This is a genomic window from Moraxella sp. CTOTU46711 (assembly GCF_031975715.1).
Lineage (GTDB): Bacteria > Pseudomonadota > Gammaproteobacteria > Pseudomonadales > Moraxellaceae > Faucicola.
Genome location: NZ_DALYMP010000002.1, coordinates 317,822 through 413,085 on the forward strand (window position 1 = coordinate 317,822; position 95,264 = coordinate 413,085).

General features: G+C 43.8%; 84 protein-coding genes and 2 tRNA genes. 49 read left to right on the top strand and 37 right to left on the bottom strand.

What is annotated here, in order from left to right:
• Positions 1-8: 8 nt before the first annotated feature.
• Positions 9-461, bottom strand: a complete 453-nt coding sequence (gene dtd, locus RTJ53_RS05285) for a D-aminoacyl-tRNA deacylase (protein WP_312276149.1) — start codon at positions 459-461, stop codon at positions 9-11.
• 151 nt (positions 462-612) lie between these two features.
• Here dtd and asd point away from each other — a divergent pair, with 151 nt between their 5' ends.
• Positions 613-1,446 (top strand): archaetidylserine decarboxylase, encoded by an 834-nt coding sequence (asd, locus tag RTJ53_RS05290; RefSeq protein ID WP_312276150.1) that lies wholly within the window; start codon positions 613-615, stop codon positions 1,444-1,446.
• A gap of 198 nt (positions 1,447-1,644) precedes the next feature.
• Entirely contained in the window at positions 1,645-2,886 is a 1,242-nt protein-coding gene (locus RTJ53_RS05295) for a multidrug effflux MFS transporter (RefSeq protein WP_312276151.1), read from the top strand.
• A 3-nt stretch (positions 2,887-2,889) separates the two neighbouring features.
• Here the strand turns inward: RTJ53_RS05295 and RTJ53_RS05300 are convergent, their stop codons facing one another.
• Both RTJ53_RS05300 and rlmH read right to left on the bottom strand, forming a co-directional pair.
• A complete protein-coding gene (locus RTJ53_RS05300) occupies positions 2,890-3,714 on the bottom strand; it encodes a DODA-type extradiol aromatic ring-opening family dioxygenase (RefSeq protein ID WP_312276152.1) in 825 nt (274 codons plus the stop codon).
• Positions 3,715-3,871: 157 nt separating this feature from the next.
• Entirely contained in the window at positions 3,872-4,378 is a 507-nt protein-coding gene (rlmH, locus tag RTJ53_RS05305) for a 23S rRNA (pseudouridine(1915)-N(3))-methyltransferase RlmH (protein WP_312276153.1), read from the bottom strand.
• A 346-nt stretch (positions 4,379-4,724) separates the two neighbouring features.
• Between rlmH and rnr the strand changes: the two genes are divergently transcribed.
• Positions 4,725-7,121, top strand: a complete 2,397-nt coding sequence (gene rnr / locus RTJ53_RS05310; protein WP_312276154.1) for a ribonuclease R — start codon at positions 4,725-4,727, stop codon at positions 7,119-7,121.
• 178 nt (positions 7,122-7,299) lie between these two features.
• Here the strand turns inward: rnr and RTJ53_RS05315 are convergent, their stop codons facing one another.
• Complete coding sequence (locus RTJ53_RS05315) at positions 7,300-7,572, bottom strand: hypothetical protein (protein WP_312276155.1); 273 nt, start codon at positions 7,570-7,572, stop codon at positions 7,300-7,302.
• Between the two features lie 173 nt (positions 7,573-7,745).
• Positions 7,746-8,576 carry an endonuclease/exonuclease/phosphatase family protein gene (locus tag RTJ53_RS05320; RefSeq protein WP_312276156.1) on the bottom strand — a complete coding sequence of 277 codons (831 nt, stop codon included), beginning with the start codon at positions 8,574-8,576 and terminating at the stop codon, positions 7,746-7,748.
• Positions 8,577-8,816: 240 nt separating this feature from the next.
• Here RTJ53_RS05320 and RTJ53_RS05325 point away from each other — a divergent pair, with 240 nt between their 5' ends.
• The 5 genes from RTJ53_RS05325 to RTJ53_RS05345 all read left to right on the top strand — a co-directional run bounded on the left by RTJ53_RS05325 (position 8,817) and on the right by RTJ53_RS05345 (position 13,676).
• On the top strand, positions 8,817-11,027 hold the full coding sequence (locus RTJ53_RS05325) for a M3 family metallopeptidase (protein ID WP_312276157.1): 2,211 nt from the start codon (positions 8,817-8,819) through the stop codon (positions 11,025-11,027).
• Between the two features lie 39 nt (positions 11,028-11,066).
• The gene (locus RTJ53_RS05330; protein WP_312276158.1) at positions 11,067-11,333 is read left to right on the top strand and encodes a YheV family putative metal-binding protein; all 267 of its coding nucleotides are present in this window, start codon (positions 11,067-11,069) and stop codon (positions 11,331-11,333) included.
• 242 nt (positions 11,334-11,575) lie between these two features.
• Positions 11,576-12,793 carry a hypothetical protein gene (locus RTJ53_RS05335; RefSeq protein ID WP_312276159.1) on the top strand — a complete coding sequence of 406 codons (1,218 nt, stop codon included), beginning with the start codon at positions 11,576-11,578 and terminating at the stop codon, positions 12,791-12,793.
• A gap of 43 nt (positions 12,794-12,836) precedes the next feature.
• A complete protein-coding gene (locus tag RTJ53_RS05340; RefSeq protein WP_312276160.1) occupies positions 12,837-13,337 on the top strand; it encodes a hypothetical protein in 501 nt (166 codons plus the stop codon).
• A 36-nt stretch (positions 13,338-13,373) separates the two neighbouring features.
• Entirely contained in the window at positions 13,374-13,676 is a 303-nt protein-coding gene (locus RTJ53_RS05345) for a hypothetical protein (RefSeq protein ID WP_312276161.1), read from the top strand.
• A gap of 115 nt (positions 13,677-13,791) precedes the next feature.
• Here RTJ53_RS05345 and pnp read toward each other — a convergent pair whose 3' ends face one another.
• From pnp to tpiA, 14 genes are all read right to left on the bottom strand, one after another.
• A complete protein-coding gene (gene pnp / locus RTJ53_RS05350; protein WP_312276162.1) occupies positions 13,792-15,933 on the bottom strand; it encodes a polyribonucleotide nucleotidyltransferase in 2,142 nt (713 codons plus the stop codon).
• A gap of 397 nt (positions 15,934-16,330) precedes the next feature.
• A complete protein-coding gene (gene rpsO, locus RTJ53_RS05355; RefSeq protein WP_219331997.1) occupies positions 16,331-16,600 on the bottom strand; it encodes a 30S ribosomal protein S15 in 270 nt (89 codons plus the stop codon).
• 208 nt (positions 16,601-16,808) lie between these two features.
• On the bottom strand, positions 16,809-16,994 hold the full coding sequence (locus RTJ53_RS05360) for a hypothetical protein (RefSeq protein ID WP_312276163.1): 186 nt from the start codon (positions 16,992-16,994) through the stop codon (positions 16,809-16,811).
• Between the two features lie 25 nt (positions 16,995-17,019).
• Complete coding sequence (locus RTJ53_RS05365) at positions 17,020-17,550, bottom strand: type 1 glutamine amidotransferase domain-containing protein (RefSeq protein ID WP_312276164.1); 531 nt, start codon at positions 17,548-17,550, stop codon at positions 17,020-17,022.
• Between the two features lie 389 nt (positions 17,551-17,939).
• A complete protein-coding gene (gene truB, locus RTJ53_RS05370; protein WP_312276165.1) occupies positions 17,940-18,890 on the bottom strand; it encodes a tRNA pseudouridine(55) synthase TruB in 951 nt (316 codons plus the stop codon).
• A 20-nt stretch (positions 18,891-18,910) separates the two neighbouring features.
• Entirely contained in the window at positions 18,911-19,927 is a 1,017-nt protein-coding gene (locus RTJ53_RS05375; RefSeq protein WP_312276166.1) for an Lnb N-terminal periplasmic domain-containing protein, read from the bottom strand.
• Between the two features lie 58 nt (positions 19,928-19,985).
• The gene (locus RTJ53_RS05380) at positions 19,986-20,375 is read right to left on the bottom strand and encodes a ribosome-binding factor A (protein ID WP_007115084.1); all 390 of its coding nucleotides are present in this window, start codon (positions 20,373-20,375) and stop codon (positions 19,986-19,988) included.
• A 105-nt stretch (positions 20,376-20,480) separates the two neighbouring features.
• Positions 20,481-23,210, bottom strand: coding sequence for a translation initiation factor IF-2 (gene infB / locus RTJ53_RS05385; protein ID WP_312276167.1), 2,730 nt, complete (start codon positions 23,208-23,210; stop codon positions 20,481-20,483).
• A gap of 13 nt (positions 23,211-23,223) precedes the next feature.
• A complete protein-coding gene (nusA, locus tag RTJ53_RS05390; protein ID WP_312276168.1) occupies positions 23,224-24,705 on the bottom strand; it encodes a transcription termination factor NusA in 1,482 nt (493 codons plus the stop codon).
• Positions 24,706-24,822: 117 nt separating this feature from the next.
• On the bottom strand, positions 24,823-25,332 hold the full coding sequence (rimP, locus tag RTJ53_RS05395) for a ribosome maturation factor RimP (protein WP_007115081.1): 510 nt from the start codon (positions 25,330-25,332) through the stop codon (positions 24,823-24,825).
• A gap of 225 nt (positions 25,333-25,557) precedes the next feature.
• Positions 25,558-25,634: transfer RNA gene (locus RTJ53_RS05400), tRNA-Met, on the bottom strand.
• Between the two features lie 68 nt (positions 25,635-25,702).
• Positions 25,703-25,787, bottom strand: a tRNA-Leu gene (locus tag RTJ53_RS05405).
• 106 nt (positions 25,788-25,893) lie between these two features.
• Positions 25,894-26,202, bottom strand: a complete 309-nt coding sequence (secG, locus tag RTJ53_RS05410; RefSeq protein ID WP_312276169.1) for a preprotein translocase subunit SecG — start codon at positions 26,200-26,202, stop codon at positions 25,894-25,896.
• 91 nt (positions 26,203-26,293) lie between these two features.
• Positions 26,294-27,133: a triose-phosphate isomerase gene (gene tpiA, locus RTJ53_RS05415; protein WP_312276170.1), complete on the bottom strand. Its 840-nt coding sequence runs from the start codon at positions 27,131-27,133 to the stop codon at positions 26,294-26,296.
• A gap of 435 nt (positions 27,134-27,568) precedes the next feature.
• Here tpiA and pilB point away from each other — a divergent pair, with 435 nt between their 5' ends.
• From pilB to coaE, 4 genes are read left to right on the top strand one after another with little or no spacing between them, the layout of a single operon-like run.
• The gene (gene pilB / locus RTJ53_RS05420; protein WP_312276171.1) at positions 27,569-29,275 is read left to right on the top strand and encodes a type IV-A pilus assembly ATPase PilB; all 1,707 of its coding nucleotides are present in this window, start codon (positions 27,569-27,571) and stop codon (positions 29,273-29,275) included.
• Positions 29,276-29,331: 56 nt separating this feature from the next.
• Positions 29,332-30,555, top strand: a complete 1,224-nt coding sequence (locus RTJ53_RS05425) for a type II secretion system F family protein (protein WP_160001006.1) — start codon at positions 29,332-29,334, stop codon at positions 30,553-30,555.
• A 5-nt stretch (positions 30,556-30,560) separates the two neighbouring features.
• Positions 30,561-31,436: a prepilin peptidase gene (locus RTJ53_RS05430; RefSeq protein WP_409418138.1), complete on the top strand. Its 876-nt coding sequence runs from the start codon at positions 30,561-30,563 to the stop codon at positions 31,434-31,436.
• Positions 31,433-32,089 carry a dephospho-CoA kinase gene (gene coaE / locus RTJ53_RS05435; RefSeq protein WP_312276172.1) on the top strand — a complete coding sequence of 219 codons (657 nt, stop codon included), beginning with the start codon at positions 31,433-31,435 and terminating at the stop codon, positions 32,087-32,089. Before RTJ53_RS05430 ends, coaE begins: the two co-directional genes overlap by 4 nt.
• Positions 32,090-32,146: 57 nt before the next feature.
• Here the strand turns inward: coaE and RTJ53_RS05440 are convergent, their stop codons facing one another.
• Together RTJ53_RS05440 and RTJ53_RS05445 are read right to left on the bottom strand one after the other, a co-directional pair.
• Positions 32,147-33,553, bottom strand: coding sequence for a nicotinate phosphoribosyltransferase (locus RTJ53_RS05440; RefSeq protein WP_312276173.1), 1,407 nt, complete (start codon positions 33,551-33,553; stop codon positions 32,147-32,149).
• A 69-nt stretch (positions 33,554-33,622) separates the two neighbouring features.
• Positions 33,623-34,726, bottom strand: coding sequence for a bifunctional nicotinamide-nucleotide adenylyltransferase/Nudix hydroxylase (locus RTJ53_RS05445; RefSeq protein ID WP_312276174.1), 1,104 nt, complete (start codon positions 34,724-34,726; stop codon positions 33,623-33,625).
• A gap of 295 nt (positions 34,727-35,021) precedes the next feature.
• Here RTJ53_RS05445 and nfuA point away from each other — a divergent pair, with 295 nt between their 5' ends.
• Positions 35,022-35,639 carry a Fe-S biogenesis protein NfuA gene (gene nfuA, locus RTJ53_RS05450; protein ID WP_050324879.1) on the top strand — a complete coding sequence of 206 codons (618 nt, stop codon included), beginning with the start codon at positions 35,022-35,024 and terminating at the stop codon, positions 35,637-35,639.
• Between the two features lie 168 nt (positions 35,640-35,807).
• Here the strand turns inward: nfuA and gltA are convergent, their stop codons facing one another.
• Positions 35,808-37,094: a citrate synthase gene (gene gltA, locus RTJ53_RS05455; RefSeq protein WP_312276175.1), complete on the bottom strand. Its 1,287-nt coding sequence runs from the start codon at positions 37,092-37,094 to the stop codon at positions 35,808-35,810.
• A gap of 780 nt (positions 37,095-37,874) precedes the next feature.
• Here gltA and sdhC point away from each other — a divergent pair.
• The 22 genes from sdhC (at position 37,875) to RTJ53_RS05565 (ending at position 65,876) form a co-directional block, all read left to right on the top strand.
• A complete protein-coding gene (sdhC, locus tag RTJ53_RS05460; protein WP_071586266.1) occupies positions 37,875-38,264 on the top strand; it encodes a succinate dehydrogenase, cytochrome b556 subunit in 390 nt (129 codons plus the stop codon).
• A complete protein-coding gene (gene sdhD / locus RTJ53_RS05465; protein ID WP_036594948.1) occupies positions 38,264-38,599 on the top strand; it encodes a succinate dehydrogenase, hydrophobic membrane anchor protein in 336 nt (111 codons plus the stop codon). The genes sdhC and sdhD overlap by 1 nt, the downstream gene beginning before the upstream one ends.
• 96 nt (positions 38,600-38,695) lie before the next feature.
• Positions 38,696-40,558, top strand: a complete 1,863-nt coding sequence (gene sdhA, locus RTJ53_RS05470) for a succinate dehydrogenase flavoprotein subunit (RefSeq protein WP_178097443.1) — start codon at positions 38,696-38,698, stop codon at positions 40,556-40,558.
• 76 nt (positions 40,559-40,634) lie between these two features.
• Positions 40,635-41,345, top strand: a complete 711-nt coding sequence (locus RTJ53_RS05475) for a succinate dehydrogenase iron-sulfur subunit (protein WP_007115066.1) — start codon at positions 40,635-40,637, stop codon at positions 41,343-41,345.
• Positions 41,346-41,772: 427 nt separating this feature from the next.
• The gene (locus tag RTJ53_RS05480; RefSeq protein ID WP_312276176.1) at positions 41,773-44,715 is read left to right on the top strand and encodes a 2-oxoglutarate dehydrogenase E1 component; all 2,943 of its coding nucleotides are present in this window, start codon (positions 41,773-41,775) and stop codon (positions 44,713-44,715) included.
• 140 nt (positions 44,716-44,855) lie between these two features.
• Positions 44,856-46,091, top strand: coding sequence for a 2-oxoglutarate dehydrogenase complex dihydrolipoyllysine-residue succinyltransferase (gene odhB / locus RTJ53_RS05485; protein WP_312276177.1), 1,236 nt, complete (start codon positions 44,856-44,858; stop codon positions 46,089-46,091).
• An 87-nt stretch (positions 46,092-46,178) separates the two neighbouring features.
• The gene (lpdA, locus tag RTJ53_RS05490; protein WP_312276178.1) at positions 46,179-47,627 is read left to right on the top strand and encodes a dihydrolipoyl dehydrogenase; all 1,449 of its coding nucleotides are present in this window, start codon (positions 46,179-46,181) and stop codon (positions 47,625-47,627) included.
• A 189-nt stretch (positions 47,628-47,816) separates the two neighbouring features.
• Positions 47,817-48,992: an ADP-forming succinate--CoA ligase subunit beta gene (sucC, locus tag RTJ53_RS05495; RefSeq protein ID WP_007115062.1), complete on the top strand. Its 1,176-nt coding sequence runs from the start codon at positions 47,817-47,819 to the stop codon at positions 48,990-48,992.
• Between the two features lie 87 nt (positions 48,993-49,079).
• Entirely contained in the window at positions 49,080-49,982 is a 903-nt protein-coding gene (gene sucD / locus RTJ53_RS05500; RefSeq protein WP_312115404.1) for a succinate--CoA ligase subunit alpha, read from the top strand.
• 213 nt (positions 49,983-50,195) lie between these two features.
• Positions 50,196-51,083 carry a UTP--glucose-1-phosphate uridylyltransferase gene (locus RTJ53_RS05505; RefSeq protein ID WP_312276179.1) on the top strand — a complete coding sequence of 296 codons (888 nt, stop codon included), beginning with the start codon at positions 50,196-50,198 and terminating at the stop codon, positions 51,081-51,083.
• Between the two features lie 17 nt (positions 51,084-51,100).
• On the top strand, positions 51,101-52,747 hold the full coding sequence (gene pgi / locus RTJ53_RS05510) for a glucose-6-phosphate isomerase (RefSeq protein WP_312276180.1): 1,647 nt from the start codon (positions 51,101-51,103) through the stop codon (positions 52,745-52,747).
• Between the two features lie 28 nt (positions 52,748-52,775).
• Positions 52,776-54,038 (top strand): UDP-glucose 6-dehydrogenase, encoded by a 1,263-nt coding sequence (locus RTJ53_RS05515; RefSeq protein ID WP_312276181.1) that lies wholly within the window; start codon positions 52,776-52,778, stop codon positions 54,036-54,038.
• An 8-nt stretch (positions 54,039-54,046) separates the two neighbouring features.
• Positions 54,047-55,081 (top strand): UDP-glucose 4-epimerase GalE, encoded by a 1,035-nt coding sequence (galE, locus tag RTJ53_RS05520; RefSeq protein WP_312276182.1) that lies wholly within the window; start codon positions 54,047-54,049, stop codon positions 55,079-55,081.
• Positions 55,082-55,327: 246 nt separating this feature from the next.
• Complete coding sequence (gene rsmH, locus RTJ53_RS05525) at positions 55,328-56,287, top strand: 16S rRNA (cytosine(1402)-N(4))-methyltransferase RsmH (RefSeq protein WP_312276183.1); 960 nt, start codon at positions 55,328-55,330, stop codon at positions 56,285-56,287.
• A gap of 141 nt (positions 56,288-56,428) precedes the next feature.
• Complete coding sequence (ftsL, locus tag RTJ53_RS05530) at positions 56,429-56,977, top strand: cell division protein FtsL (protein ID WP_312276184.1); 549 nt, start codon at positions 56,429-56,431, stop codon at positions 56,975-56,977.
• A 12-nt stretch (positions 56,978-56,989) separates the two neighbouring features.
• The gene (locus tag RTJ53_RS05535) at positions 56,990-59,059 is read left to right on the top strand and encodes a peptidoglycan D,D-transpeptidase FtsI family protein (protein WP_312276185.1); all 2,070 of its coding nucleotides are present in this window, start codon (positions 56,990-56,992) and stop codon (positions 59,057-59,059) included.
• A 19-nt stretch (positions 59,060-59,078) separates the two neighbouring features.
• Positions 59,079-60,641 carry a UDP-N-acetylmuramoyl-L-alanyl-D-glutamate--2,6-diaminopimelate ligase gene (locus RTJ53_RS05540; RefSeq protein WP_312276186.1) on the top strand — a complete coding sequence of 521 codons (1,563 nt, stop codon included), beginning with the start codon at positions 59,079-59,081 and terminating at the stop codon, positions 60,639-60,641.
• A gap of 14 nt (positions 60,642-60,655) precedes the next feature.
• A complete protein-coding gene (locus RTJ53_RS05545; protein ID WP_312276187.1) occupies positions 60,656-61,300 on the top strand; it encodes a histidine phosphatase family protein in 645 nt (214 codons plus the stop codon).
• Between the two features lie 37 nt (positions 61,301-61,337).
• Positions 61,338-62,819, top strand: a complete 1,482-nt coding sequence (locus tag RTJ53_RS05550) for a UDP-N-acetylmuramoyl-tripeptide--D-alanyl-D-alanine ligase (protein WP_312276188.1) — start codon at positions 61,338-61,340, stop codon at positions 62,817-62,819.
• A 207-nt stretch (positions 62,820-63,026) separates the two neighbouring features.
• Positions 63,027-64,145, top strand: coding sequence for a phospho-N-acetylmuramoyl-pentapeptide-transferase (gene mraY / locus RTJ53_RS05555; protein ID WP_312276189.1), 1,119 nt, complete (start codon positions 63,027-63,029; stop codon positions 64,143-64,145).
• Positions 64,146-64,337: 192 nt separating this feature from the next.
• Positions 64,338-64,916: a hypothetical protein gene (locus RTJ53_RS05560; protein ID WP_312276190.1), complete on the top strand. Its 579-nt coding sequence runs from the start codon at positions 64,338-64,340 to the stop codon at positions 64,914-64,916.
• A gap of 63 nt (positions 64,917-64,979) precedes the next feature.
• On the top strand, positions 64,980-65,876 hold the full coding sequence (locus RTJ53_RS05565; protein WP_312276191.1) for a putative RNA methyltransferase: 897 nt from the start codon (positions 64,980-64,982) through the stop codon (positions 65,874-65,876).
• 43 nt (positions 65,877-65,919) lie between these two features.
• Here the strand turns inward: RTJ53_RS05565 and xerD are convergent, their stop codons facing one another.
• The 6 genes from xerD to recN all read right to left on the bottom strand — a co-directional run bounded on the left by xerD (position 65,920) and on the right by recN (position 70,453).
• Entirely contained in the window at positions 65,920-66,864 is a 945-nt protein-coding gene (gene xerD / locus RTJ53_RS05570; RefSeq protein ID WP_312276192.1) for a site-specific tyrosine recombinase XerD, read from the bottom strand.
• A gap of 35 nt (positions 66,865-66,899) precedes the next feature.
• Complete coding sequence (gene tusA / locus RTJ53_RS05575) at positions 66,900-67,172, bottom strand: sulfurtransferase TusA (protein WP_050324895.1); 273 nt, start codon at positions 67,170-67,172, stop codon at positions 66,900-66,902.
• The gene (locus RTJ53_RS05580) at positions 67,165-67,617 is read right to left on the bottom strand and encodes a hypothetical protein (RefSeq protein WP_312276193.1); all 453 of its coding nucleotides are present in this window, start codon (positions 67,615-67,617) and stop codon (positions 67,165-67,167) included. Before RTJ53_RS05580 ends, tusA begins: the two co-directional genes overlap by 8 nt.
• Positions 67,614-68,099, bottom strand: coding sequence for a Holliday junction resolvase RuvX (ruvX, locus tag RTJ53_RS05585; protein ID WP_312276194.1), 486 nt, complete (start codon positions 68,097-68,099; stop codon positions 67,614-67,616). The genes RTJ53_RS05580 and ruvX overlap by 4 nt, the downstream gene beginning before the upstream one ends.
• On the bottom strand, positions 68,092-68,658 hold the full coding sequence (locus RTJ53_RS05590) for a YqgE/AlgH family protein (RefSeq protein WP_312276195.1): 567 nt from the start codon (positions 68,656-68,658) through the stop codon (positions 68,092-68,094). The genes ruvX and RTJ53_RS05590 overlap by 8 nt, the downstream gene beginning before the upstream one ends.
• A gap of 88 nt (positions 68,659-68,746) precedes the next feature.
• Positions 68,747-70,453, bottom strand: coding sequence for a DNA repair protein RecN (gene recN, locus RTJ53_RS05595; protein WP_312276196.1), 1,707 nt, complete (start codon positions 70,451-70,453; stop codon positions 68,747-68,749).
• Between the two features lie 577 nt (positions 70,454-71,030).
• Between recN and ppnP the strand changes: the two genes are divergently transcribed.
• From ppnP to RTJ53_RS05630, 7 genes are all read left to right on the top strand, one after another.
• Positions 71,031-71,369, top strand: coding sequence for a pyrimidine/purine nucleoside phosphorylase (gene ppnP / locus RTJ53_RS05600; protein ID WP_007115041.1), 339 nt, complete (start codon positions 71,031-71,033; stop codon positions 71,367-71,369).
• 41 nt (positions 71,370-71,410) lie between these two features.
• Positions 71,411-72,187, top strand: coding sequence for a 23S rRNA (guanosine(2251)-2'-O)-methyltransferase RlmB (rlmB, locus tag RTJ53_RS05605; protein ID WP_312276197.1), 777 nt, complete (start codon positions 71,411-71,413; stop codon positions 72,185-72,187).
• 12 nt (positions 72,188-72,199) lie between these two features.
• On the top strand, positions 72,200-72,874 hold the full coding sequence (locus RTJ53_RS05610; RefSeq protein WP_312276198.1) for a hypothetical protein: 675 nt from the start codon (positions 72,200-72,202) through the stop codon (positions 72,872-72,874).
• A 25-nt stretch (positions 72,875-72,899) separates the two neighbouring features.
• Positions 72,900-73,625, top strand: a complete 726-nt coding sequence (locus RTJ53_RS05615) for a hypothetical protein (RefSeq protein ID WP_312276199.1) — start codon at positions 72,900-72,902, stop codon at positions 73,623-73,625.
• 27 nt (positions 73,626-73,652) lie between these two features.
• Positions 73,653-74,312, top strand: coding sequence for a potassium channel family protein (locus RTJ53_RS05620; RefSeq protein ID WP_188875256.1), 660 nt, complete (start codon positions 73,653-73,655; stop codon positions 74,310-74,312).
• 37 nt (positions 74,313-74,349) lie between these two features.
• Positions 74,350-75,747: a TrkH family potassium uptake protein gene (locus RTJ53_RS05625; RefSeq protein ID WP_312276200.1), complete on the top strand. Its 1,398-nt coding sequence runs from the start codon at positions 74,350-74,352 to the stop codon at positions 75,745-75,747.
• Between the two features lie 201 nt (positions 75,748-75,948).
• On the top strand, positions 75,949-76,659 hold the full coding sequence (locus tag RTJ53_RS05630) for an exonuclease domain-containing protein (protein ID WP_312276201.1): 711 nt from the start codon (positions 75,949-75,951) through the stop codon (positions 76,657-76,659).
• Positions 76,660-76,703: 44 nt separating this feature from the next.
• Here the strand turns inward: RTJ53_RS05630 and hemJ are convergent, their stop codons facing one another.
• From hemJ to aciT, 5 genes are all read right to left on the bottom strand, one after another.
• The gene (gene hemJ, locus RTJ53_RS05635) at positions 76,704-77,147 is read right to left on the bottom strand and encodes a protoporphyrinogen oxidase HemJ (protein WP_036604087.1); all 444 of its coding nucleotides are present in this window, start codon (positions 77,145-77,147) and stop codon (positions 76,704-76,706) included.
• A 106-nt stretch (positions 77,148-77,253) separates the two neighbouring features.
• Positions 77,254-78,405: an aminotransferase class I/II-fold pyridoxal phosphate-dependent enzyme gene (locus RTJ53_RS05640; RefSeq protein ID WP_312276202.1), complete on the bottom strand. Its 1,152-nt coding sequence runs from the start codon at positions 78,403-78,405 to the stop codon at positions 77,254-77,256.
• Between the two features lie 72 nt (positions 78,406-78,477).
• The gene (gene bioB, locus RTJ53_RS05645) at positions 78,478-79,548 is read right to left on the bottom strand and encodes a biotin synthase BioB (protein ID WP_312276203.1); all 1,071 of its coding nucleotides are present in this window, start codon (positions 79,546-79,548) and stop codon (positions 78,478-78,480) included.
• 112 nt (positions 79,549-79,660) lie between these two features.
• Positions 79,661-81,067 (bottom strand): hypothetical protein, encoded by a 1,407-nt coding sequence (locus RTJ53_RS05650; protein WP_312276204.1) that lies wholly within the window; start codon positions 81,065-81,067, stop codon positions 79,661-79,663.
• A 338-nt stretch (positions 81,068-81,405) separates the two neighbouring features.
• The gene (aciT, locus tag RTJ53_RS05655; RefSeq protein ID WP_312276205.1) at positions 81,406-81,852 is read right to left on the bottom strand and encodes an AciT family ciprofloxacin tolerance protein; all 447 of its coding nucleotides are present in this window, start codon (positions 81,850-81,852) and stop codon (positions 81,406-81,408) included.
• A 572-nt stretch (positions 81,853-82,424) separates the two neighbouring features.
• Between aciT and glyQ the strand changes: the two genes are divergently transcribed.
• From glyQ to RTJ53_RS05685, 6 genes are all read left to right on the top strand, one after another.
• Positions 82,425-83,390: a glycine--tRNA ligase subunit alpha gene (glyQ, locus tag RTJ53_RS05660; protein ID WP_040403119.1), complete on the top strand. Its 966-nt coding sequence runs from the start codon at positions 82,425-82,427 to the stop codon at positions 83,388-83,390.
• 243 nt (positions 83,391-83,633) lie between these two features.
• Entirely contained in the window at positions 83,634-84,503 is an 870-nt protein-coding gene (locus tag RTJ53_RS05665; protein ID WP_312276206.1) for a sulfite exporter TauE/SafE family protein, read from the top strand.
• A gap of 122 nt (positions 84,504-84,625) precedes the next feature.
• The gene (glyS, locus tag RTJ53_RS05670) at positions 84,626-86,728 is read left to right on the top strand and encodes a glycine--tRNA ligase subunit beta (RefSeq protein ID WP_312276207.1); all 2,103 of its coding nucleotides are present in this window, start codon (positions 84,626-84,628) and stop codon (positions 86,726-86,728) included.
• Between the two features lie 369 nt (positions 86,729-87,097).
• Entirely contained in the window at positions 87,098-88,543 is a 1,446-nt protein-coding gene (locus RTJ53_RS05675; protein ID WP_312276208.1) for a hypothetical protein, read from the top strand.
• A 230-nt stretch (positions 88,544-88,773) separates the two neighbouring features.
• Positions 88,774-90,060 (top strand): O-acetylhomoserine aminocarboxypropyltransferase/cysteine synthase family protein, encoded by a 1,287-nt coding sequence (locus RTJ53_RS05680; protein WP_312276209.1) that lies wholly within the window; start codon positions 88,774-88,776, stop codon positions 90,058-90,060.
• 73 nt (positions 90,061-90,133) lie between these two features.
• Entirely contained in the window at positions 90,134-90,637 is a 504-nt protein-coding gene (locus tag RTJ53_RS05685) for a protein disulfide oxidoreductase (RefSeq protein ID WP_312276210.1), read from the top strand.
• An 18-nt stretch (positions 90,638-90,655) separates the two neighbouring features.
• On the opposite strand, the gene RTJ53_RS05690 is transcribed toward RTJ53_RS05685, so the two are convergent.
• From RTJ53_RS05690 to msrB, 4 genes are all read right to left on the bottom strand, one after another.
• A complete protein-coding gene (locus tag RTJ53_RS05690; protein ID WP_312276211.1) occupies positions 90,656-91,450 on the bottom strand; it encodes an enoyl-CoA hydratase in 795 nt (264 codons plus the stop codon).
• Positions 91,451-91,575: 125 nt separating this feature from the next.
• Positions 91,576-92,454, bottom strand: a complete 879-nt coding sequence (tsf, locus tag RTJ53_RS05695; protein ID WP_007115804.1) for a translation elongation factor Ts — start codon at positions 92,452-92,454, stop codon at positions 91,576-91,578.
• Between the two features lie 228 nt (positions 92,455-92,682).
• Complete coding sequence (gene rpsB, locus RTJ53_RS05700) at positions 92,683-93,456, bottom strand: 30S ribosomal protein S2 (protein WP_050324911.1); 774 nt, start codon at positions 93,454-93,456, stop codon at positions 92,683-92,685.
• 271 nt (positions 93,457-93,727) lie between these two features.
• Positions 93,728-94,198, bottom strand: a complete 471-nt coding sequence (gene msrB, locus RTJ53_RS05705) for a peptide-methionine (R)-S-oxide reductase MsrB (protein WP_007115802.1) — start codon at positions 94,196-94,198, stop codon at positions 93,728-93,730.
• A 160-nt stretch (positions 94,199-94,358) separates the two neighbouring features.
• Here msrB and map point away from each other — a divergent pair, with 160 nt between their 5' ends.
• Positions 94,359-95,144, top strand: coding sequence for a type I methionyl aminopeptidase (gene map, locus RTJ53_RS05710; RefSeq protein WP_100270570.1), 786 nt, complete (start codon positions 94,359-94,361; stop codon positions 95,142-95,144).
• The last annotated feature ends 120 nt before the right edge of the window (positions 95,145-95,264 follow it).

A 95,264-nucleotide genomic window follows, 5' to 3' on the forward strand; every position in this document is an offset into this window, starting at 1 on the left:
AGGTCGCATCACAGTTCAAAAATAAAATTTATCGGACCATCATTGCAACTGCTGACTTGCATATCTGCGCCAAATTCGCCTGTTTGCACGGCTGCATATTGCATCTTGGCATACGCTACTATCTGCGCAAACAAAGCTTTGGCAGTGTCGGGCGCCATCGCAGGCTTAAAATCAGGACGTCTACCCGATTGGGTATTGGCAAGGAGGGTAAACTGCGACACTAACAGTAACCCGCCATTGACTTGTTGCACGTTTTTATCCATTTTGCCTAGCTCATTTTCAAATACGCGATAGGTAAGGATTTTATCAATCATTTTTTGCCCCATCGCGAGCGTATCATCATGCCCAAGTCCAAGATAGACAAGTACGCCGTGTGCAATCTCGCCGACGATTTGTTGTGGGTGAGGCGCTTGGTTAACTGCGACTTTGGCAAATTTCACCCGTTGTAGTACTGCTTTCATGATTTTTCCTATCCGTTGGTTTGAGCGTAAGCGGCTTAATTTAAAAGCTAGCTTGTCGCTTAACTCGTAGCCCAGTGTTTAATATACCGTGATTCTAAGGGGGATTTTGATTATAATAAGCCAACTTTAAAATGCCAATCTCGAGTAACTTATGACCTTGTTTACGACGTTACAATCGCTTGTCCCACAACAAAAAATCAGTGAAATCGCAGGTCGTCTTGCCCAAAGCCGTCATCCGATGGTGAAAAAAACCTTTATTCGTACCTTTGCTTCGGTGTATGGCATCAAGCTAGAGGAATATGCGCGCTGTAGTTTTTCTCAGTATGACAGTTTTAATGATTTTTTTACCCGTGAGCTCAAAGATGGCGCGCGCAAGATTGATGATGACCCAGATGCGCTGATCTGTCCTGCAGATGGCATGATATCGCAATTGGGGCAAATCGATAAAGACCAAATCCTGCAAGCCAAAGGCAAATCGTATGAAGTTGGGCAATTGCTCGCGGATTATGAACTTGGCAAAGCCATGCAAGAGGGAAGTTTTGTCACCGTGTATTTGGCACCGACCAATTATCACCGCGTGCATATGCCGTTTGACGGTACTTTGGTAGAAACCATCTATGTGCCAGGACAGCTATTCTCGGTCAATAACGAGACCGCTGAAAACATTACCGATTTGTTCGCCCGTAACGAGCGCTGTGTGTGTGTGTTTGATACCGAATTTGGTAAAGCTTGCGTTGTGCTAGTCGGGGCGATGATTGTGGCAGGGATTGAAACAGTGGCCACAGGCAAAATCAAACGTAGCGATCGCGTGCAGCGTCAAACCCATCAGATGACATTGAAAAAAGGCGATGAACTTGGGCGGTTTTATTTGGGCTCAACGGCGATTGTGGTATTACCAAAATCAGCGGGTATGGCTTGGGGCGCAGGTCTTTATAATTCAGTGCCGGTGACAATGGGGCAACGTCTCGGTACTTTTTTGCAGTAAGCTGTCAAGTTATTTGCTAAATAAAGGTAGCAAAGGCTGCCTTTTTTATTGGGGCTTTTACGCAATCTGCATGGTTGATTGCTCACATAAACTAAACGATAACGAAAAATATTTTAGGAAAATTTGTTTATAATAGCCGACTCATGATTTTTACCTGCTGTTTTATTTAGACGCGCTTTTTTATTTAAATTGATCACTATGAACCTACCGCAAACACCGCAACCTCAGCCATCGCACGACTTAGACTATCCAACAGTTTGGATTATGATTTTGGGGTTGATTATTGCTATCGGTCCGCTGTCGATTGATATGTATTTGCCGGCCTTGCCCAGTATGGCACAAGATTTTGGCGTGGCAACGGCTTTTATGTCCAATTCGGTGCCTGCTTATTTTGTGGGCTTGGTGATCGGGCAGTTGTTTTATGGTCCGATTTCGGATCGGATTGGGCGCATCAAGCCCTTGTATGTGGGCATGGTACTGTATGTGATTGCTTCGGTGATGTGCGCCACCACCACCAATGAATATGTGCTGTTTGTCTCACGAACGCTACAGGCGTTAGGCGCGTGTGTGGGAACGGTGGTATCGCGGGCGATGATTCGTGACCGCTTGCATCCCAAGCAAATGGCAAAGGCATTTTCGCTGATGGTCCTAGTGATGGGGATTGCGCCAATTTTGGCACCAAGCCTAGGGTCTTTGCTGTTAAAAGTCGCCAGTTGGCGGGTGATTTTTTGGTTTTTGGCAGGGTTTGGTATTTTAAATATCGTGCTGACCCGGCTGTTTTTGCATGAAACCTTGACCGATGAGTTTCGCAACAACCGTCCGATGAATGACGTGCTCAGTCAATACTGGGACTTGCTCAAAGACACCCAGTTTAATTATCCTGCGATTGGCGCAGGGCTGCTGATGGGTTCGATGTTTGTGTATATCAGCGCGGCACCTGAGCTAATTATGGAAGGGTATGGGGTCACGCCGCAGCATTTTAGCTGGATTTTTGGCATGAATGCGGCAGGTTTTATTGGGTTGACACAGGTCAACCAATGGCTGGTGAACCGTTATCGTCTAGTCAGCTTGCTGCGATTTGGGGCGGTGATGCAAGTCATCGCGGCGGCATGTTTGATGCTGCTAGGTTTAGTCTTTGGCACGCAAGCTTGGCTGCCGTTGGTGCTCGCCAGCATTTTTTGTTGTATTGCAGGGTTGGGACTCACTCAGCCCAATTCAGGCGCCATTGCTTTGGCATTTCAAAAACACCGCGCTGGCATGGCGAGTGCCTTGCAAGGCTCCCTCAACTTTGTCGTCGGTATTTTTGGCGGATTAATCTTAAATATCCTGCCCTTTAATCCCGTCGCCAAGCTAGGTATTACCATGTTTATGCTCATGACTATCGGCGCATTTTTGGTATTTCAAATCGACAAAAACCTCGATGTGGCGGATATGGACTAAGGGTTAGTCAAACCGATACACATCCATACCCAAACTAAAATGGGCAAAACTTTCATGCACGATGCTCATCTTTGTGCCTGCGCCTGCCGCAAAAAATAACGGCAATAAATGCTCAGCGGTGGGGTGATTGTGACGAGCAAATGGATGTGACCGCCAATCTAAAGCCGTTGGCATATGTTGTTTGAGTTGATGAATCAACCAATATTTAAATTCACGGGCCTCAGCATCCACCTCACCACTATCAAACTGTACCTGCGCCAAATTATGGGTGACACTGCCAGAGCCGATGATTAATACTTGCTCTGCCCGTAGGGGCGCCAATAAAGCCCCTAGCTGAAAACACGCATAACTATCAAAATGCTGCGGTAGCGAAAGCTGCACAATCGGCACATCTGCCTGCGGATACAAATGCACCAGCGGCGACCATACCCCATGATCAAATGGACGCAGTCGATTGACCGACGTGCTAACGCCCAAAGCTTGCAACTGCTGTGCCAGCTGCTCGGCAATCAGGCTATCGCCTTTGACAGGATAATCAATTGTATAAAGCGCTTTTTGAAAGCCGCTAAAATCATGCCAAGTAGCGGGCGCCGCATTGCCATTGATTTCTAGATGCTGGCTTTGCCAATGCGCAGAGATGATGATAATTAAGCGTGGTTTTGGCAGATTTTGCCCAAATTTATTCAGCGCTTGGGTAGTACGGTTGTTTTCGATAGCAATCGTCGGCGCCCCATGTGAAATAAACAAACTGGGCAAGGTATAAAGCTGGTACGGTGTGTTGGGTAAAAATGGCTGCAGGCTGATTGGTTGTTTTTCGGTTTTTTCCATCAATTTTCTTAAAGTTGCAGTGATAAATAGAAATGATAACGAATTAATAAGGATTAACTACAAAGGATTAATAGGTTAAATAAGGGAAAAATTCGCAAAAACAAGCCATGTCAGCGATTTCATACATAATCAGATATAACAGGTTAACTGGAAAAACTTAAAAATAATCACCGCGGTGATACGGATGATGATGGATAATGGTCATAGCGCGGTACAGTTGCTCCATCAGTAGTACACGCACGAGCGGATGCGGCAAGGTAAGATTGGACAGCGACCATTTGAATGTCGCATGGGCTAATACCTCTTTTGAAATGCCATCAGCACCCCCAATCACAAACGCCATGTCATCACCCAGCTGCATGGCTTCACCAACTTTAGCCGCTAACTCTTCGGTTGATAGATTTTTGCCGCGTACGTCTAAGCAAATCAGCTGTTCGCGTTTGCCTGCTGAATTTTTGGCTTGGTGCGCTTGCAGAATTAGTCCACCTTCGGTGATGGCATATTTTTCAAGTTCGGCAGGCGAGGGGTTTTTGGCACGTTTGCAGGCGGGGATTTCAACGATTTCGGTGCTAAGCATGGGCTGAATACGTTTATAATAGTCGTCAAATCCCGTCTGCACCCAAGCTGGCATTTTTTGTCCAACGGCTAAAATTCTTGCTTTCATGGGTTCCCCTTTGTTATTTTTTCATCAATCTATGTCACTGTCTATATCACTGTGGTGATTCACTGTTAGCCATTGAACATTCATTATTGAAGCCAACTATATTTTCGCTATCGAAGCCAGCTATATTAAAACTTAAAACGAACCATTTAAAAACCAACCATTTAAAAACGCTTGCAACGCACCCATATACAATGCGATGAAGCCTAAAGCGACCTAAGCTAAGCTAAAGCCTGAACTAAAACTAAGCTGAGCAACAAAATTTTAACATGATTTTATCGCTATGATGGATAATACTTCCCCTAGCATTTAATGAAGGTGATAAAATAATTTGCATGACAAAGTTTAAATGATAAAAAAAGACGACAACAATATGAAAAATTGGCAAGACCCCAATGCCGCTGTTGAAGCAGCCAACTATGACAACCCGATTCCAAGCCGTGTACTGATTCTGCAAACCCTACTTGAGCGCGGACAAGCGACCCAACACGAGCTTGCGACGATTTTTGATTTAGATGATGACGAATACGACGCACTGGGCAACCGCTTAAAAGCCATGCTGCGGGATGGACAATTAAGCCGTGATGCCGACGGTGGTAATCCTTATATTTATCGCCCATTGACTGAGAACGATGCTGTGACTGGCGTAGTCGCTGCCCATGCCAAAGGCTTTGGCTTTGTCGTGCTTGAGGATATGCCCGATTTATTTTTGAATGAAACCGAAATGCGCTGGGTATTTCATGGCGATAAAGTAAAAGCCATCGCCACTAGCACCGACAACCGTGGTCGTATGATGGGTCGTGTGCTGTCGGTGGTGTCCCATGCCCAGCTACAATATATTGGTAAACTTGCAAAAGATGACGACGGTTACTTTGTAGAACTCATTAGCCCCAACAATCATCAACCGATTACGGTGACGGAAGAAAACGTCGAAGCGTTGCAACTTAAAATGGGCGACCCCGTCAAAGTCGATATCATCGACTATCCCACCCAGCATGAATACGCGACGGGGAAAATTACTGAAAGCTTGGTCGATGATAACGAGCGTGAATTGATTATCAAAACTACGCTGCTAAATTACGATATTCCCCATGAGTTTAGCCCAAAAGTCATGCAGCAAGTCGATGCGTATAAAGAGCCGACGCAAAAAGACTATCAAGACCGTATCGACTTACGTGCGTTGCCACTAGTCACCATTGATGGCGAAGACTCGCGCGACTTTGATGATGCCATCTATGCCGAAAAACGTCGCGGCGGTGGCTATCGCTTGGTCGTCGCGATTGCCGATGTCAGTCATTATGTGACTGCCAACTCAGTACTTGACCAAGAAGCCTATGAGCGTGGTACATCGGTGTACTTCCCGCATTTTGTGGTGCCGATGCTCCCTGAAAAACTCTCCAATGGTCTTTGCTCTTTAAACCCAGGTGTTGACCGCTTGTGTATGGTAGCCGATATCGTACTATCGCGTAGCGGCAACGTGACCAGCTATGAGTTTTATCCAAGCGTGATGCACTCTCAAGCGCGATTGACTTATAACCAAGTCAATGATTATTTTGCCCAAGCGCAAGGGGAAACGCCCAAAGCCGAAGTGCCTGTCACTCTCACCGGTAATAAAGCGGTCAAAAAATCGATTGATGTGCTGTATGATTTGTACAAAGTGCTATTGGTCAAACGCGAACAGCGCCATGCGATGGAATTTGAAACCCAAGAGACTTATATCAAATTTGATGAAGCCGGCAAAATCAGCGCTATCGTGGCACGGACGCGTGGTGATTCGCATAAGCTCATTGAAGAGATGATGCTATTGGCAAATACCTTCGCAGCTGAATTCTCGCTCAAGCATGAATTGCCGGTTTTGTATCGCAATCATGATACCCCAGAGGCAGAAAAAGCCGCTCGCGTCAGTGACTTTGTGAAGCATTTTGGTTTGTCATTTCCTGAAGAAAACCCGACACAGGCAGATTATCAGCGTATCATTGAAGCGACACGCGAGCGCCCTGATGCGATTAGTATCCATAGTGTGCTACTGCGCTCCATGCAGCAAGCCAACTATGCACCGACTAATATCGGACACTTTGGGCTGGCGTATGAGGAATACAGCCACTTTACCTCACCGATTCGCCGTTACCCCGACTTGATGCTACACCGTGCCATCAAAGCGAAAGTGACGGGCAAAAAGGCACCACTGCCAGATTGGTCGCTAGAAGATGCGGGTGAGCAGACCTCAATGACAGAGCGCCGTGCCGATGAAGCCAGCCGTTTTGTTGAGCAGTGGCTCAAAGCGCATTATATGAAAGACCATATCGGTGAAGCATTTGATGCGGTGGTTACAACAGTGACCAATTTTGGCTTGTTCGTGACCCTCACCGATTTATTCATTGATGGCTTGATTCATATCTCGCATTTGGGCGAAGATTACTTTGTATATGATGACAAGGCGCAGCAGTTATTTGGTGAAAAGTCAGGACTGGTGTTTGGACTTGGTGATAAAATCCGTGTCAAAGTCGCTGCCGTCAATATGGAGACCCAGCAGATTGATTTTGATTTGGTGGCACAGCTGGAAAAATCGTCATTTAATAATCGCGGTAAAGGCAAAAGTCGCGGTCAATCGCAAGCGGTCTCTAATTCTGTTCAATCCAATCCTAACGCGCCATCCAACCCTAACGCTCAATCTAAGCCAAATGAGAGCGCCAGAAAAGCAAAAAGCGCTAAAAATAAAACTAACGCGCGCAACAAATCTCGTTAATGAAAAAAAGGGCAATACAATTTGCCCTTTTTTTATCGTTGAGACAAATACCTGTTAGAACAAAAAACGTCTTTGTCTACTTAATCTTAGCTATTTAATAATAGCGACTTAATATTAGCCACTTGATGCCCTTTAACCAGGCTTGCTTGGCCGTACTAGCAGCTAATATGCCAACTGATTATTGCGTGGTTTTCTCTGCGCTCGCCAAATTATTGGATGACGTTTGGGCGGCTTGATTCAAATCTGTTGTTGCCTTATCAAGCACTTGTTTGGGCTGCTCGCCAATCGATGAGGTATCGTTTGCTGCTATGGCTAAGGGCGCCGAGGCGGCACTACTATTGGCTTGGTTTGACGCAATGACTTGCTGGGTACGATGTGATGATATGAGGTTAAAAATAGCGAGTGCGGTGATGCCTAATATCGCAAAAATAATGAGTAATTTTGATTGCATGGGGATTTCCAGTGTAGCGTCAATTTGGCTAACCGACGTGTAAAGCCTGACGTCTAAAGTCTGTGGCTTAAAACGTCAAATCGGGTTTGCTAGGACAAAAATTGACAGTCATGTCTATAAAAATTGCTAGGCTACCTTTCTGCAAAAATCATGCAAGTTTATTCTGTTAATCTTTAATCTGGCAGCAGACTGACTTCGGCACTAATTGGCAAATGGTCAGAGAGATTGCACCAAGGTTGTCCCTTATGCACCCAAGCACGGTGTACTTGTAGATTGCGCACATAGATACGGTCAAGGCTTAATACCGGAAGCTTGGCAGGGAAGGTGGGCAGTAATTTGCCATGGTGGGTCAGCACGGCTTCTTGTAAATTAAGGTCACAGCCAAGCTTTTGACAGGATAATTTTTTCCAGTCATTGAAGTCGCCTGCCAATATCAGCGGCGTGGATTGGTCGATTTCGTTATTGATATACTGGCTTATCACCTCATATTGTTTTTCACGGTCATTTTCCATCAAATTTAGATGCGCACAAAGCACGATAATGGGCGTGTGCCAGCCTTTGGGCTGAATTTCGCAGTGCAACACACCACGCTGCTCAAGGCGACTTACTGTGATATTGACATTGTGTTTGGGGTCGAGCGGATGGCGACTTAGCACCGCATTGCCATGATGACCGTGGTTATATTCGACGTTTTTGCCATAGCTGTTTTCAAGCTGTAGATACTCGCCAAACCATTCATGTTGGGACTGGTGGGGAAATTCATTGTATTTCACCACGCGTTTGAGATTTTGACCTTGGACTTCCTGCAAACAGATAATATCGGATTGCACTTGGTTAAGGGCAGCGGCGATGCCTTCCATTTTGACAAAACGATTGAGGGGTGACATGCCTTTATGGATGTTATAACTGGTGATAATTAGGCTGTTTTTTGGTTGTTTGCCGCCTACTACTTCATTTGATGCTACTGGGTTAGGTGTTATTTTTTTAGGTGTTAGTGAGCGCATAATAAAATCACAGTGATAAACATGGCATTATTTTAACGTGAAATTGTACCACTGGCTTGTTTTGACAAAAAATTGTCACAATATAATGGTTGTCGACATTTATGTCGCAAATGTATTTTGCAAAGCTGTGTAGCAAAATGGGGTAGCTTTGCCAAGCATTGCGGTTTTTATGCTAAAATTTTGGGCAATGACGACTTTTACTCTCAATCATCAACGAGCGATAGAAAATTGGAAAACAGTATGACCAACGATGTAGAAAATCCGACAGAAAATTTGCACCTTGTTGAATTTAATCAGTTAGCGCTTGAGCGACTCAAGATGGCAATCGATGAGGCGTTGGCGAATGGACATGCTTTTTTGTCTATGCTCGATGATGAAGCCGACCTCGAGCACAAAGCTGGGCAAGCTAATAGCCAAGTTAACGATGCACACCTCAGCAGCCAGCAAGCACTCAATGATATCATCGCCTTTGACCATGTGAATTTGGCATTAGACCGCAGTTGGGGCTTGCTATCGCACTTAAATAGCGTGGTCAGTGATGAGCCAATCTGTGCGCTGCATCATGCATTATTGCCCGCGCTTTCTGCCTATGGCACGGCGGTTGGTCAACATCTCCCGCTGTATCAACGCTATCAGCGTGTGGTGAGCGATCAGTCATTTTTTGAGTGTTTAGAGCCTGCAAGACAACGCTCGTTGACCTTGGCGCTACAAAGTTTTGAGTTATCCGGTGTGGGTTTAGCGGAGGCGCAAAAACAGCAATTTGCCACGCTTGCCAGCGAGTTATCTACACTATCAGCTAAATTCTCCGATAATGTGCTCGATGCCACCCAAAGCTATTTTTTACCGTTAAGCGAATCACAACTGGCAGGACTGCCTGATTCTGCGCTTGCCATGCTGGCAGATGCGGGTAACCGATACACAGAAAAATTCCCTGAGCAAGTATTGGCAACGCCTTATGTCGCGACACTTGATATCCCAGTCTATCTTGCGGTGATGACCTATGCCGATGACCGCGAGTTACGCGAAACCTTGTATCGTGCGTATGTCACCCGCGCCTCTGAATTGTCAGCGCAGCCAGAATTTAACAATGCCGATATCATGGCGAACATCTTGGCAAAACGCGCGCAAAAAGCCCAGTTATTGGGTTATGACAATTTTGCTGAGTTATCGCTTGCCACCAAAATGGCGGACAATGTCGATACTGTAGAGCAGTTTTTACGGGATTTGGCAGACAAAGCACGACCCTTTGCCATGCAGGATTTAAAACAACTGCAGGTTGAAGGTTTGGCGTTTGGCATCGGTGATGAGGACGATGACGTGCGACCTTGGGATACGGCGTATCTGGCAGAAAAAGTCAAACAACGTCAATTTAATCTATCGCAAGAACAAGTGCGTCCTTACTTCCCAGTGCCGACAGTCATCGCAGGCTTATTTGAGATTGTGCAAAAACTGTATGGCATTCAGATTGAAGATAAAACTGCAAGCACGCAGCGCTGGCATGATGACGTGCGTTTTTATCAAGTTTTTGATGAACATCAGCAGCTTATCGGTGGTTTTTATTTTGATTTATATGCTCGTCCTGGCAAACGCGGTGGCGCATGGATGAGCGGCTTTCAAGCGCGTTATCAACACAATGATAGCGGTTATCAGCAGTTACCCGTTTGTTTTATGGTGGCAAACTTTAGCCCTGCGCCAACGGGTACACAGCGCGGCAAACCCAGCTTATTAACCCATGATGAAGTGTTAACCCTGTTTCATGAGTTTGGACATGGGCTGCACCATCTGCTCACTGAAGTGAATGTGGGCGATGTGGCAGGCGTGAATGGCGTCGAATGGGATGCAGTTGAGCTACCCAGCCAGTTTATGGAAAACTGGGCATGGCACCCTGAAGGGATTGCATTAATCAGCCGTCATGTCGATACGGGTGAAACGTTGCCAGAGAGCATGCTACAAAGTATGCTCGCTGCCAAAAATTTCCAAAGCGGCATGCAAACACTGCGCCAGCTAGAGTTTGCGTTATTTGATTTGTTATTGCATGCCAAAATCCCAGCACCCGACTATCCCCAGTTATTGGCGTTACTCGACAGCGTGCGTGCCGATGTGTCGATTATGCCGACCGCCAGTTATAACCGTTTTGCCAATGGCTTTAGTCATATTTTTGCAGGGGGCTATGCGGCAGGGTATTATTCTTACAAATGGGCAGAACTGTTGTCAGCCGATGCGTTTAGCAAGTTTGAAGAGACCAGTATTTTTGATAAAAACGCTGGCAAATCCTTCCGCGATAACATTTTAGCCAAAGGCGGTAGTCAATCTGCAAAAGCCAACTTTGAGGCATTTCGCGGTCGTGAAGCCCGTATTGATGCGCTGTTACGCCACTCGGGATTTTTAACCAGCAGCTATGATGAACTGCTGAGCGATGACACCGATAACGCCAACACCCAAGCTTGGTAACACGGTTGTCAAAATACAGGCTAGTAAAAAGAAGAAACTATGAGATATCAATCCAATCGCCCCAAACGTCAATTTTTGGCGGGGGTGGCTTGTCCAAGCTGTAAAGCACTGGATAAAGTTGTTCAGATTCAGCTATATCAGCCCGAATATGATGAATATATCGAGTGTACGGCGTGTGGCTATACCGAGCGTCGCCCAACACCCGATGATATCATTGACATTCAGCAATCTAATCATCATGAAGACACTCATCAGGAAACTGTTCATTATGGCGACGATGGCGCAGGTATTGTTAGGTTTAAATAGGCCAAGTTTAAGCGGTCTGGGTAAATTTTGACAAGGTTAACGAGTTTAAGCGTCCCTGATACAATTAGGGTGGTCAAAGTAGGTTTTTGTCTCAAAAGTTGTTATTTTTGATTGCGGTTTGTTATAGTAACAAGCAAACCAATGTACACCATCATTTGCATGCTAGCTTCGCATATACATCGCTAGCATGAAATCGTACAGACATCTGACCCGCCCGACATGGATAGGGATATTGACCCAACATGAAATTATTTAGCCTAAAAAAAGACAATAACTCTATAGCCCCGACTAGCGAAGATGCCAATCCATCATCACCGCTGGCTGAAAATCCAACGATAGGCGTGTCAGATAATCCGTTGCAGCTTGATACGACTAATCAGTCGCCGATGCAAGCGACTAACTACCCAGACACATCTTCAAACACATCCCCAGAAACGACAACAATCACAAATACGTTTTCGCTAGATACCATTGATTTAAACCAGTTGGAAGATGAACTACTTCATGGCAAAACCGACTATACGGCAGATAACACAAAAGCGGCTGATACTGTCACGCCCAAAAAGCTGAGTTTTGATGATTTTGACTTGGATGAGCTACCCAGCGCTGTTGAACCCAACAACACTATGACTCTCCAAGACACTGCTAATACAGCGACAGTGTCACAGCCCGTTCCGTCACAGACAACCGATAACGCGCTGATATTTGATATTGATGACCTACCGTTAGCAGCTAAGCCAGACCCAGACCTAAAACTAGGCTTAGAATCAGACCCCTATAGCGCGCAACCACAGCCTATCGCATCACAAAGTAGTGATGAAAGTAATGATAAAAAAATTATCGAGACTAACGAGGCTATCGAAACGACGCCACCCATTGTGTTAACCAAAACAAACCCCGAAATTAAAGCGGTTATCGCCCAGACGCCAAACCCATTTTTAAGACCGCCAAGTCAACCACTAGCGAAACGGACGTTAAAAAAACGCAATCAACTTGGGTTACTAGTGGGTGCAGGGTTGGCACTGACTGCCTTGGTATGGTTTTTTATCGGGCAGTCAAGCGAGCCGAACAAATCCACCGCACAATCACAGACGCAGACCCAAGCACACGCAATAACCAAAACTACAGCGCCTATAATAAAACCACAAGCTAGCGCTAGCTTGCCTGTCGCGTCAACCGTCGCAGTGGATGCTAACTCTAGCTCAGCCCATGCGACCGCAGCACTACCGGCAATCACGCCAGAAGAAATTCTTACGCCGATACTGCCTGAAGATCCGGCGCTTGCCAAAGAAGAGCTGAGTCGATTGTCAGAGCAGAGCGCGCAGCTAAAAGAGCAAGAAACCATGATGCAAGACCAGCTGCGTATGATGAATGAGCTGAGTAGTAAAAAAGAAGAGCGTATCCAGCTGCTAGAACAGCAAGTTGCACAGCTTGAACAGCAAAAAGCCGCCAACAAATAACCACCCACAAATAAAAACCAACAAATAACTGGCAGGTTAAGTAGTGCTGACCCAAATCGATAAAAAAACCTTGTTTCAAGACCGCTATCAAGCACTCATCATGCCCGTCCCGGTGTCAGGTATTTTTCGTCATCGCACCTTACTTAAATACCAATCGCTGTATCCTGAGCATTACACCGTTTACAAGCAAGCTTGTGAGCGTTCGCAGCTGTCACTCGGTGATGTGTTACAGTTTACCCCGCAGCGTGATTTGGCGGGTATGGCAGTCGGTGGGGCGTTGTCAAAGCCACAGTTCATCGTGGATATGGCAATCACAGAATTTGCCGAAAATCCGCCGCATTTTGAGTATATCGTGTCAGCGCTACAAAAACTTGAGCCAGTGTTATTTCATTGGGGGCGGTATGGCGGCATTCGCCGTGTGGCAGTATTGGCAAGTGATGAATTGCTTGTGCCTGATGGCATGGATTTTGTTGACGATATTTTACCGTTGATGGAAAAATACCTTCAGCCTGTTAGTAATTTGAATTTAGTGTTATACAGATAGTATTTTTAATCTAGAAAATTAAAAAGGAGTCGCTCAATGCAAGCTTTATTTAATAGTAAAGGATACCATATAGCAAATTTTAACAACAATCAACTTTATAATACTTTAGGCGATAATATAGGACATTATCTTGATTCTTATCAAATATTTATAGACATGGATGGTAAGTATTTGGGCGAAATATTATATAAAAATCGATTAATTTTTAACAATTCATCACCGTATAAGAGTATAAATTTTGGAATGCATGGAAATTACGGTAGCATCGGAAGTTATGGTAATTATGGAAACTGTGGCTCAATAGGACTTTTGGCAAATTATAGTGATGTAAATTTGTGATAAGTTAGGGTTTAAAGATTTCTAACTTTCGACTATTCCAATAAATTTTGACTAAAACTTTGTAAAAATAAAAAACCGCCTTAACTAAGACGGTTTTGTTGCTTGTAACAGATGATTATTCAGCTGCAGACGTTTCAGAATCAGCAGATTCAGTTGGCGCAAGTGTTTGATCCACGCCTTTCATGGTGAGCTTAATGCGACCACGGTTGTCGATGTCTTGTACCAGTACATTCACCATTTGACCTTCTTTTAGCACATCATTCACATTCTCGATACGCGCATCAGAGATTTGTGAGATATGCACCAGACCGTCAGTGTTAGGTAATACATTGACAAACGCACCAAACTCAACAATACGAGCCACTTTACCTGTATAAGTCTTGCCGACTTCTACTTCTGCCGTAATCGCCTCGATTTTAGCAATCGCGGCTTTGGTCGCTGCTTTGTTTTCACCAAAGATACGAATGGTACCGTTGTCATCAATATCAATCACTGCGCCTGTTTCTTCAGTCAATTGGCGAATGGTTGCACCACCTTTACCAATCACGTCACGGATTTTTTCAGGGTCGATATCAATCACCGCAAAGTTTGGTGCATGGGCATTGATTTCTTTACGGCTGGTTGAAATGACTTCATTCATCGCATTTAAAATATGGATACGACCCGCATGCGCTTGGTGTAGGGCTTTTTCCATAATCTCTGGGGTGATACCTTCAATTTTGATATCCATTTGTAGTGCAGTCACGCCATTGGCAGAGCCCGCGACTTTAAAGTCCATATCACCTAGGTGGTCTTCATCACCCAAGATGTCAGACAGCACGGCAAAACGCTCGCCTTCTTTAACCAGACCCATTGCAATACCAGCAACGGGCGCTTTTAGTGGTACGCCGGCATCCATTAACGCCAGTGATGCGCCACAGACAGATGCCATTGATGATGAACCATTGGATTCGGTGATGTCAGATACGATACGAATCACGTATGGGAAACGGTCACTATCTGGCAGCATGGCTTGTACACCGCGGCGTGCTAGGCGACCATGACCGATTTCACGGCGTTTTGGACCGCTGTCACGACCCGTTTCGCCCACTGAGTAACTTGGGAAGTTATAATGCAGCATGAAGTGGTCTTGTTTGGTGCCCGCAAGGGTGTCAATCATGTTCACATCACGGCTGTTGCCAAGCGTGGTGGTAACGAGCGCTTGTGTTTCACCGCGCGTAAATAGCGCTGAACCATGCGTGTAAGGCAATACGCCTACTTGGATGTCTAAGGCACGTACAGTTTGTAAGTCACGACCATCGATACGGGGTTTGCCAGACAAAATATTGTCACGGACCGTACGGTATTTTAGGGTCTCAAATAGCTCTTTGATTTGTGCCACGTTGTCGGCATAGCCTTCGGCTTCTGCGTCACCGGCTAAGGCTTCAATGGCTTGGTTTTTGATTTCATCAAGGCGAGTATAACGGTTGGCTTTTTCGCTGATGGTATACGCTTCTGAAATCGCTGCAGCAAATTGATTTTGTAGGGTAGTTTGCAAGGCTTCGTTGACGGCAGGAGCAACGAATTGGTTTTTTTGTACGCCAACTTCTTTGGCAAATTCATTAATGGCATCAATCACGACTTGTTGCTGGGCGTGACCGTATAGTACCGCGCCAAGCATTTGGTCTTCTGACAATTCTTTGGCTTCAGATTCTACCATCAATACCGCAGACGATGTACCCGCGACCACCAAATCGAGCGAGCTTTGTTTTAGCGCTTCATGGTTTGGGTTTAGCACATATTCATCATTGATAAAACCGACACGTGCCGCACCAATCGGACCATTGAATGGCGCTGATGAAATTGCCAATGCCGCTGAAGTACCAATCATCGCTGCGATATCAGCATCTTGTTTTTTATCTGACGAAATCACCGTGGCAGTCACTTGGATTTCGTTGAAGTAACCTTCTGGGAACAATGGACGAATCGGGCGGTCAATGAGGCGTGAAGTCAAGGTTTCCATCTCAGATGGGCGACCTTCGCGTTTGCCATAGCCACCTGGGATTTTACCAGCAGCGTACATTTTTTCTTGGTAGTTGACAGTCAATGGAAAAAAGTTTTGACCCGCTTGCGCCTCGTCTTTTACCACAACAGCGACTAGTACAGAGACGCCGCCCATGTGGACGACCACTGAATTAGCTTGGCGTGCGATACGACCCGTTTCTAACGTAACTTGTTGATTACCATATTGGAATTCTTTAGTAATGATATTAAACATAATGCGGTTTTATCCTTTGTGTGATGAAATAGGGCGATTTAAGTTTTAGTAATAGCCCCTAACGTTTGTGTTCGTTTCAAAAAATACAAACGTTAGAAGCAATCTACCAATTCGCTTGATAGCAGCCTTAAATCAGCCTAAGTTAAAAAATATTTTAAAAAAAGTAAGTGTAAAATGCGATTGTGCAGGCACAATGCGTTGTCTATTTTACCTAGTTTTACGGTGAATCACCACCTTTTAACTGCGCTTTAACCACTAATAGCAAACGATGGGTAATAACTAAGCTAACAGCGATGGTAAAAGTGAAAAGAAAATTCGCTAAAAATATTGAACCCATAAAAAAGCGGCTACCCAAAAGCAGCCGCTGATTGAATAAAGCGAATAACGTGCTGATAAATTAGCGACGTAAGCCTAATTCATTGATCAATGCAGTATAACGGTCTGCATCTTTACGTTTTAAGTAATCAAGTAACGTACGGCGTGAGTTAACCATACGAATCAAACCACGACGGCTGTGATGGTCAGCTTTGTGTGCTTTAAAGTGTGGTTGTAAGTCATTGATACGCGCTGTTAATAATGCCACTTGAACTTCTGCAGAACCTGTGTCATTTTCAGAGCGTTGGAATTTTGCGATTACGTCTGCGCGGTCTTGGTTAGTCAACATAATGTTTTCCTAGCTTTTTTAGCATAAAATGAGAAGCCTAATCGGCTATCAGTCGAGTCGATTAGTGTAAAAAAATCAGGATAACCACGCTTCTCAGTAGTTAACCTTCAAAAAGGAGCATTATTTTAGCAAATATTGACCAATAAAAAAACCCTAATTTGCATTAGGGTGTTGAATTTATTAAGGCTTTTAATAGATTCAAGCTTTCAACTTACTGATTGCCTGTAGGCTGTTTGGGTGTTTCGCTATGCAGACGGTCAAGCTGCTCTTGTGGCGCGGTGGTGAGCTTATCAGAAGTCACTTCGTCCGCATCATTAGGCGTAGTATCGGCAACAAACGTCGCGTCAGGCGCTTTCTTTTCCATTTTTTCGATATCTGTCATGATAGTCGGTTGCATGGCAATCTCCTTTTCTTATGCTTATTTAAGCTGATTTAGTCAATGCTTGGTCAATGGCTTCAGCAAAATCTGGAATATCTTCAGGTTGACGACTGGTAATCAAATTACCATCTATCACCACTGATTTGTCTTCAAACTGCGCACCTGCATTTTTTAGGTCTACAGCAATGGTTTTATAAGCGGTTAATTTTTTACCACGAGCAATTTCAGTATCCGCAAAAATCCACGGTGCATGACAAATCGCTGCAACGGGTTTACCCGCATTCATGAACGCTTTTACCATCGCTTGTGCATCGGTATTCGCCCGCAACACATCGGCATTGGCACCACCACCTGGTAACACAATGGCATCATAATCGGCTGCGTTGGCTTCACCAATTAATAAATCAGCGGTAAAGGTGTCGGCAGGGTCAGTATGATTAAGCCCGCGCACTTGTTTTTGGGGTTGTGTGGTGATTAAAGTGGTTTGGTGACCTTTAGCTTTAAGGAGGTCATTGGTTTGGGTATATTCGACTTGTTCAAAGTCGGTATCAAGTAAAATAGCAATCTTAGCCATGGTAATTATCCTATTATTTCATTATTTAAGTTAAAGATAGTTAAAGAAAAAAATTATTGTTGTTATCAATTCATCTGTAAGGTGCGCGCTTTATTTTGAGATTATTATTTGATTTTTATTTTATTAATCACATTTTTATTAATTATATAAGGGTATCTAAATAAACTGCTGCTTGTTCTTTATTAGCAAAGCTTGCTAAGCAAAGAAGCAAATGAATCAACACCACTAAGAATAAAGAAATCGCCGGATAAAAACTGCTAGCAAAGCGTCACGTTTTGTATCAATGGATAAAAAACGTACTCGCTTTGTGACATCACACCGCTCATTGAGCAAATTATGTGAATACAGCAAAAAATTAGCAAGATGGTAGGTTTACTGACTTATCGTGACTAATTTAAATTGACCAGCTTCATCGGTTGTAAACGACCATTGGGTTCAAGTAGTCCCGTGCCTAAAAATCGCTGTTGGGGGTCAAACAAGCGAAACGTTTGATTGGCGGTTAAGTTAAGCTGCTGAGTTAACATCGTCGCCTTGACGTTTAAGCGTTGACCCTGTCGGATGCGCTTTGATTGGCTATCGTCTAATACTAAGCTTGGTAGTGAGTGAACGCAGGCATCCACCGCTAATAGCTTATCAAACCGCGCTACAAAATCGAGCGCTGCAAAATCGGCTAATGGGATGGCATTAGCAATCTCAAAATCACCCGTCTGTATACGCCTAAGCGCTGTCAGATGTCCTAGCGTACCTAGTGCTTTGGCAATATCTTCAGCTAGCACGCGCACATAAGTTCCTTTGGAGCAAGTGACGGTTAATTGCAATTGTTGATCGGATAAGGGAGTGAGTGACAGCTCATAAATGGTGAGAGGACGTGCTGCTCGCTCCACTTCAACACCTTCACGCGCCAGTTCATACAGTTTTTTGCCGTCTTTTTTGAGCGCGGAGTACATGGGCGGAACCTGCATTATCTCACCCAAAAATTGCGCAGTGACGCTTTGTAACATCGCTTGTGTCACATGCGATACAGGGCTCGTGGCAATTATCTCACCCTCAGCATCCCCGGTATCGGTTTGCTCGCCAAGTTTGATAATGGCTTGATAAGATTTGATGGCATCGAGTTGGTAATGGCTAAACTTGGTCGCTTCTCCCAAACAAATCGGCAGCAACCCTGTTGCCATTGGGTCAAGGGTACCGGTATGACCCGCTTTTTTACTGTCGTGCACATCAGATTTGAGCAAGTATTTGATTTTTGATACCACTTGCTGGGAGGTCATCCCTTGCGGTTTGTCAATCAGTAAAACACCAGAGACGATGGATTTGGCTGTTTTTGGTTGGGTCATCATGTTATGGATTTATCAATTCATTAAAAGTCGGTTCGAATCAGCTGCGAGTAATCTGCTGCGCTAATAGGGTGGGTGACAGAATACGGCTTTGATTTAGGGTTAATGTGTGCGAGTTGTTGCCACTGCTGCAAGCTATAGCGGTTATCAATCAATTGCTGGTCATACAGATAACTGGGAATATAGCCTGATAATAAGATACGATAATCAAATGGCAAAGGTTGGATATCATCAATGAGCTCATAAATTGCCGTGGTACAGTTATTTACCAATGAATTATACCATGCCGGCTGCGTTTTTAAGGACTTGGCTTTCGCTAGATACGCAAGCAGCAGCGCTTGAATATGGTCTTTTGGCATATTAATGGGATAAATATAAACATCTTCATGACGGATATTACTACGGGTATAAATAATATCTTTTTCATCCGCAGCGATAATCACCAATTCAAACTTGCGAAAAAATCCACCCAGCGTACTAAATTGTTCATTGACTTCTTTGCGAATCTCGATAGATAACGCAAGCTGCTTTCCATCACTAAACCCAAAACTCACTAGCGTATGGGCAATGGCATCGCCCATCCAATAAGAGGCTATAAAATCAACCGTTTGCAGTTTTGCCAAGTCGTATTGCCTAGTTTCCCAGCGCGGCTGAAAATGGGTTGTATCTTGCCAATCAAAATTTCTAACATTGCTAATGGTGAGTGTGTTGCCATCACTGTCAAGCCGATAGTCTAACATTTGGGCAACTTCAGGGTTCCAATCCCGCTCATTGCTAGCTGACATCGAAAAAAAGCATACAATGGCAATCGCCACCACCGCAAAAAAAATCAATAATAAAGACTGGTGAGAAAGTAGGGATGAAAATAGGGTCGGTTTGATGATACTGACCAAAACAGCGAGGGTAAAAAGTGCCCATACGCTAACCAGGGCCAGACTGACATATCTGCCTAAGGGCTGATGCGTCCACACGAACACCCCGACCCACAGGCTTGAGAAAATAATGATGATAAACTTAATGATACCCCAAAGTAACTGCATTCAACATCCCTGTTAATGGCTCAAAGTGACAAATAGGCTCGTCATAGCCTACAACGCATCAGTCGTCTGATGGCTGACCTTCGCTACTTTGTACGGCTTTAGAAATGAGGTTCATCATATAGTTAGCGTTAGCGGTCACTTCATCATAGTGAAAACGTAGACGTGGGGTAGTGCGAGTTTTTAACAAATGACTGAGCTCAGTACGCAAAAAACCTGATGCTTTGTTCAGCACTTCTAAGCTCTCGGTATGATAATCTTTTGCCATGGCATCATCCATCGACTTTTCCATGATGGTGACATAAATATCAGCATAACCCAAATCTGGGCTGATTTTGACACTAGAAATGGTCACAAACCCAGTCAAGCGTGGGTCGTTAATCTCGTCACGAATCAAAACCGCTAGGTCGCGCTGAATTTGATCGGCAAGACGTTGTAAACGTTGATTCATTGGTAATCCTTTTTATAGTAAAAAAAGGTCTAATTAACCTAGATTAATTAGACCTCTGGAAAGGTTGCTAATAGCAAGCTGGCAGTATTAGGTTGTCAGCTTAGCTTATAAGGTACGTTTGACTTCATGAATTTCGAAGACTTCAATCTTATCGCCTTCTTTTACTTCATAACCTTTCACCGCTAAACCACACTCCATACCAGCGCGCACCTCATTAACATCCTCTTTAAAGCGACGTAATGATTGTAATTGACCAGTGAAAATAACTTGGTCATCACGCAATACCCGAATTGGCTTGTTACGGATAATATTTCCTTCCGTCACCATACAACCGGCTGCATAACCAAAGCGACTAGAGTGGAAGACTTCACGTACTTCTGCGATACCCAAGATTTGCTCACGATGTTCTGGCGCAAGTAAACCGCTCATTGCTGCCTTCACATCATCAATCAACCCATAGATAACACTATAGTAGCGAATATCTAAGCCTGCTTCATCCGCTTTGCGTTTGGCAGCGTTATCAGCACGAACGTTGAAGCCTAATAATACCGCTTCACTTGATTCAGCGAGTACCACATCCGATTCGGTGATTGGACCGACACCCGATGAGATAACTTTGACTTTAACTTCATCCGTAGATAATTCATCAAGCGCGGTTAACAAGGCTTCTAGTGAACCTCGAACGTCAGTTTTAAGAATCAAATTAACGGAAGGCAGTTTGGCATCGCTCATTTGGTCAAACAAGTTTTCTAAGCGTGATTTGGCTTGACGTTCAAGCACTTTTTCACGCTCACGAACCGTGCGATATTCTGCAACTTCGCGGGCACGTTTCTCATCTGAAACCACCATAAACTCGCTACCCGCCGCTGGCGTATCAGGCAGACCTAAGATTTCAACAGGAATTGAAGGACCCGCTGAGGTGATTTTTTGACCGTTTTCATCGGTCATAGCACGGACGCGACCATAATATTCGCCAGCAAGTACCAAGTCACCTTGATTTAAAGTACCTTGTTTAACCAGCAAGCTAACCACTGCACCGCGACCCTTTTCAAGACGTGATTCAATCACCACACCTTGCGCTGCACCGTCAGTAGCAACTTCAAGTTCCATCACTTCTGCTTGTAGGTTAATCACTTCAAGCAACTCATCGATACCTTGACCTGTTAACGCAGAGACTTTGACTACCGGTGTGTCACCGCCCCATTCTTCAGGAACGACTTCTTTGGTGGTCAATTCGTTGAGAACGCGGTCTGGATCGGCACTGTCTTTATCCATCTTGTTGATAGCCACGATAATCGGGGTACCCGCTGCACGCGCATGGTCAATCGCTTCAGCCGTCTGCGGCATCATACCGTCATCGGCTGCAACCACTAATACCACGATATCCGTCGCTTTGGCACCACGAGAACGCATCGCGGTAAATGCGGCGTGACCTGGGGTGTCTAAGAAAGTAATAACGCCTTGGTCAGTCTGCACATGATAAGCACCGATATGCTGAGTAATACCACCTGCCTCGCCTGATGCCACTTTACTAGAACGGATCTTATCGAGCAGTGACGTTTTACCGTGGTCAACGTGACCCATAATAGTAACCACAGGCGGACGCGCTTGGACGTTGCTACTTTTCTCGCCAACCGCCTCACGTAATGAATCTTCAACTTGCGTTGAACTCACAAGCACTGGGTTATGACCCATTTCTTCCACAAGTAGGGCAGCGGTCTCTTGGTCGATAGATTCGTTTTCACGGACCAACTCGCCCATTTTCATTAACATTTTGACGACTTCGCGTACTTTGATTGCCATTTTTTGGGCAAGTTCAGATACCACGATGGTCTCACCGATTTCAACGTTATGCACGATTTTCTCAACCGGTTTCTCAAATTTATGTCTATTGGCCTGCGATGATTTTAAGCCGCGACCACGATTCTTAATCTCTTGCTCACCTTCATCGTCACGGCGACGACGACGGTTTTTGTTCGCAGTGCTTGCGGTTCCGCGTTTGATTTCACGGCGTTCTTGTTCAAATGAATCTTCAAGCGCTGCGCCCACCAAACCTTCTGCCAATGGTTCATCTTTTTTGACAACCATCGTAGTTTCAGTATCGGTTTCGCTGTATTTACTTGCCATTTGACGCATTTGCTCAAGGGTACGCTGCTGAGCTTCTTCAGCGGCTTTACGGCGATTTTCTGATTCGATTTGACGTAAGCGTTCTTCTTCTGCTTCACGCGCTTTGCGTTCACTATCCGATTCTTTTTTCGGTGCAGGTTTTTTGTCAGCTTTTTTGACTTCGATTGCAGCGGTTTTGTTGCCTTTTTTCACTACCACACTGGTGGTTGTGTGCTCTTTGGCAGCTTGACTACCGCCACCTAAGTTAGCACGCATTGCTGCAAGGGTAGCTTGTTGACGCGCTTCAGCGGCTTGTTTGGCTTTGTCTTTTTCAGCTTGTTCTTGAGCGGCTTTTTCTTTTGCCAAACGCGCTTTTTCTTCAGCGTCTTTCGTCGCTGCTTCACGAGACGCTAGCTCTTCAGCAATTTTATTGGGATTTGGCTTATCAAATACCATTTTTTTGCGTACTTCAACATTGACACTTTTGGCTTTACCAGAAGTGCCTGTCACACGCGCAGTAGAAGTAGTTTTGCTTTTTAAGCTAATGCGAGGTTTGTCATTTTGACCATGACTTTGTTGTAAAAAGCTGACCAGTTTTTGTTGTTCGCTATCGGTGACGATGTCATTGTCACCGCGCGCAGACAGCCCTGCCTTGACCAGTTGATTATTAATTGCTTCAACGGTCTTTGTGGTCATTGCTGCAAGTTCTTTTACGGTTTTATCTGCCATTCATACACCTTTTTTAATTAAACCATGATTCACGGGCTTTCATAATAAGCTCACCTGCGGTCTTTTCATCAAGACCTTCGATATCTTGGATATCAAAGATGGCTTGTTCGGCAAGGTCGTCGACGGTGATGACATCACGTTCGGCAAGCTTGTAGGCCCATGCTTGAGTCATGCCTTCAAGGTTTAGAAGCTCTTGGCTTGGCTCTTTAATATTTTGTTGTTTGACCAATTCATCGGCAATCACCGCTTCTTTGGCACGTTCTTGGATTGCGTCGATGGCGTCATCATCTAGCCCATCAATGTCATAGAAAGTCTCAGCAGGGACATACGCAACTTCTTCAAGTGAGGTAAATCCAATATCCACCAAGGCTTGTGCCAAATCTTCATCGACTTCAAGACGTGTGTAGAATAGGTCGCGATACACTTTGGTTTCTGTTTCTTGTTGAGCATTGTACTCGTCTTCTAGCATCATGTTAAGACGATAGCCTGTTAATTCTGATGCAAGGCGCACGTTTTGACCTTGTGAGCCAATCGCACGGGCTAACTGATCGTTAGTGGCAAAGATGATATCTGCGGTTTTGGTATCTTCATCAAGAATAATACGATCAACATCGGCAGGTTCCAAAGCGCTAATAATGTACTGCACTGCATCATCCGACCATACCACGACGTCGATACGCTCGCCTTCAAGCTCTTGTTGAACGGCTTGAATACGGGTGCCACGCATACCAATACAAGCACCAACAGGGTCGATACGATGGTCATTGGTCTTCACTGAAATCTTAGCACGTAAGCCAGGTTGACGCGCAACATCACGAATTTCAATGATTTGCTCAGCAATTTCTGGTACTTCTTTTTGCATCAGTGCCGTCAGCATTTGTGGTGAGGTACGAGACAATACGAGCTGAGCACCACGGTTATCACGATTGACTTGTTCTAAAATCGCATTGATACGACCTTTGATGCGTAACTGCTCACGCGGCAACATTTTATCGCGTGGTAGATAGCCTTCTACATTATCGCCCAAATCAATAATATAACCATCGCGCGCCGGTTTTTTGACTTCACCCGTAATCATCTCGCCGATACGATGTTCAAACGCATCTGCGACCAGTGAGCGTTCAGCTTCACGGATTTTTTGAATGATGACTTGTTTGGCTTGGGTAGCGGCAATACGACCAAATTCAATGGACTCGATTTGTTCTTCTTTGACGTCGCCGATTTTCCACTCGTTTTCATCCAAATCGCTAATCGCTAGCTGACAGGCAGGCATTTCATGATCTTCATCTGCCACTACTGTCCAATAACGGTAAGTATCATAGTCACCTGTTTTGCGATTGATATGCACGCGAACGGCAACTTCAGGCTGCTCACTATAAACTTTCTTTTTGGTCGATACCACCAAGGCTTGCTCAATCGCTTCAAAAATATCTTCAGGATTTAAGCCTTTTTCATTACTGACGGTTTCAACGACCGTTAAAATTTCTCGATTCATGTAATCACCTATAATTTAAGTCATTCTAGACTTTATTCTTTAAAATCTTGCTTTTAGCTAGAAAAAAGTTAGCTAGAAGACATAGCGTAAAAAAGGCGTTAACCCCAAATTTAAAAGCTAAAATTGGTAGACCAAATTGGCTTTATCAATATTATCAAGCTCGATGGCTAAAAGTTGGTCATTGACTTGATCATTTTCGGTTTTGACCGTCAACTGGCGCTCGTCAATATTGACCAATTCGCCTGTTACTTTACGGCGCTTATCACTACCTTGTCCAATCGCATGAATCAATCGTAAGCTGATGGTTTGCCCCACATAGTCATGCAGCTGCTCAGCAGAAAAAAACGCGCGGTCTAAACCGGGTGAAGACACCTCAAGTAGATATTCGCCTGCAATCGGGTCGTGCAAGTCCAACACACCACCGACTTGGTGGGTAACCGCAGCACAGTCTTCAATAGTGACTTGTTTGCCTTCGGCACGGTCTTCAGGTAGGGCTTCAATATAAATACGAAGAAGAGAGCGTCGACCTTGTGGTACAAATTCAATACCCCACAAGCTCACATCACAGGCAGTTACTGCTGGCTCAATGATCTGGGTCAGTTCAGCAACTTTCGTTGATAGTTTCATGATATCCTTTAGAGTTGATTATTAACATCTTTGTTGATTTTAAAAGCTAATTTTAAAAATTGGCACATTACTAAAACGCAACCGCTAATTTAGCAAAACTTAAGTTTTTTCGAAACCAACAGATACAAAAAAACCCACAAACTAATTGGTGGGCTTTTAAATCAATAAAAGTGTGTCTAAATTGATTTTTCTAGTAATGATAACAAAGCAATGCTACTAGAAAAGTGGTAGCGGGGGCTGGATTTGAACCAACGACCTTCGGGTTATGAGCCCGACGAGCTACCAGACTGCTCCACCCCGCAACAATTTAGAGAACGTATTATAGAGTGAGATATTAACCTTGTCAACAGTTATTTAAAATTAATTTAGTTGGTGCGAATGGAGGGACTCGAACCCTCACACCTTGCGGCACTACCACCTCAAGGTAGCGTGTCTACCAATTCCACCACAATCGCAAAAAACCAAACTACTTTAACCAAGCTGTTTTTAAATAACAACACTCTAAAATAGACGCTGTATTCTAGGTCAAAACTACCAATAACGCAACATTTTTTTAATAACTTATTTGGCAGGTGTGGGCGTAGGGCTTGCCGCAGTATTAGTCGCTAGGCTGGTATCAAGGGTACGACTAGATAGCGATTGCTGTTTAGCAAATACTGCCAGTGTCATACTGGTGATAAAGAAGATTGCTGTTAAAACCGCCGTCAAGCGCGTCAAGAAATTGGCAGATCCAGACGCACCAAATACGGTCGCCGAACCACCTGCACCAAATGACGCGCCGGCATCGGCACCTTTGCCATGTTGAACTAAAATCAGACCAATCATTGAAATCGCGACAATGATATGAACCACTAAAATTGCATTATACATACTTATCTCTACAAAACTTGATAGCACTGATGCCCAACAAGAACGCTGTCAGTGGCAAAAGTAAGAAATTTTAAATGGGTGACATTTTACCTTAAATCTGGGCAAATGCTTGAATAATTTGTGTAAAGCCAGTCGCGTCAAGTGATGCTCCGCCTACCAACACCCCATTTACATTTGGGCATTGGGCGATTTCTGCCGCATTATCCGCTTTCACGCTGCCGCCGTACAATATCGGTGTGGTCGCTAAAGAGGCATCGATGTCCGTTAAGGTGGTGTTGATAAAAGCATGAATATTTTGTACTTCTTGTATCGTTGGGATTTTACCTGTACCAATCGCCCAAACGGGTTCATAAGCAATAATCAATCGCGATGCTAAGTTACCCAATTGGGCGTTTTCAGATTGGCTGTTAGCAAATTCGGCAGCTAGTTGTTTAACTACCATTAATTGTGCTGCTAGCACATCTTGGGTCTGATTTTGCTCATACTGGGCTTGTGTTTCACCGATACAAAAAACAACGGTTAAATCGTGTGCAAAGGCATGGCGAATTTTTTGGATTAAACAAGCGTCATCTTCATTAAAATATTGACGGCGTTCTGAATGTCCGACTAAGACATAATTTACCTGAGCGTCCTTGAGCTGAGCACCCGAAACTTCCCCAGTAAACGCGCCTTTATCGGCGTGGTGTGCACATAAGTTTTGCGCAGCTAGTCCGATGTTCAATGACCCATGTTGGATGGCTTGTTGCGTGGTCGATAAATGCATAAAACTCGGGGCGACAACCACGTTACAGCTTTGCAGTGCATCTGCAGGTATCTGCTGCTGCAAATCGGTCATGAGGGCTGTGACAGTCAGCTGTGTGCTAGGATTCATTTTCCAATTAGCAATCACCCAAGAATTCTGCCAATTTGCTACATAATCAGATGCTTTCATAATGTCCCTGTCAATTGAGGTAAATGGTTATCTATGAATTTGCAAAGTATAAATGTCAAGATAACATTAAAATATAAGTAACGCTATTTAACATATCATGATGTAAAACATCACCATTTAAAGATATCAAGATATGAAAATAGGAGTATTTAGAATACCAAGTGTAAATATCAGGCGTAAAATGGTAGGTATTATATAAGCAATTGCCGCGATTTGCCGAATAAATTATTCGGTTACACAAGTGCGGTGTTTAAAGAAGGAATAAAGTATAAAACAGTTTTATGAAGGTTAATGGATAGGGATAAAATGCGATAAAAAATTATTTATCGTTGAATTCACGGATTTGTCGAGAATGATTTGTTAATATATAAATGAATAGTTTACACTAACAAACATTAGCCCATTTGAATAAATATTGAGTAAACGAGAAAAACGATGGCGGCATCACTTCCTGGTTTTGGTGGCATTGCGTCGCGATTAGTGCATGAAGGACTAATTAGCGAAGCGACAATGCAAAAAGTATTGGCAGAATCGCAGCAACAAAAAACAAATTTAATCGCCTATGTGGTTGATAATAAGCTTGCGCAAGCTGACGCGGTAGCATGGGTGATTTCGCGAGAATTTGGCGATCCTCTCATTGATTTGGATGCCATCAATGTCAACTATATTCCAAAAGAAGCGGTTGATGAAAAAATTATTCGCGAATTTAATATTCTGCCGATTTTCCAACGAGGTAGCCGCTTGTTTGTTGCCATGAGCGACCCGACGCGGGTAGATGCTTTAGACGCGCTGCGATTTGGTACAAGGTTTACTGTAGAAACAGTGGTTGCCGAACACCACAAAATTAAATCACTCATCGAAAAAATCTTTGCTACCAGCAATTTAGCTGATTTTGATGATATGGAAGCGGTGGAGTTTGATGAAACCCGTGCCGATGACGACAATAGTGCCACCAGTCATTTAGATGTCAATGATGAAGCGCCTGTCGTCAAGTTCGTTAATGGGATGCTCATTAAAGCCATTACCATGGGCGCCTCAGACTTACACTTTGAACCCTATGAAAAATCTTATCGCGTGCGTTTTCGTATTGATGGGGTGTTACAAAAAATGGCAAACCCACCGACGCAGCTAGCGGGTAAAATTGCTGCCCGCCTGAAAGTCATGTCACAAATGGACATCTCTGAACGCCGCGTGCCCCAAGATGGTCGTATCAAGTTAAAAATTTCCAAGGATAAGGCGATTGATTTTCGTGTTAACTCACTGCCAACCTTATTTGGTGAAAAAATCGTATTGCGTATTTTAGACCCATCATCAGCGATGCTAGGTATTGATGCACTCGGCTATGAACCGGACCAAAAGCAGCTATTTATGGATGCGCTGGCAAAACCGCAAGGGATGTTATTGATTACCGGCCCTACTGGTTCGGGCAAAACCGTCTCGTTGTACACGGGTCTTAATATCTTAAACACAGTTGAGACCAATATCTCCACCGCAGAAGATCCCGTTGAAATTAACCTTGAAGGCATTAATCAGGTCAATGTGAACAACAAAGTTGGCTTGACCTTTGCCAGTGCGCTCAAATCATTCTTGCGTCAAGACCCTGATATTGTGATGGTCGGTGAGATTCGTGACTTGGAAACCGCTGAAATTGCTGTCAAAGCTGCACAAACAGGGCATATGGTGCTGTCAACCTTGCATACAAACTCAGCGCCAGAAACCTTAACGCGTCTGCGTAATATGGGTGTGGCATCTTTTAACATTGCCACCTCAGTCAATTTGGTAATCGCACAGCGCTTAGCCCGTCGCCTGTGTAAATCCTGCAAAAAACCGACAGATGTACCAAAAAATAGCTTGCTTGAAATGGGTTTTACGGAAGAAGATTTGGCAGATACCAGCAATGTCATTTATGAGCCCGTTGGCTGTTCTGAATGCCGCGATGGCTATAAAGGACGTGTTGGTATTTATGAAGTGATGAAAGTAACACCAGAGATTGCCCGAATTATTATGGAAGACGGCAACGCTATTGAGATTAAAGACGCGGCCTTAAAGCAAGGGTTTAGGGATTTAAGGCGCTCTGGCATTTTAAAGGTCCTACAAGGCACGACCAGTATCCAAGAGATGTATCGTGTTACTAGCGAATAGTGCGTTTTTTATCCGTCTTTATTGAAGATTAGTTGAGATATTAAGGGGTTAAGGGTATGGCAAAAGTCCAAACAGAAATGTTATTAGACTTTGTCTATGACGGGGTCAATCGCCGTGGCGAAAAAGTCAAAGGTGAAACCACCAGCCGCAATATTGAGCTGGCAAAAGCGCAACTACGCAAGCAAGGCATCAAAGTCAAGACGATTAAGAAAAAACCCAAGCCTATTTTTCAAATGAAAAAAAGCATCAAGGCAATTGATATTGCTATCTTTGTGCGACAGTTGGCTACGATGATGAAAGCGGGCGTCCCCCTTACTCAGTCGTTTGAAATCGTTGCAGATGCGCTCGATAACCCCTCAATGAAAGAATTGGTGCTTAGTGTCAAGTCAGAAGTGGAATCAGGTAGCACCTTTGCTGCAGCGCTGCGCAAACATCCTAGATATTTTGATGACCTGTTTTGTTCCTTAGTAGAGGCAGGTGAGCAATCAGGTGCGCTTGAAACAATGCTTGAGCGTGTCGCGACGTACAAAGAAAAAAGCGAGCTACTAAAAGCAAAAATTAAAAAAGCCTTGAAATACCCGATTGCGGTTATCGTGGTTGCGATTATCGTTACCATTATTTTGCTGGTCAAAGTGGTACCGGTATTTGCTGATTTATTCAATTCATTTGGTGCAGAGTTACCCGCGTTTACCCGGATGGTCGTCAGTATGTCCGAGTGGATGCAAAAATGGTGGTGGTTATTGCTATTTAGCATTGCAGGCGCTGTTGTTGGCTTTTCTGAAGCTAAAAAACGTAGCAAGCCCTTTAATGATTTTTTAGACCGACTTACCTTAAAATTACCAATCTTTGGCAATATTGCTTATCAAGCGGTGGTTGCCCGTTTTTCCCGCACTTTATCTACCACTTTTGCGGCAGGTGTGCCGCTGATTGATGCGTTAGATTCAACCGCTGGGGCAACCAACAATGTGGTGTTTTATAATGCCACGCAAAAAATTAAAGGCGATGTTGCGACGGGTCAACAGCTGCAGTTTTCGATGCGTTCTACCAATCTTTTTCCGAGTATGGCTATTCAAATGGTCGGTATTGGTGAAGAGTCAGGTAGTCTAGAGGAGATGCTTGATAAAGTGGCGACTTATTATGAAAACGAAGTGGATAACGCCGTAGATGGGTTAACAAGTCTGATGGAACCGATGATTATGGCTATTTTGGGGGTACTAGTAGGGGGTCTGGTGATTGCCATGTATCTACCAATTTTCCAAATGGGCTCGGTGGTGGGCTAGATACGATGGGAATTTTTTCAGACTTTATGTTGTTATTACAGCAGTCGCAATGGCTTACCTTACTCATCGTATCAATCTTGGGCTTATGTGTGGGTAGTTTTTTAAATGTGGTGATTTATCGCACGCCTTTGATGATGGAGCAGCAGTGGAAGAACGAATGCCAGCTATTGCTTCATCCAGAAACCGTTATTGACAATCATGAATCGATGACCTTAAGCCGTCCTGCTTCTCGTTGCCCGCATTGTGGGCATTCAATACGTTGGTTTGAAAATATGCCTGTTATTAGCTGGCTAATGCTAAAAGGAAAATGTAGTCAGTGTCATAACGCCATTAGTTATCGTTATCCGCTTGTAGAAATCATCACCGCTATTTTGTCTGTGCTGGTTATTATAAAATTTGGTGTTACTTGGCAAGCGCTGGCAGGATTGGCACTCACATGGACATTAGTCGCTTTAACAGGCATTGATTTTGATACCCAATTGTTGCCTGACCGATTTACATTGCCGTTAGCGGGATTAGGATTATTCGTCAATGCCTTTGGCTTGTTTGTCAGTCCCACAGCGGCTATTTTTGGCTATGTGTTTGGGTTCTTATGCTTGTGGATTGTCTACCAACTGTTTTTGCTGATTACGGGCAAGCACGGGATGGGGCATGGCGATTTTAAATTATTAGCAGCTTTGGGGGCTTGGCTAGGGCCTTTGATGCTACCCTTAATTGTGCTTTTATCTGCGTTTGTCGGCTCGGTTGTGGGTGTCATATTGATGAAGCGCTCAGGTGAAAGCAAACCTTTTGCATTTGGACCCTATATCGCCATTGCCGGCATGATAGCACTTTTGTATGGGCAATCAATAATGTCGTGGTATCTAGGCAAGATGTCATGAAGTCATTTATGGATCAATTATCCGTGAATCAAGGAGGGGTTGCGATGTTGGTAGTGGGGCTTACAGGTGGCATCGGTAGTGGCAAATCACAAGTGAGCCGTTGGTTTGATGAGCATGGAATTGTCACTATTGATGCAGATGTATTGGCACGTGAAGTCGTTGCCAAAGGTTCGCCAACGCTAAAAAAAATTGTCGCCAAATTTGGTGACTGGGTGATTGATGAGGCAGGTGAGCTTAATCGCCGTGCCATGCGAGAGCATGTATTTGGTAGTGCGCAAGCGTTAATGGATTTGGAACAAATTACTCATCCTGCCATTCGCAGCCGCGCCAAAGAATTACTAGCAACTGCCCAGTCGCCCTATGTAATTTTGGTAGCACCCTTACTGCTAGAAGCCTCTGAAGCAGGGTTAGCCAATCTGTGTGAGCGAGTATTGGTGGTTGATAGTCATGAGTCCTTGCAGATTGAGCGTGCTAGTCAACGCGATGGTCAAACACCTGAACGTATTCAAAATATTATGGCAAATCAACTGACGCGTCATGACAGGCTCAGACAAGCCGATGACATTGTCGACAACAATGGTAGCTTAGCCGATTTGTATTTAAAACTTGAACAGTTGCACCAAAAATATTTGGCAATGGCAGGGGTTAATTAGCTTTCAACATAACAAGCCGTCTGATTAAGACGGCTGTTGAGATTGCGACAAGTTCAATTATGATTTTACGGATGAGCGTTGACGAATCGCGGTTAGCGTATCATCAACTAGTAAATCACCGTTCAAAAATACATCCTGCAATAAATTATTTTGCTCAGCAAGCTCATCTTCACGCAGCGTCATATAACTACCCTGATGTTTGACCAGGGCTAAACGCCCGCGTTTGCTGCGTTTGCTCACACTGGTAATTGGGTCTTTATATACGTCTCGCCAAAAACCGTCCACCCGTGCGCTGCTAGTCTTCATGGCAAAATTCAAGGTATCGCGGTTGACTTGTTGTAGTAGTCCGCCACCCATTCCAAAGGTGATATTGTCACTACTAAATCCGGCTTTAATCACCGCATCAATTATTTTACCCATGCTGGTGGGATTAATACCATCCCCTTGGATGAGTCGCACATAGCTCGGCAGTAACTTATAGCCTTTTGAGTTGGTGGTAGTGCCAAATTTTGCTGCAAGGCGCTGCAGGGCTTCACGAACCACTTTAATCGGATCGCCACTATCAGGGCGAATAACTAACGTGCCCCCTGTTTGCACTACTTTTTCTTTTAGCTCACCACCCCAGATATTATCAATGGCATTCCATAAATCGTAGCTATCACTCACTACCGCAAAGGTTTTGCCTTCACCGCCAAATTTGGCAATCATATTGCCATAGGCATCCGCTTCATGCTCACGTCCCCAAGTGGTCATGGTGCTATGCTCTGCTGCGGGAATGGAAAAAGCCGTCATGTCATTTTGCATACCATACCAACGATTGGCAGCCACAATCGCGCTTAAGGTATCCGTACCGGAAAAGTTAACCAAGTGCGCAAGAGCGCCAAGCGCAGCTGATTCAAGGCTAGACACCCCACGGGCGCCAAAATCATGCAATTTAAACGGTAGATTATTTAAGTTATCGGCCGATTTTTCCAAGCCTGCTTTGATGATTTGCTTACAATAATAAGAAAGGCTTGCCACAGTGCTAGGATACCAAATAGCGCGCAATAGCGTGGTCTCGATATAGCTTGTCAACCAGTAAAACTCAGGGTCGGTATTCACCACCTGACACAATACTTGACCCGTTGGTACTACCATGCCTTCTGGTATCGCTTGAATGCGAAGTGGTAATAGACCGCCATGTTTGGCGACTAATTGTCGCCAGCCTGCTTCATTAAACGGTACGCCATGAGCAGCAAGTAGCACTTTGGCTTCATCTATATCAGCGTCGGTAATGGGTTTGGTAAGATACTGTTTTAAAAAAGCTTGTAGACCAAAAAATAGCACATTTTCAAAGTTGCTATTGCCGCCACGCGCTTCAATATAGCTAGATACGTACTCGGTATTTGGCGGATATTGCAGCCAATGCGACGTCTTATAGCTATCGGTATTTAAAATAAAATTGTCAAAATTTTGACTAAACATCACAGAACTCCTCTGGTGATTGCTTGCGCAGGTTAAAACCAAACCGTCTATCAGCTTGGCGGGAAAAAATCAGAGACCGACCATTTTGCAAATAATGGCATAATGGTCTTCAAACAATTTATCGGCTCTTAATTCAGCCAAGGGTAGCCAAAACGCTTTTTTGGCATCATCGCCACCTTTCACCGATGGTAAGCCTTTGGGGTCGTTTTTGAGCACAAAGTAAAACGCTTGGGTGATGGTGCGACCACGAGCCGAGCGATACGGGTCATCAAAGGTGTGTTGACTATGGCGTGAACCGCGCAGAACCGCTTCAGGTACTTTTAACCGTGTCTCTTCACGTAGCTCACGAATACAGGCGTCAAATAGCGTCTCTTTAGGGTCAATAAAGCCACCAGGCAATGCCCATAGTCCTTGACCTGGCATACCACGACGCTCGACCAATAAAATGTGTCCTGATTGAATGACCACCGCATCAACCGTCATAAAGGTGGGTGGGTAGGGGCTTGATTCCCATTGTTTTTTGTATTTATCAATGAAGCCAGCCTCTTCGTGTAGGCGTTTATATGCTTCGGTCTTTTTAAATGCCTTCATGACATCGGTTGTCGATTGCGGTACCGTATCGGTTAACGGATCGGCACCCAGCAAAAAGCCTTCGCGAATTGGCGTGGCAGACAACTCATGAAAATTGGGCACAGCCACCGACTGCCAATTTGGAAAAAGTGACAAGTAATACGATGAGCTGTCTTTTGAATGTCCAATTAGACCAATATTGGCGTTTAAATCGCCGGTAACCGACTTGACGCACTGCTGCACGTATTGAAGCCATTTTGTGTCATTGTATAAGGCATCATCCAAACCGACACAATGTATGCGTTTGGCATCTTTTTTGTCAAAGGCGCCCAAAATCATTTGGCTACGCGCTTCGACACTAAAGCTATTGCGGATACTACTTGGCAAATTGGCAGAGCCGATTAGCATAATCACATTCTCAGCAAGCTTTAATGCTTCATCGACAACCGATTTATGACCTAAGTGAAACGGCTGAAAACGCCCGATAAATACCAAATAGTCATATTGATAACCTTTTTTATTTTTGGGTGTGCTAAAACGCCCTTTATCTTCGGTAACGTCGTTTTTAGTAACCGTGATAGTGTCAGTCGTTTTATTTGGCATGACGCAAACTCCTTGCGAATGATAACGCCCTCGGTCTATCCAATAGCGTTTTGGTGATGTTTTGGTGATTAATTTCGGTAATAAAGCATGTTTTTTTAACTATCTTGCCTAAACTTTCAACCAATGCCAAGTTATTTTTGGTTAAAGATACTTGTTAGATTGAAGTTTTAGCTTGACTAAAAAATATTGGGACGACCCTTGATAAGCCAAAAAACCACCCCCAATAAAATCCGAGTAAATTACTCAAGTTTATGCTAAAATATGGGTAAAAATTGATGACAAGCTAGGGTGACACATGAGCGATACAGAAAAAACCACAAATATCAAAATTACCGATTCAGCGCAAGGTTATCTGACTGAGTTATTGGCAAAACAAAATACTGACGGCATCGGCGTACGTATTTTTGTTGAACATCCCGGCACGCCGCGAGCAGAATGCTGTATGTCATATAGCCAGCCAGATGAACACAATCCTGACGATTTAAAATTGGATTATGAGACATTTACCGCTTATATAGACACCCCATCTATTCCTTATCTTGAAGATGCGGTGATTGATTACAATAAAGACCGTTTTGGCGGTCAATTGACATTCCGTGCGCCTAACTCAAAAGTGCCAAAACTGGGTGAAAATGCGAGCCTAGAGGAGCGTATCAATTACGTGTTGTCTTCGGAAATCAATCCAAATCTAGCGTCGCATGGGGGTAACGTGCAATTGGTGGATTTGGTACATGAAGAAGGTGTTGGTATCACCGCCGTGCTCAAATTTGGCGGCGGCTGTCAGGGTTGCTCTGCAGTTGATATGACGCTAAAACAAGGGGTTGAAGTCTCGCTAAAACAGCAAATACCAGAATTAACCCAAGTGATTGATGAGACCGACCATACTTATACTGCCAATGCGTTTTATAAGTAAGGTGAAGAGATTGGCAAGTGATACTTAATTCAAGTGACACTTGATTAAAGAAAGGGTAATTCAAGAAAGGGCGTCATAAGACGTCCTTTTTTATTATTAAATTATTATTAAAGTTTACTCAATAAAAAACCCAGTTGTGCACTGGGTTTTTTGGTTTGACGTATTGGCTTAATCGCGGTCTTCAACTGGTACAAAATCACGTTGTGTGTAGCCAGTATATAACTGACGTGGACGACCGATTTTGTAAGGTGCAGAGTGCATTTCTAACCAGTGGCTGATCCAACCAGAAGTACGTGCTAACGCAAAGATTACGGTAAACATAGAGGTTGGAATACCGATGGCTTTTAGGATGATACCCGAGTAGAAGTCAACATTTGGATATAGGTTACGCTCTTTAAAATACGGGTCATTCAAGGCGATTTGTTCAAGCTTCATCGCAAGCTCCAGTTGTGGATCTTTGATGCCAAGCTCGCCCAATACTTCGTCACAAGTTTCTTTCATCACTTTGGCGCGTGGGTCAAAGTTTTTATAAACACGGTGACCAAAGCCCATCAATTTCACTTCTTTACGTTTTACTTTTTCCATAAATTCGTCAACGTTGTCTACGCTGCCGATTTCATCCAGCATTTTAAGTACAGCTTCGTTGGCACCACCGTGCGCAGGTCCCCAAAGAGCCGCAATGCCTGCCGCGATACAAGCGTATGGGTTGGCGCCCGTAGAACCTGCTAGACGTACAGTTGACGTAGAGGCATTTTGTTCATGGTCAGCATGCAAGGTAAAGATTTTGTCCATCGCTTTTGCAAGGATTGGATTGACTTTATAGTTAACATCCGCTGGGGTTGCAAACATCATGTATAAGAAGTTTTCAGCGTAGTTTAAATCATTACGCGGATACATGAATGGTTGACCATTGCTATATTTGTAACACATGGCGGCGATGGTAGGCACTTTAGCAATCAAACGAATCGCAGTGATTTCACGATGGTCTTGTTTGCTGACATCAAGATTGTTGTGGTAGAACGCAGATAACGCACCCATCACACCGACCATAATCGCCATCGGATGAGCGTCACGGCGGAAACCTTCAAAGAAGCGACGTAATTGGTCATTCACCATTGAATGTTTACGAACTTTTTCATAGAAGTCAGCTTTTTGCTCAGCATTGGGTAATTCACCATGAATGAGTGCATACGCAACTTCTAAGTATTCTGCTTTATCGGCTAATTGGTCAATTGGGTAACCACGGTGTAATAAGATACCTTTGTCACCATCAATGAACGTGATTTTTGATTCAGTGGAAGCGGTTGACATGAAACCTGGATCGTATGTCCAAAAACCAGCTTGGGGTACTGCCTTAATATCGAGTACAGGATCGCCTAATGTTCCTTCAATGATAGGAAGCTCATAGTCCTGCCCATTGACGTGCAAGGTTGCAATATTGTCTTTCTCTGACATAAAATCCTCTCAGACGTGTAAAAAAAAGAAGACCTATACTTGCTCAAATGCATTGGCGCAATGACAAGGATAGGTGAATGCCCAGCCACACAGAGACGTGCAGGGCGACTTTATTAATAGCGAAAAAATAGCGAAAACCCAAAACTAAAACATATCTATATTAACAGCATTTTTGCCAAAAATGAAAGTAAATTTACGCCTTACGCGTACAAACAGTTAGTTATAATTCACAGGAGTTAGCTAAAACTATGCTCTCTGCTACTGACATTCTATCAACCCTTGATGCGGTTAAATATCTAGATAGGTGAGTCTCAAAACGCGCAATCTTATCAAATTATTTCTGAATTTTAATAGTGCGCTACAGTGGTTTGATAAAAGATGGTTTTTTTTCTGTTTTTGTTTGTATTTGTAATCAAACACTCTTATAATTATAAAAATTTTACTGGTGGCTAGCTTTGTATTATTAATCTTTGCTAAACATAATTTAGTTTTTAGCTTTGTGATTTAACAAAATTAAAAAGTAAATTGTGGGTGGCTTTTTTTCGATTATTAGTTTGTAATTTATTAGTTTTTAATTGTGAGATACGATTAGGTTTGCGGCTAATAACTATCTATTCTGTGAATAATCCAAAGTACGCTAGCTATTCCTTATCTTCGATTTACCTGTTTTTTGACAGGCTATGTGATTCATCAAATCCTGCAAGTGATTTGAAGTTCGTGCTTGATATTTTGGATATTGGCATAGCGATAACACAGGTAAGTTATAACTGCGAATAAAGGATGCCCGCTGTGAAAAGCAACCGACCGATTGACCTTCCTTTAAGCCAAGTAATTAATGTTAATTCAAAAAACCCAATTGCTTTGGCTTCAATTACCCACCGTGTTTCTGGTGTGGTGCTATTTCTCCTAATTCCTGTGATGTTATGGATTTTTCAAACGTCGCTTGCCAGTGCTGAAGGCTTTGCAGATATTTTCACCAACCCATTGGTGAAGTTTTTGGCTTGGATCTTTGTGGCTGCATTAGGCTACCATTTTGTGATGGGTTTCAAACATTTATTTGCCGACATGGGCATGAATGAAGAATTAAACAGTGGTCGCACTGCGACATTCATTGGCTTTGTACTTGCAGCGCTTTGGGTTGTGGGTTCATTTGTATGGGTGATGTTCTAATGAAAAGTGCAACAGGTTTAACAGGCTCAGGCTCTCGCGATTGGGTGGTACAACGTATTAGTGCGGTTGTATTGGCAGTTTATTCATTGGTAATGTTGGGCTGGTTTTTAACCCACCAACCAACGTTTGAATTATGGCAAGGCTTTATGCTAAGCCTACCGATGCGCTTATTTACGCTATTGATGATACTAGCATTAGTGGGTCATGCGTGGGTAGGGATGTGGACTGTATTAACAGACTACGTTAAGTCAAATGGTTTACGTTTTGTGCTGCAATCTGCCATGATTCTTGCAGTCTTGGTTTATTTATTTTGGGGCGTGATGATTTTCTTCTAAACATCCTGTTAGATAAATTTTGTTAACGTATTTATCGATTTCGACCTCAGGGCTTTTAAGCATTTATGGGGATAAAATCGAACCATCATTTAGGAAATTAAAGCAATGGCAACAAAACAAGACAACACCATTAGCAATATTCAAACCTTAACCTTCGATGCGGTTATCGTTGGCGGCGGTGGCTCTGGTATGCGTGCGTCGCTACAATTGGCGCGTGGCGGTATGAATGTTGCGGTATTAACCAAAGTGTTCCCAACGCGTTCTCACACGGTTGCTGCGCAAGGTGGTATTGGCGCAAGTTTGGGTAACATGAGTGATGATAACTGGCATTTTCACTTTTATGACACCATTAAAGGTTCTGACTGGTTAGGTGACCAAGACGCCATCGAGTATATGTGCCGTGAAGCACCAAAAGTGGTATATGAACTTGAGCATATGGGTATGCCATTTGACCGTAACGCGGATGGTACGATTTATCAGCGTCCCTTTGGCGGTCATACTGCCAACTACGGTGAAAAAGCGGTGCAACGTGCGTGTGCGGCAGCCGACCGTACAGGTCATGCATTGTTGCATACCTTATATCAAAAAAATCTTGAGCAAGGCACAGAGTTTTTTATCGAGTGGATTGCGCTAGATTTGGTCAAAGATAGCAAAGGCGACATTAATGGCGTTATCGCGCTGGAGCAAGAAACAGGTCGTGTTGCCGTATTCCAAGCGAAAACAACGGTGCTAGCAACGGGGGGTGCAGGTCGTATTTTCGCTGCGTCTACTAATGCCTTTATTAACACCGGTGACGGTCTAGGTATGGCAGTGCGTGCGGGTATTCCACTACAAGATATGGAATTTTGGCAATTTCACCCAACAGGCGTCGCAGGTGCGGGTGTATTATTGACCGAAGGTTGTCGTGGTGAAGGTGCGTTACTTCGTAATAAAGATGGCGAAGCCTTTATGGAGCGTTATGCACCAACCCTAAAAGATTTGGCACCGCGTGACTTTGTATCACGTTCAATGGACCAAGAGATCAAAGAAGGCCGTGGTTGTGGTCCACAGGGCGATTACGTGGTACTTGATATGACGCACCTAGGTGTGGATACCATCATGAAGCGTTTACCATCGGTTTATGAAATTGGTAAAAACTTCGCAAACGTTGACATTACTAAAGAGCCAATCCCAGTTGTACCGACTATCCATTACCAAATGGGCGGTATCCCAACCAATATTCATGGTCAGGTTGTCATGCCAGATCTTGAGGCAGGTACGGATGCGGAAGGTTTATACGCCGAGCAAAAAATCGTGAAAGGCTTATATGCAATCGGCGAATGTTCATGTGTATCCGTTCACGGCGCCAACCGTCTAGGTACAAACTCACTACTCGACTTGGTAGTATTTGGTCGTGCAGCGGGTCAACATATCATTGATGAGTTCCACGCCGCTGACCGTCATGACTATGAGCCGTTATCACCGCGTGTTCTTGACAAAACCTTGGCACGTTTGAATGTGTTACAGCAATCTACTCAAGGGCTAAATGCGCAAGATGTGGCTGACGAAATCCGTCGTACCATGCAGCAACATGCAGGTGTATTCCGTACCCAAGCGTCAATGAATGAAGGTGTACAAAAAATCTTGGCACTTGAAAGCCAGGTCAATAGTCTTCACCTAGCTGATAAATCGCAAGTGTTTAATACCGCACGTATTGAAGCGCTTGAAGTGGCTAACCTCTATGAAGTTGCCAAAGCAACAATGATTTCAGCTTCCCTGCGTCAAGAATGTCGTGGCGCGCACACCGTCGTTGACTACGAACGTGCGGCAGATGATGCGTATGCTCCGCTTGGTCGTAATGACCACGAATGGATGAAACATACCCTTTGGTTCTCTGAAGGTAACCGTGTTATCTACAAACCTGTTCGTAAGAGCCCACTGACTGTAGACTATGTTGAGCCAAAAGTACGTACATTCTAATTAATATTTTTTGGTCTTTGCAAACTAGTGTGAAGACCCTATAAACCAATACCATAAACGTGTGGAGTTTAGCATTATGAGCAGAGGTACTCGCACCATCGAGATTTTCCGCTACGATCCAGATAAAGACGCAGCACCCCGTATGCAGACATACCAAATTGAGCTTTTAGACTCTGACCGTATGTTATTAGACGTACTTGTCCGTTTGAAAAAAATGGACGAAACCATCAGTTTCCGCCGTTCGTGCCGCGAAGGTATTTGTGGCTCTGACGGTATGAACATCAATGGTAAAAACGGTCTATCATGTCTTATCAACATGAACACGCTACCACAAAAAATTACCTTGCGTCCGCTACCTGGTTTACCTGTCGTGCGCGACTTAGTGGTAGATATGAACCAATTCTATGAGCAATATGAAAAAGTTCATCCGTACTTGATTAATGACCAGCCAGCGCCACCGACTGAGCGTCTACAATCACCTGAAGACCGCGAAAAGTTAAACGGTCTATATGAATGTATTCTATGTGCGTGTTGTTCAACCAGCTGTCCATCATTCTGGTGGAACCCAGACAAGTTCTTAGGTCCATCTGCCTTGTTGAATGGCTACCGCTTTGTAGCAGATAGCCGTGATACTAGCACGCAGGAGCGTTTAGCACGTTTGGACGACCCATTCAGCTTGTTTCGTTGCCGTGGCATCATGAACTGTGTGTCGGTTTGTCCAAAAGGCTTGAATCCTACCAAAGCGATTGGTCACTTACGTAACATGCTGTTAGACCAAGCGGGTTAGTACCAAAATTTGGTGACAAAAAAGCTCTGTATCGACAGGGCTTTTTTTATTGGGATGTGATAAATTAATAGTAATTGGCTATCTATTAATGAAAGTAATAAATGATATCCAAATATAATAATATTTTTTATACCTTTTCAGCCTAATGAATGAGATAAATTATCATTAATTTTGTATAATATACGATAGGTATCTATAGGGAATATTCATTTAGGTTTTCTAAGGAAGGAGAAAACTAACTTTCACATTACTCTTCTTTTACTGCCATCTGATAGCCATTTATCCACACGCCAAGCCGCGTGAATTGCTATATTTAGTAAATGAATGGTAACTATTACCTTAACAAAATTTTTTGTTAATTATAAAAATGCTAGGCTATTCCCTAAAATTTTTATTTCCACCTTTAAATACTACAGTAGAAAGAATCATGGCTAACCAAAACCAAACTTCTGTCTCATCTGCTCAGTTTACTGAACTGTCAGCAGATAACGCAGTCTATCTTGAATCACTCTATGAACAGTATCTTCAAGATCCACAAAGCGTTGATGAAAAATATATTCCTTACTTTGCGCAGTTTGCCAAAGATGATGATAAAAACGCCCTTCACCATACTATCCAAGACCAATTTTTGCTATTAGCGCGCAATACCACTGCTCACAAAGTTGCCGGTCAATCAGCTGCAGGCGCCGTCAGCCCTTCTGAAATTCGCGAATTTGCGGACAATCAAATGGGCGTGCAAAAACTGATTACCAGTTATCGCCGTCGTGGGCATCGTATTGCTAATCTAGATCCCCTAGGACTGATGCCACGTCCAGAAGTTGAAGAATTGACTTTAGCCTACTATGGTCTTTCTGAAGCGGATTTAGACACTGTCTACCCTGTCAGTGACCTAAATATCGGTAAAGACAAAGCCACACTACGTGAAATCATTCAAGTGTTAGAGCGAGTTTATTGTAGCAGCATCGGTGCAGAATATTTCCATGTAACCACTGCCAAAGAAAAACGCTGGATTGAAAAATACCTAGAACAAAATCTTGGCTATATCAAATTTGACAATGAAAAACGTAAATCTATCCTTGAGCGTTTGACAGCAGCAGAAGGATTAGAAAAATACTTAGCGCGTAAATATACTGGTGTGAAACGTTTTGGTCTTGAGGGTGGTGAAAGCTTTATCCCGATGATCAATGAGATGATCCAGCGTGCGGGTGAAAACGGTACCAAAGAAATGGTTATCGGTATGGCGCACCGTGGGCGTTTAAATTTATTAGTGAATATTTTGGGTAAAAACCCTAAAGATTTGTTTGATGAGTTTGATGGTAAAAAACAACCGACCGTGGGTTCAGGTGACGTAAAATACCACAACGGTTATTCATCTAACGTGATGACACCAGGCGGCGAAGCGCACTTGGCATTGGCATTTAACCCCTCGCATCTTGAAATTGTATCGCCTGTATTGATTGGATCAGTGCGTGCCCGCCAAGTACGCCGTCATGATAAAACCGGTGATGCCGTTTTGCCAATCGTGGTACACGGTGACGCTGCGTTCGCCGGTCAAGGTGTCAACCAAGAAACTTTCCAAATGTCACAAACCCGTGCCTACTCAACAGGTGGTACGCTGCATATTATTATCAATAACCAAGTCGGTTTTACCACCAGCCGCTTAGAAGATGCGCGTTCAACTGAATACTGTACCGACATTGCTAAAATGGTACACGCACCGATTTTTCATGTAAACGGTGACGATCCAGAAGCGGTAGTATTTATGGCGCAGCTTGCCCACGACTATCGCCAAACTTTCCATAAAGATATCGTGATTGATATGTACTGTTACCGTCGTAACGGTCACAATGAAGCGGATGAACCTTCCGCCACTCAGCCACTTATGTATTCGGTGATCAAAAAATTGCCAAGTACTCGTGAGCTATTTGCCAATAAATTGGTTGCCGAAGGCGTTATTAGCAAAGCAGAAGCTGTGGCATTTGAAGATGACTACCGTGAGTCACTCGATAAAGGCGAATATGTCGCTAGCGCACTCGTGCGTGAGCCAAATAAAACGCTATATGTAGATTGGACACCTTATATTGGTCATAAGCTTGAAGACAATTGGGATACGAGCGTTGATATCAATCAATTAAAAGCTTATGGTGAAAAAATGGCGCAAATGCCGGAAGGCTATGAGCTACAACGCCAAGTGCAAAAAGTGGTTGAACAGCGCAAAGCCATGCAAACCGGTCAAGAGCCATTGAACTGGGGCGCGGCAGAAACCTTGGCTTATGCGTCACTGGTCGAAGAAGGCTATCCTGTCCGTATTACGGGTGAAGACGTGGGTCGTGGTACTTTCTCACATCGCCATTCAGAAATTTTCAACATGAAAGACGGCAGTATGTATGTACCACTTGCCAACATGAGCCCTAACCAAGCACGCTTTGACACCTTTAACTCATTGTTGTCAGAAGAAGCGGTATTGGCGTTTGAATATGGTTACGCAACGACAGTACCCAATGCCCTAGTGATTTGGGAGGCGCAGTTTGGTGACTTTGTCAATGGGGCACAAGTAGTTATTGACCAATTTATTTCATCAGGTGAAACCAAATGGCAACGTCTATGTGGTTTGACCATGCTGTTACCACACGGCTATGAAGGTCAAGGTCCTGAGCACTCATCAGCGCGCCTAGAGCGTTTTTTGCAGCTATGTGCCGAAGACAACATGCAAGTAATTACGCCCACAACCCCGGCACAGATTTTCCATGCCCTGCGTCGTCAAGTGGTTCGCCCAGCGCGTAAACCGCTGATTGTGATGTCACCAAAATCACTGCTACGCCATAAATTGGCAGTGTCAACGCTTGAAGAGCTTGCGCAAGGTCAGTTCCAAACCGTGATTCCAGAGATTGACCAACTTGATAATAACCAAGTGACGCGTTTAGTGTTGTGTGGCGGTAAAGTATATTATGACTTGCTTGAAAAACGTCGTGAATTGGGTCTCAACCATGTGGCGATTGTGCGTATCGAGCAGCTTTATCCATTACCTGAAGCGCGTATTTTGGAAGAAGTGGCAAAATATCCAAACCTTGAAGGCATTGTCTGGACACAAGAAGAGCCACGTAACCAAGGCGCTTGGTACTATCTAGCACCGCACTTATTCCGTTTGATTGCACCGCCAAAACCAGCGACTCGTCCGACCAAAGCCTACTTGCTTGAGCCAGTGGCTCGCCCTTCATCAGCAGCACCTGCTGCAGGTTCGATGCAAATGCACGTTGCCCAACAACAAAAAGTTATCAACGAAGCATTAGGTCTACCAAAGAATGAAGATTCGACCGAAGATAAGCTAGAAGCTAAAGCGGAAATCGCAGAAAAACAAGCGACTGACTAAGCGTTTTAAAGGATTAGTACTCACTAGAGGTGTACTAATCCTTCTTGGTTTTTGGTATAGGCAATTGTGCCGAGTGCTAAGACAAAAATGAATTTAACCCATTAAAAATGAAAGAATGTGAAATTAACTAGGAGTTTTCCATGAGTGAGATTAAAGTCCCCGTATTCCCAGAGTCCGTTGCTGACGGTACAATTGTTGCTTGGAATTTTAATGAAGGCGACCAAGTAAGCCGTGACGCTGTATTGTGTGAAATCGAAACCGATAAAGTTGTGATGGAAGTGGTGGCACAAGCTGACGGCGTGCTTAGCAAAATTCTCAAACAAGTTGATGACACAGTGCTTTCTGCTGAAGTCATCGGTGAGCTGACTGAAGGCGCAACCGCGGCTGCACCAGCAAGCCAACCTGCTGAAACCCAAGCCCCGGCTGCCCAAGCTGATGCCGCGCCTGCAGCTGCACAACAAGCGCCTACCGCTCAAGCGACTGCTGAAGCAGATTATAAAGACCAAAGCCCAGCGGTTCGTAAAGCAGCGAATACCACAGGCGTCAATCCTGCAGACGTTGAAGGTTCAGGTCGTGGCGGCCGTGTGACCAAAGAAGACATGGCAAACCCAACCTTAAAAGCCAACAATGCAATTAAAGCAGACAACGGCCAAGTGGTTGCCAATGCAGTCGGTCAACGTGCAGACAAACGTGTGCCAATGACACGTTTACGCGCCCGTGTTGCTGAGCGTCTGTTAGCCGCTACCCAAGAAACTGCGATGTTAACGACGTTTAATGAAGTGAACATGAAACCTATCATGGACTTACGTGGTGAGTTCAAAGAACGTTTTGAAAAACGTCACGGTGTAAAACTAGGCTTTATGTCATTGTTTGTAAAAGCTGCTACTGAAGCGTTAAAACGTTTCCCAGCGGTAAATGCCTCTATTGATGGCAGCGATATCGTTTATCATGGTTATTATGATGTGGGTGTTGCGGTATCTAGCGACCGTGGTCTTGTGGTGCCGGTATTACGTGACACTGACCAAATGGGTATGGCAGATATCGAACGTGCGATTGGTAACTATGCATCAAAAGCGCGTGAAGGCAAATTAGGCATTGAAGACATGACGGGTGGTACTTTCACCATTACCAATGGTGGTGTATTTGGTTCATTGATGTCAACCCCAATCATCAATCCACCACAAACAGCTATTTTGGGTATGCATGCGACTAAAGAACGCCCAATGGCGGTTAATGGCGAAGTGGTAATTCTACCTATGATGTACTTGGCATTGTCGTATGACCACCGTTTAATCGATGGTAAAGAAGCCGTACAATTCTTGGTGACTATCAAAGAATTGGTTGAAAACCCAGCGATGCTACTTCTCGATTTATAATGAAATAAGCCTGTATTGGCAAAGGTTGATACAGGCTTTTTTGTTTAACAACTTTAACAATAACAACTCAAATTTTTGGTGAAGATTATGAAACAAAGCTATGATTTGGTAATTATCGGTGGTGGCCCTGGTGGCTATGAAGCAGCTATCCGTGCAGGCCAATTAGGTATGAGCGTGGCTTGTATCGAAAAACGTATTAATAAAGGTGAGCCAGCGTTAGGCGGTACCTGTTTGAACGTCGGTTGTATTCCTTCAAAAGCATTGCTAGACAGCTCACATCGCTATGAAGCAACCAAGCATGACTTAGCCGACCACGGTATCACCACAGGTGAGGTGGCGATTGACGTCAGCAAAATGTTAAGTCGTAAAGACGCTATTGTTAAGCAATTAACCGGTGGTGTGGCTGCATTGTTAAAAGGTAACGGTGCTGACTGGCTACAAGGTACAGGGAAATTGCTTGATGGTAAAGGTGCGGATAAACAAGTTGAATTCACCCCATTAGATGGTTCTTCGCCCACCACTATTACCGCTAAAAATGTGATTTTAGCCTCTGGTTCTGTGCCCATTGATATCCCTGTTGCCCCGATTGATAACGAATATATTGTTGATTCAACGGGTGCGTTAGACTTTACCGAAGTGCCTACGCGTCTAGGCGTCATTGGCGGTGGTGTGATTGGTCTTGAACTGGGTTCGGTATGGCGTCGTTTGGGTAGTGAAGTGGTAGTGTTTGAAGCCATGCCAGAATTTTTGGCAGCGGCGGACAAAGCTGTGAGCAAAGAAGCTGCAAAACTGCTAAAAGCCCAAGGCATGGATATCCGTGTTGATACTAAAGTTACTCAGGCTCAAGTAGAAAATGGTCAGGTACTTGTATCGTTTGACGCCAAAGGTCAAGCAGGACAAGAAACCTTCGATAAACTCATCGTTTGTGTGGGTCGCCGTGCTTATAAAGAAAACCTACTTGGCGAAAACTCAGGGGTAGAGCTCACTGAACGTGGTTTGGTAGCGGTGAATGACTTCTGTCAAACCAACCTTGATGGCGTATATGCAATCGGTGACTTGGTACGTGGTCCAATGCTGGCACACAAAGCGATGGAAGAAGGCATGATGGCCGTTGAACGTATTCATGGTGAAAAAGTTCAAGTCAATTATGACACCATTATTAGCGTGATTTACACACACCCAGAAATTGCATGGGTGGGCTTGACTGAAGAACAAGCCAAAGAGAAAGGTCATGAAGTCAAAACAGGTCAATTCAGCCTAGCGGCCAATGGTCGTGCGTTAGCTGCTGGTGAAGGCCAAGGCTTCATCAAAGTGGTTGCCGATGCCAAAACTGACCGTTTACTGGGTATGCATGTTGTGTCAGCGGGTGCAGGCGATATCGTTCATCAGGGCATGATCGCGATGGAATTCGTATCAAGTATTGAAGATTTGCAGTTGATGACGTTTGCTCACCCAACCATTTCTGAAGCGGTACACGAGGCGGTGCTATCAGCGGATGGTCGTGCGATTCATGCGATTCAACGTAAACGCAAATAACCTAGTTCACAAGTAACTTGACTCACAAGTGACTTAGTTCATAAGTAACTTGTCTAATTAGCTTATGCATCAATAGTTTGAATAAGGCAAGTGAGCTAACCTCATTATCAACTAGGTTAGCTCACTGTTGACCACAATATTCAAAAATAATTTTAAAACAATGTAAACCAAAACCGAGAGGATAAATTCATGAATTTACATGAGTATCAAGCCAAAGAATTATTAAAAAGCTATGGATTGCCCGTGCAAGAAGGTATCATCGCTAAAAATGGCGACGAAGCCGCAGCAGCGTTTGACAAAATGGCAGGCAACGCCGGTGCCGTGGTTGTTAAAGCCCAAGTACATGCCGGTGGCCGTGGTAAAGCGGGCGGCGTAAAAATCGCTAAAACGCGTGAAGAAGCCAAACAAATTGCTGAAGAATTAATTGGTAAAAACTTGGTAACTTACCAAACTGACGCCAACGGTCAACCTGTTAATAGCGTACTTATCGCCGAAGACATGTACCCAATCGCAACTGAATTGTACTTAGGTGCAGTCGTAGACCGTTCAGCACGCCGTGTGGTATTTATGGCGTCAACTGAAGGCGGTGTTGAAATTGAAAAAGTTGCCGAAGAAACCCCAGAAAAAATCTTGAAAGTAGAAGTTGACCCACTTGTGGGCTTACAACCTAGCCAAGCTCGTGAAGTCGCTTTCAAACTGGGTCTCAAAGACAAACAAATCAACGAATTTGCTAAATTGATGACAGGGGCTTATAAAGCCTTTACGGAAAATGACTTTGCCTTATTTGAAATCAATCCACTAGCGGTTCGTAAATCTGGCGAATTAGCCTGTGTTGACGCCAAAATCGGCATCGACTCAAATGCGCTTTATCGCCTACCAAAAGTCGCTGAACAACGTGACAAATCACAAGAAAATGAGCGTGAATTAAAAGCCTCAGAATTTGACCTAAACTATGTTGCGCTTGAAGGTAACATCGGCTGTATGGTGAATGGTGCCGGTCTTGCGATGGCAACCATGGACATCATCAAACTATACGGCGGTCAACCTGCTAACTTCCTAGACGTAGGCGGCGGCGCGACTAAAGAACGTGTGGTTGAAGCGTTCAAATTGATTCTTGAAGACAAATCAGTCCAAGGCGTACTCATCAATATTTTCGGTGGTATCGTACGTTGTGACATGATTGCTGAAGCGATCATCGAAGCGGTGAAAGAAGTCAACGTTACCGTACCTGTGGTTGTGCGTCTTGAAGGCAATAATGCAGAAAAAGGTGCACAAATCCTACGTGATTCAGGTCTTAAATTAATTCCTGCTGAAGGTCTTTCTGAAGCCGGTCAAAAAATTGTTGATGCGGTTAATAATGCCTAATGAAGAAAGTATAGGTATGAGCGAGTAGGGCTATGTGCCCTACTGGTTAATCGTTTAAATCAAACATAAAAAGTAAAAGGAAAAACAATGAGCGTATTAGTTGGAAAAGACACTAAAGTATTAGTGCAAGGTTTCACAGGTAAAAACGGTACTCTACACTCAGAGCAATCAATTGCTTATGGTACCAACATCGTTGGCGGTGTTACCCCAGGTAAAGGCGGTACAACCCACCTTGATCGTCCAGTATTTGATACCATGGATGAAGCAGTAACAGAAACGGGTGCTAATGCCTCTGTTATCTTTGTACCAGCACCATTTGTATTGGACTCAATCGTTGAAGCGATTAACTCTGGCGTAAAATTGATTGTGGTCATCACCGAAGGCGTACCTACCCTAGATATGCTAAAAGCCAAACGTTACTTAGAAAACGTTAATGCTGACTTACAAGCCAAGGGCGAAGAAATCATCCGTATGGTGGGTCCAAACTGTCCAGGCGTGATCAGCCCAGGTAAATGCAAAATCGGTATCATGCCAGGTCACATTCACCAAGAAGGTAAAGTCGGTATCATCTCACGTTCTGGTACATTGACTTATGAAGCGGTTGCCCAAACCACTAAACTTGGCTTTGGTCAATCAACCTGTATCGGTATCGGTGGTGACCCAATCCCAGGTATGAACCAAATCGACGCATTGAAATTGCTTCAAGATGACCCACAAACCGAAGCGATTGTATTGATCGGTGAAATCGGTGGTACGGCTGAAGAGGAAGCGGCTGCATACGTTAAAGACCATGTGACTAAACCTGTCATTGGTTATATCGCAGGTGTCACAGCACCAAAAGGTAAACGTATGGGACATGCCGGTGCGATTATCTCAGGTGGTAAAGGTACAGCGGAAGAAAAATTCAAAGCCTTTGAAGAGGCTGGTATTGCTTATACCCGTGACCCTTCAAAAATCGGTGAAAAAGTAAAAGAAGTCACTGGTTGGTAATCATCCACTATTTTGACTAATTAAAAGCAGATAATCATTAGGTTATCTGCTTTTTTATTATCTGCTGGTGGTAGCAAAAGCTGGTGTTAGCAAAATACCTTCAATCAATTTTAATAATGCGTTTAAAATATGCGGGCAGATAAAATATTTGCCATAAAAATATGTTAAGCTTGATATAAACTATTTTAAAAACTTGTCTTATTAAGAGTCACTATGTCGAAAAAAATCACTCACGCTGTTATTCCTGTGGCAGGGTTTGGCACACGTATGTTACCACTATCAAAAGCAGTGCCAAAAGAGTTACTACCACTTGGCAATAAACCAGCCATTCAATACGTCGTTGAAGAAGCCATTGCTGCAGGTTTAACCAATATTGTCTTGGTCAATCATGCGCAAAAAACCGCCATTGAAAACTATTTTGACATCAATAGCGAGCTTGATACCCAGTTACGGGGTAAAGGTAAAGCGGCGCAAGCAGATAGTTTAAACTTGCTACCTGCAGGGGTCACGGTTACCAGTGTGCGCCAAGGCAAACCGTTAGGGTTAGGGCATGCGGTATTGCAAGCCCGTGCCATTGTAGGTGATGCGCCATTTGCTGTGCTGTTACCGGATGTGATTTTAAACCCTTATAATACTGACTATACTCAGCAGAATTTAGCCTACATGCTACAGCAGTTTGCCAAGCAGCAGCATTCACAGATATTGGTTGATCCAGTGAAAGAAAGTGATATTCATAAATATGGTATTGCCAAGCTAGCCAGCACACAAATGGTAGCAAAGTCTGAACAAAACCAGTCGTTTGCTGTGACGGGGTTTGTAGAAAAACCCAAAGCTGAAGATGCGCCTTCTAACTTGGCTGTCGTTGGGCGTTATGTGTTTAATAATGCTATTTTTGATTATCTAGCCAACACGCAGCCAAGTGTGGGTGGAGAAATTCAGCTGACCGATGCCATTGATGCGCTTATTAGCACGCAAGGGGTAGACGTGGTTAGCATGGTGGGTAACAGCTTTGATGCAGGTGATATGAATAGCTATTTACAAGCCGTGGGTTATTTTGCCACCCAATTGGGTGTTAAAGCGTTTCAACATACAGCAAATTAATATAAGGTCATAGACGAATGTCAACCGATACAAGTGCGAATCGTACATGGCAAACACTGTCTACCCAGGCAGATAGTATAGCCACGCTTAATCAACTGTTTAGCCAGCAATCCAATCGCGGCTCACAGTACCGCGTTGCCGCGTGCGACATGATCATGGATTTTAGTAAACAAAAAATTGATGAGGCTGTGCTCAGTAATTTAATCACACTGGCAAATGAGCGTGAGTTAGCGCAAGAAATCCATCGGCTGATGACAGGCGAAATCGTGAATGATACTGAGCATCGTCCCGCATTGCATACCGCGTTAAGGCAGCCGCAAGGTGAGCAAGTTTGGGTCGAAGGTGTCAATGTCATTGAGCAGGTGCATACCAGCTTACAAAAAGCGGAAAAGTTGGTAGAGCGGATTCGTAATGGGGTCTGGCGTGGTTATTCTGGTCAGGCAATCACCGATGTCGTTAATATCGGGGTCGGCGGCTCAGATCTAGGGCCAGTGATGGCAACAACGGCACTAAAAGAATGGACAGATACCCCTATCAGTGTGCATTTTGTCTCCAATATGGATGGCACCCAGCTCGATAGTTTGCTTAAGGTATTAAATCCGCAAACCACGCTATTTATCATCTCGTCGAAATCATTTTCCACCATTGATACGCTATCCAACGCCAAGACGGCGATGTCGTGGTTGTTAGCAAGTCATGATAACAAAGCCACTATTTTGCGTCGTCATTTTATTGGGATTTCTACCAAAGCGGATAAGATGTCAGAATGGGGTATCCATGTCGATAACCAACTAATGCTCTGGGATTGGGTTGGGGGTCGATTCTCCATGTGGTCGGTGATTGGACTGGCGATTGCTATAAAAATTGGCATGCACAATTTCTATGAGCTGCTAGCAGGAGCCTATGAGATGGATCGGCATTTTGCCACCGCCGATTTTTCTCAAAACATGCCTGTGTTGTTAGGGCTACTTGGTGTTTGGAACAGTACGTTTTTACACATTAACGCCCATACGGTGTTACCTTATGATGGTCGGTTATCTTTTTTTCCCAATTACTTAACCCAGCTTGAGATGGAGAGTAACGGTAAATCTGTTAATCGCCAAGGTGAGGCAGTGACTTACAGTACTTGTCCAATTTTGTGGGGCGATATTGGCTCCAATGCCCAGCATGCGTTTTATCAGCTGTTGCATCAAGGCACACAGGCAGTCAGTTGTGATTTTATTGCCCCCATCAAACGCTACGCCGATGCCCAAACAATCAATAAAAACTTGCTTGAACAGCATGGACTTTCGCTTGCCAACTGCCTAGCGCAAAGCCAAGTGTTGGCGTTTGGCAATGCCGCCATCAAAGACAGCAATAATGGTATGGATAAATTCAAGCATTATCGCGGCAATCAGCCGTCAACGACCATTCTACTCAAACAGCTGACCCCAAGAACGTTAGGGTCATTGATTGCGCTATATGAACACAAGGTGTTTGTTATGTCAGTCATTTGGCAGATTAACCCATTTGACCAGTGGGGGGTCGAAGTGGGTAAAGTGATGGCTAATGCCGTCTTTGATGCCTTAGTATCAACGCAAGAATTATCGCCGCAACAACTGCAGCCATTTGACAGCTCAACCAATCAGTTGCTAAATACCATTAAAACAACCTTTGCAAGCTGATGAAGGATAGGGATAAAAGAAGAAAAAAATGACAAAAACTGTATATGTAATTGGCAGTACCAATGAATCAGTCAATGCTTGTATTTTACTTGCCACCCTTGAATACCAAGTCAGACTATTGACCGATGAAAATAGCCTTCAGCAGGTCATGAATGATTACCAGTTTGATCGGCAGATGGTGCTACTGTGGCAGTTGTACCAATCTCAAGGCAACATCGTTACCCAGCCTTTGCCAACCCATGATTTTTCAGCCTATGTTAGCGCAGATGATATTTGGTTGTTTGTCGATGGTGTGTCAGCGCAGGCGCTTGACCAATTTGGCTCATTTCATTTTAACCCCACCACCCAGATTATCATCAGCGGTGTTAAAGCCATTGGTGAGATTGAACAATTCGCCCGCAAATTGACGACTATTTGGGTGTATTATCTTCCCTTTATTTTTATGAAAGATGGGGCGAATTTTAGTTCTTTTTTCCAAGCTGATTTGGCATTGATTGGTGAAAAAACGCAAGGCAGTAGCGCGCACAACAATATTTTGCTATTTTTTATTGAAAAAAGTGACAAGCACTTTATTACTGATATCAAAACGGCAGAATTTGCGCGCAGTAGTATCATGGGAATGCTAGCAACACGCTTGTCTTTCATGAATGAAATGGCACGTCTCGCCGCCAGTGAACAGGTCAATATCAAACAAGTCGAGCAAATCCTTGGGCTGGATAAACGCATTGGTAAAGATTATCTCAAAGCAGGTTGGGGATTTGGTGGCAAGTCATTGCCCCTAGAATTGGATTTTTTGATTGATAGTTTTAAGCATAATCAAGTAGAGACATCATTGCTAGAGGCGGTAAAATCCATTAATGAAGACCAAAAAGAACTGATTTTCCGTGAATTTTGGCAATATTTTGATGGCTTTATCGAAAATAAAACGGTGATGATTTGGGGCTCAGGCTATCGTAATGGTACAGGACGCACCACCCATTCAGCGTTTCACCCACTCATTAAATTATTATGGTCATACAATATCAAGACGATTGTGTATGCCAACAATACCAAAGAAGAATTGTTAGAGTTATACGGTGATCATCCGCTGTTTTCATTGACCGACGATGCCTATACGTCGCTTACACAAGTGCAAGCGTTGTTTATCGTCAACTGGTCGTTACCGATCAAGCCGGATATCAATCGTTTAAATAACATTGCATTACCCATTTTTGATGCAAAAAATACGTTAACCGAACCACAAATTCAGCAGCTCGTTGGTTTTTATACGGGTATAGGCTGTAAAAAATAGGCAAAACAATGACCAATCAAAGCAAAAAAATCTTAGTCACGGGCGGTGCAGGCTATATCGGCTCACATACATTAATTGAGCTAATTGCTGCAGGATTCACCCCTGTGGTGTATGATAATTTATCCAATAGTAGTCCAGCCTCGCTGGCGCGCGTCCAGCAAATTGTAGGGCAGTCCATTGAATTTATCGAAGGCGATATTTTGGACACACAGCTGCTTGCCAAAACCTTTGCCGCGCATGACTTCACAGCGGTGATTCATTTTGCAGGGCTAAAGGCGGTCGGTGAATCGGTTTCCAAGCCACTGTGGTATTATCAAAACAATGTCGCAGGCACGCTCAATCTACTCGATGCGATGACCAACGCCCAAGTAAAAAACTTGATTTTCTCGTCATCAGCAACCGTGTATGGTGACCCAGAAGCCTTGCCGATTGTCGAATCCTCACCGCGTTCTGCGACCAATCCGTATGGGCAAAGCAAGCTGATGATTGAATATATGCTTGAAGATTTGGCAAAATCAGATAACCACTGGCAATTAATTTCACTGCGCTATTTTAATCCTATTGGTGCCCACCATACGGGAACCATAGGGGAAAATCCCAATGGCATTCCAAACAATTTGATGCCGTATGTCAGCCAAGTGGCAGTGGGTAAGCTGCCGCAGTTAAGCGTGTTTGGCAATGATTATGATACCGTGGATGGGACAGGCGTGCGAGATTATATCCATGTGGTTGATTTGGCAAAAGGGCATGTGGCCGCTTTACAGTATTTGGAACACCAAACCCAGCTAGGATTTGAGCCGATTAACTTGGGTACAGGTAAAGGGACATCTGTATTAGAATTGGTCAATGCCTTTATCAAAACCACTGGTCAACCCGTGCCTTATAGCATAGCACCAAGACGCCCTGGCGACATTGCTAGTTGTTATGCTAGTAGTGACAAAGCCAAGCATCTGTTGGGCTGGCAAGCTGAGTTTGATATCGAGCGTATGTGTACTGACACTTGGCGTTGGCAAAGCCAAAACCCTAATGGCTATGACGATTAAGCGCCCCTTAATACTGGCGAATATTAACGAATATTAACGACGGTTTTATGACCGTCTTTTTTATCGGTGGGTTTTATCAAAGATGAGCATTTTTATCGTAAAAACCCAGTCAAGGTTATGATTTTACTTGACCCTAGGCTCGCTTCAGCGATAATAGGGGATTAGATAAATTATGATTTTTATTTGTTTTCACCCGAGCGATTGTTTAGCGAATTTCTTTTTTCTTATTGTCCCATTGAGCCTCTTATGACTGTTAGCGCACCTGAATTTATCCATGAAACCGTTTTATTAAAGGAAACGGTAGCAAGTGTGCTCAATGTAACTGTAGCGGAACTAGAGACAGGAACCATCAAAAAAACGGGCACCTTTGTCGATGCGACATTTGGGCGGGGCGGGCACAGCCGATTGCTGTTAACTTATTTGCATGAAGACAGTCGTCTGCTGGTATTTGATAAAGATCCCCAAGCCATACAAACGGCGCAAGCATTGGCAGCCAGTGATGCGCGTGTAATAGTAATTCATGATAGTTTTGCCAAACTGCAGGACAATCTGCAGCGATTAGGGATTGAACAGGTCGATGGGATTCTGGCAGATTTGGGCGTGTCTTCACCGCAGCTTGATGACGGTAGCCGCGGCTTTAGCTTTATGCGCGATGGCGCGGTAGATATGCGCATGGATACCACCCGTGGCGAATCGGTTGCACAATGGTTAAAACGCGTCGATGAAACCGTGCTTGCAGATGTGCTGTATAACTATGGCGAAGAACGACACAGCCGCCGTATTGCAAGGGCAATCAAACAAATGGAGCACTACAATTCTACCCTAGCGCTAGCAGAAACCATCAAACAGGCGCATCCCAACTGGCAAAAAGGCAAGCACCCTGCTACCCAAAGTTTTCAAGCCATGCGTATTTTTATCAATAATGAACTCGGTGATATTGATAGCTTCTTGGATCAATCGCTCATGGCGCTTAACGTAGGGGGGCGCTTGGCGGTGATTAGTTTTCATTCGCTAGAAGACCGCATCATCAAGCAGTTTTTGCAAAAACACAGTAAAGGTCAATATCCTGAAGATGCCAATTTACCGATGCCACCCAAACGTCCCAAACTCCTATCTAAACCTGAGCGTGTCGCCCCGTTGGATACTGAAATAAAAACCAACCCGCGCGCCAGAAGTGCTTGGCTTCGTTCCGCCACCCGACTGTAGAAATAGCCGTTTTTGTAACATGATATTTATAACAAACAATAAAAAGCGATTGCATTAACCAAACTTAGATGGGTTGCGTTATAATGACTTGTTTTATCTTGATACCCTGCTCTTTGATATAAAAAGCTCTTTGATATAAAAATGCCAAAATCTCAGCCTCTGCCTCCCATGACGAGTAACCCCATGCCGAATGGCCGCGATAACCGAAATTCGCCCAAAAAAACTCGTTTTTTCTCCGCCAAAAATAACGACGCAATGGTAAAAAATAACACGCCGATCAAAAAAAGCAGTGAAGGCTTGGGTGCCAGTATTAGCGAGATGCTCGATACCGAGTATCGCGGCGTTAGTCTATATACGGTTGCGATGATGCTATTAGTGATTGCGATTTTATGGACAGGGGTGAGCGTCGTCGAGCAAATCCAAACTTATCACCAACAATATGGCGAGCTACAAAAACTCAAAAAACAATTTCGCCAGCTGCAAATGGAACACCAACGTATGCTGATTGAGCAGCAAACTTTTAGCGCTACCCCGCAAGTAACCAACCGCGCGGTGACTGAACTCAATATGTTTTACCCTAACTTGTCCGATCGTATGATTATTCACGACAACAAAGTCACGGTATTTACTAGTGACGCCAGCAGCAACGAGTCAAACACTCCAGCTATCAATCCAGAAACGCAGCATTGATGAGGCAACCGCGTGAATACTCGCAATAAAAAATCGATAACCACCAAAGTTGCCAATGCCATGTCAGGGCGACCCACCAAAGTGCCTGTGCTCAAAGTCACTGCCCCTAAAATCAATGCGTCAAAGCGTCGTAGTGGTGCATCACGTCAAGGCAGCATTGAAGAAGATGCCATCCGCTTTAAGTCCATTTGGATAGCGATGGGGTTGGTGTTTGTGGCGATTTTTGGACGATTGGCATACATCCAAGTCATTAATAAATCCTACTATCAAGGTAAAGGTAATTCGCTCATTACCACCGTCAAAAAAGAGCCGTCTTACCGGGGTATGATTACCGACCGTAATAACATGCCGCTTGCGATTTCAGCCCCGTTAACCTCGGCGTACTTTAGTCCGCATGAATATGCGGTTGAATACTATGAGCTCAAAGCGCGCCAACAAGACCTGCAAAAATCTAAACCGAGTAAATCAGTCAATCGTGAGCTTGAGCGCGTTGCAAAACGCTTGCAGAACATGGATTTAGCCAAACTTTCGGCATTGACAGGTATTAGCGTCAGCGAATTTAAAAATGCGGTACGTATCAATGACAACATCAACTTAGCCGATAAAGAGGCAATCAAAGCCGTATTGCCCACGGGCGCAGGGTCGCATTATTTTCCATTAATGAAAAATGTGCAACCTGAAGCAGCACAGCCGCTCATTGATGCCAATTTTGCTGGGGTCAGTACCGACACGTTTTATCAGCGCTACTATCCACAGCCACAGCCCAATGCCCAATTATTGGGCTTTATGGCACGTACCAACATGACAGATGGCACGCATTACCAAGGGCAAGCTGGGGTAGAGCGCGTATTTAATGACATGCTATCGGGCAAAGATGGCGAAGTCATGGTCATGCGTGATGCCAAAAACAACAGCATTAAAGAAATCGAACAAGTCAAACCTGAAGTCGCTGGCAAGGATTTACAATTAACCGTTGATTCACGGCTACAATATATCTTGTACCAAGAACTTGAAAAAGTCGGACGTGTTCAGCAGGCGCGCTGGGCAGCGGGTATGATTGTCGATGTAAACTCGGGCGAAGTGATGGCGATGTCTAACTGGCCGTCGTTTAACGCCAATGACTTAAATAGCTTATCCAATGAAAACCAGCGTAACCATGCCTTGATGGATGTATTTGAACCCGGTTCGGTGATGAAACCCATCACCGTTGCCACGGGCTTAAAGTCAGGACAATACAATGCCAACTCACTGGTTAATACCAGTCCAGGTAGCATGGTGGTGCAAGGGCATACTATTCGCGACCATGGTAATTTAGGTACCATTAGTCTGCGTACCCTACTGCAAAAATCCAGTAATATCGGCTCAGCAAAAATTGCCCTTTCTTTGCCTGCCACCGCGATGAGTGATACGCAAAAAGCCTTTGGGTTTGGCGCAAAAACCAACCTAAAATTACCCGGTGAATCTGCAGGCCTAGTGCCAACGCCTGAGCAAAATGAAATCGCACGCCGCGCAACTGTGTCGTACGGTTACGGTCTGCAAGTCACACTGGCGCAGCTTGCGCAAGCTTACAGTGTGTTAGGTGCAGGGGGCGTGATGCATCCGTTGACGCTCCTTAAAAGTACCCGTGATAACGCGCTCAATAGCAGTAGTACCAATAATGTCTCTGTTCCTTTTGCCAAACCTGCCGCCAAGCAAGTCATTAAAACCAGCGATGCACTTACCATTGTCGATATGATGACGTCAGTCACTGAGCCTGGTGGTACGGCAACCTTAGCCGCGATCGATGGCTATCGTGTGGCGGGTAAAACCGGTACGGCAAGACGCACCAATCCCAAAGGCGGTTATTACAATGACCAATACCGCACCGCGTTTGTCGGTATTGCCCCTGCTTCCAACCCGCGTTTTGTGGTCGCCATCATGGTTGAAGATCCGCGTATTAACAAATTTGGTGGTTTGGTTGCAGCACCCGTGTTCCGCAGTGTGATGAAAGAAGCCTTGCGTTTGTACAATGTGCCGTTTGACAAGCCGCTATCGGGTAAAGAAACCACTACCACCAGCATCGAAAGTGTCAATGACTTATAACAACCCTATGGAAAAAGCTATGATTACGTTGCAACCGATGATGTCTGCGCTATCGCTACCAGAAAGCGTGCGACAACTGTTAAACCCTGTCATGAATCAACCATTTGGGCAGTTTGTGGTCGATAGCCGTCAAGTGGGTCAGGGCGATGTATTCGTATTGCTAAAGAGTCAAAACGCGACCGACAGCCTCGATTTGGAAAAAGTTGCAGGTTATCTTGCCCAAGTCGCAGACAAAGCGGCGTTTGTGTTGTCAGAAATTGATGTATCCGCGATCCAGTCGCAGTTTATGTTGCCGATTATTTATTTGCCCACCATTCGTGATTTTTTAGGTTCTCTGATTCAAACCAGTTTGCAACAGCAACATTCCACCAAGTTACCGGCGGTCATCGCGGTGACAGGCACCAATGGCAAGACCACGGTAAGTCAACTGGTCGCCCAACTCATCAGTCAATCAGGCATCAAAACTGCGGTGATGGGCACGGCAGGTAACGGGGTTTTGCCAAATTTGACCCCAAGTACTCACACCACCCTAGAAGTCTTTAATCTGCAACATGCGATTGATGATTTTGCCAAGCGAGGCGTACAAGCCTTAGCCATTGAAGCCAGCTCTCACGGGTTACACCAGCAGCGGTTGCAAGGCGTACCCATCAATGTGGCGATATTTACCAATTTAAGTCGTGATCATCTCGATTATCATACTGACATGCACGATTATGCGCAGGCGAAAGCGCGACTGTTTGATAAAGCACATTTTCCCACCCTCACTCACGCGATTATTAATTTAGATGATGAATTTAGTGCGTTGATGATTGAGGCAGCTAACGCATCCCATTTAACCGTGTGGACGTATAGTTTGACCAATGACCAAGCCGATTTTTTTGCCAAGGCTATCCTGCCTAGCTTGCAAGGGGGTGATTTGACTATTGCTCTTTCAAAAGCTGTCACGCCAGAAGGTGAATTAAGGGTGAACAGTCCATTGTTAGGGCGATTTAATGTGGCTAATTTGTTGGCGAGTATCGCAGGCGCCTTAGCGTTATCACAAAGTGCCGCGATGGGATTGAGTGTGGCGCAAATCCAAGCGGCAGTGCCAAAGCTTCGCGGCGCCACAGGTCGTATGGATCGGGTGCCATCGACCAGCAGCTGTTTTATCGTGGATTATGCGCATACGCCAGATGCGCTAGAGCAGGTGTTGACCAGTTTAAAATCGCACTGTACAGGTGAGCTGTGGGCGGTATTTGGCTGTGGTGGCGACCGTGATAAGGGTAAACGTCCCCTGATGGCGCAAGCAGGACTGCACCTAGCTGACAAAGTGATTTTGACTGCAGATAACCCACGCAGTGAAGACCCCAATGCCATTTTGAACGACATGCAAGCGGGCATGACTTGTGAACAGCACTATCAAGCCATTATCGAGCCAGATCGTCAAAAGGCGATTGAATATGCGGTGCAACATGCCAAGCCTAGTGATATCGTGGTGATTGCAGGCAAAGGGCATGAAACCTATCAAGAAATCAAAGGGGTACGCCACGATTTTGATGATAAAGTGGTGGTAAAAAATGCCATTGACAAATTTGGCAAATAACTTAGCCTAGCATCATGAAAAAAATCTACCTAATCCGTCATGCCCAAAGCGAGTCCAATGCAGGGCAAGCAGTGCGCCCCAACCATGCCGTCAATCTTACTGACGTTGGCAAGACACAAGCCCAAGCATTAGCGGATTGGCTTACTGACCATATTAGCGAGCCAGTCACCGAGATTTTCGTATCCCAGTATCTTCGCACCCAGCAAACGGCTCAGCCTTATCTACAAAGCACTAAGCGCACAGCCATTGTCATCGACGAATTGCACGAATTTAACTTTTTAGATTTTGATACCATCAAGGATTTGTCATTTGATGACATCCGTGTGATTGCCGATGATTTTTGGCAACAGCATTCTGCGCACCGAGCCAGTGAGGTGACGGACAGTTTTGAGCATTTCGTAGCGCGGGTACAAAAAGTGCGCGCGTATTTTGATGCCTTGCCCGATGGCACCTATCTAGTATTTACCCATGGCATGTGGATTGGCATGCTTATCTGGCAACTACTACTTGGCGATAGCCCGCGTCTATATAATATGAAAAAATTCCGTGAGTTTGAACTGGCAACGCGCCCCAAAAATTGCGAAGTGTTGTTGCTCGCTCCTGTAGGAATCAAGAAAGTATGGGTGCGCAATGATGGGCAAGATGACGAGATTCGCTAGTAATAAACTATAAAGAGAACCCAATAAAGAGAGCAAAATGACTGCATATATTTGGCAATCTGCCAACTTGACCGAAGCGGTAAAAGATCTAAACCCAACCTTTCACAGTGATTTTACCCAGACATCCACAAGAATTATCACCGACACCCGCAAAATCGAAAAAGGCGATATCTTTTTAGCCATCCAAGGCGATAACTTTGACGGCCATGATTATGTACAAACTGCCAAAGATAAAGGCGCAGTCTTAGCGATTGTCAGTCGTGCAGTCGAAAGTGACTTGCCGCAACTTGTAGTGACTGATACAAAATTGGCACTCGGAAAATTAGGTGCTTACCGCCGTGACCAACATCCCCATCTAAAAGTTGTCGGGATTACAGGCTCTAGCGGTAAAACCACCGCCAAAGAAATGCTTGGCAGTATTTTAAACCGTATTGCGCCGACACTTATCACTCGCGGCAATCTCAACAATGATTTGGGTGTGCCGATGATGCTACTAGAGCTGACCGATGACCATCGTTACGCCGTCATGGAGCTTGGCGCCAATCATGTCGGAGAGATTGCTTATACCACCCAGCTTGTCAAACCCGATGTCGCTTGTGTGCTCAATATCGGCACGGCACATTTGGGGGAGTTTGGCGGGCGTGATAATATTGCTAAGACCAAATCTGAGATTTATCAAGGATTAAGTAACACAGGTACAGCGATTGTGCCATTTGGTGATGATTATTTTGATACGCTACTCAATAATGCCCAACAATTTACCCAAAATATTCTCACCTTTGGCGAGCGTGACGTGTCCTTGGCGGATGCTGGCGTGGATATGCAACAAGCCAAAGAAATTGGATTAACAGATGAAGATACGGTGCTACTGATGGGCGATGTGTTTGCCGATGATGTGGAAGTCGGTAATACCAGTACCTTTAGCCTAAATTTCAATTTTGAAATTGATGAAATCGAGACTCAAAACGTCAGCTTAAACTTTGCAGGTGAACACAACATCAGCAATGCCTTAGCCGCCGCGGCCTGTGCGCAAGCCTTGGGGCTGTCGATTGATGATATCGCCAAAGGACTCGATGCCGCCAAACCTGCCAAAGGTCGACTCAATTTTATTGAGTTTGGCAAACATACTTTAATTGATGACACTTATAATGCCAACCCTAGTGCCGTCGTTGCTGCCACGCAAGTGTTGGTGAGTCAAGGTGCGCCCACCATGTTGGTGTTGGGCGATATTGGTGAGTTGGGCGACGCTGCGCAAGAGGAGCATCGCAAGCTTGGTGAGGCTATCGCCGCCTCTGGCGTGACTGTGCTGTATACGGTGGGGGAGTTAACGCCTGTTACCGTCGCGCAAGCGCAAGCATCCGGCATGCAAGCACAGGCATACCCAGATAAAGCATCCCTACTTGCGGCGATCAAAGATAAGCTGGCGAGTAGTGATGACGCCTGGCATATCTTGTTTAAAGGCTCGCGCTATATGAGAATGGAGCAAATAATTGACGAGTTAACCCGTCAGCCATCCTAGCTAAAACAGAACTTTCATCAGCCAATTGATAAAAATTGGCTGATTTTTTGTGAATTTTTACTTAAAATAGTCAACTTTTCATGATGGGTTTTTGCTGATGAGTCAACGTAAGACGGTGTTCATAGCGATTTTTCATGTATCCTATCATGATAATGACAGGGATCTTAAGCCCCTGTTTTTACCCAGAACCCCCTAAGGAGTCCACTCGTGCTATTGTGGTTATTTGAATGGCTAAGCCAATTTTATTCCCCATTTTCGGCTGTGTCATCGCTGACCTTACGTGTTTTATTAGCGGTGCTGACTGCGCTGGGTATCAGTATGGTGTTTGGAGGCCGCGTCATTGAACGGCTGCGTGCGCTCAAATATGGACAAGCCATTCGTAACGATGGTCCACAGAGTCACCTTGCCAAAACAGGCACACCCACCATGGGCGGGATTTTAATTTTAGGCAGTATTTTGGTGACCACGCTACTGTGGGCGAATTTAATCAACCCCTACGTATGGATTTTGCTGGTGGTCTTGGTGATTTTTGGCGCGGTGGGCTGGGCAGATGACTGGCTAAAAATCAAATATAAAGACCCAAAAGGCTTGATTGCACGCAAAAAATATTTTTGGTTGTCGGTTGGCGCTTTATTTGTTGGTGTGTCCTTGTACTGGATTGCTAGTCAGCAGCCGCATATGGCGACAGCGCATGCCATGCAAGATCTACTGATTCCGCTATTTAAAAACGTGTCTATTCCTTTTTCCGCTGTACCATTGGGTTTGGCGTTTATTATTTTTACTTATTTTGTGATTAATGGCACCTCAAATGCGGTCAACTTAACCGATGGTTTGGATGGTCTCGCCATCTTTCCCGTGGTGTTGGTTGCCGCAGGCTTAGGGGTGTTTGCTTATGTGTCAGGGGATTTTCGCTTTGCTGAATATCTCCACGTGCCCTATATTGCTTATAATAGCGATGTGACAGTGGTGTGTGGCGCCATGGTTGGCGCAGGATTGGGTTTTTTATGGTTTAATGCCCATCCCGCCCAAGTGTTTATGGGCGATGTTGGTGCATTAGCCTTAGGCGCGATGCTTGGAACCATTGCCGTGATGACGCGCCAAGAGATTGTGCTGTTCATCATGGGTGGTTTATTTGTGGCAGAAGCGGTATCGGTCATGCTACAAGTAGGCTCTTACAAACTTCGTAAAAAACGCATCTTTCGCATGGCGCCGCTGCATCACCATTTTGAAGAAGGCGGCTGGAAAGAAACCCAAGTGGTTACCCGTTTTTGGATTATTACCATTGTCTTGGTTATATTAGGGCTGATGACGTTGAAACTTCGCTAACTTTGCTACGTTCGCTAACAGCGCTTTGCATCAAATGGCATCTTTGGATGTCATTTTTTTTGTCTGTATTTATTTGCGCATGTGCAAAAAATTAAATATGCTATAATTTTTATATGGTGATGACTAAATTGTAGGCGAAGTGTTTGATTACAACCCACTCGTTTAGCGAGCACTGTCACAACAAGGAGGTGTGTGTTGAAAGTAACTATCAATGAAATCCCTGTTACACTAGCTTGTAGTGAGGCAGGCAAACAAGCGCTTAACACGGCTGAAATGACGCTTAGACAACGCCAATTTATCTTATTGATTAAAGAAAATACTAGCTTGGGTGAGCAAGCGGTGAGCAATTTATTGTCTAAGTTAGATTTACAACAATTGATTGAAAAAGGCTGGATTAGCTGCGATGTGCCGCTAGGGCAAATTTTCAAACAACCTAGCACTCCTGTTGCAGCGTTGGCAAGCGCTATTGCCACTACAGACGCACCATCCGCTGAAACTGAAACTGTATTAAGCAAAAAATGCTGTGATAAAAAGACGGGCGCGAAAAATTTACAGTCATTCCTAAATACTTATACCAATGCTAAGCTAGCGGCTCCTACTATCCCTGATGTGTCAAACATTGAATTGCCATCGCTGCGAGCAGCGGACACATCACAGCAGCATCCGATGGCAGATTCAGCACTGGCATTAAAAATACCTGAGGCACTGCAACCAAAAATGGCTCAAGTGCATGAAGATATTATGATTTTGCAAAGTCTGATAGACGACTGATTTTGCGCAGTTGCAGCGGGTTAGCCGCTTTGGGTTTTTAACGGTTTTTTTTGAGATATTTTTATGGTGGCATTCCTTTCGACATTTTCTGCAAATTTTCGCTGCCCGATTTGCCAAAGTGCGCTAAAGGTGGGTGAAAAAGTTTGGCAATGCACGGGTGAAAATGCGCAGCAGCGGCAACATGATTTTGATGTCGCCAAACAAGGGTATGTGAATCTACTACCGGTGCAAAATAAGCATAGCAAAAACCCTGGCGATAGTGATGAGTCGATTATGGCGCGTCGTCGTTTTTTGCAAGCGGGGTTTTATCAGTCGCTGCAAGATGGGCTGTATGAATTTTGCAAAGGGCTATTATCCTCCCAACCATCGGTAAATTGGCTAGACATTGGCTGTGGCGAAGGATATTACACTGAGCGATTTTTACAGCTTAACCCAAGTAAATTAGTCGCGCTTGATATCAGCAAACCTGCCGTAATTGCCACGGCCAAACGACTTAAACCAATTAGCACGACCACACAAAAATATTGCTTAGTGGCATCTGCTTCGCAAGTACCATTGGCCAGTCAGTCGGTGAGTATGTTAACCAGCATTTTTAGCCCGATTTTGGCGGATGAATTTCATCGGTTGGTCAGCGATCAGGGTTTTGTAGTGATTGCCAAGCCTGCCGTCAATCATTTGATTGAGATGCGTGACGGGTTATTTGAACAAATCGTGGCGCACGACTCAGACAAATTTATCGATGAATTAGCACCGTATTTTGAGTTGGTCAAGCAAACGCGGGTGGAAACCACGATTTCGCTTACTGCTATGCAGTTACAAGATTTATTGACGATGACGCCCTATGCATTTCGGGCGCAGCCAGCCAGACGTGAGGCATTAATCGAACGCTGCCAGCAAGCAGGGTCAATGTGCTTTACGACCGATTTTATGATTTATGGGTTTCAAAAAATTTGTCTCTAAAAAAGCGCCTGTCAGTGCGCTACTTTCTACCTTATAAACAGCCTTAAGCGCGCGGATGATGCAGCTGATGCAGCTGTTGCAGTCTTGCTGTAGCCACATGGGTATAGATTTGGGTGGTTGATAAATCGCTGTGACCCAATAACATCTGTACACTGCGCAAGTCAGCGCCGTGATTGAGCAAATGGGTGGCAAAGGCATGACGTAAGGTATGCGGAGAAATTTCACTTTCGATGCCGGCTTGCTTGGCGTAGCGTTTAATGACATACCAAAAGTTTTGGCGGGTCATGTAGCCGCCTTGTTGGGTCAAAAATACCGCTTGGCAGCGACTTTCTCGCCCATTTTTCATGATACACAGTTGTGGTCGCGCTAGGGTCAAATAATCGGTCAATACATCAATCGCCACTTCACCAAGGGGTACCAGTCGAGTCTTATCGCCTTTACCGGTAACCTGTAACCAGCCAGCATTGAGATTGACTTCACTTAACGATAAATGAATAAGCTCAGAAACACGCAGCCCGCAGGCATAGAGCACTTCAAACATGGCTTGGTCACGCATGCCCAATGGGGTCGATGTATCTGGGCTAGCGAGTAGGGCGTCGACATCACTTTCCGATAAATCTTTGGGCAGCGCGCGCCCAAGTTTTGGGGTCTTGATATGTTCACACGGGTTGTCATCACGCTGATTGGCGTTGATTTGCCATAAAAAAAACTGTTTAAGCGATGATAAGGCACGTGCTTGGCTGCGCGCTGTTTTGCCTTGTTTATAGAGCGCCGCTAGGCAAGCCAACACGTCACTGGCGTCCCAACGGGTGATGGCTTTGCTACAGGTGGTTTCGCACAGCATCAAGTCACGAATATAAGCATTGCGCGTATTGGTAGCAAGTCCCCGCGTTAGCAATTCTTGGCGAAACTGCTGAATATAACTGGGCTCATCATGAAGGTGTAAGGATTTGACTTGGCGAGGTTGGCGCGCGGCGACTTGGGACATAAATGACTTGAAATCTCGGAATAAGGGGCGTTTTTTTAACCAGCTTTTTTCTTAATCCAGTAATGATACACATTGGCATACGGATCAGGGTTTTGGTGTTGTTGGGGGTTTATGATGTCTTGCTGCTCGATAAGTTCATGCCCCAGATGACGACAAAAATTGGGGATATCGCGCGTGGTCGCAGGGTCAGTGGCGATGACGTGAATCACTTCCCCCGACTGCGCTTTACGAACGGTTTTATGCAGCAGCATAATCGGCTCTGGACAAATCAGCCCTTGGGTATCGAGTTGGTAATTGGCATCAGGCATGTTGAGTCTCTGTTTGTCGACTTTCTTGAATAAAATTAAAAAAACGGGTTAAATTGGCTTTAAACATAAACGCTACCCCAATCCAGGCGGCTAGGGCGACATAGCTACTGATAACAAACAAGCCAAATCCCATACCGATACACAGCGCAAGCATGCTCGGCTGGCTTAAACGATAACGGTATAAAATAAACGCCACATAGCAGGATAGCGGTATGGTCAGTCCAACGAGTCCGTAAGGCACCCAATGAAACAAAGTATAAATCGTTTGACTGTCCTTAAACTGTGACAAGCTCTTTAGGGTACCAAATAATAAAAATAGCGCAATTGCCAAATAAACCAGATAAATTGACCATTTGTTGAGTCGCTGTGCGTGCTCAATCAAACCAAGAACAGGGGCAGAAAAGCCTTTGGTCGTTGGCATGGCAGGCGCATTTAATTGAGTCATGATAACAGCGCTCCTTCGCGACTTCTAAGCCAACTGCCAAGCATAATTGCCGAGGCGATACTATCAATCGGCTCTTTGTCACTTTTGATTAGACCATATTCCCAAGCCAAATTTTTGGCTTCACGGCTAGTTAAGCGCTCATCCGCCAAAATAATCGGGCGTGGTCGATGCGCTTCTTCGAGCTGGTGCTTGAGCCTACGAGCAAATTTTTTGGCACGATTGCCAAGCTCAGATGCAGTGCCATCCATATTCAGTGGCAAACCGATGATGATGGTGCTTACTTGCCATGACTCGATAATTTTTAGCAATTCATCCCAATTGGGTTTGCCATTATCCATTTTAAACTGCATCAACGGGCTTGCGGTTTGGGTTAAGGTATTGCCCAAGGCGATACCCATTTTTGCGATGCCAAAATCAAGCCCCATCACCGTTTCGATAGTGTGGGTGTGATGGGTATCTTGCGTCATAGTCAGGTTAAGCATGCCCGATATCCGTACTCAGTTTGTTAAAATCAACGCCCAACTGCTGAGCGGCGACTTGCCAGCGGTTTTTGTGCTCAATATCAAACAATAGCCCCATTGATGCCGGCAAAACAAACCAATCGCCTTGGTTGATTTCTTCTTCTAGCTGCCCTTTTGCCCAGCTGGCATGACCCAAACAAAGCTCAAAATGCTCAACGCCTTGACCATTGGCGATACTTTGTAAAATATCCTTGCTAGTGGTGATACAGACGTTTTCGGTGATGGCAAACGAAGATACCCAATCGGGCTGTCCAGTATGGAGCACAAACCCAACTTCCGGGTTCATAGGACCTCCATCTAAAGGTAATTTTCGGTGCAAGTCGGTGATTGTCACATCAATATTTAATTCTTCAAACAATTTGGCGACGTTGCTGGTTTCGATGGGTTTGTTAATTACCAGCCCTAACGTGCCTTGTTGGTCTTGACGGCAAATATAGACCAAAGATTGATAGAAAATCCCGCCGTCAATATTGGGCGACGCTATCAAAAAATGGTTGGTAAGATTTTGGTTTTTTGACATTCAGTGGCATACCTAATTAAAAGCGACAAACATTAAAAACGATAAGCATTAAAAACGATAAACATTCAAAGCGATAAGCCATATTAAATTAACTGACACGGCGACTTGCTAGCAAACTGCGCGCGTGTTGGAGCGTGTCTTCGGTGATATTGACCCCGCCCGACATGCGCGCTAATTCCTGCACTTGGTCATCGCCCGACAGAATTTTTAAGTGAGACTGGGCTTTCTCTTGCTGGGTCTTGTACACCAAAATATGCTGATGGGCTTGTGCCGCGACTTGCGATTGGTGAGTGATCGCAATGATTTGTTGCTCTTCACCCAGTTCACGCAGTAACTCGCCCACCACTTGCGCCGTGCCACCACTGATACCCACATCTACTTCATCAAATACCAATAACTGACGGGTGGTGGTTGCCATATCGGTGGTAGTATTACGGCAAACCCCTTGCGCATCAATGACTTGCATGATAAGGGCTAGCCGTGATAATTCACCGCCTGAGGCAATTTTGTGAATCGGTTGCATCGGCATACCGACATTGGCACTAAATAGCAAATCGATTTGCGATAACCCGATACTTTGCGGTTTATCAAGTGGGGTAAATTCAAATGCTGCTTGCACATTGGGCAATGCCAATGTTTTTAACCGTGCGACCAGGGCTTCAGCTAACGTCGTGGCATTGGCTTGGCGACTGTCATCCAACGCTTGGGCTTTTTGCAGATAGATTTGATAAGCTTCTTCAATTCGCTCTGCCATCGCTTCAGGCGACATCACCGATTGCAAATCATCTAATTGCTGTTGCCAGGCTTGGCTGTCTTCAACAAGGCTTTCCGGCGTGGTGTGATATTTACGCGCCAGTCGGTGGAACGTCGATAACTGCTCATCAAGTAGTGCTAACTGCTTGGGGTCAAGGCTTTGCCCTTCCGCATAATTGCTCAGGGTGCTAGCGACTTCAGCGATTTGGGTATGTGCTGAGTACAACTGGTCAACACAATCAGCATAGGTTTGGCTAAGCTCGGTCTGCGCTTCACACAGTTTAATCGCCCGATTAAGCAGGCTTATCACATCGGGCTCATCACTGTCATTATCGAGTAATTGCACCGACAAGGCGGCTTGCTGCATAAGGTTTTCAAGGTTAGACAATTCATCGTATTCAGCTTCAAGTTCATTGTACAAGACAGTGGCAATTGGCTCAATATCGGCTAATTGATTGCTCAATAGCTGAATTTGCTGCTGGCGCAATTGCTCGTCTTTAGCGTGCTGCGCGGCTTGTGATTTAAGGCGTTCGTACTGCAAAAACGCTTGTTTCACGTCGTTTGCTTGGCTATTTAAGCCCGTGGCGCTATCAAGCCATTCCATCACAAACTGCGGACGCAGCAAACTTTGCTGGGCATGTTGGCTGTGAATATTGACCAGTAACCCACCCAAGGTTTTAAGCTCATTCATGCTAATGGGCATGCCATTGAGCCAAGCTTTACTACGAAGCGTACCGTTTTGGTTGGCAAGTTGCCGGCGAATCAGCAGCGTATCGTCTTCAAATGGGTAATTTTGCTCGCTCAGCCATGCCATGACGTCGGGTAATTGACCGATATTAAATTCTGCAAAAGCGTCTGCCGTAGTCTGTCCATGCCGAATCAAACCTGCGTCACTACGACCACCCACGCACAAGGTCAAGGCGTCAAGCAATAGTGATTTACCAGCACCTGTCTCGCCAGTGATAATGTTAAATCCAGCATTCATCTCAATTTCAGCATTGGTGACGAGTGCTAAATTTTGTAAGGTTAACTGTGTCAGCATATCAATCCTATCATTGACGTTAAGAGTGGCACATTGGCGGTCAAATTTGCAAAAACTTTATTGTAACCTTGTCATGAAAAGCTCACAATAATCCTAGACAAGTCTTCAAAAATCAGTAAAAATTCCATCTAGCTGTTTCACACTAAACAATAGCATAATTGGGACAATTACAAAATAAGCAACGCAAAAATCCAAATTTCCGTCAGCTGGCTATCTTTGATGGGTATCTGTGTCTAGCAATCTTCGCCTAGTTAAGTTGAGGGCGGTTTCATCGATTGTCATAAAACATAGATTGTTATAATAGATTGTCATAAAAGTTGACTAAATTTGATGATATCCTATTGGTCTAAACAACGTCTGCATAAGGATAACGGAACATAATTTTTTATCAACCGTTAAAAATCTATCGGCAATAGCATTGGCTGATTGCGACAAGTCACGGACTGCGTTTGATTATAAAACCCATTTGTCGACTAAAAAAAGCGGGTTGCCGCAAAACGACCTGCCAATCTTTATAATTCTTTATAATAAGGCAGCGTTATCAAGTCAACTGACTGTGTATTTTAAGGAGAATCTCATGACGTCACCTAATCGTTTCGACCATGTATCGGTAGAAAAAATAGCGAATGTTTACTATGAAGGTCGTACTTTTAGTCGGACCGTTTGGTTTGAAGATGGACGCAAAAAAATGCTAGGAATCGTGCTACCTTGTGATGCCGATGTGCCAGCCTATGAATTTAAAACCGACTCATCTGAACGTATCGAAATTTTGGCAGGCGAGTGTGAAGTCAAACTGGCAGGCGAGGAAGAGTTTACTTATTACCGTGCCGGTCAAGCGTTCTTGGTCGAAGGGCATAGCAGTTATGAGCTACGTAATGAAGCAGTCGTGCAGTACATTTGCCACCTAGAAGGCTAGGGGCAAGGCAAATATAAAATTGAAGAAAAGGGTCATCAATCATGGCAAAACCGAGTTATTTTTATGGCATTCATGCCGTGCAATCCATCTTGCAACACCGCGGTATCGATGGGTTAACACTCTTTATTCAAGACGGTAAAAAACAAGATGATGCCACGGTAGCCAACATCACTGAGCTTGCCCAAACCTACGGGATTGCGATACAAATCAGCGCCAAAGACAAACTCACCAAACTTGCAGAAAGTCCGCAGCATCAAGGCGTGGTATTGCAAGCCCGCCCTGCTGAACTCCAAGATGAAGCAGATCTCAAATACCTAGTCGACAAACACCAAACCGAGCGAAAACCGCTATTACTACTGGTGCTTGATCAAATCACCGACCCGAACAACCTTGGCGCGTGTTTGCGTACCGCTGTGGCAATGGGCGTCTCAGCCGTCATTATTCCCAAAAATCATAGTTCAAGCATCACCCCAGCCGTGGCAAAAGTTGCCGTCGGTGCGGTGGAATTAATTCCTTTTATCCAAGTCACTAATCTTGCGCGTACGCTCACTGACATCAAAAAACAAGGGGTTTTTGTGTTTGGTACGGCACTCGATGACACGGCAAAGCCCGTGCAAGACTGTGATTTGACAGGTGATGTGGCGATTGTGATGGGCTCAGAAGGTGATGGTATTCGCCGTTTGACCGCAGATACCTGCGACCAGCTGGTTTATATCCCGATGCCCGGCAATGACCATGGGCAAATCCAAAGCTTAAATGTCAGTGTCGCTACTGGTATGGTGCTGTATGAAGCCAGTCGCCAGCGCACTAAAAAATAATGAGAAATTAAAATGGGCTTTAATTTTCATCAAAGCACAATATTTAAAGATGCATTAGATAGAGAATTCCGATTTTTCGACGTCTATCAAGCCCAAAGCCAGCCGAGTTATCAAGCATTAATAACGTTTTTTGTGATTGATAATCAAATTACCTCTCAAGCCATTTCAATTTATCGACAGCAAGTGAATTGTAAGCAATTGATTGCCATACAAGTTGATGAGCAAGTAGGTAAAGAGATTTTAGCATTAGCTGATAATGTTATTTACTGCCGTGATAATCAAGTTGAAAACGTCTTTAAAGCCTTTGATATGATGTTAGCTGATTATGGATTTATCTATTTGAATGCTATGGATGTTGAGTATTTTTTGCAAAAGAACCGTTATTTAATATTTGTTGAATATTGTCAAACTGGGCAAGATATAGCAGATTTAATTGATAATAATTTGAAAAAGGTTCTATCGAAAAAGCCAAATTGTAAAGTTAATGGCGTTTTGATAGTTGAAATCGCACAATCAGAAGTTTATGGTTTTGAAAATCATGGACAAGTTATACAAGGTATTGTAGATAGTGGCTTGTTAAAAGAAAATAACGATATATTCACTGCGATAAATTTTCAAGAAGCTGAAAATATTTGGGAAGATGGGGAAATAGGTCACTATCTAAAAGTCTTTTTTGGATTTAATTGAATAGCATACATAAAAGGTATTTATCGTGAGTTTGAAGCAACAATTATTTAATCGTTATTTAGCAATAGTAAAAGAAAATCAAGAGTTTTTAGATAGCACTTTAGGTATAGAAAAATTATCTAAATTATTTTTAACGCCTGTAACTGATAACTATGAAAGCGCAAAAAATAAAATTATGATAGTTGGTAGAGAAACAAATGATTGGCTGACCAGCAATAAGCAGTTCAATTCCAACGTTTACGATGACGATTATATCCAAAAATTAATGGATAAAAGTCATAATTACTTTGTTAAAACAATGGATGGCTCACAAGCTCAAGGTGCAGGTTTTTTTAATTTTCTAAAGAAAATAGCAAATAAAAGTGGTAAGGAAGGTTTGATTTGGTCGAATGTGTATGCTTTTGATTATAATAAAGGGCACATTAACAACTCGAAAAATAAAAATTTAATTAATGGTGTTGTAAAAATTTCTGAAGAATTATTAAAAGCCCAAATTGAAATTTTAAAACCCGATTATATTATTTTTGCAACGGGTAATAAAGGTATAGAAGTTCGAAGACAGTATTTTCCAAATGATAAATTAACGGATAAGAAGCCATTTAAAGGTTTCGAAGTTGAAGATTTATGGTCTTTTAAGTTGCCAGATAATGATGCTATCTGCTATAGACTACATCATCCATCTGCTTGGGGTAAAAAAAGAAAAAATGAAATTGAAAGCTACTTGATAGATTTATTACCGAGCAAAGAATAAAAATTTATCATAAAGGAACAATAAAAAATGCAATTTGCCATTATCGGACTGGGTGTTTTTGGTATTACCTGCGCTAAAGAGCTTGAAAAACTGGGCAACCAAGTCCTAGCGATTGATATTGATGAAAAACTGGTCGATGACATCAGTGAATATGTCACCCGTGCCGTGATTGCTGACGCCACCGACAAAGACACCATAGAAGAGCTTGACCTTGCGAGTTTTGACGGCGTACTCGTGAGCATTGGTGATAACCTTGAAGCCAGCTTGCTATGTACACTCAACCTACTAAGCCTGAACGTACAAAACCTATGGGTGAAAGCCAAAACCGACTCTCACCACCAAATCCTACAAAGCTTAGGGGTGAACAATATTATTCACCCCGAACAAGACATGGGGATTCGTATTGCCCAAAAGATGAACTATCCGATGGTCAAACAATACATGGCATTGGGTGACGAGCAGTTTTTGGTTCGCCTAGACCCGCCTGAGCAGTGGCGAGGGCACCCGTGGTCGGATGTCCAACACAGTCATCCTGATATTACCTTTATCATGTTAAAACGCAACCAGCAAATCTTTAACCAATTACCTGATGGCTTTTTCTTTCAAGGTGGTGATAAATTGGTGGTAGGGGGTGATACCCAAGCGCTGCGTCGCCTTGCCAAAGTCATTCGGCAAACGGCTATTTAGTCCACCACTCACGCAAAAAAGGTAATTAGGTGTAGATATGCCGTTTCGTGAAGTCAAAAAAGGCGACAAACCAAAAATTGTTGATAAATCAAAACCCAGTACTCACGACCTAGAGCCGCCTACCAAACAGGGACTGCAGTTGTCCTCGCCTGCGATTTTGTCCTTGGGATTTTTAGCGTTAATTGTGATAGGGACGGTTTTGCTGTCATTGCCAATCGCAACGATTCAACCGATTAGTATCCTAGCGGCAGCCTTTACTGCGACGTCTGCGGTGACTGTCACCGGGCTAAATGTCGTAGATACCGCTAACTATACCACGTTTGGACAACTGGTGATTGCCGCGCTGATTCAATTTGGCGGTCTAGGCTTTATGACCTTTGCGATTTTGGTATTGACCAGTCTGCAAGGTAAAATGGGGTTATCCGGCTCCATTACGGCGCAAGAAGCGTTGGGTACTCATAGCAACCAAATTGGTAGTACCGCCAAAGCGGTAATCAAAATTGCCTTTATCACCGAGAGCTTGGGTTTTTTAGGATTAACGCTATTGTTAGCACCGCTAAAAGGGCTAAAAGATGCGATGTATGAAGCTTTTTTTCTATGTATCTCAGCGTTTAACAATGCAGGTTTTGCGCTAAATGGCAACAATATGACTGCCTATGTGCAACAGCCGATGATTAGTTTTATCATAAGTCTGCTTATTATCACGGGCGGTATCGGGTTTTTGGTGATTTTAGATATCATCAAACACAAGCGCTGGCAAAAATTTACCCTGCACACCAAAGTCATGGTTTTGGGCACGTTAGCGCTCAATGTCATCGGTTGTATGGGGTATTGGTTACTTGAGCGTCATAACGCCAAAACGATTGGCGGATTGAGCGAAGCTGGGCAGTGGTTTGCATCTTGGTTTATGGCGGTAACGTCACGTACCGCAGGTTTTAATAATATTGATTATAGCCAAGTGACAGATGCCAGTACGTTATTGACTTTTATATTGATGTTTATTGGCGCAGGCTCAATGTCCACAGGTGGCGGTATCAAAATCGGTACCTTTGTGGTTATCCTAGCATCGACTAGGGCATATTTGCGCCAGCACCCGCAAGTGACGATTTTTCATCGTGCTATCTCTGATCACTTGGTAAAAAAATCGTTTGCGGTGATGAGCACATCGATTTTGATGATTGCTTTAGCGGCGTTTATTTTAACCATATGTGAGCCAGAAGGGCATTTGGTTGATATTTTATTTGAAGTGATATCGGCATCGGCAACAGTCGGGTTATCGCGAAATTTCACCCCGACCTTGAGTGAGCCTGGGCAATGTGTGATTATGTTTATGATGTATATGGGGCGTCTTGGGCCGTTAACCTTGGCGTATTTTATCGCAACCCCTAAACCGACCCGTATTCGTTATCCTGAGACCCATACCCTTGTTGGTTGAGTTGGCGCCCTTATTGGCTAAGTTGGCTAATTTAACAGGGTTAGCGAAGCAGCAAAGACCAAGCAAAAATTTTACTTAGCGGTTGGTGCACCCAAGATATTGAAAACTCAGGATACTGAAAACCTAAGGAAGCTATCGCCAAATCGTGTATGATGATTGTCTATAACTGGTGAATTGAGCGATTTAGTAAGTTTTAAAGTTATGAGTAGTTATATTTTAGATACAGAAGCGCATGGATTGGTTGAGCCACATGCGACCGAAATTGCCTACATTGGCGTGGTGTTTAGTCCAGCAGGCGAGCTGATACTACAGACCCACAATGCCTTTGAGCAGCGCTTTAACCCACACAAAAAAATTACTTTGGGCAGCCAAGCCATCACAGGGATTTTTGACGAGGATGTGGCAGACAAGCCGCCGCATACTGATTTTCAGTTACCAGAAGACTGCGAGTATCTCATTGGGCACAATATCGACTTTGATGCTGACGTGCTCACCAATGCCGACTGCGATTTATCAAACATCAAGCGTATTTGCACTTTGGCACTGGCGCGGCATTTTTTCCCGCAGTTAGATAGCCATAGTTTGGGTGCGCTACTGTGTTTTTTTGAGCCACAAGTTGCCAAGAAAAATATCAAATTCGCGCATGGTGCCAAATACGATATTTGGTTTACCTTTTTGGTATTAAAAGCTATCTGCTATCAGCATCGCATTACCGATATGCCACAGCTGTATCAAGCCAGTGAACATGCCCGAAAACCCACGGTAATGCGCTTTGGCAAACATAAAGGGGTTGCCATTAAAGACTTGCCGGCTGATTATGTCGATTGGCTGCTCAAACAAGCTGATCTTGATCCGTATTTACACCTTGCGCTCACCAAAAATAGCGCAGGCAATCATGGCAACCTTCTATGATTGAATCCTTGCACTGTGATTTAACCCCTGAAGTGCCAAAATGATTACGCGCCAAATTGCGGTTTAACAATCACCAAAATCACCACGGCGACTAAAATAAACACAGGCACCTCATTAAACCACCGCCAAAAAACATGGGTTTTATAGTTAGGGTTATCAATCAGTTTTAAGCGAAATCGACCACAAGCTATATGATATACTGTCAACGCAATGACGCAGGCTAGCTTGATATGTAGCCAAACTTGGGTTTTATAACTGTCCCAATTGGGTAGCAGCATACACAAGCCAAAAATCCAAGTGGCAATCATCGCAGGTGTCATAATGCCGCGATACAGTTTACGCTCCATCAATGCAAATCGATCTTGACTGATTTTATCGGCACTCATGGCATGATAGACAAACAAGCGTGGTAGATAAAAAATCGCGGCAAACCAACACACCAATGAAATCACATGCCAAGCTTTAAACCATAAAAAATATTCTGTCATTGCTTACCCCGATGATGATGCAACTCAACAAGCTTACCCTAAATCAGCTTATTCTAAATCAGCTTACTCTAAATAAACTTGCCCTAAAAAATTCTGCAAATAGCCGTTATTTTAAAGTTTGCATGATGGCAAGTAAATCCGAGATTTGTTGTTCACTATGACGAGCACTCACGCAAAAGCGTAGCCGTGCTGTGCCTACCGGAACCGTAGGTGGACGGATGGCCGACACCCAAAAACCGCGAGATTTTAACGCGTTGGCAAGCTGCAGGGTTCTGTCATTATTGCCAATGACCACAGGAATAATGGCGGTGGTCGGTATTTGATTATCAATGCCTACTTGCCAATTTTGCTGCAATAGCCCTTGACTGAGCTGTTTGATGTTGGCAAGTAATTGATCGCTGCGCAAAGTATCGGTGTGCGACATGACTATGCTAGTTTTAGTCACGCTGGCAAGCACAGGGGGCATCGCCGTGGTATAAATAAATGAACGGGCAAAATTGGTCACATAGTCAATCAACTCACTCGAACCTGCGACAAATGCGCCACTAGTACCTATCGCTTTACCAAAGGTGCCGATATAGATATCCGCTTGCGGTTGGGCTTTTTTATAAGCCTGATAGGGCAAACCAAAACCGTGGGCATCATCTACCATCAAGGCGCATTCATAGCGAACCGCTAACGCATGCAGCGCAGCCAAATCGGCAATGGTGCCATCCATGCTAAAAATATGATCGGTGACAATCAGTTTTTGCTTAGCGCTACTTTGCGAAAGCAATTGTTCTAATTGGCTATAATTGCGATGCCCAAAACGCATGACTTTGGCACGGCTAAGGATTGCCCCATCGACAATGGAGGCATGATTGAGCTTATCGCTAAAAATCACGCTGTCTTTACCACACAACGCTTGAATCACACCGACATTTGCCATATACCCTGTGCTAAAAGTTAATGCCCGTTCATAGCCTGTCACTTGGGCAAGGGTGGTATCCAACTGTTCATGCCAAAGCGTATGCCCCGTAATCAGGTGCGACGCGCCACTACCGACTTGCTGGATAGTTTTTGTAGCTTGGCTAAACGCTTGTATGAGTTGCGGGTCGGTGGCAAGTCCCAAATAATCGTTGCTGGCAAAGTTGACGTAGGTTTTGCCATCTATGTCAATGGTGGGCGTCACCCCTTGCCTAATGGGCGTCAGTTGACGATACAGGTCTTTTTGGCGCTGTTCATCAAGGGCTGATTGAAGGGCAAAATTGGCTAACATACTGTTGAACTCTGTTAAAGCATCGCTAAAGCATCTAAGAAAAAACCGCCACTTCGGCGGTTTCTTGGCATATCAAACGACAGCCAAACTCCCGATGCGACCATTCATCGCATTGGTTACAGGAATTTGTCGAGGCTCGGCTTTTTCAACCGTCAACCCTAAATCGGCAATCAATTGATCATCATGGTTGGTGGTAGCATTATCGGTGGTCAATAAACGATTCCCATAAAAGAAAGAATTGGCACCGGCCATAAACAGCATGGCTTGCTCGGCATCGGTTAAGCCTTCACGACCTGCGGCAATACGCACATAGCTGGTTGGGCAAGCAAGGCGCGTGACAGCAATGGTACGAATCCATTCAAGCACAGGCAAGCGCGTGCCTTGCAGCTGATCTGCAATCGGCGTGCCTTCAATGGGTACTAGCATATTGATTGGGACTGATTCAGGGGGTTTTGGCAGATTAGCCAGTTCTGTGAGTAAGTTGATGCGGTCATCACGACTTTCACCCATACCGATGATACCACCTGAGCAAATATTAATGCCGGCTTGTCGCACATGGTCAAGGGTAGTTAGACGGTCATCATAACTACGGGTGGAGACGATATGGTTATAGTACTCGCGTGAGGTATCAAGGTTATGGTTGTAGTAATCTAATCCCGCTTCAGCAAGTACTTGTGCTTGGTTACCCGATAACATGCCAAGCGTCATGCAGGTTTCTAACCCTAATGCTTTGACTTCTTTAATGAGCTCAACCACATAGGGCATATCTCTATCGTTTGGGTGTTTCCATGCCGCACCCATACAAAAACGGCTAGAGCCAGCGGCTTTGGCTTTTTTGGCCTCGCTAATCGCTTTTTGTACTTCGATTTTCTTTTCAGGTTGTAAGTCGGTGCTATGGTGTCCTGACTGTGAGCAATAGCCACAATCTTCAGGACAATTACCCGTTTTTATTGATAGCAGGGTACTGATTTGTACCGCATTGGGTGGGAAGTGTTCGCGAAGTTTGTTTTGCGCTAGCAACAGTAAATCCATCAAAGGTAATTCAAACCAAGCTTGAATTTGCTCGCGAGTTGGGCGGCTTTGGGTGGTCAGTGTGGTGCCAATCGGTTGTTGTGATTGTTGAATTGCTAATAAGTCTGCCATGACAGCTATAATCCTAATTAAAACAAAGCTTAAAATGATAAAAGGTGTTTCATCATACCAAAAAAAAACAACCACCTAAAGTGATTGTTTTTTATAATTTAATGACAATGGCTTATCTGTCTTGTGAGTTATCTCCACGAGTGATTGAAATATTGGTGATAGGTGATTTATCATCAGTGACTGCGCTAGTTTTGACATTGTCGGCAATGACCTCATCAGACGCATGCTTTGCCTCAATTTCAGCAGATTTACGCAGCGCAGGCGTTAAGTTCTCATTATCCGCTGATTTGGCAAACACGTTATCAGGACGGATGCTATCATCATTTGCCGTACTATCTTCAGCTTTAGCGGTACTATCTTTAGCCGCTTCATACTTCTCTTCGATGGCTTTGTTATCGGATGCGTCAGAATCACTGCCTTTTTCGTCTGTCAGCGTTTGCTTAGCTTGTTCGACTTTATCTTTTGCCTCACTGATTTTTTCTTTGGCTTCATCGTTTAGCGCATCTAGTTTGTCATCGGCTTGGGTTTTTAACGCGTCAACCTTTGATTTAGCATCATCTAGTTTTTCACCTGCCAAGCTTTTAACATCAGCTAATTTTCCAGCCGCTTGGTCTTTGACGTCTTCAAGCTTGGTTTTAGCCTCAGCAAGTTTATCGTCCTTAGTGACTTTCGCTTCATCCAATTTTTCAGTGGCAGTTTCTTTAGCGTCATCAATTTTATCAGCCGCTTGCGCTTTAACCTCATCCAGTTTTTCTTTGGTTTCGCCAAGTTTTTCATTAGCGGTATCTTTGATATCCGCTAATTTTTCGCTCGCATCTTCTTTAAGTGCATCGATTTTTTCTTTGGCTTCGGTTTTTAGCTCATCAAATTTTTCCACCGCGTCGTCTTTGATTTCAGCCGCTTTCGCTTTAAGGGTGTCTAATTTGCTTGCAGCTCCGGACTCGCTGTCAGCATTAACGTCTTTGGTGTTTGATTCATTAAAGTATTTGCTGCTGCCAGATGCTTTACCTGCGCTTGTGCCCCCAATCATTGCTAAGGCTTTACTGCAAAGTTCTTTTGCAAAAGGTGTGGCTTTTTCAATTAATGGTTTTGCTTGTTCAACCACAGGTTTAAGTGGCTCAGGTACTTTTGGCACAATAAATTTTGCGATTTGGTTAAACCACATCAGCAGTGAATAATCACCGGACATTTTTAAGTCACCATTTTGGATGCCTGTCATAAATGCCGTCGCTTCACCTTTAGTGAGCAATTTCACACCCGTCATTGAATCTTTAAAGGTAATCGTCAACGTTGGCTCTTTGGCTGGACCTGCATGTTGGCTAAAATTACCATTATTGATTTGGTAGTAACGTGATGTTTGTTCCGCGTCGCTGCCGAGTTGAATAGTAAAATTACGGTTTTCCAATAAGCCTTTAAATTTGTCATCGCCCATTTTGGCAAGTTGGGTTAGACGCAAGCCAACGGCAAACAATAATACGTCAAGGGGATCTGATTTGATTTGGGTTAATTGAGATAACATACGTGTCCTCCAAAATTATAGATTTTATAGATATTGCAATGCACAAGTTCTTTAAATAAATGACGATACTTAAGTCACTCATTTCAAAGAAATTATAATTCGCTATTACAAAAGATTTAGTAGCTTTGTTATACAATATATTATAAGGTCATCGATGCTAAGTTACAGTAATGTTTAACATACCAGTATCATTTTTTGTAATCAAAGCGTTTGATTTGTGTATTTAAGCAGCGTTAGACAGCGAACTTTTTACCTTTTCTCAAGCTAAAGCGCATAAAAAACCCATCAACGTGATGGGTTAAATAGCTTGTTATAGCGATAAGGTGGCGAGGTTGTTATTATTGTTTTGAGTCAAACACAGAAGCATGACGAACAAAGTTTTGATGAAAATCGGTATCTTTTTCTAATACCACAGGACGATGACCGGCGCTCATTTGAACACTACTTTTTAACATAGCTTGGTTGGTAGCAGCTTGACTTGCGGCTTTGTTAAACTTGGGTTTTCCATTTAACGCTATCACAATCGGAATCATCGATAAGCCAATTGCCGCTACATAAGCATCTGTGCCAGTTAACGATGACAGTGTGACCACTGCCCAATGCAGCCCTTCCACCGAAATCCAGTACACCATACCCAACATAAAATAGCCCAATACAAAACGATAAGGGGTAAACGCAATCGCTAGCATACCGACAGTAACTAGAACGATTAAAAACAACCAATTAGAAGTTAACGACGTAGTAGCTAATAATAGACTTGCCGAGATAAGCATGGTTGACCTCATGAAAAGTTATTGAAAACAAATACTTAAGGTAAATTAAGTAAAAGCTTGTGTAGGTTATTATGGCGATAAAAGATGAAAATTAAAAGTCAAAACCCAACTAAAACGACAATGGATGACGTATCAAATTTGGCTGATTTATCTTAAAAAAAAGCGATTAAAAAGGCTAAAACCGGATAAAAAAAGGTAACAATCAATCGTCGAAATCTATTGTTCAAGGGTAACAGGAATTTTCGTAAATCTAGTAAAAAAGTGCTAAAATGCGGTAACTGATTTGTCGCGAAATGTATATTGTTTTAATACTTTGTAGTTTTGCCCACCCCTTAATTTGCTCAATAACCATGGCTATATATCTAGCTAAAAAATTGGATAAGTTTGCTATTTTGGGCGTTTTAAGTAAAAATATCGTTCGGCAATTGTACCGCCTATTTTAAGTGCTATTTGCGACGCAAAAAAATTTAAATTTTTAATGTGACTAATTAAAAAAACTGACGCTTTATCAAAATCACGTCGACAACTATTTTGATAAATACAGTTTGCCTAATCACCGACTATATAGTGGTAATTCTCGTATGATGACGTTTCAACAATTGATTTTAACTTTGCAAAATTATTGGGCAGAAAAAGGCTGTGTGGTGTTACAGCCTTACGATATGGAAATGGGTGCAGGCACGTTTCATACCGCCACTTTCTTACGAGCATTAGGTCCAGAGCGTTGGCATGCCGCCTATGTACAGCCATCACGCCGTCCCACGGATGGTCGCTATGGCGACAACCCAAATCGGTTACAACATTATTATCAGTTCCAAGTGGTACTCAAACCCAATCCACCTGATATTCAAGAATTGTACTTGGGGTCACTCAAAGCGATTGGCATCGATACCCTAACGCATGATGTCCGCTTTGTAGAAGACAACTGGGAATCACCAACGCTTGGCGCATGGGGACTTGGTTGGGAAGTTTGGCTTAATGGTATGGAAGTTACCCAGTTTACTTACTTCCAGCAAGTCGGTGGTATTGAATGTTTTCCTGTGACAGGAGAAATCACGTACGGTCTTGAGCGCCTTGCCATGTATATCCAAGGCGTGGACAGTGTGTATGACTTGGTATGGACGGATGGCGAATTTGGTCGTGTCACCTATGGTGATGTATTCCACCAAAACGAAGTAGAGCAATCGACCTACAACTTTGAACATGCCGATGTGGCAAAAATGTTTGAGTTGTTTGATTTTTATGAAAGCCAAGCCGATAAATTGGTCGGTCTTAATCTGCCGCTGCCTGCGTATGAAATGGTGCTCAAAGCATCACATACCTTTAACTTGTTGGATGCGCGTGGGGCGATTTCAGTGACTGAGCGTCAGCGCTTTATTTTGCGCGTGCGTACCTTGGCGCGTAAGGTAGCACAAAGCTATGTAGAAACGCGTGCCAAATTGGGCTTCCCATTGGCGGATGACGCACATAAAGCCGATGCGTTAGAAAAATATCTACCAAAAGAAAATATTTCAAAACAACAAATGAAAGAAGCGGATAAATCACAATAGTTTCATCACATCGACGAAAAAAATTTCTTTAGACGGCAAAATTGAAAAAGGCAATAGATAGTTTCTATTGCCTTTTTTTTTGCCTTATTTTCTTGATTATTTTGTTGTCAGCGCTAATAAAAAATATCAAATTATCAGAATATTCTAATCTCGCATATTTATATCAAAAATCGCCACAGGGCAACGACGCGCTATTCTACTACAATAGCCGCAGCAAGTAAGCCATGTAACAAGGGGCGGTGAGTGGAACTTTATTTTATTTTAGCGGGTATTTTTGTCGGATTTTGCGTGGGTGTGACGGGTGTGGGCGGTGGGTCACTGATGACGCCGATTTTGATTTTACTGCTAAAAGTAGAGCCGCATATTGCTGTTGGCACCGATTTGCTATACGCCGCTATTTCCAAGTTTTTTGGTGGTGTGGTACATTTTAAAAAATCAAATGTCGTTTGGCCAATCGTGCTATGGCTAGCGATTGGTAGTATTCCAGCCTCTATTGTCACCAATTATCTCGTCGCTACCTACTTGGGCAATATCAACGCCATCAAACTAATCATGACCTTGATATTGGGCGTGATGTTGACCATTACTGGGATTTCGCTGATTTTTCGCAACCGTATCGAAGCGTTTTTTGACAAATACCGCAAAAATGACCAAACTGACAGCCTCACCTCCCAAATCCCCAAATATAAATTGGTGCTGATGGGCATATTGCTCGGGGTAGTAGTGACCTTATCGTCGGTTGGGGCAGGGGCATTTGGGGTCATGGCGCTGGTGCTAATTTTTCCTCAGTTGCCACTCATTCGTATCATCGGCTCGGATGTGGTACATGCGGTGTTATTAACCTTGGTCGCAGGTCTCGGGCATTTACTGTCAGGCAGTGTGGATTTTCACATGCTGACCTTTTTGCTCGTTGGCGCGATTCCTGCCATTATTGTAGGCACATTATTGAGCAGTAAACTGCCTGAGAAAAAATTGCGCCCGATTTTAGGGGTGACGCTGTTGTTGTTGGGGATTAATTTTGTGGTCAATCCTGCCAAAGCCAAACCAAAAGCCGCGGTCAATACGCCAGTCGCTACAACCGCTGTAAAGTCTTCGGCAAGCGCCAGCCAATAAGTTTAATTTTCGTTTTGCGCTGACGGTTTTCTTGATTTGCCCCGCTGATGGGGCATTTTTATGGCTTAAATTTCTGCTATAATCGCCTATATTTACCCTATTTGAATCAACAAGGCTTTAGCATGTCTACTATTTTATTTGAACTTGGCACCGAAGAATTGCCCCCAAAAAATCTAAAAACATTGCGTGATGCTCTCACTGACCATGTCACCCAATCGCTAAAAGATGCCAATATTCGCTTTGATACCATTAAAAGCTTTGCCGCCCCGCGTCGTCTTGCCTTGCAGATTCAAGGAATTAGTGAAAAACAGCCCGATAAAATCGAACAAAAACGCGGTCCTGCAGTCAAAGCTGCCTATGACAAGGACGGTAATCCAACCAAAGCGGCACAAGGGTTTGCCCAAGGCTTGGGTATTGACGTCAAGGATTTGATTACCATCAAAGGTGATAAAGGTGATTATATCGGCTATGAAATGAATATCATCGGTCAGCCTGTGGCTGAGTTACTGCCGAGTATTTTTCAAAAAGCCTTAGATGAGCTGCCGATTGCCAAACGCATGCGCAGTGGCGCAGAGCGTTCTGAGTTTGTTCGCCCTGTCAAATGGTTGGTGCTACTCAAAGACGACCAAGTGCTGTCAGCGACGATTCAAGGATTAACGTCGGGTGAGACAGGGTCGCAGGGCATTGAACTGGGTCGTTATAGTCTTGGCCATCGTTTCCATCATCCTGATAAGGTTAGAATTGACACGGCAGACAGCTATGAGCAAAACCTTGCCGAGGCGCACGTCATCGCTGATTTTGACAAACGCCAACAACTTATCAAAGAGCAAGTGCAACAGCTTGCCGATGAAGTAGGGGCGACCGCTATCGTACCGCAAGATTTGCTTGATGAGGTCACTGCGCTGGTCGATTATCCAGTAGCGCTACGTGCAAGCTTTGAGCCACGATTTTTACAAGTACCGCAAGAGGCCTTGATTAGCACCATGCAGGCGGATCAAAAATATTTTTGTTTGACTGACAGCCAAGGTAAATTACAGCCTTATTTTATCTTTATCAGTAACATTGACAGTAAAGATAAAGCGCAAGTGATTGCCGGTAACGAAAAAGTGGTACGTCCACGCCTTGCAGATGCCGAGTTTTTCTTTTTACAAGACCAAAAACAGCCATTGTTTGCGTTGACTGAAAATCTAAAAACCCGCGTATTCCAAGATAAGTTAGGGACAATTTGGGAAAAATCTGAGCGTATTGCCAAGCTAGCTGCCTTTATTGCTACCCAAATTGGCGAAGACGTTGAGCAAACGGCACGGGCAGGCTTGCTGTCAAAAGCAGACCTTGCCAGTACCTTGGTGGGTGAGTTTCCAGAATTACAAGGCGTGGCAGGGACTTACTATGCGCGTTTAAACCAAGAGCCAGAAGCGGTGGCGGCGGCAATCGAAGAGCAATATCTGCCAAAATTTAGCGGTGATAAATTACCCGCGACCAATATTGGAACGGCGCTGGCATTAGCAGACCGTTTGGATACGCTGGTCGGTATTTTTGGTATTGACCAAGCGCCAACCGGTTCAAAAGACCCGTTTAGCCTACGTCGCGCGGCGATTGGGGTACTGCGTATCTTGATTGAGAAACAACTGCCATTAAATTTGGTGGTATTGCTTGAGCAAGCTTTATTGGGTTATGTAGGCAAAATTGACGACTTACCAAAAACTTTCAAACAAGTGATGGAGTTTATTAATTCGCGCTACCGTGCCATGTATGAAGACCAAGGCGTGAGCGTGGACACAATTATTGCGGTACAGGCGCTACAACCGCAAGTGCCAATGGATTTTGACCATCGTATCAAAGCCGTACAAGCCTTCCGTGATTTGCCACCCGCCAAACAACTTGCCGAGGCCAATAAACGTGTTGCCAATATTTTAGCCAAGGCTGAGGGTGAGATTGCAACCCAAGTACAAACGGCTTATTTACAAGAACCTGCGGAAAAAGCATTGTACCAAGCGGTGCAAACTGCAGCGCAAAGTATTGAGCCCCACCAACACACTGACAACGCCAACTACACCCAGATTTTACAATCGCTAGCCACGCTGCAGCAGCCATTGGATGACTTCTTTGAGCAGGTGATGGTGAATAGTGAAGATATTAAACTCAAAGCCAATCGGTTGGCGTTGCTAAAAAAAGTGCGTGGGTTGTTTTTAACGGTTGCAGATATCAGTGAGTTACAGCTATAAGCTAATTTAGATACGAGTTAATTTAGACATGAGTCAACGCTTTAATCATAGGGCTTCGATACTATTGCTTTAATACCCCTGCTTTAATATCATTGGTTAAACCCATGCTGACAACGGTCATTATGGGTTTTTTTACAAGCTAAAGATATTTTTACGCTTGTTTTCACTAAATTGGCAGGCTAGTGTACACGTAGTTGATACTATTTTAAGGGTATTTTCGTCTGAATTGCTCTCTAGGGTTTATGATGGTATAACCAATATAACCAGGTTCAAAGCTTTTGGTAAATTGTGTATTTAACGGTGGGTTTTATCTATTATTTATCTTTTTTAATTTATTTTTTCTAATTTATCTTCTTCTAGGGTAATGACGTGAAAGTCAGCAATAACGATAGCTTGTTTCAATATATGGTGCGTACCAAAAGGTATCGGCTTCTTTTACAAAGCTTAGTGGTGCTGTGTTTGTTTGTGCTAGCTTTTGTGGCTATCAATGTATATATTGCGCGTTTCTTAACCCAGGCTACCCAACATATGGATATCATCGGCAACATCAGTGATTTGACGCTTGAGATAGCAACCAGTGCGCAGCATCTAACAGTAACGCCTAACAACGATAGTCAACAAATCATTCAGACCTTACAAAAACAGGCAGCTGAGTTAGACGGTTATATGGCACAGTTGTCCCGCTATCCAAAGCAAGAAACAGCAATGGATGAATTTGCCATTATTTGGCAAGACTATCGCCAAAGAATCGCGCAAGTCTCTGAGCAAGATGAAAAAGGCAAAGTTGAATTGGCTGAGTTTGCTTATCACAACCAAGCCAAAATTTGGTCGTTGATGAATATTGGCTATGACACTTATCTCAATGACACCTACCGTACCGCAGATTATTCGCGCTATTTGACCTATTGCAGTTTTTTTGCCTTGATAGCCTATATCATCTTTTTTATCCATTACACCATCAGACAGATGTATCACGATGATGTGGCGATTGATAAAGCGCAGACCGATATGCGCGATATCATGAACACAGTCAAAAAAGGCTTGTTTCTCATCGATGATAAAATGGTCATTGGTGAGCATTATTCCAAAAAACTAGAGCAGTTATTGGGACGCAAGCAGTTAGCTGGGCTGACACTACCCCAGCTGTTACAAAATATGGTCAGCGAAAAAGATATCAGAGCGACACAGCATTTTATCAATTACCTGTACCAATCCAACGTGGATGAAGAGTTGATTCAAGATATCAACCCCCTTAAAACAGTCGAGTTGATTTTTTTAGATGAAACGGGCGTTACCAACAAGAAATACCTGCATTTTGAATTTTTACGGGTGGTTAAGAGCAATAATAAAAAATCCATTCATTTATTTGTCAGCGTGGTAGATATTACTGAAACAGTGCTTTTAACAAAGCAAATCGATAAGGTAAAAGATGAATACCATAAATTTATCAGCCGTGCCGTCTATCTATTAAGTTTGGATACGCAAACAGTTGATGATTTTATTGCCACCAAAAGAGCCACTGTCGCGGCTATAACCGATATCTTATATGGTCAGGTATTGGACAAAGAGCAGTTAGTGACAAAAGCCAAGACCTTGCTAACAGTGACACAAACACTAGCAGATGATACCCAAGTTTTACGTCTCAAACAGTATGATGATGTTGTCAATAGTTTGGTGTATGAGCTAAAACGTTTAACGCGGTTATCTCATATTCAAACCAATGATTTTACTAGCTTTATGCTTAAACTTGATTCCTATAAAGAAATGTTAAATTTAACTGAACATTTAATCAATGAACAAGCCGAGCAAGCCTGATGGGTTATCTACAAAAAATTAAAACTTTCATTAGCTATAGTTTAAGATGTATTATCTTATATTTGTGTTAAACGCGGGCTTTTAGACGCCAATTCATCACAAATCGATATTCCAAAATACAGCATTAATGTTCCAATAATGCTCTATTGTGAATTTGCAAAACTGATTAGCAACTCGTTACAATGCAAAAGAGATTTTTTTGCTAATTAAACTAAATTCAAGGAATATGTATGAGCTCAACCTATCGCCCAGAAACGCTCGCCATTCATGCAGGGTACGAACCAGAACAGACTACCAAAGCTGTCGCTGTCCCTATCTACCACACCAGTTCGTATGCCTTTGATAACACCCAACACGGTGCTGACCTTTTTGATCTGAAAGTTGCTGGTAATATCTACACCCGCATCATGAACCCAACCAACGCGGTGCTTGAAGCACGTATGGCAGCGTTAGAAGGGGGCATCGGTGCATTGACGGTAGCATCAGGGATGGCAGCGATTACTTATACCATCCAAACGCTATGTGAGGCAGGCGATAACATCGTTTCAGTATCAACTTTGTATGGCGGTACTTACAACTTATTTGCCCATGCGTTGCCACGTCAAGGTATCGAAGTGCGTTTCTTTGATTATACCAAACCTGAGACCTTGGGTGATTTGATTGATGAACGTACTAAATTGGTATTTGGTGAAAGTATTGGCAATCCATTGGGTAACGTGCTGGATATCGCAAAAATTAGCGAATTTGCTCATAGTAAAGGCGTACCTGTGGTGATTGATAACACTGTCGCCACGCCAACATTATGCCGTCCATTTGAGCATGGGGCTGATATTGTGATTCATTCATTGACCAAATATGTGAGTGGTTCGGGCACGTCGGTGGGTGGGGTGATTATCGATAGTGGTAAATTTGATTGGGGCGCTCACAAAGAACGTTTCGCGATTTTAAATACCCCAGATGCCAGCTATCATGGTGTCAATTTTGTTGAAGCCATGGGTGCTGCGGCGTTTATTGCCCGCGCACGCGTTGCGCCTTTACGTAATACCGGTGCGGCACTGAGTCCAATGAACGCTTGGCAAATTATGCTTGGATTAGAGACGTTAGCCTTGCGTATGGAGCGACATTGCCAAAATGCCCAAGCCGTGGCAGAATTTTTAAACCATCATCCACAAGTGGCTTGGGTCAAGTACGCAGGATTAACCGACCATCCAGAGCATAAGCTTGCGCAAAAATACTTTAGTGGTAAGCCATCAGCGATTCTAACCTTTGGATTAAAAGGCGGCCGTGAAGCAGGGGCGAAATTTATTGATGCGCTACAATTAATTACCCGTCTGGTCAATATCGGTGATGCCAAGTCACTCGCTTGCCACCCTGCAACTACCACGCACCGCCAGTTAAATGCTGAAGAGTTGCAAAAAGCAGGCGTTAGCGAAGACATGATTCGTTTATCCATTGGTATTGAACATATTGACGACATCAAAGCTGACCTTGAGCAAGCGTTAGTCGCCGCCAAATAATCTATTCAAATAAAAAGCGAGCATTAAGCTCGTTTTTTATTTGGACTAAATTTTTTAGATCAGAAAAATGCAAATGATAACCAAAAAAATTGGATTATGGGTAAAAAGTGTTGCCATATATGCCTTGGTGTTTATCGCTATCTATAATGTGGTCAATTGGTGGCGACAACCCATGATGCCAGCCAATCCTGTTTTACAATTTACTACCATTCAAGGTCAAACCATCGATTTGCAACAAATGAGTCAACAGCGACCTGTTTTGGTGTATTTTTGGGGTAGTTGGTGTGGCGTGTGTCGCCAAACCTCACCCAGTGTGGATAAACTGGCAAAATCAGCGGATTATCCTGTGGTGAGCTTCGCAGTGAATTCAGGCGAGCCAAATGAAGTACAACAATACTTAAGTCAACATGGGTGGCAATTTGTCACGATAAATGATGAAGATGGCAAAATTTTCACAGACTGGCAGGGACAAGTGACGCCATCTTTCATCATTTTAAAAGATGGCAAAATGGTACAAGGTCTGACGGGGATTCATCCAACGTGGGAACTAAAATTGCGACTGTGGCTATTACGATAATATTTATTACGACAACATTTACTTGCCCTGCCAAACTGGAGGACGTTTGGCAATAAACGCATCTATGCCTTCTTGGGCATCTGCCGCCATCATATTATCCGCCATGGTACAGCTAGCAAATTCATACGCTTGTTCGATAGGCATATTTAATTGTTGATAGAACATTTTCTTACCGACTTTTACTGCTAAAGGTGATTTATCTAAGATATGTTGGGCTAGCTGCTTGACACAGTCATCAAGTTTATCACTTGCGACAGCATGATTAATTAGTCCAAACTGCACCGCTTTTTCTGCACTGATAAACTCACCTGTCATCAGCATTTCAAAGGCTTGTTTGGCAGGTAGGTTACGACTAATTGCTACTGCGGGTGTTGAGCAGAATAAACCCACCCGAATTCCTGATGTCGCAAACGTCGCAGTATCGGCAGCAACAGCTATATCACAGGTGGCAACTAACTGACAACCAGCTGCAGTCGCAAGTCCTTGTACTTTAGCTATTACAGGTTGCGGCAGTTGCAAAATTTGCTGCATGACGTTACTGCAACGGGTGAATAGTTGCTGCTGATACTCGTGCTCAGGATTGGCACGCATTTGTTTGAGATTGTGTCCTGAGCAAAATGCCTTGCCATTGGCAGCCACTACCACCACTAGCACGTTATCATCGTTGGCTATTTGGGTCAGATGTTGGGACAAGGCAGTCAGCATTTCTTCTGATAGCACATTGTATTCTTGTGGACGATTGAGTGTAAGCGTAGTCAATCCATTATTATCACTGCGTAAGACATAATCAGTATCTGAGTTTATAGCGGTCATTTTTACATCCTTGTAAATGTTATTAATCCTTTTATCCTAACATAATTAACTATTTTCAAGCCAAAAAAATACCCCAAATTTATGGGGTATTTTTAATAAGTCTACAACCTAGCGGTTTTCACTTATTATTTAGCTGCTGCTGCTTGAGCCGCTGCTACTTCTTCAGCGAAGTTTTCTTGTTTTTTCTCGATGCCTTCACCCACTTCTAAGCGTTTGAATGCTTTAACCGTCATACCTTCAGACTTTAATATATCGCCAACTTTTTTCTCGTTGTCGATAACGTAAGGTTGGTTCAACAAAGTCACTTCGTTCAAGTACTTTTGTAGACCACCTGTGATCATTTTTTCAATCACGGCATCTGGTTTGCCAGATTCTTTTGCTTTCGCTTCGATGATGTCTTTTTCACGTGCTAGCGTATCAGCAGGTACATTGGCTTCATCAACGGCGATTGGGTTGAATGCCGCAACTTGCATCGCTACATGTTTTGCGGTGTCTGCATTGCCGCCTTCAACAGAAACCACTACACCAATACGAATACCGTGACGGTAAGAGGCTAGGTTATCACCTTCAATCACTTCTGCACGACGTACTTGGATGTTTTCACCGATTTTTTGTACGAGCTCAACACGGGCTTCTTCAACCGTTTGACCATCGCCATACGGCAATGCAGAGATAGCCGCTACATCAGTGGTATTGTTGGCAAGCGCAAGTTCAGCTACTTTGTTTGCAAATGCGGTGAAGTTAGCATCTTTTGCCACGAAGTCAGTTTGACAGTTTACTTCAAGTAGTAAGGCTTTGTTACCTTCTTGGGCGATAATGATAGCGCCATCAGCAGCAATGTTACCTGCTTTTTTAGCAGCTTTTGCTTGACCTGATTTACGCAGGTTATCGATTGCGGTTTCGATGTCGCCGTCTGCTTCTTGCAGGGCTTTTTTACATTCCATCATACCAAGACCTGTACGGTCACGTAATTCTTTTACCAGTTTTGCACTAATTTCTGCCATGAGATACCTCAATTGATTATCATTATAGATGAGAATTGGGTTGTTTATTGTCTAAACAGTTGGAGATTAAAGGACAAAAATGGGTGATTTTTGCCCTTTAATATTACGCTACAAATTCGAATTTTTATAAACCAATTTTGTATTTACTCATCAAAGTTAGTTTATAAAATTTTGATGACAGTATCATAACAACCTAAGCAATGCGCTGCTATGATACTGCGGTAACCCTTATTCTGCCGCAGCTTCTGCTGGTGCTTCAGTTACTGCTTCTTCTTGATTTGCTGCTTTGCCGCCTTGAGTTTTAGCGTATTCTTTACCAGCGATAATTGCATCTGCAACCGCTGATACGTATAGCGTTACCGCACGAATCGCATCGTCATTGGCAGGAATGACATAATCTACGTCATCTGGGTTTGAGTTTGTATCAACGATACCAATAACAGGGATACCTAAGTTTTTTGCTTCTTTGATTGCAATCGCTTCATGGTCAACGTCAACCACAAAAATTGCATCAGGTAAACCGTTCATGTTTTTGATACCGCCTAACGCACGCTCAAGTTTTTCCATTTCGCGAGTACGCTCTAGCGCTTCACGTTTGGTTAATTTAGCAAACGTACCATCTTCAGCTTGTTTTTCGTATTCTTTTAAACGCGTAATTGACTGACGGATGGTTTTCCAGTTGGTTAACATACCACCTAACCAGCGATGGTCAACATAAGGCATACCAGCGCGAGCCGCTTGTTCGCTAATAACGTTGCTTGCCGCACGTTTAGTACCAACAAATAGTACTTTGTTGCCACGCGCTGCTTCACGGTTAACGAAGTTTAGTGCTTCGTTCATCGCTTTAACTGTATGCTCAAGGTTGATGATGTGGATTTTGTTACGTGCACCAAAAATAAATTTACCCATTTTTGGATTCCAAAAACGAGTTTGGTGACCAAAGTGTGCACCGGCTTCTAAAAGATCACGCATTGAAACTTGGGTAGGATTAGCTGACGCCATGAGATTTCCTTAAGTAAAGTTGGGTTATGCCTCCACATTACCGATTAAGCCGATTTGCAAACACGCATCAAAATCTACAGGATTTTAATTAATCAAATTTGCAAACACCCAGCTTAACTCTTATCAAGCTTTTTAGCTTGAAAATAGCAATGTGTGTGTCATGTTAGTAAATAAAAAAAGCAATTTGCCATTTCAAGATAAAATGACAAACTGCTATTTTAACATATTTTTATATGGTTAAGCTATATGTTTTAGCAAAATCACATGGCGATTATTCAACCAATCCAATTAAGTCACCATAACCTTCTTGTTCCATTTCATTCACAGGAATGAAACGTAGCGACGCGCCATTGATGCAATAGCGCATGCCGCCAAGCTCAGGAAGACCATCATTAAACACATGACCTAAATGTGAATCACCCACACGGCTGCGTACTTCAGTACGTCGCATACCGTGACTGTCATCAAACAATTCATTGATTACTGCTGTATCAATCGGTTTACTAAAGGCGGGCCAACCACAGCCTGAGTCATACTTGTCTGATGAGCTAAAAAGCGGCTCACCACTCACAATATCCACATAGATACCACGTTCAAATTGGTGATCATATTCATGACTAAAAGGGCGTTCGGTGCCGTTTTGCTGTGTCACATAATATTGCTCATCATTCAGATTTGCCTTGATTTCAGCTTCAGACGGTCTTACATACTTCTGTGTATCGATATTAATTGAATTAGCCATAGACGTTCCCAGCCTTTGTTGTCATTGTAGAACATCACAATAGTTACAACCCGTCCAAAATTCAAGTAACAACTGTTTAAACAAATAGTAGTTTTGTGAAAAAGGCGAAAAGGGCTATAATACGTCTTCTTAAATTTTTGCAAAATCAGATAATTATTGTATGAAAACACTATTAAATAACCCTGAAGCTGTTGAAAAAATGCGCGTCGCTGGTAAATTAGCCGCCGACGTCTTAGTGATGTTAGATGAATATGTCAAAGAGGGAGTAACGACAGGGGCATTAGACAAGCTTGCCCATGACTATATTGTCGATGTCCAAAAAGCCATTCCTGCTAATGTCGGCTATCATGGCTACCAGCATACGCTTTGTACTTCAATCAACCATGTGGTTTGTCACGGTATTCCCGATGACAGCCGTATCCTAAAAGAGGGCGATATCGTCAATATCGATGTCACAGTGATAAAAGATGGCTATCATGGCGACACTTCAAAAATGTGGATTATCGGTGAAGGCTCTATCATGGCGCAGCGTATCTGCAAAATTGCCCAAGACGCACTATATGCAGGGATGAAAGCTGTTCGCAATGGCGCCTATGTAGGCGATATTGGCGCAGCGATTCAAGCGGTGGCTGAACCCGAGCGTTTTAGCGTAGTAAGAGAATATTGCGGACATGGAATTAGTGACGTATACCATGATGAACCACAAATTCTGCACTATGGTAAAAAAAATACCGGTCTACAACTGACCACAGGCATGACATTTACCATTGAACCAATGATTAACCAAGGTGTATGGCAAACCAAAACTTTACCCGATAAATGGACGGTAATTACTAAAGACCGTAAATTGTCCGCCCAATGGGAACACACACTAATGGTCACTGAAAACGGCTGTGAAGTATTTACCAAGCGTCCAGAAGAAGATTTGAGTTTTTTAAACAGTTAAAATATGAATAAAATCATGAGTATAAAAGAAAGTTAGCAATTAATTTAAAATTATTTATATTTTACTGTTGACACCAATTCCAATTCACGTATAATACGCCACCACTGAGCGACGAAGAGT

Excerpts from the sequence above, each read along its gene's own strand:
- RTJ53_RS05380 (WP_007115084.1), bottom strand. The coding sequence starts at position 20,375 with ATGAATCAACGTTTACAACGTCTTGCCGATCAAATTCAGCGCGACCTA.
- recN (WP_312276196.1), bottom strand. The coding sequence starts at position 70,453 with ATGCTGACACAGTTAACCTTACAAAATTTAGCACTCGTCACCAATGCT.
- rlmB (WP_312276197.1), top strand. The coding sequence starts at position 71,411 with ATGGCAAAACCGAGTTATTTTTATGGCATTCATGCCGTGCAATCCATC.
- RTJ53_RS05680 (WP_312276209.1), top strand. The coding sequence starts at position 88,774 with ATGAGCTCAACCTATCGCCCAGAAACGCTCGCCATTCATGCAGGGTAC.
- RTJ53_RS05685 (WP_312276210.1), top strand. The coding sequence starts at position 90,134 with ATGATAACCAAAAAAATTGGATTATGGGTAAAAAGTGTTGCCATATAT.
- ppnP (WP_007115041.1), top strand. The coding sequence starts at position 71,031 with ATGACGTCACCTAATCGTTTCGACCATGTATCGGTAGAAAAAATAGCG.
- RTJ53_RS05365 (WP_312276164.1), bottom strand. The coding sequence starts at position 17,550 with ATGGCTAAGATTGCTATTTTACTTGATACCGACTTTGAACAAGTCGAA.
- RTJ53_RS05650 (WP_312276204.1), bottom strand. The coding sequence starts at position 81,067 with ATGTTATCTCAATTAACCCAAATCAAATCAGATCCCCTTGACGTATTA.
- nusA (WP_312276168.1), bottom strand. The coding sequence starts at position 24,705 with ATGAATCGAGAAATTTTAACGGTCGTTGAAACCGTCAGTAATGAAAAA.
- RTJ53_RS05320 (WP_312276156.1), bottom strand. The coding sequence starts at position 8,576 with ATGCGCTCACTAACACCTAAAAAAATAACACCTAACCCAGTAGCATCA.
- RTJ53_RS05550 (WP_312276188.1), top strand. The coding sequence starts at position 61,338 with ATGACTGCATATATTTGGCAATCTGCCAACTTGACCGAAGCGGTAAAA.
- RTJ53_RS05300 (WP_312276152.1), bottom strand. The coding sequence starts at position 3,714 with ATGGAAAAAACCGAAAAACAACCAATCAGCCTGCAGCCATTTTTACCC.
- RTJ53_RS05430 (WP_409418138.1), top strand. The coding sequence starts at position 30,561 with ATGGGAATTTTTTCAGACTTTATGTTGTTATTACAGCAGTCGCAATGG.
- sdhC (WP_071586266.1), top strand. The coding sequence starts at position 37,875 with ATGCCCGCTGTGAAAAGCAACCGACCGATTGACCTTCCTTTAAGCCAA.
- lpdA (WP_312276178.1), top strand. The coding sequence starts at position 46,179 with ATGAAACAAAGCTATGATTTGGTAATTATCGGTGGTGGCCCTGGTGGC.
- pilB (WP_312276171.1), top strand. The coding sequence starts at position 27,569 with ATGGCGGCATCACTTCCTGGTTTTGGTGGCATTGCGTCGCGATTAGTG.
- RTJ53_RS05440 (WP_312276173.1), bottom strand. The coding sequence starts at position 33,553 with ATGTTTAGTCAAAATTTTGACAATTTTATTTTAAATACCGATAGCTAT.
- sdhD (WP_036594948.1), top strand. The coding sequence starts at position 38,264 with ATGAAAAGTGCAACAGGTTTAACAGGCTCAGGCTCTCGCGATTGGGTG.
- dtd (WP_312276149.1), bottom strand. The coding sequence starts at position 461 with ATGAAAGCAGTACTACAACGGGTGAAATTTGCCAAAGTCGCAGTTAAC.
- hemJ (WP_036604087.1), bottom strand. The coding sequence starts at position 77,147 with ATGACAGAATATTTTTTATGGTTTAAAGCTTGGCATGTGATTTCATTG.
- sucC (WP_007115062.1), top strand. The coding sequence starts at position 47,817 with ATGAATTTACATGAGTATCAAGCCAAAGAATTATTAAAAAGCTATGGA.
- RTJ53_RS05610 (WP_312276198.1), top strand. The coding sequence starts at position 72,200 with ATGGGCTTTAATTTTCATCAAAGCACAATATTTAAAGATGCATTAGAT.
- rimP (WP_007115081.1), bottom strand. The coding sequence starts at position 25,332 with ATGAAACTATCAACGAAAGTTGCTGAACTGACCCAGATCATTGAGCCA.
- rpsB (WP_050324911.1), bottom strand. The coding sequence starts at position 93,456 with ATGGCGTCAGCTAATCCTACCCAAGTTTCAATGCGTGATCTTTTAGAA.
- bioB (WP_312276203.1), bottom strand. The coding sequence starts at position 79,548 with ATGGCAGACTTATTAGCAATTCAACAATCACAACAACCGATTGGCACC.
- truB (WP_312276165.1), bottom strand. The coding sequence starts at position 18,890 with ATGATGACCCAACCAAAAACAGCCAAATCCATCGTCTCTGGTGTTTTA.
- RTJ53_RS05540 (WP_312276186.1), top strand. The coding sequence starts at position 59,079 with ATGATTACGTTGCAACCGATGATGTCTGCGCTATCGCTACCAGAAAGC.
- sucD (WP_312115404.1), top strand. The coding sequence starts at position 49,080 with ATGAGCGTATTAGTTGGAAAAGACACTAAAGTATTAGTGCAAGGTTTC.
- RTJ53_RS05375 (WP_312276166.1), bottom strand. The coding sequence starts at position 19,927 with ATGCAGTTACTTTGGGGTATCATTAAGTTTATCATCATTATTTTCTCA.
- coaE (WP_312276172.1), top strand. The coding sequence starts at position 31,433 with ATGAAGTCATTTATGGATCAATTATCCGTGAATCAAGGAGGGGTTGCG.
- glyQ (WP_040403119.1), top strand. The coding sequence starts at position 82,425 with ATGACGTTTCAACAATTGATTTTAACTTTGCAAAATTATTGGGCAGAA.
- ruvX (WP_312276194.1), bottom strand. The coding sequence starts at position 68,099 with ATGCTTAACCTGACTATGACGCAAGATACCCATCACACCCACACTATC.
- RTJ53_RS05515 (WP_312276181.1), top strand. The coding sequence starts at position 52,776 with ATGACAAAAACTGTATATGTAATTGGCAGTACCAATGAATCAGTCAAT.
- RTJ53_RS05630 (WP_312276201.1), top strand. The coding sequence starts at position 75,949 with ATGAGTAGTTATATTTTAGATACAGAAGCGCATGGATTGGTTGAGCCA.
- rnr (WP_312276154.1), top strand. The coding sequence starts at position 4,725 with ATGATAAAAAAAGACGACAACAATATGAAAAATTGGCAAGACCCCAAT.
- tsf (WP_007115804.1), bottom strand. The coding sequence starts at position 92,454 with ATGGCAGAAATTAGTGCAAAACTGGTAAAAGAATTACGTGACCGTACA.
- RTJ53_RS05425 (WP_160001006.1), top strand. The coding sequence starts at position 29,332 with ATGGCAAAAGTCCAAACAGAAATGTTATTAGACTTTGTCTATGACGGG.
- tusA (WP_050324895.1), bottom strand. The coding sequence starts at position 67,172 with ATGCCTGATGCCAATTACCAACTCGATACCCAAGGGCTGATTTGTCCA.
- pgi (WP_312276180.1), top strand. The coding sequence starts at position 51,101 with ATGTCAACCGATACAAGTGCGAATCGTACATGGCAAACACTGTCTACC.
- RTJ53_RS05325 (WP_312276157.1), top strand. The coding sequence starts at position 8,817 with ATGACCAACGATGTAGAAAATCCGACAGAAAATTTGCACCTTGTTGAA.
- RTJ53_RS05640 (WP_312276202.1), bottom strand. The coding sequence starts at position 78,405 with ATGTTAGCCAATTTTGCCCTTCAATCAGCCCTTGATGAACAGCGCCAA.
- RTJ53_RS05590 (WP_312276195.1), bottom strand. The coding sequence starts at position 68,658 with ATGTCAAAAAACCAAAATCTTACCAACCATTTTTTGATAGCGTCGCCC.
- RTJ53_RS05505 (WP_312276179.1), top strand. The coding sequence starts at position 50,196 with ATGTCGAAAAAAATCACTCACGCTGTTATTCCTGTGGCAGGGTTTGGC.
- RTJ53_RS05545 (WP_312276187.1), top strand. The coding sequence starts at position 60,656 with ATGAAAAAAATCTACCTAATCCGTCATGCCCAAAGCGAGTCCAATGCA.
- aciT (WP_312276205.1), bottom strand. The coding sequence starts at position 81,852 with ATGAGGTCAACCATGCTTATCTCGGCAAGTCTATTATTAGCTACTACG.
- galE (WP_312276182.1), top strand. The coding sequence starts at position 54,047 with ATGACCAATCAAAGCAAAAAAATCTTAGTCACGGGCGGTGCAGGCTAT.
- odhB (WP_312276177.1), top strand. The coding sequence starts at position 44,856 with ATGAGTGAGATTAAAGTCCCCGTATTCCCAGAGTCCGTTGCTGACGGT.
- secG (WP_312276169.1), bottom strand. The coding sequence starts at position 26,202 with ATGTATAATGCAATTTTAGTGGTTCATATCATTGTCGCGATTTCAATG.
- RTJ53_RS05475 (WP_007115066.1), top strand. The coding sequence starts at position 40,635 with ATGAGCAGAGGTACTCGCACCATCGAGATTTTCCGCTACGATCCAGAT.
- nfuA (WP_050324879.1), top strand. The coding sequence starts at position 35,022 with ATGAGCGATACAGAAAAAACCACAAATATCAAAATTACCGATTCAGCG.
- RTJ53_RS05335 (WP_312276159.1), top strand. The coding sequence starts at position 11,576 with ATGAAATTATTTAGCCTAAAAAAAGACAATAACTCTATAGCCCCGACT.
- RTJ53_RS05295 (WP_312276151.1), top strand. The coding sequence starts at position 1,645 with ATGAACCTACCGCAAACACCGCAACCTCAGCCATCGCACGACTTAGAC.
- RTJ53_RS05565 (WP_312276191.1), top strand. The coding sequence starts at position 64,980 with ATGGTGGCATTCCTTTCGACATTTTCTGCAAATTTTCGCTGCCCGATT.
- msrB (WP_007115802.1), bottom strand. The coding sequence starts at position 94,198 with ATGGCTAATTCAATTAATATCGATACACAGAAGTATGTAAGACCGTCT.
- gltA (WP_312276175.1), bottom strand. The coding sequence starts at position 37,094 with ATGTCAGAGAAAGACAATATTGCAACCTTGCACGTCAATGGGCAGGAC.
- RTJ53_RS05360 (WP_312276163.1), bottom strand. The coding sequence starts at position 16,994 with ATGCAACCGACTATCATGACAGATATCGAAAAAATGGAAAAGAAAGCG.
- map (WP_100270570.1), top strand. The coding sequence starts at position 94,359 with ATGAAAACACTATTAAATAACCCTGAAGCTGTTGAAAAAATGCGCGTC.
- tpiA (WP_312276170.1), bottom strand. The coding sequence starts at position 27,133 with ATGAAAGCATCTGATTATGTAGCAAATTGGCAGAATTCTTGGGTGATT.
- RTJ53_RS05620 (WP_188875256.1), top strand. The coding sequence starts at position 73,653 with ATGCAATTTGCCATTATCGGACTGGGTGTTTTTGGTATTACCTGCGCT.
- glyS (WP_312276207.1), top strand. The coding sequence starts at position 84,626 with ATGTCTACTATTTTATTTGAACTTGGCACCGAAGAATTGCCCCCAAAA.
- ftsL (WP_312276184.1), top strand. The coding sequence starts at position 56,429 with ATGCCAAAATCTCAGCCTCTGCCTCCCATGACGAGTAACCCCATGCCG.
- asd (WP_312276150.1), top strand. The coding sequence starts at position 613 with ATGACCTTGTTTACGACGTTACAATCGCTTGTCCCACAACAAAAAATC.
- rsmH (WP_312276183.1), top strand. The coding sequence starts at position 55,328 with ATGACTGTTAGCGCACCTGAATTTATCCATGAAACCGTTTTATTAAAG.
- RTJ53_RS05315 (WP_312276155.1), bottom strand. The coding sequence starts at position 7,572 with ATGCAATCAAAATTACTCATTATTTTTGCGATATTAGGCATCACCGCA.
- RTJ53_RS05330 (WP_312276158.1), top strand. The coding sequence starts at position 11,067 with ATGAGATATCAATCCAATCGCCCCAAACGTCAATTTTTGGCGGGGGTG.
- RTJ53_RS05625 (WP_312276200.1), top strand. The coding sequence starts at position 74,350 with ATGCCGTTTCGTGAAGTCAAAAAAGGCGACAAACCAAAAATTGTTGAT.
- pnp (WP_312276162.1), bottom strand. The coding sequence starts at position 15,933 with ATGTTTAATATCATTACTAAAGAATTCCAATATGGTAATCAACAAGTT.
- RTJ53_RS05345 (WP_312276161.1), top strand. The coding sequence starts at position 13,374 with ATGCAAGCTTTATTTAATAGTAAAGGATACCATATAGCAAATTTTAAC.
- infB (WP_312276167.1), bottom strand. The coding sequence starts at position 23,210 with ATGGCAGATAAAACCGTAAAAGAACTTGCAGCAATGACCACAAAGACC.
- rlmH (WP_312276153.1), bottom strand. The coding sequence starts at position 4,378 with ATGAAAGCAAGAATTTTAGCCGTTGGACAAAAAATGCCAGCTTGGGTG.
- RTJ53_RS05445 (WP_312276174.1), bottom strand. The coding sequence starts at position 34,726 with ATGCCAAATAAAACGACTGACACTATCACGGTTACTAAAAACGACGTT.
- xerD (WP_312276192.1), bottom strand. The coding sequence starts at position 66,864 with ATGTCCCAAGTCGCCGCGCGCCAACCTCGCCAAGTCAAATCCTTACAC.
- RTJ53_RS05580 (WP_312276193.1), bottom strand. The coding sequence starts at position 67,617 with ATGACTCAATTAAATGCGCCTGCCATGCCAACGACCAAAGGCTTTTCT.
- RTJ53_RS05480 (WP_312276176.1), top strand. The coding sequence starts at position 41,773 with ATGGCTAACCAAAACCAAACTTCTGTCTCATCTGCTCAGTTTACTGAA.
- RTJ53_RS05690 (WP_312276211.1), bottom strand. The coding sequence starts at position 91,450 with ATGACCGCTATAAACTCAGATACTGATTATGTCTTACGCAGTGATAAT.